Origin of the sequence: Enterococcus alishanensis, from assembly GCF_019218635.1 — a bacterium.
Taxonomy (GTDB): domain Bacteria; phylum Bacillota; class Bacilli; order Lactobacillales; family Enterococcaceae; genus Enterococcus_A; species Enterococcus_A alishanensis.
In genome coordinates, this window is record NZ_JAHUZB010000006.1 from 115,343 (window position 1) to 230,685 (window position 115,343).

Genomic DNA, 115,343 nt, shown 5'->3' on the forward strand with positions numbered 1-115,343 from the left:
TGGTTAAGACTGTGCCTTGACCATCCACGTGAAACGATCCACCTTCTAAAACAAAACCTTCCGTCCGATAAGAATCGACTTTTTCAATTTCAGTAATTTTTTGAGCTACTAAATCATCTTGATCCCATGGGAAATATAAACCATCGACTAAACCACCCCAAGCATTAAATACCCAATCGTTAGCACGAAGTTCTCCTTGGCCGTTGACTAGAAAAGTTGGTCCACAATCCCGAACCCAAGCGTCGTTACTAGACATTTCGTACACAGAAATATTTGCTGGCAATTGGCGGCGAGCATTTTGGAATTGTTGTTGCGAAACCACCACGTTCATCGGTGTGAATTCACTAATAGCTTTGGCTACATCTACAAAAGCTTCTTGTACTGGTTTGGCACCATCGCGCCAATTATCAGGACGCTCAGGCCAAATCATCCATACTTTTTCTTGCGGTTCAAATTCCGCTGGCATTCTAAACCCGTCTTGCTTCGGTGTTGATTTCACAATTCTCTTTGCCATCTTGATTATCTCCAATCTTTTCTTTTTTAATTTTTTTAATCCAAATAATGGCTTCACCAAATATAATGAAGACAATTGCTCCGATGGTAATTGGGAGCTGTTGACTTAAAGATGCTGCGTCAAACTGTAGTGGTAAGGCGGTAAATGCTAAAGAAATAATAATCATAATCATTGGTAACGCCACCAAAATTTTCAAGAAATTTTTTCCGCCACTGACTTTAAATGGTCGTGGTGCATCAGGATCAATTTGGCGTAATTTATAAAATGCTGGAAAAACTGGGATATAAGAAAGTAAAAACAAGACAACATTCAATGAGAAAAAGGCCCAGAATAAATCTTGATTAGGTAAAATCGGCGCAATTACAACAACTAAAGAAGCGACAATCCCATTCATCCAAGCAGCGCCTATAGGCATACCATTTTTCTCACTACGTTTTTTAAAGACACTCGGCATATCACCATTTTCAGCAGCATAACAAGCTGTATTATTTACTCCTAATGACCAAGAAATCATATTGCCAAACAAAGTAAGTAGGAATAAGAACGCCATGGCAATAATAAACCAGCCAGTTGTTGAACCAGTCAATAGCATGAAACTATCCATCAAACCACTGCTCGTTGAAATTTGGTCAGTAGGAATCGCCACACCAATCCCAAAAGCGGAGAAAATATAAATCGCGGCAATGACTAGTCCAGCAGCAATAATCGATTGAGGAATTTGTTTCTTAGGGTTTTCCATATCGTCGGCAAAAGTTGTAATAACCTCAAAGCCCAATAAATTGAAAATAATAACTGAAATAAAGGACAAACTTTTTAAATCAAAACTTGGCAACAATGAACCTAAAGTAAATTCATTGGCCATTCCGCGGGTAAATGCTACATAAAGACCTAGTCCGCCAATCAAAAGAGCCAGCAACATCTTAATTACAGCTGCCCCATTTAAAATCCAAATACTATCACTGACTGGATAAAAACTAATCCAAACAATCAGCCAAATAAAAATTAATTCGATAATAACCGCGCCGACAGTCGGAAATTGAACGACGGTAATTGTCGATATTAAACCGGGACAAATAACCGCTAACGAAGCCAACCATAAAGGATAATTTATCCAGTAATACCACGATACCCGTGAGCCCCACCGATGACCAAAAGCTTTCGTCACCCAATCATAAATGCCACCGTCACCAATATAAGTTGTTCCTAATTCAGATGCGATTAAGCCATAAGGTAATAAGAAAACTACTAATAGAAAAATCCACCAGAAAAATTGTGAATTCCCGATTGCTGCTACCGGAGCTGCCGCTTCTGCCACAAAGACCACACAAATAACTGACAAAATGGCACTTAATAAACTAAATTTTTTCTTTTCCATGCTGTTTCATCCTCTCTGTTTGAGAGATGAAAGAGAAAATCTCAAAGGAGACTTTCTCTATCCACCCACCAACGATTAAAGTGGTTTGCCTAAGAATTTTTCAAGTTCAGCTTTTGCTTCAGCTTGCTTTGCAAGATCCACAGGATGATTGGCTGCATATTTGTCCATCAAATAAACTAAGATGCCACGAATTGAGGTCAAACGATTTTCAGCTTCATCAAAACAAATTGAGTTTGGTCCATCCATCACTTCATCAGTAACTTCTTCACCACGAGTAGCTGGTAAACAGTGCATGAATTTCGCATTTTTTCCGGCTTTATCCATTAATTCTTGGTTGACTTGATATTTAGGATAGAAAACGTTCAGCCGTTCTTCTTCAGATAGTTCAGCTTCATATAAACCATACCAAACGTCAGTATATACAAAGTCTGCACCAACAATTGCTTCAACATCATCAGTCACAGTGAAGCTTCCGCCAGAGACATCGATATTTTTTTGTAATTTTTCTTTGTGATCTTCATTTAATTGGAAACCTTCTGGACCAAATTGGACAAAATCCATTCCCATTTTAGTAGCAATTAAACCTAGTGAGAAACAAACTTGCGTCGCATCTCCAATGAAGGCAACTTTGCAATCTTCAATTTTTTTACCAGCTGGTAAATGTTCAATCATTGTTGTTAAATCACCAATTTCTTGGGTTGGGTGATTGTAATCTGACATCCCGTTAATTACTGGAATAGTTGCATGAGTGGCTAAGTCGTTCACACTATGATGACGTTCCACCCGAGCCATTAAGATGTCTACTAAACGAGATAATACACGACTTGTATCTTCAATTGTTTCGTGCCCACCTAATTGAATTTGACCTGGTGCTAAATATTCTGCATGTCCACCTAATTGTTCCATGGCTGTTTCAAAAGAAACTCGTGTTCTAGTAGAAGATTGTTGGAAAATCATACCTAATGATTTATTTTTTAATAATTGTGGATAGAAGCCGTTTTTGATGCTCTGTTTAATATTCAAGGATAAATCAACAATGTATGAAATCTCTTCCTTAGTGTAATCCTCTGTAGTGATAAAATCTTTTGTACTCATGGTGGTTCCTCCTAGTTATTTTTTTGTTCGCCTTTTCAATTTTGCTTTCCTTATTGGATAGAAAATATTTCACTTGTTCTACTTAATAGAAAGTAATTTGTTGAATCGAAGAAAAGCTAAATTAAAACTTCAAACTTATTTTTCTGACACCGTGAATTTACCAATTTTTGAAAAGGTTTACACTAAACTTAGAGTTGTAATCGTTTACAAATTTTGAGAAAGCTGTCTGATCAACTGTTTTGCTCAACATAAAAACCCTTGATTTATCAAGGGTTTAGAAAAGTTTAGATGAAAGTTTAAGTGATTATTTCAATTTCCAGAAAAAAAAATGTTATACTGACTGTGCTGTCATACAGAACAAGTATATTTCTTTATGATGCAATGAAAGGGTTTTTCTTATGATTGCTATTTTTATTTACAATATCTTTTTGATTTTGCTTTATGCTTTTTCTCTGTCGATTGTCGGGCTCGATAATTACAAAGAAAAGAAACCAATTTTTGCCGCACTCGGCTTACTCCTAACTTTTTTTATTTTGGATAATGTCATTATTTACATGACGGAGTTTATTAATAGCTTTGCTCATTTTTATGACCAATTATTTTTAGTCGTTCCGATTATTAAAGCAGCCATTTATCTGGTGAATAATTATTGTTGTATCTGGATTGTGAATATCATTAGCGATCAAAAATTTAAAAAGTCTCAAATGACTATTTTGATTGGATTAGCATTGTGGATGCTACTTACACCAATGCTCCCTGCCTCAGCGCTATCTGTTTGGCTTTTTTACTTGCCTAATCAGTTATTCTTAATTTACATCGGTATTACCGCTTGGCGTCAATTTAAAAGACAAACTGACAATGACACGGCCCGTTACTATCTTCAGCGGATTGCTCTTTTATGTATCATCGCTGGTATCATCATCCTAGTTGAAGACACTTATGTAATTTTCAATGTTGATCAATACAGTTCACTAACCTTGAAAATTTTTAATCGGAATTTTTCTGAAGACCTTTTCTCGATTGCTGCCTGTTTTTTCATCTTACAATATAGTTTGAAGATTTTCTTGGCAAAACCAACTGTAATAGAAGTAGCCGTTCCTACAAGCAAAAACCCTAAATTGCTCGCTAATTTCAGCGAACATTACCAATTTACCCAACGAGAAACTGAAATTTTCGAACTGTTATTATCTGGGAAATCCAATCAAGAAATTGCCGATGTGCTCTTTTTATCGATCGGAACCGTGAAGACGCACGTTCATAATATTTTTATAAAGCTTGATATTAATCGTCGTAATCAAATTGACGGTGTCTATCAAAAATTTATCGAAAACAGCTAGACTGAAATAAGAGTCTGTACCGACCCAAAAAAGTTAGACCAAAAATCTAACTTTCAGTGGCTCCTTAATTTTCATACAAAGTGCGCCATTGTGTGATTGTTTCTGTGGAAACTTGTACTTCTTTATCTACTCCCTTCAACCTGATTTCAATTCTAAGATACCCTTCAAAAATTCTTAGACATTCTTATTTACTGAGTTTCATCCTTCTTTCCCCATAACAAATACCCCTACCTAGGCCTTAATTATTTCCTTGTCCTAGCTAGGGGCAGTATAGCATTCTCTATCGTGCTAAATTTTTCAATTATTCTCCACCAACACTACTTGGCGAAAGTCTGTTTTTTACAGTTGACCCATCTAATCAATAATCTCTTTATCTTTATGACCTGACCCTATGACAAATTACACTTTTTAGTAATCTATCGTTTAGTTAGTTCAAATCTGTTTTAACTATTGTCAAAGTCAATCAAATTTTTTTAAACAGTCATGCTTTTTAAGACACTAATAATCAACTCATTAGCCAGCAGTGCTAAAACCTGGCTGTCGCCAAAGATTTTTTTCTTAATCTCCTGAGAGTAACCCATACAATCTAAAATAACTAAAGAGCAGCCTGCTTGTTCAAAATAATTTCTAGCAGCAGCCACTTTTTCTTCAGTTATTTTCTCATACGGAGACAAACTGAAATAAACTACCCTCGGAATCTTTTGATATTTCTGAGCAATGTCATTTTGTTGTTCAGGTAATGGTAATAGCACACCTAAAGAGTAGTTGCCACCGTTTATTTTTTGAAGAAAGGCAGTAATGATTCCGTCAGGCTCAATCAATAAACTTTTTTTTGTTTTTAAATTAGTGAAAGATCCCGTGCATAGCAAATAGATAAGCTGGCATCCTTGAGCTTCTGCAAAGTCAATTTTATTTTGCAACAAAGGAGCAATTTTGTTTTTCGCCAATTTAACACCCATGCCATTTTTCAGTCTCGATGTCAAAACTTCATGGTGTACAGAAGTTGGTGCTAATTCTTCAATAGCAGCTGCAGATAAGCCGTCTAAAACTCCTATATGCAAAATTGCTTCTTGAGGAAAATGATTATAAATACTCGGAAGCACATCTTCTCGTGGTGCTTGTCCAATCGTGATTACTGCTAGTTGTAGCTTTGTCATTGTACGGGAGTCTTTCCTAAAGTTTGAAGAATCTTAAAGTCCCCATACAAATTTTGTAGATGTTCAAATTCTTGAGCATCATAAAACAAGCTATCTACCTGAGGAAATTCTTTAGCCACTTCTATAACAAAACGTACCGCCTCAGCAATATCTATTTCATGGCTAGCCCCAGTTCCACAACCGGGAACCGCGCTCTCGGTTGTAATGGCTACTCCGACTACTGGAGCATCCGTTGCTACAGCTGGTTGCAAAATTGAATTAATATGATAGACATCATTTCCATACGGTGTGATATCTTGAGTAGTAACTGGAAAAGTATGTGCTCCAACACCAGAAGTCATTTCTAAAATTCTAATCAAATCATTACTTACTTTTAGAATATACCCCTCTTTAATTGTTGGTGAGATGGCAATACCTTTATGATTAATTAAATTATTACCCTTTGTGGTATCAATTGATAGAATAGCTGCCATTTCTTCATCGACTTCATGTTGGTTCATAGTTAAGATATCTACAGGAGATCCCATAAAATCAACTGGTTCATGAGGCTCAGTTGGAGCATCAGGGCAAATGTGGGTAGCAATTACCACATCTTCTAGCAAAATGTCCCCCTTGCTTTGCATATCACATAATTTGAGTGCTGTTGCAATCGCTGCCACTGCTCCATCTGCATCTGAAACCATCCCGATTCGGTTAGGTCTTGCACCAATCCCTCCTAAACGTCCAACAATTCCTAGAGTTGGATACTCTCCTTTTTCTATTCTTCCGGCACTTCCAGGAATCGTGATGCGAATAAATTCAGTAAACCCTTCATCGCCTTTGACCCTTTCTACCTCGACTTTAACTTTTGGATATTCTGTAAATAAATCTGCGACACTTGATCCTGTCACATAAGCTGAATCAATGACATCAATCGCTGTCATAACCTGTTTCAATCCCATTAAAAATCCCCCATTTTTTATATCATTATAATGAATTAGTAATACCCGTTAAAAAAAATCTCCGTTGACAGAAAGTCAGCCATCCGCTAATCTAAGAAATATAGAGGAGACTGGTATGTTAAAAACGCTCAATCAATCACTACAAGTTTTAAATCTTTTTAGTAAAGAAAAGCAACAATGGTCTGTACGAGAAATTGCCGATAAGCTAGCGATGAATCAAACAGCCATTTATAGAATTTTAGAAACTTTTGTGCAAAATCATTACTTAGTTAAAGATGAGAAAAAAAAACAATATGAAGTTGGACCAGCATTGGCACTGTTTAGTTACCTAGCCTATGACAAATACAATGTTGTCACTCTAGTCCAACCTTTTTTATACAATTTAATGAAAGAAACTGGTGAATCCGTTTATTTTGTCAAAAGGAACCATTTAGAAGCCACCACCATTGACGCTTTCGAACCAGAAAACAAAGTCAGCTTTGCAGTTTCTTTAAATAAATCAATGCCCTTATACTCTGGTGCTTCCTACTGGGCAATTCTTGCTTACATGGATCCCGTTTTAATTGAGGAAGTGTTAGAAACACCTTCTTATGCTGTGCGGGAACCAGAGAAACTGACAAGAAAAGAATTGGAAAAGCAGCTTGCCTCTACTCGTGAACGTGGCTGGTGTGTTAGCCGCGAAATTGTGACTTTAGATGTAGTGGCAATTGCAGCACCAATCTTTGTCAATAATGAAATTATTGGCTCTTTAGCAATTGCCAAACCAATCTATCGGACACAAGATTCTGATATTGAGCCTTTAGGCCAGTTGGTTAAAATGACCGCCAACCAAATTTCGGCACTGTTGTCAGAAAATAATTTGAATTTAAATTCCTATCGGTTTTTTAAAGAAAAAACTGAAGGTCTTAATTAGTTATATCGTCATGTTGTTTAAACCAAGCCATCATTTCTTTTAGACGAATCAAGCGAAAAGCTGGTTTACCCGTACGGGAGAGCTCATGATTAGAGTTAGGGAAGCGAATAAATTTTGCTTCCTTTTTTTGATATTTTAAAGCCCGATACCATTGCTCTGCTTGTTCCATAGGGCAACGATAGTCTTCTTCCCCATGCATCACTAAGACTGGCGTTTCAACTTGACCTACATAAGCCAAAGGCGATTTTTCCCATAGCTTTGCTGGTTTAATAATATCCGCTGCATTTTCCTCTACGAAAAAATAATACCCAATGTCACTCGTACCAATCATACTTACAAAATTCGACATGGAGCGCTGGGTGATTGCAGCCTTGAAACGATTAGTCTGGGTCACTATCCAATTGACCATAAATCCTCCATAACTACCTCCCGTCACAAAAAGTCGGTTTTCATCAATCTCTGGCTCTTTTGCTAATACATGATCTAGTGCAGTCATAATATCGGAATAGTCCTCTTCTCCATATTTTCCCACAACACCTTTTAGATGGTCCTGCCCATACCCAAAGCTACCTCGGGGATTCAACAGTAAGACAAAATAACCAGCTGCCGCCATTTGTTGGATTTCATGATGAAACGTTTCTCCGTGCATAGTATAGGGTCCGCCATGGATATTAACAATTAAAGGTGCCCCCACCTGTTTTGTTTTTTCTAAAGGCCGAACCAAATAACCAGGGATTCTCCCACCGTCGTTAGCTTTCGCTTCAATTTTTTGATAAACAGCAAACTGTTTTTCTTCCTCAAAGGATTGATTAGGGTTCAGCCATTTCGTGATTTTTCTTGTCTCTAAATCCAAAACCAATAGTTGCGAAGTTGAATCTGGAGCACTACAACAGAGTAACGCTTTAGGTTTAGTAGGATGGAGGGTAAAATCATAGACATGAGGTCCCACTTCAGGATAACTCTCAAAATCTCCTTCTAAGCTAAAACAATATAAACTGACTTTACCTTCAATTGAAATCAATGTAAAAAAGGCTTTGAGGGGGTTAGACCATTGCAATAAAGAGTTGTTAGTCGTTGGCTTACAATCACTAACTGCAAAATCGCTAACCTGAACATCCAACTTCTTTGAAAGACTGGTCATTTGTTGCGTCCGTAAATCAATCACAGATAAGCCGAGTTGATTGCTAGTATGATAACTAATAGGAGTGCCGATAGTGCCCACATAGCGTCCCCCTTCAGAAATGGCAGCCTCACCGAACATACCTTTTTTTGCAGAGGCGGATAACCAGTCTTCTGATTTAGTTCCTAGATTCATCCGAAACAAGCCTGAATCTTGATTAAAAGAATCTTCTAAGAGAAAACGCTCATAAAATAAATATTGTCCGTCATTAGAAACCGTCATTATCTTATGCAAGCCATAACCTAAAGAACAAGCTGTAATCTCTTCCGTCTCAAAATTATCCAGCTTTCCCTGACAGATTACATTTTTTTGTTCATCATCAAGTAATCCTTGACCATTGCTTATGTAATCAATTTTTTCTGTGATAAATACCTCAGATGAGTTTTCATTTTTCCTAGTGGTTGAATAGAAGAAATGAAGATTATCTGGATGCCAAATAATTTGCTGCAGTCCTTGTTTTTCAGCTGAAACTTGTTTTATTTCTCCTGTTGCTAACGTATAAAGATATGCTTGATTCTTTCCAGTTTCATCTGATAAAAATAAAAAAGAACTTCCTTCACGATTCCACAAAGGACTAGTATTTTTCCCACCATGAATCAGACACTCCTTAGTCTTTTCAAGGCTATTGTATAAATAAATTGAAGAATAATACTCCTGAGTCTTTTCAACAATGCCATTTTCCACATATAGCACCGAATCTCCTTGTGGCTGATAGACAGGGGTGCTGATAGTTTTTAAACACAACAAATCAGAAATTTCAATTAAACTCATTTTTACCCCCGTTTACTTTATTAAAATAATCAACAGCAGCCAAAGTATAGACCTTACCACAATTAATAATTTGTTCGATTTTTACTTTTTCATTAAAGCCATGAATTGTTTCCAACTCGGCTGGTCCATATTGTAAAACTGGAATCTGATGTTCTCTAAAATGGCGAGCATCGCTGCAAGCCCACTGTAAAACTCCGTATGCTGTTTCATCTAAAACCTCTGTTATATTTTCAACGATTGCTTGGCAAATTGGATCCTCTGCCGGAGTAAAATTAGCGGAACTTTTGAAGCCAAAACTTTCAATTTGATAATCAATATCAAGCTGATCTAGCATTTGTCTTACCCTAGTCATAACTTCTTCATTGGTGATGCCAAAAGGCAAACGGCAATCTATCGCTACCACACATTTATCTGCAACGACATTAGCGCTAGTTCCTCCATGAATCGTTCCAATATTACAAGTAATTTTCTCAAAAACACCGCGAGTCTCTGAGCGTTCATTCAGCTCCAAATAACGATTAGAAACATTTAACAGCTCAATTAAATCATCTGGTGGTGTAATCTCCCAGTTAGTAACTTGACAGATTTTTTCAATGGCTTTGACTGCATCAAAAATAGCACTGCGTCCAAGAAAAGGTGATAAGCTACCATGTCCAGGAATACCATTCACAGTTAACTTGAACCAACAAGAGCCTTTTTGACCAATTGTCGGATTTAACTCACTGGAGGGTTCAGCAATCAAACAACCATCTCCTTTGACTAAGCCTTGATCTAAGAGCCACGGAACACCAAAATCTCCGCCACTCTCCTCATCAGGAACGATAGCCAAAACAAGCTTCCCAGCTAAAGGAACTTCATAGCGTTTTAGCAAAACCATTGAAAAAATTAAACCTGCTAATCCGGCCTTCATGTCACTAGCACCTCGACCTAGCATATAACCTTCTTTAATCTCTCCAGAAAAAGGTGAAAAATCCCATTTTTCAAGATCACCCACTGGCACTGTATCAGAATGCCCACAATAAATCAGTGTTTTCCCATTTTCTGGTCCTATTGAAGCCAAGATATTAAAGCGTTTTGGATCCGGCTCATAAGTCTTAACAGGAATCTGATTTTTCTCTAAATAACCCACAATAAATTTAGTAATTTCTGTGGTATCACCTAATGGATTCTCACTAGGGATTTGCAACAGCTTGGCAGTTAAATCTAATAATTCTGCCTGATTTTCTTCTACCAAATTACTTAATTTTCGTTTATCAAACATGTTATCCTTCTCCTTATTTGATTAATTTAGGCGGGACTTTTATTGATTTGCTGGGGAATCGCAGCTAGAAGTTTTTTAGTATAGGCGTGCTGCGGATATGTGTAAATTTCTTCAGCTACTCCTTCTTCAACTACAGCCCCCATGTACATCACAGCAATACGATCGCAAAAATAACGAACCACATTCAAATCATGTGAAATAAAAATATAAGTAAGCTGAAATTCATCTTGTAAATCCAATAATAAATTCAAAACCTGCGCCTGAATAGAAACATCTAAAGCTGAAACTGGCTCATCACAAATAACCAAGCGTGGCCGCAACATTAAAGCGCGAGCAATGTTAATACGCTGACATTGTCCACCAGAAAATTCATGGGGATAACGGTTAGCATAGTCCTTTTGTAAGCCGACCTTTTCTAACATTTCTAGCGCTTGTTCTTTTCGTTCAGCAGGAGTACCAATCCCATGAATGGCTAAAGGCTCAGTTAAAATTGCTAGAATTCGTTTTCGAGGATCTAGTGAAGCATAGGGATCTTGAAAAATCATTTGAATATCTTTACGAATCGTTCGGATTTTTTCCTTTGGTAGAGCCGTTAAGTCTTGCTGATCAAAAATTACTTTTCCAGCTGTAGGAGTGATTAGTCTAGAAATCAAACGAGCAAAAGTAGACTTGCCACAACCAGACTCTCCTACTATTCCTAAGGTTTCTCCCTCTTGAACAGATAGGGATACTCCATTGACAGCTTTTAAGGTATCTGCCTCTCCACCAAATAGAGATTTTTTCTTCAAGACATATTCTTTTTCCAAGTTTCTAGTTTCTAGTAAATTTGGGATGGTCATAGGTCAGCCTCCTTTTTCACAGGTGCTTCTTGGAAATGCTGATAACAAGTGCATCGAACAAAATGTTCTGGCGCTACTTCTCTAAGCTGTGGATTAGCTTCATGAGCACTTTCGGCAATCCAAGGGATCCGGTCCTTAAAGCGGCATACGGATGGATCAATATCTCCTAAAGAAGGCACGTTACCAACAATTGTCGGCAATCGGCCAGCTTTTTTGTTGCTCTTTGGAATAGCATCAATCAATAAACGGGTATACGGATGTAATGGTTGTTGAAATATCAACTCCGTGGGACCGCTCTCCACCACCTCACCAGCGTACATGATCATAATCTTATCTGCTATGTCTGCTACTACTTCCAAATCATGAGTAATAAAAACGATACTAGTATTAATTTTTGTTTGTAATTCCTTTAGTAACCTTATAATCTGTTGTTGAATTGTCACATCTAAAGCAGTAGTCGGTTCATCAGCAATCAGTACAGCTGGATTTGACGAGATTGCCATAGCAATCATCACCCGTTGACGCATCCCTCCAGAAAATTCATGGGGATACAGTTTGATTCTTTTTTCAGCATCTGTAATACCTACTAAATCTAATAGACGAATAGCTTCTTTTTTTGCTTCTTTTTTTGAAACATTATTATGCAGGCGAATTGCTTCTACCAGTTGATTTTCGACTGTGAAAACCGGATTTAAACTAGTCATAGGATCTTGAAATATCATAGAAATTTGATTACCACGAATTTTTCGGATTTCTTTTTCCTTCATTTTCAATAAGTCTTGATTTTGAAAAAGAATTTTCCCTCCAGCATATCTTGCATTGTTGGGTAATAATTTCAAAATTGAAGTCACAGTCACACTTTTCCCTGATCCTGATTCACCAACAATTCCTAAAACCTCTCCTTGGTTAATAGAAAAACTCACGTTATCCACTGCACGCATTGGTTTTTTTTCTTTTATAAAATCAATGCATAAATTTTCTACCGTCAATAAAAGCGCATTTTCAGTCATGACTTCTCCTCCTTAAACCTTTGTTCTAGGATCTAAGGCATCTCTGAGCCCATCACCAAATAAATTCAATCCCAAAACGGAAAGTAAAATCGACATTCCAGAAAAAATTGCAATATATGGTGCGATAATCAGATAACTACGACCTTCACTTAAGATATTTCCCCAAGAAGCTGTAGGGGGTTGAATCCCTAAACCTAAAAAGCTTAAGGCTGCTTCAGAGATAATTGCACCAGCAATACTCATAGTGGCATAAACAATGATCGGTGTCAGACAGTTAGGCAATAAATGGCTGAAAATAATCCGGCTTTGAGATGCCCCTAAAGATTCAGTTACTTCAATGAAGAGTTCTTCCTTCACACTCAATACCTGCCCACGAATCATTCGTGCGAAGCCAGGAATATTCCCAACTCCAACTGCAATAATGACATTCAACAAGCCAGTTCCTAAAACAGTCATTAGTGTAATAGCCAGTAAAATAAAAGGAAAGGCAGCTAAAGCATCCATGAAACGCATGATGACAGAATCTATTAGACCACCAAAATAACCCGCAACTAAGCCTAATAAAATACCAATAACCGCGCCCATAGCCACAGCTCCAATCCCCACAATTAAAGAGATTCGTGCTCCGTAAACAATCCGACTAAATAAATCCCGACCATAGTTATCGGTACCTAACAAATGCCCTTTTTCTCCAGGAGAGAGTAAAGCATCGCTCATCTCCATTTCATTAGGAGCGTGAGTAGCAATAAGTGGTGCAAAAATCGCAATAGCAATCATGATTATCACTAAAATTAATCCTGCAAAAGCTAATTTATTTTGAAAGATTTTCTTCAAAAAAAGCTTAGTAAAACTCGGAGATTGTTTTGTTACTTCCACATTATTTCGCCACCTTCGTTAGTCTGACTTTGGGATTAACCACGGTATAAAGTAAATCAATCAATAAATTAATTAATACAAAAAGCAATGCCAGAAACAGAACCGTTCCTTGAACCACAATGAAATCTCGACGATTAATCGCATCAACGATTAGACGTCCCATTCCTGGCCAACTATAAATCGTTTCAGTTAAGACCGCTCCTCCTAGCATCGAAGAAACTTGCATCCCTAAAACGGTTAAAATCGGTGTCATAGCATTTTTTAATGCATGTTTTACAACAATTAACCAGCCAGCGACGCCCTTTGCTTTAGCTGTTTTAATATAATTTTGTTCCAGTACCTCTAGCATGCTGGAACGAGTAATTCTAGAAAAAGTTGCCATAGGAATAGTTGCTAAAGTAATTCCAGGCAAGATTAGATGACTAAAATAATCAACTATGCCATTTTGCATAGAGCCCATCCCAGTTGAAGGTAACCAGCCAAGATAAACGCTAAAAAGCAATACCAGCATAATTCCTAACCAAAAGACAGGAATTGAGACACCAATTAATGAAATTAATGAGAAAGCATAGTCCCAAAAAGTGCCCCTTTTGACAGCAGAAACAATTCCAGCTGTCATACCGATAATCAATGAAAGAATTAGTGAGAAAAGTGTTAGTACAATCGTATTTGGGAAACGCTCCAGTATTAGTTCAGTCACTGGTCGATTGTAGGCGATAGAGTAGCCTAAATCGAATTGGAACAACTGTTTGACATAATCGACAAACTGTTGAAAAAGAGGGTCATTCAGGCCCAACTGTTCTCTTAGATTATTAATTTCCTCGACACTTGCTTGCGGTCCCAACATCGTACTTGCCGGATCACCAGGAATCATCCTGGTGATCAAGAAGACAATAATTGCCACAAGAAACAATGTCGGTATTAAGTCCACGATCCGTCGTGTGATATATCTTAACAAGTCTCTCACCTTCATTCATTTTTTATTGTACCAAGCCCACGTTTGTTGTCTCATCAACTAAAACGATGGTACCATCTGGTCGTACTTTAAAGCCTTCTACCTTATTACTTAAACCAAAGATAATATCTTGGTCATATAAATCTAAGTGAGGAACATCTGCTACAATTAATTCTAAAGCATCTTGATAGATTGCAGCCCGCTCTTCTTGATCAGAAGTTTCACTGGTTCCTTGAGCTAATAATTCATCCACCTGAGAATTATTGTAACCGCCGCCGTTACCTAAAGCGCCAATTTGTTTTGAATCAAGCATTTGGTATAAGAAAAAATCAGGATCTGGATACCAGCTCCAGCCCATAATATATAGAGGTGCTTTTCCACTAGAAACAGTATCACTGAAAGTACCCCATTCTACTGTACGAATAGAGATGTTAATACCAATTTTTGCCATCTGTGCTTGGAAAATTGTCGCTGCAGCTACTCGAGATTCACCTACGTATAAATCGATATCAAAACCATCTGCATAGTCAGTCTCTGCCAATAACGCTTTCGCAGCGGCTACATCTGGTCCGCTATTATCAATAACTGTTTGAGCAACTTCATCGCTATATCCCCAAGAGGCCTCTGGTAAAGGTAAATAAGCTTCCTTAGCTTCTCCGTATTTGTAAACTCCATTAACTAATTCGGTCCGATCTAAGGCTAAATTCATAGCTTGACGAACCTTCAAATCAGCAGTTGGGCCTTCTACCATATTAAAGGCTAAATAACCTATAGATAGGCCTGAAGATTGAGCCAAGGTCAGTTGATCATTTCCTTTAATCAATTCAACATTTTGACCACTGATATTCGTAGCAATATCAATATCCCCTGACTGTAAAGCATTACCCATCATATTTGAATCAGTAATAAAGGTAAAACGAACATTGTCTAGTAAAGGCTCAGATTGCCAGTATTTATCATTTTTAGCTAATTGCACATAATCATCAGTCATCCATTCTGAAAATGCATAAGGACCAGTACCAACTGGATGTTGAGCAAAAGCCTCTCCCCAGCCATCTACCTCTTCCTGAGGAACAATTGAATTTCCTGCATCCGTTAACATTGCTAAAAAAGCAGCATATGGAGTTTCTAATTCAATCGCAACTTCCGTGTCACTATTCGCCGTAATTGATGCAACATTACGTAAGCGATTCATGGCAGAATCATTTAAAGAACGTTCCAACGAATACTTAATGTCCTCAGCAGTCATTAACCGACCGTCTTGATAATCACCTGGCTGGAAGTAAACATCATCTCGTAATTGAAAAGTATAAGTTTTCATATCTTCAGATATTTCCCAAGAAGTTGCTAAGCTAGGAACAATTTCAGTTAAATCCGTATTATAAGAAACTAGCGTGTCAAAAATACTTCGCATAATGTTTGATTCGTAAACAGCAGTGTAAGAAATTGGATCTAGTGACGCAATACTAGAAGAAAGAGCAATTTTCAATTCTCCTCCGGCAGTAGCTTGATTACCATCCCCAGAATCATTAGTATTTCCTCCACCACAAGCAGCTAGCGCTAAACCTAAACAAGCCAATAAAATTCCTTTTGATAAAATTTTTTTCATGATACGCCTCCTTGATTTCGATATGAGAAACTTTTCTTCATATAATGAATTATTAAAATAATATCAGAATTTTCTATTTTCTTCAATATAGATTCTAATTTTTTTCTCATATTTTTCATTAAAGATTCATAAGTTATAGTGATTTTACTTGCAAAAGTAGGAAAGATTATTGTGAATTTAACGAATAAATACTTTACTATACCAGCCACAAAATAAATTAAATTAACTCAAAAAAGCCTCTTTTCATTATAAAGAAAGGCCTTGTTTTTTATTAAATATTTGTCTAACTATAAAAACAGCTAAAACTGCTATTATGAATATCAATTTCAGTTATTTATTTTACAAAGATTTTTGCCAACGTATATTAGTTCCTATCACACCTCAATTGCACTTTTTTTGATTTATATCGTTTTAGACACTTCGTATGCTTTAGATAAACATTGCTACCCACTTAGAAAATCGAGTGTGAATAGCCTACAAACACACAATGGCTTGTTTACATGGATTTGACGGCTTTTCTATTATTGTAAAAGGGATATAATTAAATAATTCCCCACCAAGAATTTTCTTGACGAGGAATTATTTTGTACTTTTGAAAATTGTTTCTTCACCATTATTGCATTCATAAATCCCTTCAGTACACAAAATTGTACCTTCACTTACATTTTTTAGAAGTAAAGAATTAAAATCCTCCTCAAAAAACAACCCATTTCATCTTATCTAAAATCCTAATTCATTCAACCATTCGGCGACTTGTTCTTCGCGATCTTTTAGTTCAGATTCAGCAGCCATTTTTCCTAAATATTTTTCAGAGATAATTCCGCCATCAGACATAAAGAGGATCCGTTCTGTTTTTGAAGCAACTTTTGCGTCATGGGTTACTAATAAAATCGTCGTGCCGGTTTGATTGATTTCATTAAACAAGTTCATAATTTCAGCAGCAGATTTTGAATTCAGGGCACCAGTAGGCTCATCGCCAAAAATAATTTTTGGATTATTAATGAGCGCACGGCAGATGGAAACTCTTTGTAATTGCCCACCGGATGCTTGCGTAATATCTTTTAAGGCTAGTTGGTGAACGCCCGTCTGTTGCATCAATTTATCCGCACGTTCATCTATTTGTTGCTGAGGTTCTTTTTTGCCTAAATAAGCGGAGAGTACGATGTTATCTCTCAAGTTGAAATTCTTTAGTAAGTTGGCTTGCTGGAAAACAAAACCCATTTTAGTTAATCGTAAATTGGTTAATTGTTCTTCAGATAAATTGGCGAGTTTTTCGCCAGAAAATTCTATCGTTCCTGAAGTTGGTTGTGTCATGCCACTGATGGTATAAAGGAGCGTAGATTTTCCCGAACCACTGGCCCCCATAATTGAGACGAATTCGCCTTTATTAATAGTTAGTTGAATATTTTTTAGTACTTGTTGCGGTTCCATATTTTCAATCGGAAAACTTTTTGATAGATCGGTTGCTTTTAAAATCATTTTATTTCCTCCTTATTCAGCGACTAAGATTAATTTTATTTTTTTTATAGATAGGCTAACTATATAGACACTTACACTCACCACCAGTGCTAAGGATAAAGGAATCACTAGATAATTGATTAGCGGATTGGTGATAAAGGTTAGATTCGAAACACCAGAAAGCAGTAGGCTAGCAACTTGGGTTCCGATTAAATTAGTTGCAACTACTCCAATCACGACACCGATTACTAAGGTAAAGATGGCACGGGTAATATATTGGTATTGTAATGTTTTTGAGGAAATACCAATGCTCTTCATGATGGCAATATTTTTTGCTTCTTTAGCTAGAATCATTTTGAAAAACATGGTGGTAATTAAGATTGCAATGAATAATGCTAGTCCAAAGGCTACAAGACTGATACTAGATACTTGATTAATAATTCCACCTAAAGTTTGTTTAATATATTCATCCGTATCGGTTACTTTGATATGCTTAAATCTTTTTTCTAAATTTGCTTTGACTTGATTAATTTTTGAGGAATCTGCTAAATTAAAATTATACGTAGCCCACAAAACATCCTCACTTGCCAACATACCTTTAGCTGTTTTCCCTCCGTTGGTCACATCTTGATAGATTCCACTAACTGTAACCGCCTCTTCTTGGCCTTGTAGCATGATCGTAAGTTGATCGCCAACGGCTGCTCCTAATTCTTGTGAATTCATATTGGACAAAGCAATTTCTTTTTCATTTTGTGGTGCTTTTCCAGTTGTATAACTCAGTGGAAATGAATCGTAATCATCCGTATTTTCGATTTTAATCGTTACAAATTCATTATCAGCATTTTTTACTTGGTACGCACTGGTTTCATAGCGAACGACATTATTTATACCCAGTTCTTTACTGGCAGTATTTTTTTGTAAGTAGTTGGAGACTTGCTGAGACTCCTCTTGATATTTATCAAGTTGATGAATATCAATCCGTAAATCACTTTTTCCAGCCCCCATATAAGAAATAAAACTAGGATCTTCAATTGTTTGCAAAAAGTTTAGCGGTACACTCATTAAAAATAAGCTGATAGAAAAAACTAACATTAACAATAGATACACTCTTATTTGGGTCAATACCTCGCGAATCCCAATAAAAATACTTTGGTTTCGAATCCAATGTTTCTTGCCACTTAAGCGCATGCGATGTGCAATTTTGCGATTTCCTGATACTTCTCCTACTTGCAAGGCTTGATAGGCGGATATTTTCTTAAAACGGCGGAAAACAATTTTACAAAACAGATAAACAAATAAGAAAACAATCATCGAACCCAAAAGTGGCAGTAAGTAACTAAGAATTGTCTTAGGCACCGTTCCCATATAAGCCGACATCGACTGGGTAAATATTTGTGTGACAAATAGTGAGGCCAGATAACCACCTACACAAGCCGTGGCAGCAATCACAACGTATTTGGTTAAATACATTTTTCTGGTATTTTTATTGCTGATCCCAATAGCCTTCATAATGCCAATTTCTCGATAGTCTTCTTCGATTGCTGTAAGAATGGTAAATCTTAAACATAGAGAAGCAATTAATAATAGCAACAGACTGATTAACGTAATGATCGCAATTACAATGCCATCAGTTAATGAATTTAATACTTGATACAAAGAACGTGTAAGCGCCGTTCCACTTTGGGGCAGATTAGATGCTGCATATTGTTTCTCAAATTCAGAAATTGTGCGATCGTCTTTTAATGCAAATTCAATCAAATACTCTTGATTGCTGATTTTATTTTCTAGCTCTTGCCAATCATGATCACTTACTAAAAAACGTTTTGAAGTTACTAAGGAAGGATTCATCTGCGCGTCACGGATAAATGATGTGATAGTATAATTTTTTTTGAAATCACCGATCTGAACGTGTACTTTAGAACCTAATTTTAAATTGTATTGCTGTTGATGATAGACGGGAACGCCGATCTCACCATCTGCAATTTGTGCAACCTGATTACTTGTGTCTAATAAAAAATCAAAGGTATCATTTTGTTTTACAAAACTGTTTTCAATAATGCTGTTAACTTCTGATTCATCATTTTTCTGAAGGAATAAATTCTCCCCCGAAATATTTAACAAGGTTACGGTTTGTTGATTTTTTACTAGATTATTTTTTTCACTAAAGGTATCGATTTCTTTTTTTTGCAGATCACCAGCATACATTTGAACATAGCTGGGTACTTTTGCTTCTTTAAATAAGTGATTCAAAGAACCATTTAGCTCCGTCACAATCATCAGCGTACTGGATACCAACATTGCAGACAACAAGATAAACATGAAGAGAGTAAAAGTAATCACTTTATTCTTTTTAAAATCTTTCTTTATTAGTCGGCGTATCATACACATTTCCCCTTTTTTTATTGATATACTGCAAAACTAAATCATTTCTTCCGTGCTGTTTCTGCAGCTAAAAATGAACTAGTAAAGCCCCCAAAATTTTATTCATTTCAATCATAAAATCCTACATTTATTAAATGTCCACTTCATTGCGGTAAAGCAGCTTGCTTATAACAGATAGTAATAGCGTCGCAATCAACGTAATGGTAATCGGAACATAAACAGTTGTTTGAAAAATTTCAAAGCCGATGCCATATAAAATTTGACCGATAGGCGCAGCACATTGAGCAGTAGCCATAATAATAGACATCACTTTTCCTAAATTTTTGGTTGGCGTGATCTTCTGAACTTTACTGATCGCAAAAATCGAAATAATTGATAAGCAAGCTGAAAGCGGAACGCCACTAAGTAAAAAGATCAGAAATGACGGTAAAGTTCCGTACTGCAGCATAAACGGCGTGCAGGCAAAAATGATTGGAATGAGTAATATTGAAATAAATAAAATCCAAAGATAAAAATTAGATACTTTTAATTTTTTTGATACAAGACCAACAATCAAGGCACCTAAAATTGTCGCAAATTCAATGACCCCCACACCGATTCCATATAAACTGGTATTCAAATTCATTGTTATTCTCAAAATATAAGGAACACCCACAATAAATAGTGGTGTAAGCGCAAAATTTAAGCCCACGCTTATGAACATCGTTTTGCGAATAAAACTGTGCTGTAGGGTATAGTGAAATCCTTCTTTCAAATCACTTATCAACACTCTAATAATATTTCCAGAATAATCTGACTTATTTTTTGGCACTAAAATACGTGTCTCTAACAATGCTGTCAAAAAGAATGCGGCTGTCGTGATAATAAGAATATTTTCCATGCCAATCATGGCATAAAGCAAACCACCTAAAACCGGTGCAACAATTCCTGATAATGATTGAACCCCTTGCAAAATTCCGTTGGCTGATTCTAATTTATCCCCTGAAGCAATACTAGGTATAATCGCCGTTATAACTGGTGTATCCATCGCGCCAACAAATCCAAAAAGAATCATTGCAATCGCAATAATTACAAGTGCTGATTGATTTAGTAGAAAAGCTGCAAGTAACAATAAACTAAACAAGCCATTCGCCAGATCAAGCGCAACCATAATTGATTTGCGATTGAATCTATCTGCTAGAGCCCCTCCAATGGGAGATAACAAGATTGGCAGGCTTGAGACTGCAAATAATGTCGCATAAATATCTGAGCGGCCAGTAATATCTAAAACATACAGCGATAAAGCAAAACGCAATAATGAAGTGCCAAAAACAGAAACAGCCTGTCCTGTTACAAGTTTAATAAAATTGAATGTTGTCTGATACTTCGAAGTTTCCATCGTCACCATAAATACCTCTCCTTTTGTAAATCTAAAAATGAATATTGATACATTTAACAATATGACTTTTATCCGCTATGTTTGAAGTCCGTTTTTTTTTAGATGAAATAGTAATATTGCCTTACATTCAATGCAGATAAATATTTTTGAAAAAATATGATTCCATCTTTTTTGATTTAGAAACCAGTTAAAATAAAAATAGTTTTTTATTAGACCAACAGTCTATGAATATATATTAATAGACCGTTGGTCTATTGTCAATTAAAATTTTGAAAAAGCTTATTTTTTCGATCTTTTGGTAAGGAATTGTCTTCATTTTTTAGCATATACCTTATTTTTAAGTTATCTGCTAAACTAAAACAGACCCTCATTTAAAAAATATCAGGAGCAAACTATGAATATCCATAAAATATCCAACAATAAAGAACTACTTGCCTTCCAAAACCTTTACTTAAAATCTTTCCCTGAAGAAGAACGTTTAGACTTCGAACTACTAAAGTCAAAGGCAGATGAAGGTAGAGGGAACTTTTTAGGGCTGTTTGATCAGCAAAACTTAGTGGGCATGATTTATTATTCTGAGTATCAAGGAACCATTTATATTTTCTATTTTGCAATTGATCAACAGCTCCAGTCTCACGGATATGGAAAAATCATGCTAGATTATATGTTTGAAACCTTTCAGCAGCACAAAATTATCTTACTTGTTGAAAAAATTAATTCGAAGGCTGAAAACAATGAACAGCGAATTAGAAGAAAAAAGTTCTATCTTAAAAATGGCTTTACCAGCAATCAGCAATTCTTACAAACTTTGGGACTTAATTTTGAGTTAATCCATCGCGAAGGAAATACCGCATATGTGGCTGACTATCAAAAAATTCGAGAATATTTTTACAGTGCTGCAAAAAATGATTAAAACATTAGCTAAGGTTTATTAAATTCCCTTCAAAAAAATGACTCTCACATAGCCAATACCAAACGATTCATTTAGTAATTTTTTTCACAAAATTATCACTCTTGAATTAGCCTTTTTGAATTGACTAAACTTCGTAAAACAATCTCAAAACATCTTATTGAATTGATCAATAAATCTGATATAATTCCTATTGTATAAATAAAAATACAAAATAAAATAGTTACAAAATTAAGAAGTAGGCCATTTTATGACCTACTTTAAATTTATATACATTTGTCAGAATTATTTGACATTAAAAAAGGGGGAAGTTTTATTGGAGAAGGAAAAACATTTAGAAAGTCTCGCTACAACAGAGACTAAGTTCAATCGGGAATTAGGCATTTTTGGTGGTGTTAGTATCATCGGAGGAATCATGATTGGTTCCGGTATTTTTTATTTGGGTTCGTATGTTTTACAACGGACAGGTATGAGTTTAGGTCTAGCTTTGCTTGCTTGGATTGTCGGTGGGTTAGTCACTTTATTGGCTGGTTTGTGTTATGCAGAATTAGGCGTAAGTATGCCTCGTGCGGGAGGTTCAACCGTTTACTTAACAGAAGCTTTTCATCCAGCTGTTGGATTTTTGAGAGGTTTTACTGATTGGTTGATTGGTGGTCCAGGTTCTATTGCGGCGATGGCAATTGCATTACCGACAGCCATGAGAAGTTTTTGGACTATCTCTGATATGCAAATTAAACTGATTGCAACTGCTCTAATCATTATACTGACTGTTTATAATTTATTTGGAATTAAACAAGGCGCTTTCTTACAAAATATTTCAATGGTCGCTAAATTAATTCCAATTTTAGTTATTTTATTTGCTGCCTTATTCTTAGGTAGAGAAAGTCCCGATTTATCACTGACTCCTGTCACAAATCCTGATGCTTCTTTTTCTAGCATTATCGGCATGATTGCTTTTGCAACAGTTGCCAGTCTATGGGCATACGAAGGTTGGACCAATCTGAATTCCATGACTGAAGAAATGAAAAATCCTAAGAAAAATTTGCCAAAATCATTAATTATCGGCATTGGTGGCATAACTGTTTTGTATACCTTATTTAATTTTGCTATTTATAAAGTGTTACCTTACGATGTGATTGTCAATAATATTGCTGATGGAAACCTATATTTAGGCACAGAAGCTGCCATTAGTGTTTTAGGAAACTGGGGCGGTATTATTGTATCTTTAGGGATGGTTCTAGCTATGTTTGGTGGCTTGAATGGCTTAACAATTGCCCAACCTCGAATGTATTATGCAATGGCTGTTGAAGGACATTTTTTCAAGTCCTTTGCGAAGTTACATCCAAAATATAAAGTACCTACTGCTGCTATGTTGGCACAAATGGTCCTATCGATAGTACTAGTTTTTTCACGTAATTTAGATCAATTAACCTCTTTGGTTGTATTTACAGCAATGCTATATAACTTATTAACAATTATTGCTGTATGGGTAATGAGAAAAAGATTCCCAGAGTTACAAAGACCTTATCGAGTCGCTGGTTATCCATGGACCGTCTTGATCACAGCTATTTTATTTATTGGATTATTAATCAACACTTTTACAGAAGATATCCAAAATGCTCTTTTAGGCATGATTGTTCAAGTGATTGGGATTTTAGTTTATTGGTATTTCGATCGACAACTTAAAAGAAAGAAGGCTTAAGCTATGCGTAAATTACTAATCGGCGGCAAATTTTATATTAATAGAGATCAATTTGCTGAAGCAGTATACATTGAAAATGATAAAATTATGGCTGTGGGCACCACCAATCATTTAAAAACATTGCCTTATGATGAAATAATTGATTTAACTGGAAAGACAATTTTACCTGGTTTGAATGATTCACATTGTCACATTTCCAGCGTCGGTGCAGCTTACTTACAAGTTGACTTATCTGATTGTCATTCAATTGATGAAATCATAGCCTTGACTAAATCTTTTATTGCTGATAATCCTGAGCTCACTAAGCACGGTGTAAGAACTATGGGTTGGAATCAAGATTTATTCACTTCAGGCGAGAAAAGATTGCTAAATCTTCAGGACGTTAATCAAATTTCAACTGAAATCCCTGTTATTTTAGAGCGTGTTTGTGGTCATATTTGTGCTGTTAATTCTAAAGCATTAGCTCTGAAAAACATTACAAAAGATACACCGGCACCTCGTGGTGGAACGATCGAATTAGATGAGAATGGCCAACCAAATGGTATTTTAACTGAAAATGCTGTTCAGTGGATTGAAGAAGTCATTCCAAATTATACCCCCGAAGAAAAAGTGAGCTTCATGGCTCAAGCATTAAATTATGCTGCCAGTGTTGGTCTCACCAGCGTCCAATCAAACGATGTCGCTGCTCCAAACACTTACGGAGACTTTCAATCAATCCGTGCTATTTATGAACAACAATTAACTAAAGTACGTTATCGCCATCAAATTTGTGCCTATTCTCCAGAAGAAATGGATTTCATCCTAAATAAAGAAGCATTAGAGCCAATTTATCAGGGAGGATTTTTAGCATTAGGTCCAATTAAAATGTTTAAGGATGGTAGTCTTGGAGCTAAAACCGCTATGATGCGTGACGGTTACATTGACGAACCGGATAATCATGGCGTTTGTGCTTTAGAATATGATTTACAAGTTGATTTGGTTAAGGCAGCTAGTCAGCGCGGATTGCAGGTGGTTACACATGTTATTGGTGATGGAGCCATTGCTGAAACTATCTCAGCTTATCAAACCGGATTTATCGATGGAAAAAATAAATTGCGTCATGCTTTGATTCATTGTCAAATTACTGATCGAGCATTGTTAAATGAAATCGCCCAGCAAGATATTGCTGTCTTTTTCCAACCCATTTTCTTAGATTATGACATGCAAATTCTTGAAGATCGTGTTGGGCAAGAACTAGCCAGTACTTCCTATGCTTTTAAAACCTTGGAAAATCTTGGTGTGCATATTGGTTATGGTACAGATGCTCCTGTTGAAGATTTAAATCCTTTTCCTAATATTTATGCCGCAGTCGCCCGCAAAAATAAAAATAATGAACCCGTTGACGGATTCTATCCAAAAGAATGTGTTGATCTTTATACTGCCATTGATGCATATACTATTGGCTCCAGCTATCTGGAATTTAAAGAGGATGAAAAAGGACGAATTGCAGAGAACTACTTAGCAGATTTTACGGTTTTAGATGAAGATATATTCAATATTCCGCTGGAAAAAATAAAAGATATTCAACCAAGAATGACTATTATTGGTGGAGACATTGTTTTTGAGCGTGAGTAATTTCTAAGCTTTACAAAGATAAAAACATCATTAAGAGGGAGCTGAAACTTTTTTAAAAGAGTTTCAGTTCCCTCTTGTTATACTTTTTTACTCACTTCCAAAACCTCATTTTACTGATAGTTGAAAACATACAACCATAAAAAAATCGTTTCTTCAAAAGAAGTTCGGTTTTTATCTTTTATTTTACTCTTGTAAAGGGCCCTTTTGGTGCAATTAATTCCAAATTTGTACCATCTGGGTCAGTAAAATAAGCAACTCCTGTTCCAAAACCAGCTTTCAACCCATCCTGTGCTTCAAAATAAATCGGCTCACCTTCTGGCTCAATACCAATTTCTTTTAAGCGAGCCATTGCAGCTGGTAAATCCTCTACTTCAAAACACATATGCATAGCGCTAATTTGATCATTTGAATAGTTGGCGCGACTAGATTGAGGTGTGACATATTCTAAAAGATCGATGTTCACATTTCCTAATTGCAAATTCGCATACTTAATTAACGTATCTTTTAGTCCTTGTGACTGAGCCATCCGCTCGCCGCCAATTTGATCTTGATTGGCAATTTTTTTCCCCGTTAAAGCTTCATAAAATATAATTGATTGTTCTAAATTACTGACGGTGATCCCGATGTGATTCACCAGTGAAAAACCTTGATTCATCATTTTATCCTCTCCTTTTTTATTAAAAATCAAATGTCATTGGATCAGGACCACTACGTAATCCTTCATCTAACTGATTTAGCTTTTCGATATCTTCAAGTTCTATATTAAAATCAAAGATTGCTGCATTATTTTTCATACGCTCTTGATGAATTGATTTCACTACAAGTAAAATTTCCTGTTGTACATCCCAACGCAAGATAATCTGTGCTGGTGATTGACCATATTTTTGAGCCAATTCAACGATTAGCGGATGATCAAGTAACTGACCTTGCATCAAGGGTGACCACGCTTGAATTTTAATCTTGTTTTCTGCAGCAAAATCACGCAGTTCTGTCTGTGCCAATTTAGGATGCAATTCAATTTGATTAATCACCGGCACAACTTTTGCGAAAGATAACAAATTCTTTAAATGGGAAATTTCAAAGTTACTCACACCAATGGCCTTAATTTTCCCTTCAGCATATAAATCTTCCAACGCTAACCAAGATTCTTTATATGCATCCTTCCCTGGCCAATGTATCAGAAATAAATCTAAATAATCTAACTGTAATTTTTCCAAAGACTCTACAAAAGATTGCTTCGTTTCTTCATAAGTTAAACGCGCATTCCAGACTTTCGAAGTTACAAATAAGTCTTCGCGTTTTAAACCAGTGGCCGCTAGTCCAGCTTTAATTCCTGCTCCTGTGCCTTTTTCATTGCCATAAATTTGTGCGGTATCAATCAGACGATAGCCATTTACTATTCCGTTTTTTACTACTTCCGCCGTTTCTTGATCAGAAATTTGAAAAACACCTAAACCCAATCCTGGAATTTTAATACCATTATTTAATTCAACTGTATCTGATAATTTTTGAATCATGTCATTTCCTCCTTGCTGAATACAGGAATTAATATATAATGAGAGTATATTTTTGTATAGTACGCACTTTAAAGTGATATACGCACTAAAAAGTTCCTATTGTGAAATGAAAGGATTTAAATAGATGATGACCAGCGAAAAAATTTACAATATAGGTGTAGAAGCCACTATGGAAGCCATTGGTGGAAAATGGAAACCTATTATTTTGTGTAACTTGCGCCACGGTGCTTTGCGAACGAGTGAATTAAAAAAGAAAATTCCCGGCATTAGCCAAAAAATGCTGACCCAACAATTAAGAGAATTAGAAGAAGTTGAGATCATAAACCGTAAAGTCTATAACCAAGTGCCTCCAAAAGTAGAATATTCATTAAGTGAATACGGCGAAACTTTGGGCACCGTATTAGACAATTTGTGTAATTGGGGAGAAATGCACATCAATACTTTACAAAATCAAGGTAAAGCTGTTCGCTTAATTTGTGACTAGTTAAACCTGTCTAAATTGGCAGGTTTTTTTAGTTTATATTATCTGCGAGAACAATCATTCGCCAATAATTTAAATCCATAGTAAGATAACAATTGTTATACATAATAAAAATTTCGAATAAAAAGGAGGAAATACATATGAAAAAAATTGGATTTTTGAGTTTTGGCCATTGGATGGATCGTGGTTCGTTGGTTAAAACGGCTAGCGAAGCTTATCTACAATCGATTGATTTAGCAGTTGAAGCTGAAAAAATTGGTGTGGATGGTGCTTGGTTCCGGGTGCATCATTTTGCACCGCAAATTGGGTCACCTTTTCCATTACTTTCTGCAATTGGCGCTAAAACCAGTACAATTGAAATTGGTACTGGCTTGATTGATATGCGTTATGAAAATCCTTATTACATGGCAGAAAATGCTGGTTTGACAGATGTTATTACTGAAGGTAGAGTGCAATTAGGTGTAGGGCGTGGGTCACCTGAGCAAGTTTTAGATGGCTGGAATTATTTTGGTTACGACTACAGTGAAGAGGAAATTAAAGATATTGCCCGTCAACGTACTTTAGACTTTCTGAAAATTATTGAGGGCAAACCCTTTGCTGAACCAAATCCGATGCCGATGTTTCCCCAAGATCCGGGAAAATTACGAATTGAACCTTATTCAGAAGGATTAGACAAACGCATTTGGTGGGGTGCTGGTTCACAAGAAACCGCCATTTGGGCAGCGCAACATGGAATGAATTTGCAATCTTCTACTCTAGTCAATCATGAATCTAATGAACCTTTCCACATTCAACAAGCCAAACAATTGCGAGCTTATAAAGAGGCTTGGAAAAAAGCGGGACATGATTTTGAACCACGTACTTTGGTGACTCGTTCAATCCAACCAATTACGACTGACTTAGATCTCAAATTATTTGGCCGTGACAATGAACAAGAAGATCAAGTTGGCTTCTTAGCTTATCATCAAAATCCATCCATTTTCGGACGCACATTTTCTGGTGAGCCGGAAAAAATTGTAAAAGATTTGGCTGAAGATGAAGCAATTAAAGAAGCTGATACTGTATTAGTAACTATTCCTAATACTTTAGGCGTCGAATATAATCTTCATTTATTAAATACTATTGTAAAAGACATCGCCCCTGATTTAGGTTGGCGCTAAACAATGATAAATCTCACTCAATTTTGGGTGAGATTTTTATTTTTACAATTATTTTTAGTTTAAATAAAAATAATTTTATGAAAGCGTTGACATTAACGGCTATATACCTTAAACTTTTTTTAAATACCAAAAAATATTTTAGCTAGAGAAAGGAATTATTTATGACCAAAGACAACGTAGTATTAGCAAGAAACACTCAAGAGGCACCAATCGACAAATTTGCTTCACAGTCAGTAGCTTTTTCTCATTACAACAATCTTTCCGCTCAATTACCGATTGATCCTCAATCTGGCAAATTAGTAGCTAGTGGTGTCACGGAACAAGCTGAACAAGCATTTAAAAATGTTGCTGCCATTGTTCAAAGTATCGATCATGTGATGAGCGATGTCGTTCGTTTAACTATTTTTGTTAAAGATTTAAGAGATTTAGATGCAGTTGATGCAGTCTATAAAAAATATTTCGCTAATTACTTACCTACTCGAACTGTTGCAGCAGTTGACGCATTACCGTTAGATGCCTTAGTTCAAGTAGAGGCGCTACTTTCAAATGGCGAAGGCACTATTCCAAACGCACCACAAGCAGGTGATTTAATTAAATTAACGAATCACACTGAAAATGCCCCAGCTGATGTATTGTCTAGTCAAATTGTTGCTTTTTCTCATTACACAAATCTCTCTGCACAATTACCAATTGATCCAGAAACAGGTCGGATAGTAGCTGGTGATATCAAAGTTCAGACAGCTCAAAGTTTGAAAAATATTAAATCAATTTTAACTAGCGTAGATGTTCCGGTAGACGATATTGTTAAAATTACAATTTTCGTAAAAGACTTAAGCCAAATGCCAGCAGTTGATGAAGTGTATAAAACTTTCTTCCCAGATTCAGCTATTGCTAGAACGGTTGCTTATGTACCAGCACGGACAGTTGCTGTAGTCAGTGATCTACCGATGGGTGCAGATGTTCAAATTGAAGCGGTGGTTTCTTACGGTGATGGCACACCGCCACAAGCAATTGAAGATCGACATGGTTTAATTTTAGAAGCCAACAATACAAATGACGCTTGCAAATGTCCATTGGCTACGCAATCAGTTGCTTTTTCTCATTACAATAATATTTCTGCTCAATTGCCAATTGCACCAAATACAGACGATGTTGTCTCTGGCGGTATCAAAGCACAAACTGAACAGTGTCTGAAAAATATTAAAGCTGTCATCGAAAGCGTCGACCACGTGATGGCTGATACTGTGAAAATCAATATTTTCGTAAAAAATCTTGCAGATATGGATGCTGTTAATGAAGTGTATCAAAACTTCTTCCCAGAAGGCACACCTGCTCGCCGAGTAGTCGGTGTTAGTGAATTACCAAAAGGTGCTTTGATTCAGATGGATGCAATTGTTGGAAATGCTGAAGGCACACCGGCATTGGTTTAGAATTTATCTACTTCTAAAAAAAATTAAGAGGCATCTTATTCAGAGATAGAATAAGATGCCTCTTTTTAGTTGGTATTTATCAAAATAGTTTCGCCTTTATGGCAAAGTAATGACCTCTTCTGTTTCAGCATCGAAAAAGTGTGCTTTATTCATATTAAAAGCCAACTCAATCATCTCACCTGGTTTATGGAAATCACGAGCGTCTACTTTAGACACAAATTCTGTCGCACCTGTTTTGGTATACAACATTGATTCGGCTCCAAGTAATTCAGAAACCACGACTTCTGTTTTTACCACTGATTCTGGCGAAGCATCAATCACGACTTGTTCACTTTGAATAGCTTCTGGTCGAATACCAAAAATTAAGGATTTACCTTCATAACCTTTTTCTTTTAAAATTTTATTTTTTCCTTCTGGGATACGCAAATGCAAACCCTGTTCGTCATTAATGAATCCCGCTTTTAAATTAACCGAAAAGAAATTCATTGCCGGTGAGCCAATGAAACCAGCTACAAAAACATTTTTAGGTGTATTGTAAACTTCTTGTGGTGTACCAACTTGTTGAATAATACCATCTCGCATAATCACAATTCGATCAGCCATTGTCATCGCTTCAGTTTGATCATGGGTGACATAGATGGTGGTCGTACCCAAACGTTGATGCAATTTGGCAATTTCAGCACGCATTGATACACGTAATTTCGCATCTAAATTTGATAAGGGTTCATCCATTAAAAAAACTTTCGCATCTCGGACAATAGCACGACCTAAAGCGACCCGCTGACGTTGCCCACCAGACATGGCAGCTGGTTTTTTCGCTAAATATTCAGTCAATCCCAGAATTTCAGCGGCATTTTCCACACGTTTTTTAATTTCTTCTTTATTATATTTTCGCAATTTCAAACCAAAAGCCATGTTATCAAAAACAGTCATATGAGGATACAGAGCATAGTTTTGAAAAACCATGGCAATATCACGGTCTTTTGGTGCAGCATCATTCACCACTAAATCACCAATCATTAATTTTCCTTCGGTAATATCTTCTAAACCAGCAATCATCCGTAAGGTGGTCGATTTACCACAACCTGATGGTCCGACAAAAACAATAAATTCCTGATCATTGATTTGCAAATTAAAATCTTTTACGGTGGACTCGGTTGCCCCATCATATTTTTTATAAATATGTTCCAAAGTTAACTGTGTCATTGTCTATTTCCTTTCTTAACCAGTCGTTTTCTAACGCTAAATTGAAAGTGTCTGTCCATTTTGATAAATCATAAACTCTCTTGTCGACAAATCAGCTATTAATTTAACTTGCTGCGTTTGTGTTCTATTTTGACGAATAATTTCAATTTTTTGATCTGTTGGAGTTTCGACGGTAATGGTTCCATTCAAATCAAAGGCGTCATGAGTATTGCGAAATGCCAATAATTTCAATAATTTTTGCACAACTGGTCGCTGTACTTCAGTAGAAATTTCATTTAAATCATAATAATGACGATTAATATTTCGACCTTCTTTGGTTGCTTCTAACAAAGCGATATCATTTTTACCTGCCAACAAACCGACATAATAAATTTGTGGAATTCCTGGGGCAAAAATCTGTAATGCTCGTGCTAATAAATAACTGTCATCTTGTTCGCCTAATGCACTGTAATAAGTACTATTGATTTGATAAATATCTAAATTATTGTAACTGGCCGAAGAATAGATTTTTTTAACGTTGGCGCCGACCTCGTAAAGCTTCTCAGAAGTATAATTTAATTCCTGATCCGTCAATAAATCTTTAGCATCTACTACACCAATTCCATCATGAGTATCGAGAGTTGTAAATTGTTTCATTGGACATTTTCTCAACCAAGCCGCTAATCTTTCTGATTTACCACTATAGATCCCATGTAACACTAACATTGGCAACGCAAAATCATAGATGAAATAATCGTGTTGGGCAATTTTAAACTGAATCGAATAATGTTCATGAATTTCTGGCAACAACTCAATCTGGTATTTGTGTGCTTCTTGCCGCACTTCTGCTAATAATTCCCAAATATCTGGTTCTACAAAGAAATCATTGGTATCCAATTTTTTTATAGCATATGCAAATGCGTCCAAGCGAATGATCGAACAGCCATGACTGGCCATGTCTTGAATCGTTTGACGAATAAATTGTTTCGTCACTTCTCTGGTTACATCTAAATCAATTTGTTCTTCACCAAAAGTATTCCAAACCTCTTCCACACTACCATCTGCAAAATGAACCGCCTGAAAAGGTGCTTTATCTTTACGTTTGTAAATCAAATCAATGTCAGCTTCTGTCGGTCGATTTTCAGGAAAGAATTGATTGATTCGAATAAACATCTCTTTATATTTAGAATCTTCATGCTTGTTTTTAAAGTCTTGGAAAAAAATTGATTCTCGAGAAATATGGTTGATCATAAAATCAAACATCAAGTAATACTTTTCCCCTAGTGCTTCAATTTCTTCCCAAGTTCCAAAACTTTCATCTACCACGGTATAATCCCTAGGTGCAAAACCACGATCACCAGTTGAAGGGAAAAATGGCAATAAATGAATCCCGCCAATCGCTTCAGCTAAATACTTGTCCATTACTTGCTCAAGTTCACTTAAATTTTTTCCCAGGCTATCTGCATAGGTAATCAACATTGCTTTATTTTCAATCGCCATTATTTTGACTCCTCTGACTTTTTACCTAACACTAGACTCCCGTAAGGCACCAGCTTTATTTGTTCTAGATTAGTTTGATAAGCTTGATTTCCAATTAATAATTCATAGCTTCCATCTAATTTGACGATTTGATGATTCGCTGAAAAGTTAACAATAACTAATACTTCTTCCTCAGCTGTACTACGTTTATAGGCAATAATTTCTTCTTGCGGAACTTCGTAAGGAACAACTTCACCAAAAATAATTGCCTCTTGGTACGGTCCTGCTTGACGACGCAGTGCGATTAATTTTTGATAAAAAGCTAAAACTGACTGGTCATCGTTTAATTCTGCCTCTACATTAATCGTTTGGTAATTTGAATTGACTTTTATCCATGTTTGCTCGGCTCCAGAAAATCCAGCATTTTTTTGATCGGACCATTGCATCGGTGTGCGGTTATTGTCCCGACTCCGTAGATACATGCCTTCAAAAGCTGCTTCAGGACTCATACCAGAAAGCATTGCTCGACGATATTGGTCGTGGGTGGCAATATCATCATAATCACTCATCTCGTCCATCCGAATATTGGTCATACCGATTTCTTGTCCTTGATAAATAAATGGTGTACCTTGCAGCATCATGAATAATGTAGCCAGCATTTTTTTACTGTGATCATTTTGATATTCATTAGGCAAATATTTATTGATTGAACGTGGCTGGTCATGATTTTCTAAATACTTTGCCCCCCAACCAAATTTTTGAGTCGTTAATTCATTTTGTAAAATATTTTCTTTTAATTCTTTAACAGTCCAATTGCTTTGTAAGAACCATTCTCCTGTTTCAGGAACATCGATATCGGTATAGCTAAAATCAAAGATCATTCGAAAATAACCATCTTCACCAATATAACGACTCAATTGATCTTCTGGTACATCAGCTTCGGCAACGGTCAGCGCATTATATTTTCTGAAAGTTCGTTGGTCAATTTCCGCTAACCATTCTTCGATCCCTGGTTGGTTCAAAATCCAATGACCGATAAAGGCTAACCCATCTTCACCGTCAGCCGGTAATTGTCCATACTCAATTCTTTTTTTCAGATTTAAAATAGCATCGATTCGAAAGCCACCTAAACCTTTTTCTAACCACCAGTTAATCATATTGATACATTCTTCTCGTACTTCGGGATTTTCCCAATTTAAATCTGGTTGTTTTTTTGAAAAAGCATGTAAGTAAAACATATTTTCTTCATTTGGAACTTTTTCCCAAGCAGAACCACCAAAATAAGATCGCCAATTATTAGGGGCTTGTCCATCAATCCCTTTTCGGAAAATATAATAATCCCGATATTTACTGTTTGGATCAGTTAAAGCTTCTTGGAACCACGCATGTTCATCCGAAGTATGATTAACCACTAAATCCATTAAAATTTTAATTCCTCTTGCATCAGCTTGTTCGATCAATTGATCCATGTCTTGATTGGTACCAAACATTGGATCAATTTGATAATAATCGGCAATATCATAGCCGCCATCATCCATCGGTGACTGGTAAACCGGACAAAGCCAGATAACATTCACGCCTAATTCTTGAAAATAATCTAATTTGCTAATAATTCCTTGAAGATCACCTACACCATCACCATTTTGATCCATAAAGCTACGGGGATAGATTTGATAGACAATCGATTTTTTCCACCATTCTTTTTCATTCATATCAATTCGCGTAAAATTTGTTTGTTTGAGAGTTTGTATTTCAGTCATAAATTTCTCCTTTTAGCCTTTTACGGCGCCATTGGTAATACCTTCGACATAATATTTTTGTAAGTAGATAAATAGTAACGTAATCGGTACAGCAATTAATAAACAACCGGCAGCAAATGTGGTATACATCGTATTAACCGTCGTTTGATTAATCATGGAATACAATCCAATGGATACGGTATATTTTGGTACATTGTCTCCCATAATTACTTTCGCGAAAATGAAATCCATCCACGGTTGCATGAAGGCCATCAATGCAGTATATACAATGATTGGTTTTGACATAGGTAAAGTAATTTTAGTGAAAATTTGAAATTTTGTTGCGCCATCAATCATTGCTGATTCATCCAAAGATTTTGGAATCGTATCGAAAAAACCTTTTGCAATATAGAAGGTTAACGCTGCTGTTGATGAATAAATTAGCACCAGTGCTAGTAAAGTTTGTGTCAGATCAAAAGCCTTCAAAATATAATAAACGGCAATCATGCTCATAAAAGCTGGAAACATATTCAAGACCAGAGCTGTCTTTAGAATGGTCTTTTTTAAACGAAAACGTAAACGCGATAATACATAAGCCATCGAAACAGTAATAAAGGTACTTAATAAACAAGAACAAATCGATACGATTAAAGTATTCTTCAACCACAGCATGAAAGGAAAATTGGCATTGTTGCTAAAAAGATATTTGAAATTTTCCAAGGTGTATTCTTTGGGGAAAATATATGAAACAAACTGCCCACTTTCGCTACGGAAGGCGGTTAAAATCAACCAGAAAATTGGAAACATCCAAACTACTGCCAGCAGAACCAACAATAAATTGGGCCATAATATATGTTTTTTCATTTAATTACTTCCTTCCTTATAAGCATTGGTTCTGGTATAGGCAAACAACGAAAATACAGCACTCAACACAAATGTAATAATCCCAATAACCGACGCCAAATTGTAATCTGCTGATTCCACAGTTAACTTGTATAACCAGGTCACTAACAGATCGGTGTCGCCAGCGCCATAATAATTACTATTTGACGGACCGCCACCGGTTAATAGGTAAATTACATTGAAATTGTTGATGTTACCGATAAATTGCTGAATCAAACTTGGTAGCATCACAGATAAAATTTGTGGAAAAGTAATAAAGCGGAAAATATGAAAGCTATTAGCTCCATCAATCCTAGCAGCTTCTAGTTGGTCTTCTGGTAAATTAATTAAGATCCCAGTAGAAATCAACATTGTTACGGGAATCCCAATCCACATGTTAACGACAATAATTGAGACTTTTGCTAATAATGAATCGGTTAAAAACGGTATCGGCTCGGTGATCCAACCCCAATTTTCCAACAAAGTATTGATTGGTCCGGCCGCGTGCAATAAATTTTGCATCACTAACAAAGAAACAAAAGGTGGTACTGCCATAGTAATAACAAAAATGGTTCGCCAAAACTTTTTAAATTTGACACCTTTTTGATTAATTAATAATGCCAACATGACGCCAAAAAAGAAACAAGTAATTGTTGCAAAGAAGGCCCAAATTAATGTCCAACCTAGCAATGGAAAGAAAGTTCCAGAAATATCTCCATTTAAGACATTTTTAAAATTGACTAACCCTACCCAACCAAACAAATTTCGTGGCGGTAAGTGATTGTGATCATAATTTGTAAATGCTAAGAGAATCATATAAATAATCGGCATAACCGTAAACACAATCGCACTAATAACCGGAATCGATAATAATGTTAAATGGAATTTCCCATCTAATAAATTTTTTACGTCTTGAATAAAAGAAGGTATCGCCAACTTTTTTTCTTTTAATTGCTGTGCCTGGAAAGCACTTTGAATATTTGAGCGGTAAAAGAAGAAAAATAAAACCACTAACATACAAGTCATAATACCGTAAATCAACATAATCATGGAATTATCTCCAGGAGTTCTAACAAATATTCCTAAATTCCGATTGAAATTCCATGCTTGCTTTTGCGTACCTAAAGTCAGCATTCCTTGTAAAAACCAACGACCTTGCGTCAGCATAAAAGCTATAAAACTAATTTCTCCTAATAAATACAACAACCCTTTAATGCGTTGTCCTTTTTCAAAGTTGCCAAAACCCATCAAGATAAAAGAAAGTCTGGTTCCGCGATCTCCTTGAGAAAAGATATTTTTTAATTTCATACTTTTTTGCATCCCATAACCTCCACTATTCCTTTTCTGGTGTGATTTCATCAACTAATTTATCTAATGATTTAGGAAAATCCGTCTGCGGAATTTTACCTTTATAAGCGTCCACCAATAATGAATTCATATGTTGCCAAAAGACATTCATTTCAGGGATTTTCGGCATTAAGACTGAATGTTCTTCTGTTGTCATTTCAATCACCGCCTCAGCTACGGGATCATTTGCGACAGCTTCATTTTTTCGTGCCATTTGATTGCTTGGAACTTTTCCTAGTTCTTCAAAAGCTTTTATTTGTACTTTTTCACTTGTTAAATAATTAGTTAATGCCATCGCATCTAACGGATATTGGGTGAATGCGTTAATACAAAAAATATTACATTGTTGAAAAGCATACAAAGGAACTTCACCATTTCCTAAGTCAGCACTTGGATACGCAGCGACGCCCATGTTTTTTCCTAAAACTTCTTCAATTGCTTCAGTATTCCAAACACCACTGAGAACAGCATTAATTTTTCCAGATCGTAGTGCATTGATTTCATCTGCGTTAACAGGGACAACATTTTTATTTTTTTGTAAGTTAGCAATCCATGTCAGGGTTTCTACGCCTTCAGGAGAATTAAAAGTCGTACCATAAGGATCTTCGCCATTTTCACCATATAAGCTAGAACCGTTGGACATGAACCATGGTGTCTCACGAAAATCTGCGCCGGCTTCCTCTAAGTTAATCCCAATTTTTCCTTTAGTCGTAATATCATTAAAATTTTGAACCTCTTCTTCTGAGAAAACTCGTTTGTCATAATACATAAACATTGATTCAGAAGTTGTCGGGAAGCCATAAATTTTGTCCTGATAAGTTGCTGCTTGCACTGATGTTGGCGTGTTTTCTTGTTTAATTTCATCAGTATACTTCGTTAATTGATAGACTGCACCAGATTCAACCATTTGTCCCAATCGATCATGAGGTGTCACAAAAATATCGGCTGCTGATTCAGGATCTTTTTGTAAATATTCCTGCGCTCTACCTGATTCAGACTCAATGACAGTAATATCGTATTTTTTTTCGGGATGTGCTTTTTTAAAATCATCCACCACACTACGATAATAATCACCTTGATTCAAATCTACCCAAACTTTTAACTTTACTTCTTTAGCATCAGTTTTAATTTCTGGTTCATACGTTTGATTTCGTTGTCCGCAGCTACTTAAACCAATTAATAATCCAAAAAATCCAATCATTGCGACCCACTTTTTCATGATTTCCTTCCTTTCAGTCAGCTGATCTTTATGAATTGACAACCGTTTTCATATCAAAGCAAAACAAATTGACAACCGTTTTCATATTTGGAGAATAACAGCAATTTTTCTATATGTCAACCGTTTTCATAAAAAAGAAAAAAAGATGATTCCTGTTTAAGTTGTTCCACGAATCATCAATTTTGTTGAAAAATTTGGTATTTCAGGTAATTCTTGATTGTGTAAATGGGCTAGCAAAACTTTTGCTGCATGTTCACCGATTTCTTTAATTGGTTGGTGAATAGTTGTTAAAGCAGGATTTAACACAGCAGCAATCGGCTGATCATCAAAACCAATTAAGGCTAAATCGGCTGGTATGTTCAAGTCATTTTTTAGTGCTTCGCTTAGTATTCCCGCTGCTACCTCATCTCCGTTAGTAAAAACCGCATCTGGTAAGGATTTTTTTTGATTCAATCTTTGCTTCAGCCAGTTTTCTCCGTCTTCAATATTTAACATTTTAGGGAAAAATAAGTTTTCGTCAAAAGTCAGTCCTGCCTCTTCTACTGCTTGCATAAAACCAATGAAACGATGGTCGTGCTGATTTTTTACTCCTCCACTACAAAAAGCAAGTTTTTTGTAGCCAGTATCAATCAAATATTTAGTTCCTTCATAGGCTGCTTGTTGCTCATTAATTTGAATAATTGGCAGATCTTCATCTCCCAAATAGCGATTACATAAAACAATCTTGCCATTTTTTATTAATTCCACTACTTCTGGCTTATCATTCTCCAAGTTAGCCATAATTAAGCCATCAAGTTGTTTCTTTTGTAACATTTCGATATATTTTAATTCTTTTTTTGAATTTTCCAAGGTTTGGAGAATCACGACTTGGTATCCTTCATCAGATAAATAGCGTTCAATCGCATCAACTAAGTAGGCAAAAAACGGGTTTGTGATAAAAGAAATAACCACACCAATCATTTTTGTTCCTTGGCCTCTCAGTTGTTGAGCAATATTATTCGGATAATAATTCAATTCTCGCATAGCAGTAAAAATTTTTTCTTTGGTTTTGTCAGAAACATAAGGATGTCCATTAATCGCTCGAGAGATTGTTGTAATGGAATACCCCGTTTTCTTTGCTACATCTTCTATTTTAGCCATAATAATCTCCTAAAAATTACTTTGTTCAGTTGTTCTACTTAACTTTGTAAAATACATCAAATTTTGAAAAGTTATCTATTCTACAGACTTTATAGTCAAATCAAATAATTCTGTTATGGATGACAAGCGATATTTTCCAGCGCTCTCATCTTCTCTTCTATCAAAATAGCATTGTTTTCCGCATTTTCCAATGAAATTAATAGCGTATCACAAACTGAATGGATATAGTCGTTATCACTTAACCGATTTAAAGTCAGTTGAATTTCTTGTTGGGTTAACATGTGTTTCTGCTCTAACGCTTGCATAAATCGTAGAATGGCACTTAAAGAGTAATTTGCGTTACGTAGTGTTCGGATGATTTTCAGCAACGCGATGGTTTGTTCATCGTAACTACGATAATGATTTTTCTGACGGGGCACAGTGATTAAACCATTCAATTCCCAATTTCTCAGTGTATCAATAGTAATGTCTAAATAATCGGCCGCTTGTTTACGCGTAAAGGTTTGCTTTTTATTATTTTTCAATTTTTGCAAATCAACTGAGGTGAGTCGAATGGCTTCTTCTGCTTTAGATTGCTCTGTTTCAATGAGCTGAAAATATTCTGTCAATAATTTTCTAGCTTGCTGAAAATCATAGCTAGCCAAGCTGTGAATCACTTCGGTAATTTTCTTTCGCAAATTGCCGTGAATAATTTCTACTGAAAAACCAATTCGCGCAATTTGAATAAGTTGAATGTGATACTCCGTATAAATCCGATAACCATTTTTTTGTCGCAACGGTGCTGGAATGAGTTGCCACTCTTCATATTTCCGTATTGTATTAGGATGAAGTTTGACTGCTCTTGCGACTTCACTTGTTGAATATTTTTTCAAATCAATTAACCCTCCACTAAACCACCAGAGTTCTCTTGTCATGATAGCATGAAAAAGGAGGGATGCGTATGACTTTATTAACTGAGAAAAAATATTTAAATAAAGTAATTCAAACGGTGCAAGAGAAAATAATGCAGCTAGAATTGTCTTTAGATCAAAGTGAACAAGAATATCGGGCGGTAAAAAAATACACGGTTGATTACATCCACGAACTGGATAAATATGAGGTTTATAATCATCATCAAAACCTAAAATTCATTGATTCGCGTAATATTTTAGAAAGCCAACAAATCGGCAAATTAACTTACCAAGAAAATAGTCCCTACTTTGCCAAAGTGGTTTTTCAATTTGACGATGATCCAGTCCCTGAGGATTTTTATATTGGTCGTTATGGTTTATCCGATGAACTGGGAAATCAATATGTTTATGATTGGCGGGCGCCTATTGCAACTTTGTATTATGACTTTGGTTTGGGCAAAAGCGGTTATCAAGTTGGGAAGCATTATTTTAGCGGTGAAAATTTAAAAAAAATACAATTTGATATTCAGTCTGGTGAGTTAGTGAATCTATTTAATGTTGCAGAAGGAATTAGTGATGTGTTTTTGACTGAAACATTAAGCAAAACCAGTAGTCAGCAAATGAAAAATATCATTCAAACGATTCAAAAAGAACAAAATACTATTATTCGTCAACCAAAAGATGTCGATATTATCATGCAAGGTGTGGCTGGCTCAGGAAAAACTTCGATTGCTCTGCATCGCTTGGCTTATTTACTCTACCAAGAGCGAGAAACCTTACAAGCTGAAAATATCCTGATTTTATCTCCAAATAAAGTTTTTTCTAACTATATCGCTAATGTCTTACCTGAACTTGGAGAAAATGATTTGCGGCAATTAACTTTTGAAGAATTGGCGCAAAATATCCTACAATTACCAGTCCAACTAAGTTATCAGCAAGAATTGGCGACTGTTCTAGCGGAACCTGATTCAGCTTTTTCACAAGCATATTATTACAAACAATCGACTGACTTTGAAAAAGATTTAACTGCTTTTTTAAATGCCGAAAAAACCAAACTTTGGCAGACAGATTTAAAAGTTGGAACTAACGCTATTTCAGCCGAAGAACTAGAGACTCTTTTTGCTGAATCCCTACCTTTAATGTCACTAATTTCAAAAATAAGTCGTTCCTTTACACAAGGTCAAAAAAAGCTACAAACCAATCTGGAAAAAAGCTTAACAAAACGTTTAGCTTATCAAAATGAAGTAGCCACCTATTTGAAATTCACTCAAAAAACTGCGGAACAATTAAATGCTAGTGATTTATATCCAATTCTCTACATCAAAGATTTTTTTGAAGGCTTAACCGTCGATACCTCGGTAAAATATTTAGTCGTTGATGAGATGCAAGACTATACCCTTTTACAATTTACAGTTCTGCAAAAGCTTTTTTCTGCCAAAAAAATCTATTGCGGCGATATTTATCAGACTCTTATTCCAAAAGATGCTGGTTTTTTAACTGATTTGTCCGAATTATTAACTAAGCCAAAAACTTTTTTCTTGAAGAAAAGCTATCGTTCTTCTTTTGAAATTATCCAATTTGCGCAACAATTCGTTCCAGAAGATACTTTGGAAGCTATTCAACGGCACGGAGAATCAGTAATCATTGAAAACAGAACCGATTCTTTCAAACAGCAAATAAAATCCCAAATAAATAGATTTCTTAAAGGTAAGCTACAAACTTGCGGAATCATTTGCCAGAGTACAGCCGACATAGAGCATTTACAATCTGTTTTAGCCGATTACAAAGTTCAGACAATTTCTGCTGAATCTACCGCCGTTACACAACCAATCGCCATAACTTCGCTACAATTTGCTAAAGGTTTAGAATTTGATTCGGTGATTTTACTTGTTTCTGATAAGCAGCAACAACCTGCTTTTATGTATATCGGGGCCACGAGAGCTTTGCATGAATTAATCATTTATAAATAACTCTTGCATCATTTAATTTACAATATAAAAAGACAAACAAGCAGCAAAAACAAGCTACTTGTTTGTCTTTTCTTATTTATTTTCAGCTTTAAATTTTTCGACAATTTGCATCAATTCTTTGGCATGTTCCGTTAAAACATCGAATTGTTTAGATTGGATAAATTTCTTGTTTGTTAAGTAGCCACTGATTCCAGAGCCAGAAAAGCCAGCTGCTAAATAGTCCTTCAAATTATCCGGTGTAACTCCTGCTGTAGCAATTAATTTAACATGATTAATCGGCCCTCTAATGTCTTTGACATAACCTAAACCTAATGCCCCCACAGGGAATACTTTGACAAAATCTGCGCCAGCTTCATGAGCAGCCAAGATTTCAGTCGGCGTCATTGCCCCTGGCATAGAAACCATCCCTAACTCTTTCGTTCTTTTGATAATAGCTGGATTTGTATTAGGAGAAATGATGTATTTGGCTCCCGCTTGATAGGCTGTTTCGACTTGCTCTAAAGTAACCACCGTACCTGCACCAATCACCATAGAATCATTAAATTTTTGAGACAATTTAGCAATTGCTGTGCTGGTTTTACTTAGACAATCAGGATCTCCTTGATCAAAGGTGACTTCTACTAGCTTTACGCCTCCTTTTTCCAATGCTGAAACAAGTTGGAACAACTCTTCACCGTAAGTTCCTCTGCAAATGGCTATAATTTTATTTTCTTCAATTACATTTATGATATTTTCTGTCATTTTACTTTCTCTCCAGTGAGCTTCATAGATTTTTTAACGACTTCTTTAGTTTCGGTTTCGAGACTCGGTTTCAAAAATCCTAAAATCCCAGCTGTTACTAATGAACCAATTACGATAGCTGCAACAAACCAGATTTTATTTTCAACAACTGGTAAAACAATAAAACCACCATGAGGAACAAAACATCTCACATTACCAATCGCACCGATCACACAACCCACTGCTGTTCCAATCATCGTTGAAGGTAAGATTCGTTTGATATCACTTACTACAAAGGGAATGGCTCCTTCAGTTATTCCGATACAACCCATAATTCCCGCTGCCACAGCAGCGTCACGATCGCCTTCAGTAAATTTCTTTTTAAAGAATAACGTTGCTAGAAAAATGCCAATTGGTGGAATAGCTACAGCAATTCTAAACATGCCATTTGGTTCGTAGACGCCTTCATTCATTAAAGCTAGGGTAAACATCGAGACTGATTTGGTAATTGGACCGCCCATATCTACTTCTCCAAACAATCCGATAAAAACTGCTAATAAGATGGCACTACTACCATTTAAACTACTCATAATATTTGTTAAGCTGTTCATTAAAAATGCTAACGGATTAGCAATTACGTAGATATACAGCATACCCAGAACCAGTACGGTGATTGTAGGAATAATTAAAATTGGTAAAATGGTTTTAATAGTTTTGCTGACTTTCCATGTCTTAATCCATTTAACAAAATAACCGGCTGCAACACCTAAAAGCATCGCTCCTAAGAAACCAGATTTCACTTCAACTTCATTGATCATTACTGGATTATTGGCTAGAAATCCTAAAATCATCCCTGGCGCCAGACCAGGTTTACCAGCGATAGAATAAGCGATGTATCCTCCTAAAATAGGAATCATCATAGCAAAAGCTGCTTTTCCAAGAATATTAATATTTTGCATCAATTCGCTAGTTACTACAACACCAGTCTCACTTTTTTCTCCTGTTGCTAAAGATATTGCCAGCATGATACCACCAGCTACAACAGCCGGCATCATAAACGACACGCCACTTAAAAATGATTTCTGAATTTCTTTTAATATTGGTTTTATATTCATCTGCCTAACTCCAGTCTATGCTTGATTATTGACTAACGCTTCAGCTGCATCTAATACTTTTTCTGGATGAGAAATGGCTTCATTGACATCGGCATTTAAAACTAAGCGGTCTTCAAAACGTTCTTCATTTTCAATAAACACGGAAACTGCCAAGATGATAACATCTGCTTCTTCTACTTCTTCTTCACTCACTTCATTTTCAATCCCAATACTTCCTTGAGTTTCGATTTTGATATCATACCCTCTTTTTTTACCTTCTTTTTCTAAAGCCTCTTGTGCCATATATGTGTGGGCAACTCCTGTTGGACATGCTGATACGCCTACAATTTTCATTTTATTTTCCTCCTATTTGATAATGTTATTTTCTATATTATTTAGTAATGCCAAAATAGATTGCTTGTCTCCATTGATTAATTCTGCTCGAAATTGTTCATCCATTAATCTTCGACTAATTTCAGCCAAAATTTTTAAATGTAATTTGCTTTTTTGTTCTTCTGGAACACCTAGTAAGAAAACCAAGCGAACCGAATTACCATCTTCATCCCACTGGATTTGGTCCTTTGTTCGCATAAAACAAACAAATGGAGTCCGAACTTCAACTGATTTTCCATGGGGAATACTGACGTCGAAGCCAACTGCTGTCGAAAATTCAGCTTCCCGATGATTTACAGCTTCTAGGTAATTATCCTTATTTTCTAAGTAATTCAAGCGCTTGGCTTTTTCAGATAAGAACTCGATAATGGATGCCTTATTGTCTAATGGCGAATCCAGCACGACTAAACTTTCATCAATCAAAAATTTTTCCTCCTAATTCAATAAATACTGCTTTTTTACTTTTATTAAAGAAAAGCAGCTCAATCGTTTTTTTAGATTCGACGATACTGTATAGTTCTGACAACATACTTTTGACTGATTTCAAATCTTCCTCAGCAATACAGATCATCAAGATGGTATTAATCATTCGGGTATGCCAACGAATTGATTTTTCTAAGGTCATCACAACTAGTCGACTTTCTTTTACTACTTCTGGTGGTGGATGGGGAATTGCGGCTCCCGTAGGCAAATCAGTCACACCTAACTTTTCCCTTTCCCAAATTGATTTTTCAAAATCAGCTGTCACCAGATCAAATTTCAATAAATCCTGTGATATGCGCGCAATGCATTCTTCCTTTGAAGAGAAGTTTTTATTTAAATAAATGAGACGAGCATCGATTATTTTTCCTAATGAGACAAATTTTTTCACAGGTTGCGGTTCGATTTGGTCATAAAACAAATCTAAATACATAGAAGAAACTTTCTTTAAATCTTCTTTACTCATCAAAGCCGAAACATAGACAATAGGCACACTACTTTGATTAATTTTGACCGGTGAGATAACTAAATCAACATTTGATAAGTCTCGTTGATAAAAAGTTCTTAAGGAAACAACTTCTAATATATCTTGCGGAAAAAGAATTCTTCTCATTCGATTAGCAATCAATTCTGAAGTCCCAATACCTGTTGGGCAAACAATCAAGATTTTTTTGTTTTTTGACGCTCGATCAATTGCTCCTTGAAAATGGATCATGATAAAAGCAATTTCATCTTCCGGTATCTGGATAGCTAATTCAGTTTCAACTTTGGTTAAAATTAGCCAAGTTGTGCTATAAAGGACCGAATATTCTGATTTTATTTCAGCTAAAAGTGGATTTTTAACTGGAATATTCATCTTCAAACGATAAATCATTGAAATCAGATGGTACATTAAATTACTGTATAACTGCTGATCGTTCGTTAAATCAATTTTTACTGAAATGCTCATATCGGCAATAATTTTTTTAACTAAGGCATCATACTGTTCCTTCAAAATAAAATCTTTTAACTTCGGTTCAAAGCCGTGAGCAATTAATTGTTTATTCAAATAGTCAAAGTCATTTTCAGTCATCTTAAAATCGGTTTCGCTTTGCAGTTGATCCACCAGCTCTTTAGTGAGCAGATATGTTTTCAGAGATTCAACATCTTCAAACAAAAAATAGACTTGTTTTTCCAAATGGAAACCATTTTTTATGCGAATCAATAAGATACTTGTCGATAGAATCAAGGATTGAAAATAGTTATCCGATAATTTCTCAATGTTAAAATTTTGGTTGTGTTGTAATAAAAATGTGATTTTTTCGACCATTTCCCTTGCTAAAAATTGATAACATAATTCAGGAAATTTCAGCCTAAAATCATTGGCTTGATCCGCTTGTTCAATAATTGAATAGGCAAAGTTTTTAATTGCTTTTTGAATATTAGATTCTTTACCGACAATCCTTGTTCCTAAATTATCAGAAACTAAAGTCACATCTGAACTCTTAATCATCCGCTCAATTTGTAAAAAATCATTGGCAATTGACGTCTTGCTAACTAAAAATTTTTCTGAAAGTAATTGGTAAGACAAAGTTTCGCTGTGAATCAATAAATCTTTAGCAATCAATATTTGTCGTTCAAAAGGTGAATGATTCCATTCATTGATTTGATATTCCGATTGATTGCTGACTGCCTCTTCCAAATAGTTTTTATTAGTCAAAAAAATTCCTTTACGGGGAACTTTTTCAATTACTGCCTTTTTTGAAAGGACAAAAATTTCTAGTTGCTTTAAATCTTTATGGGCGGTTCGTTCGGAAATACTAAGAATCGCCGCATAATCTTTAATTGGTACAAATGATTCATTTTTTAATAATAAGTTTAAAAACTTACTTTGGCGTTGTGTTAATCCATGCATGATTAGCCTCCCGGAGTAAGCGTTTTCTCTATATTTGTATCCTAGCATTTCTTTTTAAAATCGGATATGACAGAATGATGCAACATTATTATTGAACCTTGCTGAACACCTCTCAAACCAATTTAAGAAAAATTGATAACAAAAAAAGAGTGGATTGCTCCACTCTTGATAGATTGGCTAGTATTTTTAAATTTATTTCATGCCATCACTAAAACCTTTCAATTCAGCTTTCAGCTCTTCTGACAATTGATTGTAGTCAGTCCCGTCAATCGCACCTTGCAAAGTATATAAATGAACTAAACAAACTTCTGGAAAGGCCATCTTCAGTCGGACAAAGGCTTCTTTACTACCCATCTGTTGTAGATCTTCGGCTGTTTGAACACCTATTTGTTGCAACTTACGAGACATTTCTTTCCCAATATTATTTAATGCTGTCAACTCCATTTAATTCCCCCTTCCCCTTTGATATCTCTGATAAACATTTCGCGGCACTTGACGAATATAATCCATTCCTTCAGCAACTGGCTGACTTCCCAGCAACAAGGTAATGCCAAAACTAAAAATTAAAATAAACAACAAGCCAATAAAATTAATTTGCAGCCCTCCAAAATCAAAAGAACGAAAAATTCTAACGATAAAACCATGTAATAAATAAACATTAAAGGTATGACGTCCTAAATCTGTGAAAAATGTTTTTTTCGTTGGAACAAAACTTAGAAAACTAAAAATGCCAATCACTCCCAGCAGTAAAACTATTCCGCGAACAAGCGCGCCTAACTCTGGAAAAGAAAGAAAATCTTCATAAGGTTTTGAACCGAAGAGCCAATATTTATTGATACTTTCATTAACATAAATAAAGCAAAAAACGAAGACAAGCCCAATCGCAGCTTTTATCCTGGCTGAGTTATTTTGTACCTTCTTAAAGGCTTTTGGTGAAAGATAATAGCCTAATAAAAAGAAAGGAAAAAATACCAATGTCCGCTGCATAGTTAACTCGCGGTTAATAAATGGCAAGTAACCAGCAATCAATGCGATTAAAAAGCTCAAACTAAGTCCAATCGGCGGTTTTAAACGACCAAATAAAAATAATAAAGCATTCCAAAAGAACATCGAAACTAAAAACCACAATGACCAGTGAGGAACGGTGAAATTAACATTAAAGGAACCGGCATTGCCAAAGAGCCAGTAATATAACGAGTAAATTATTTGAAAAACCAAATAAGTGACAATAAAAGTTTTAAAGCTTTTCCATAAATAACCTGGGCGGCGATAATTTTTCGAAAAGAAACCAGAGATCAAAATAAAAGCCGGCATATGAAAAGTAAACATTGTATAGTACATGTCGTGAACAAATCCGTCGTCTCCAATAAACGGTTGAATCAAATGCCCAAAGACAACTAGTACCATTAACATAAACTTTGCATTATCAAAATAACTGTCCCGTTCTTTCATTCGCTTTCTCCAATCAATAGTCTTCTATTTTATTATAATACATGAGCAAAAAAGCCGCGACTAACATTTATAGATAGTTGCGACTTATTTATAATTATTTACGAAAAAATGTCAAAGCTTTGTAAAAGTTTTTTTAAGTTCTCCGCATCCCATGGCAAATATTCTGCAATAGTTAATCCGACAATCTCGCTTTCTTGTTGGATGGCTGCCATCGTCTCGCCAACTTCTTTTAAACTCATTTTTCCTGACTCAGAAGGAAATTCACTAACACCCGGCTCAGTAAAATACAATGATTTAAAGATTGCTGGATCCAACACATCTAAATCAAAGTGGATCACTGTTTTGGTGAAATTATTCTGTTTAATCCATTCGCGAATTTTTTCAGGCTGTAGACACTGCTCTTTTTGAACCTGATAAGGCAAATTCAATTCTGCCAAAATGACTTTTTCATCCGCTGTCGGTTCTTGTAAACCAACAAATAAAATATCTTTTATTCCATATGGATGTTGAACTTTTTCCGCGAACAACGGATCTCCATGACCTAATAAATTTCCTAAAACCATCGCATGTTCGTGATAATAAATTTCTGGTGTCGAAATATCTGGATGAGAATCTATCCAAATAATACCTAATTTTTCTCCATATTTTCCATGCAAATAATCAAAAGGTGCCTGCGAAACTAAGCAATCACCGCCTAGAGTAATAATTTTATCAGGTTTTTCAGTTATGATTTTTTCAGTAACAGCCGCTAAATTTTTCAATAAAGTAGGTTGTGCTACAACACCATTCTTTTTTTCTAATTCAGTATCGTCACTAGCGGTCGGGATTGCAATTGTGAATTCTTCCTGCTCTAAATTTTTCGGTGCCAACCAAGCAAGTAATTGTGAACCGAAAGCATAAGTAGGCTTGTTGCCACCTTGCCATTGAGCAATCTTCAATCTGATCGTTTTTTTCATTTTTAAGGCTCCTTTATTTTTTAGTCTGAAACATTTTCTGGGCTTGCAATACTAATTGAAAAACCCAAGCCATTTCTGAATCATCAATTTCAGTTTGCGTAATGTCACGAATTTTATTTAAACGATAAATTAATGTATTACGATGAATATGTAGCTCTTTAGCAGTTTGATTAATATCATTTCGCTGGTATAAATAAATTTCTAGTGTTTTAACTAATTCTGTTTCATGGGCATGATCATAAGAAAAAAGCTTCCTTAACGAAGTGGGAACGATACTTTCCCAAGAATATTTCTCCAAAGGCTGTAACAATAAAATTTCTGGCAATGATTTTGAAAAATAAGTACATTCTCGATTCCTGTTTAAAATTGCTGCTGTCTCAAAAGCCAATTCTGCTTGTTGAATATATTTTCTCCGTTGATTCAAACCTGTGAAAACATCACTGGCCCCGCAATAAAGATTGTACTGGTGGACAATGCTCAATAAATTTTCTTCAAATTCTACTAGTTGCAAATGGTGAAAAAGTATATATAAACGATGTTTTTTTACTAAAAATAAAACATTGCTACCGTCTTTGACAATCCTGCTTTTAATATGAGACAGAATCTGTTCTTCCTGATTTTTTTCTGCTAAAACTACAATACAATATTGCGGTGTTAAGCGTAACGTATCGACATATTCTGTTAGTTTGTTAATTTGCGGATAATTGGCTGTATCAAAAATTTTTTGCGCCAATAATTCTTTCACAGGATTGATAGCATGTTTTAGACGAAAGTTTTTAGAACGCATCAAAATCGTACAAAACCGACACAATAAATCATTCAATCGCAAAGAAAATCTTAGCAATTTTTCTTCCATAAACAACACACTAACAAAACCTTCTAAGTTGTCATCAATATAAATTGGTCCGCTAGTTTGCGGATAGTCTTTACAGACACCCCAATTAATATTTATTGCCTGTCGCGAGCCAGTAATCGCTTGCATCAAACCATCTTCAATATAATAAGCCATAATAGTATGGTCACTAGGTTCTCCATGCTCAATAATTTGTTGCCAAAAAGGATCTGTGACTTTTTGGTCTCCTGCCGAAGTAATCCAACGATAGCCTGGATCTGCAACAATTAACGGCAGGCGAAAAGTTTGATACGTATAATCAATCAATTCTTCAATTGTCGAACCTTTGGCAATATTTTCAATCATTTGATTGGTATACTGCGTTAAACTTTTTTCACTGTATCGCGCCATCTTGCTCTCTCCTGAAATTTTATTTAATTAATTTTATCATCTATTGGCATTTTTGACGATAAAGTACCAGAAAAATCATTTATTTTGCCGATGGTTTTAGTTCGTTTGCATGTTATTATTTTCACAATAATTAAATAAAAGGAGTCGACACTTATGGAAAGCTTCGAATTAAACAAATTTAAGATTGAGCATTTATTCACTTACTCAATTGATGTAAATGCAGACATGTTTATCCAAAAATTGCCAACAGGCGGTACTCGTGTCACTGGAACAATCGCTGGTGGAAAAGTTTGGGGACCGAAAATCCAAGGGAAAATTTTACCAGTCGGTGCAGATTGGTCAACCGTTTATCCCAATGGCATTGTTGATGTAGATTGTCGCACCATGATTGAAACAGGTGATGGTGCCCATATCAACATGTTTTACAAAGGACGGATTGATTTAGGGTCAGAAGAAGCAGCGGCAGATTATGCTAACGGAAAATTCCCTGCTGTGATGGGCACACAACCGATGCCGGTTTTAGATACTGATGATGAATGCTATGATTGGTGTAATCATTATGCTTGTTTTGGCATCGGTCGGGTAGATTTCACGAATGACCCGATTGTGATTCAATATGATGTTTACCGTTACTATGCAACACCATTTGCTGAAAATTAGTTTGAAAGGATGAAAAAAATGAACTATGATGCATTATTTACCCCATTTAAAATTGGAAATATGGAAGTTAAAAATCGCATTGTCATGTCACCGATGGGAACCAACTCCGCATTTATTAACGGACGAAAAGATGAACAAGAAATTGATTACTTTGTAGAAAGAGCAAAAGGTGGCGCCGGCATGATTATTTTAGGTTGCCAGCCTTTGAATGAAGAAATTGCCCAAGGTTCAATGGAAGGAACGCTGGATTCTTTTAGCGTGTTACCGGCTTTAACATCTTTAGTTGATTCAGTTCATCGCTATGGAACCAAAGTGGTCTGTCAAATTACTTGTGGAACTGGACGGAATGCCTTTCCTGATACTTTAGGTCGCCCGCCAATGTCCGCTTCAGCAATTCCCTCTGCTTTTGACCCGAATGTTCCTTGTCGCGCGATGACAAAACAGGATATTCAAGATGTGATGGACGGTTTTACTTTTGCGGCTGGTTTAGCAAAAGATGCTGGTTTTGATGCGATTGAAATTCATGCCCATGCTGGTTATTTAGTTGATCAATTCATGTCACCTGTTTGGAACAAACGAACCGATGAATATGGTGGTTCACCAGAAAACTTTGCCCGTTTCCCAAGAGAAATTGTGCAAGCGATTCGTAAAGCTGTGGGTAATCAACTACCGATTTTATTCCGTATTTCACTGGACCATCGTTTTGAAGGTGGCCGGACGTTGGAAGATTCGATTCCATTGATTCAACTTTTAGAAGAAGAAGGCGTTGATGCGTTTGACATTGATGCTGGTTGCTATGAAACACTAGATTATATTTTCCCACCATCTTATCTAGGGGAATCTTGTATGTCTTATGTTAACGAAGCAGCACGCCAAGCCGTTAATGTTCCACTATTAAATGCCGGTACTCATAATCCTGAATCAGCAGTTGAAATCATTGAATCAGGAAATATTGATTTTGCTATGATTGGTCGTGGCTTGATTGCTGATCCAGATTTACCTAATAAATTATTAGCTGGACATAGAGAAGATGTTCGACCGTGTATTCGTTGTAACGAAAATTGCATCGGAAGAATTTGGAACAACCATACGAAATTAAGTTGTTCTGTGAATATTCAAGCGATGGAAGAAAGACGTTTCAAACTAGAACAAGCCAATGAAGTCAAAAATATCGTGGTTATCGGTGGCGGGGCTTCTGGTATGGAAGCAGCTCGTGTGGCTGCCACTCGTGGTCATAAAGTGACTTTATATGAAGCAAGTCATCGCCTTGGGGGTATTATGCGGGATGTTGCTACTGCGAAATTTAAAAATAATATCCAATTATTAAGTGATTGGTATGAAACACAATTAACTAAATTAGGCGTCGATGTGCAATTAAATACTTTTGTTTCATCAGACGATGCTATTTTAGCTGAATGCGATCAAATTTTTGTTGGTTGTGGTGCCGAACCAATCGTGCCAAACATTCCTGGAATTGATTTACCCATCGTTGAAACTATGGTTGCGGCTCATCGTGACGAATCATTAATCAAAGGTGATAATATTATCGTTTGTGGTGGTGGTTCAACTGGTTGTGACGGCGCATTGGAAATGGCAAATGAAATGGGTAAAAATGTTACCATCATCGAAATGAAAGATGAAGTCGCTCAAGATGCGATGTTTATCAACCGCATTTCATTGCTGAACGCTTTAAATGCTAACAATGTTACCATGCTAACAAAAACTGTCGTTCAATCAATTGAAGAAGATGGTGTCATTGTTGAAAAAGCAGATGGCTCAACTGAAAAAATTTATGCCGACACCGTCTTAAATGCTTTCGGGATGAGACCTTTGTTAAATACCGTTAATGGTATCAAAGAAAAATACCACACGAAAACTCGCGTGGTTGGTGACAGTCAAAAAATCGGAAAAATCGGTGATGCGATTCGTGCAGGCTTCTACGCCGGTAGTGCTGTCTAATTAAAAAAAGCAATTAGTATCTTTTCGATACTAATTGCTTTTTTTCTTCGTCATTTTATATAAATAACATAATTAATCATCAGAATTCTTCCATAAATAACCTTTTCCCCATACAGTTTGCAAGTGTATATTCTCACCAAACTTATTTTTTAATTTATATTTAATTCGAGTTGTAATATTTGATAATTCGGACAAACGAGAAGCACTGACTTCATTCCACAAGACTGTACATAGTAATTTTCTTTCTACTACTACTCCTTCATTTTCGATTAAATAGTCTAGTGTTTTTCTTTCCGTTTTGCTTAAATTCAAGTCAGAAATAATATCAGTGCTCACTTCACTACTCATTTCTTTTGATTTAACAACTTCTTCTAACAATAGTCGGAGTCCTTCCAATGTAAAGTTAGTTTGAATATTTAAAATTTCTCTACCATGAATTTGTTGCTTAATCATTTGGTCGGATTTACGCATAAAATACTTACGTTGGAAAGCTGTTTTTTGAATCGCATAAGCCACTTCATCATCTGATAAAGTTTCACTAAAAATAACTATTGGAAAATATTTTAAAAAATCACTACCTGATTGTTCTAGAAACTTTTCATAATTGTTCAATGTTAATGAAACAGAACAAAAAACCTCATGCCCCAACAATTGTAATGCTTGCTCCATCGGTCTCTCAGTCTCAAAATTTTTACTTAAAATCAAAATATTAGCCATCATTTTCTCTCCTATTTTATAAATGTATTATCATAATATATATTAATCATATTTATTAACAAATTTCAATAAATATTATCGAAAAAAATATATTAGTTAGTTTCCTTTTTTTTGATATTTTTTCAAGATAAGATAATTTCGATTTGATAAAGAAGCATTAATAATAATTTATTCCTCTTTAAATTTAGTGAATAATTATGGTTTCTCAATAAACCCTCCAGACAGTTCTCTTTACATATTAATATCACAAATTATGTATTTATAATTTTTATAACTCTATCCTTTCAAATTCGTATAGTTATCTACTAAAAATTATTTTTTTACACTGTTTAATATATTCATAATTCATACATTTCTAGTTTTTTTTCTTTTTTCATAAAAAATATAGACAAAAAAACTCCTTAATGTTAACATATATTTGCGAAGATTAATTTAATATATCTTTAAAGGTTATATTGAGTTATCTTATTGGCTGTATTTTGCTTAAACTAAGTTAACGAATAACAGCTTGCACATTAAAGATTACGGAGGTATAGAATGAATATCAAAGAAAAAAAGGCGTTTAAGTTAGGTGTAGTGGCGGTTGCCAGTTTAACTTTCGGCGTTGCTACTGCCGTGCCTGTCTTGAGTACCCATACAATTATGGCAGAGGCAGCAGTAATTAATGGGAACATTAACGAGAAAACAGATTTCTCAACTGATTTCCCAACCATTGCTAGTTTTGGTTCACACACTGGTAACTTCACAGTGCAAAACTCATCATTAGCAGAGTTCCAATTAATTTTGAAAGGGAACAAAACAGCAAAAATTCAAGTTCCTTCTCAATTAGCAGGTTTAGTAAGTGCAACAGGTGATGCAGGAGTTACAGTACAAATGGGGCTGGATTTGTCTGAAAATATCCCGTTAATCGACCAATTCTTGAATACAACTGATGAAAAATTAAGAGCCCTTATGCAATTAATTGACGATCAAAGTATTCTTGGTTGGAGTGTAAATGCTGAAGAAGTTTACAATGCAATGGACGCAATTGGTCAATTACGTAACCTTGATGTTGCTGCAACATCATCAGCTATTGGTGTTTCTCAAGATGGCAGAGTATTATCTGCACAATTTGATGATGCAACAGTTCGCTTTATTGCAAACAAAATCAATGATCTTGTTACTGCATTACAAAATGCAATTAATGCATTCCAAGTGAACAATCCTAGTTTCCCAATTATGACAATTATTATTAACACTATCTTTGAACCAATTAAGAAACTTGCAAATGGTGTGTTAGGTTTATTACCTACTGGTGCTAACGCAGTTGCTGATTTCGTTAAATTGATTGGTGATGCAGCAGTCTTGAAATCATCAAGCGTAACTTTCCCAGTTGCAATGAATACTGATGAAAATTGGTTTAAAACAAACGCTCCTAATGGTTTAACTGTTGATTTCACTGGTGCTGTTGACGAACCAGAAATTATTTCATTTGATATCTTTGAAAAACAAGGCAATAACACTGTGCCAATTACTTTCGCTGATATTGTTGCTCCAAATGCACCAATCGTTGGCACTGTTACTGGTACTGAAAAAGCTGGCTATTCATTTGACGTAACTGCTGAATCTGGTTCAATCGTTACAGTTACTGATAAAGATAATAAAACTGTTGCAACTTCAAGCGCTGTTCCTGGAACTGTTGACGGTAAAACAACTGGTCGCGTTTCATTCAAAGACTTAAAAGTTGATGCAGGTAGTGTATTAACAGTAAAAGCAACAGATAAAGCTGGTAACATCAGCGATGCTGCTACAGCAACAATGCCTGGTACTAAAATTACTAAAGTACCATTATACCGTGCTTACAACCCTAACTCTGGTGAACATTTATACACCATAGATAAAGGCGAGTTTGATGGCGTAATCGCTGCTGGATGGAACGATGAAGGTATTGCTTGGGTATCTCCTTCTCAAGGTGATACAGTTTACCGTGCTTACAACCCTAATTCTGGCGAACATTTCTATACGAAAGACGCTACTGAATTTGCAGGAGTTGTTGCTGCAGGTTGGAACGATGAAGGAATCGGCTTCTACTCTAGTACAGAAAAAGATGCTAAATACTCTATCTACCGTGTATTCAATCCAAATGCTACCGGACCAGGTTCTCACCATTATACAAAATCTGAATCTGAAAAGAATGGTCTTGTCCGTGAAGGCTGGGCTGATGAAGCTGTTGGTTTCTACGGTATCGCAGAATAATAAACGCTTTAACAACCTTTGTATTCATTAGAATTCTAAAAAACACTTCAACGCTCTTTGTTGAAGTGTTTTTTTGTCCTTTAATTTTATTGTTTTAATCATTTTCTCTTCTACTATTTCACTCCTATCTTCCTGCAACATAATAATTAGACGAAAAAATACATCATGTAATAAAAATATTAATTAATTAAATATAAAAATATATGAACAAAGATTGATAAACGTTCAATCACGTCATTTAGCATTGATGGTAAAATATTTTTACGGTATCCATTAGAGAAATATTAATTAATTCTTATACTCCGGTATTATTCACTGATATGGTTTGCCAATTTTATTCTTTCCATATAGCATATAGAAGCCCCAAAAAAATCTCATTCTAATAAAAAAATGTTTATTTTGAATCCCAATAACCAATAACGATGGTTATTGAAACCAAAAATCAATACTAATCATTTATAATAAATGCTAAAATACAGTATAATCTAATAATAAAGTTACAAAACTCGACTATTATGGTTGATTGTACTTACGAAAGGAAATTTTTTATGAATATTTTATTACTTACAAAAAGCGTGTCGTTTGAACAATCTTTCTCCCAACAGCTTAATTTCATGGGCCATGAAGTTTTTAGTAGTAACCAATTGTTAAAGAGTCTAGAAGAAAGTTGGCCAGTCAAAAGTATTTTTGATTACTTTGATGCGATTATTTTTAGCGAAACAGTCTCAAATGAAGAGGTCCGTAGTATTCTATCGGAGCAGAAAGAAATATTTAAGGATGCACTAGTTTTTAGAAAGACAAGTCAAACCCTGAACGACGAAGAGCAACAGTTGTGGAAACACATTGGTATTTTTGGCTTTATTTCTAAGGATACCTCATTTGAAACGATTCGTGATTTATTATTTTTAAAAGAAAAAAACAATTTAATAATGGGTTCTTTTCAACAAGAATCGTCAGCAACATTACAAGATGATGACCCAAATAAATTTCTAGAATTTACTTATACGAGTTTGTCTTCGCAAGAGCGAACGGTCTTCAATATTTTATGGCAATCAAAAGATGAATACGTGACTCGGGAAGAACTTGCTCAAAGTATTTGGGGTGGTGAGTTAACAAAATCTAAGGAAAGTCGGTTATCAGGAATCATTAAAAACGTAAATAAAAAATTGGTTGAAGCTGGATTTTTTGAATATCAAATCACTACTTCTTGGGGTAAAGGGTACAAATTAGGCAATTCTTATCGCTAATTTTTTATGCAACCTTCCAAAAAAACTGCTGACTCGCTATTTTAAACGAGTCAGCAGTTTTTTGGCTAAAACATGAATTCATTTTCCCAATCAAAATCGCCTGAGCTTTCATAATTTTCTGGCCAGTGAGCACTCCATTCTGGGACACCAGGCTGCTCCACTTTATCGGCACTTGGCGTATAAGGCTTTAAATCTAAAACTGGCGTACCATCAAGCGCATCAATATAGGGCACGATAATCCGTCCAGTTGTTTCATCGATAGATAAAATATCGACAACCGTCATCGCAATCGGATTCGGACGAGCTGGTGAACGTGTAGCAAAAATCCCCATCGTATCTGGTGCATTCTTATATGGTTTAGGAACTTCTAACATGCTGCGCGCCTCGTCAGAATCCATCTGATTGGGCCACCAAAGTACCACTAAATAACTAAAGCCGTTTAATCCACTTAATCCTGCTGCATATTCTGCCGACAATTGAATGGCCATCTCTTCTTGATCGTTAGCCACCTGACCAATTGATTTTACTGAAAAATTCTTCATTCAAATTCCCCCTTCTTATTAATTTCAGTTTAGGGTCTAACACCATGTGAGGGTCAATAATAAATCCAACAATTTTAATTGCTGGATTTTTCTTGAATCGGTATTTGAATTTCAATTAAATAATTGTCGGGGTTTTCTTCATTCCAAGGACCGCGATGAACGATTTGACGGCTATGATTTCCCATTTGATATTGTTGATGCTCCGTCAGCCAACCGGCAAAAGCCAAATAAAGATCATTCATTTTTTCGAAAGAACCATACACCATTGAGGAAGCCATTAAAGGGACTGCTTTTATTTGGTGACAACTAAACGGTGCGGGGCATGCGATTAGTTGATCAGTAACGAGACAAGTTTCCATATCAACATCTTGATTTTTATATTCCGGGTCATGATAAATCGTTAACGATTCCTCACCGCTAGACAATGAAATTTTTTGTTCTTCGACAAACATAGCCAATTCTTTCCAGAGTAATCCTTCCTGAAAATAATCTTTGACTATTTTCCTTAAAGACAAGACTTGATAGCTAGGAACAGATTTAATTGTAATATTGGAATGAAGCTCGATTTTTTCTTTCACTAAGTCTTGTTTGGCGATGGCTAGTTTAGTTAGTCGTTTTTGCCCCAGTGATAGTTGTTTTTCAAGCATTAGTTGTTTTTGATCGAGAAGTTTAGCAATATTTTCCGGCTGCCATTTTTTTACGGCTGTACTAATTTCTTTTACATTAAACCCTAAATCCCGCAAAAATATAATTTGATTCAGCATAGGAATTTGCTCAGTAGCATATAAGCGATAGTTATTTATTGAATCAATTGCGGCCGGTTTTAATAATCCCACCTCATCATAATAACGTAACATTCGAATCGATACTTGCGTTAATTTGGAGAACTCACCAATTCTAAACAACTTTATCCCTCCTTCGCTTATTATTTCCTTTAAATTTTATCAAAGGACAGTTAAAACTACCAATCAGATTTTTTAATATAATCAGCTGATAGTGTTAAAATGAAGGAAAAACTAGGAGACTTTCAGATGAACAGGCCCTTATCAAAAAGAGAATTAACGACACTACTAATTATTCCACTAGAGTTATTAATTGGCTGGTTACTTAGTTTAACCGACTTGATCAAACTACCAGTAGCTGGTCCACTTTTAGTTTTTTGTATATTCTTTTTAGGCTTTTTAGCCGCGATTTTATTGAATCGGACGTTTTTGAAAAACAGCTGGCAGCAATACAAAGAAAAACTATTCAGGAATTTTATGTTGAGTGTCTTATTTGCAGTTATTTTTGGTGTGATTCAGCAAGTCGGTCGAGGACTAGTGCAGCCAGCAAGTATCCATGGCAACTTACTCACCATGACTATTTTGCCGACTTTGATTGGTGCATTAATCCCTATGATGGCACCTTTTACTGAAGAATTGGTCTTTCGCCACATCTTGTTTTTCAAATGGACTACTTCAAAAACTATGACGATTCTCATGCTGTTTGTGTCTTCCATTTTATTTGGACTAGCGCACTTTAATAACTTTCAAGGTCAGCTTATTTATACTTTACCTTTAATGGCTGGCGGTTTCTTGTTTGCCCTTTTCTACTATTGGAAGAAAAATATTTGGTTTAGTTTGATGGCGCATTTTATTTACAATGTAGCATTTTCATTTATACCAGCCGTTGTTATTTTATTTTTCCAACTTTTTACTAACTAAATAATGATTAAGATCAGCTGGAACAATCAACAACACTTGATTATTCCAGCTGATCTATTTTTATCTCAATTCGTATAAAAAAATAATTCCTCAGGAAATGCCTGTCTTTCTACTTCAGTCAAGTTTCTTTCCACAATGACAACATCTAAATTCTGATAATCGACATAAGAATATAATCCAGTATTCTTTAGTTTTGCTGAATCTGCTAAAACGATATTTTTTTTGCTTTGCTCCACCATTATTTTTTTGATTTCCAATTCTTGATAAGAACGAATGGTTGGACCTGTCGCTGAGAATCCATCACAGCCAAGAAAAGCAACATCTAAATTCATTTCTTTAATAGCTTGGATTGCCCAATCCCCTACATACGAATTGCTTTTCTTTCGATACAATCCGCCAGTTAGTAAAATTTGATTGTCAGAATTAGCTAGTACTTGACTGATTTGAAGTGAGTTAGTAACGATTGTCAAATCATCTCGCATCACTAATAATTTAGCCAGCTGTAATACGGTGGTGCTGGTATCTAGTAATATTGCCGCATTCTCTGGAATAAAATTTAAAGCCATTTCGGCCACTTTAATTTTTTCTGGCAGTTGGGTATTTTCTTTAACAGAAAATTCATTTTCAAAAAAAGTATTGACCTTTGTTACTAAACCGTGCTTCTTCTCAATTAAATTTTTTTCATCTAAAAAACTAACATCTTTACGAATGGTCTCCGTCGTTACCCCCAATTCATCCGCTAGCTGATTGATACTAATTTCTCCTTTGGTAATTACTTCATGTAAAATTTTATTTTTACGCTCTTCACTGGTTAACTTCATTTGTTTTCTCCTTGAAATCATTTTGTTTATTATAGCATATCCAACTTATAAATTGGTATTTATCTATAAAACCAAATTTTCGCTTGAATTTTTTCTTATCAGCGTTTATAATTTGTTTAATCGCAGAAAACAAACTTAAGGAGTTGGTTTTAATTGGAAAAACAAATTTATAAAATCTCACCATTCTTCGAACCAAGAATTTGGGGTGGCGATCGCATCTTAAAAAAATTCAATTATCAAACGGATTTATATCCTATTGGTGAAGTTTATAATGTGGTGGCTCTTCCTGGTGAGGCCGATTGTAAAGTTGAAGGAACAGATCTCACTTTGTCAGATCTTTATCGAGATTATCCAGATTGGTTCAAATGCGATACTGAACAATTGCCGATTCGCGTGAATTTATTGGATCCACTGGCTGACTTATCTGTTCAGCTGCATCCTGATGATGCTTACGCATTGGTTCATGATCATTCTCGTGGCAAACCAGAAGCTTGGGTCATTTTAGATACGCCAGAAGATGGAAAAATAGAATTTGGTCACCACGCTCATACTAGAGAAGAATTTAAAACTTTAGCAGATGCTCATGATTGGGGTAAATTATTAAAATATCTGCCAGCTAAAAAAGATTATTTTATTGATATTCCAGCTGGGACATTACACGCTATTGGTCGAGACGTACTAACTTACAATATTTCCCGCAATGCTGATTTAACTTATCGTTTATTTGATTATGATCGGATTGATCCTAATACAAAAGAACATCGTGAATTACACATCGATAAAGTTGTAGACAATGTCTTAGTTCCTGATACATCAAAAGGTTTTGTTTGGTATGAACCTTATTTAAAATCTAATTGTGAAGTGATTGATTATTGGGATGAACCTGGTTTATATGGTTTAAGTCGTGTAAAAGTAAAAGATTTTGGTTTTTATGATCTAGCTCGTTTTGCTTTTATTACTGTTGTTGACGGTGAGGGAACAATTAACAATACACCAGTGATAAAAGGTGAAACCGTCTTGATTCCAGATGGTATTTCACAGTTAAAATTTACTGGTTCATTAGATATGTTTATTGCTAGTTATAAAAATTTAGCGGAAACGAGGGAATAAAAAATGGAAAGCTTTCAAATAGTTGTACAGGCAGTCAAAGAATTAAGCGAAACTTTAAGTAAGGTTGATAAAACTGAAGTTACTAAACTAGTGCAAGCTATTCGCCACAGTAAGCGTATCTTTTTAACTGGAGCAGGTCGTTCTCGCTTGATGTTACAAGCCTTTGCTATGCGTTTAATGCATATCGGATTTCAAGTTTATATTGTTGGCGAAGTTACTACACCCGCCTTTTTAGCAGGAGATTTATTAATCGCAGCAAGTGCTTCCGGCGAAACCAAATCTATTTTACAGACAGCTCGAAAAGCCAAAGAATATCAAGGGCAGGTTGCTGTCTTCTCGATTTTCCCTGAATCTAGTTTGGGGGAAACAGCTGATATATTAGTAAAAATTCCGGCATATACTGATAAATTACCATCTTCGGCAGAAAACAAAATGGGTATTTTACCTGGTGGCAGTATGTTTGAAGAAGCCGTTTTGCTTTTAGGAGATGCCCTCATTGTTGAACTCGCTAGCGAGCAGCAGATCGACACTTCAAAAGCTTTTGCCAATCATGCCAATTTAGAATAGGAGAAAAAGATGAAATTACAACTTGCGATTGATGAATTAAACTTAAACGAAGCCTTGGAACAACTAGAATCGTTAGCCCCGTATATTGATATTGTTGAGGTAGGTACGCCCTTCTTAATTGATGCAGGTCGTGAAGCCGTTCGTCAAATCAAACAAAAATTTCCTCAACTAGAAGTTTTATGTGATGCAAAAATTATGGATGCCGGCGCCTATGAAGCCGAACTCGCTTATGATGCCGGGGCTGAATATGTCACTGTGCTAGGTATTACTGATGATTTAACTATCCAAGGTTGTGTGGAGCAAGCTAAGAAACAAAAACGGAAAGTCATGGTAGATATGATTTGCGTCACTGGTTTTGCCAAACGAATTCCAACATTAGAAAAAATCGGCGTCGATATCATTGCTGTTCACACCGGTGCAGATCAACAACACGCTGGTCGAACACCATTAGAAGATTTAATCGAAATGAAAAAATATACTAAACATACAAAAATTGCTGTCGCTGGTGGAATTAATAGTCAAACCATTGCTGAATACGTTGCTTTAAAACCAGACATCGTCATTGTCGGCAGTGGCATTTTAAATGCAGAAGACCCTGTCAAAGAAGCAAAGTTAATTAAAACTGCTTTAAAATAAAAAAAGGCTGTCCATCTGAAAAATAGATGAGACAGCTTCTTTTTTTACTATAAATTAATCGCTTCGCCGCCAGTCACACCATAAATCTGAGCGGTGACATAACTAGCTTTGTTAGAAGCTAAAAATACATATACGGGAGCCAGCTCAACTGGTTGTCCTGCACGTTCTAATAAACTAGATTGACCAAACTCAGGCAATGCACTTTCTGGTTGTCCATGATCTAATTGTAATGGTGTCCAAATTGGACCGGGAGCAACGCCATTCACGCGAATTCCTTTAGGTGCCAATTGTTTGGCTAAACCAACCGTAAAATTAGCAATCGCACCTTTAGTTGAAGCATAATCCAATAGGTTTTCACTAGGATTAAAAGCTTGAACAGAAGTCGTTGTCACAATTGCACCACCCGCTGGAATATAGGCTTCCGCCGCTTTAACAATCGCAAACATCGCAATAATATTAACTTGATAAGTATCTTTGACCTGTTGCATTGGTAGGTCTTTTATTTCCATCCGAGAAATTTGTTGTCCAGCGTTTAGGACTAAAGTATCTAGTCCGCCTAGCTCATTAACAGCTTGACTGACGATTTCTTCTGGCGCTTGCTCATTTCTTAAGTCTGCAGGTAATAAAACTATTTTACGACCGGCAGCTTCAACATATTGTGCTACTTCTGCAGCATCTTTTTCTTCACCTGGTAAAAATTGTAAAGCAATATCGGCACCTTCTCTTGCAAAAAGCAATTGCTGCTGCCCTGCCGATACCAGAATCTCCACCAGTAATTGATACCCGTCGATTTTCTAATTCATGATTGCCTTGATAGCTTTCTTCACCACAATCTGGTTTTGGTTGCATCTTTTCACCTAAAGCGGGGGTATCTTGTTCTTGATTGGTAAATTTATCAGTATAATATCGTTTTCTTGGATCAATTAAATTTGGTTCAGTCATTTGGTAAACTCCTTTGGTTTTCTAAATATTGAAAAGCTGTTTCTTCAGCGTATTTTTTATAGTATTTTTGCGTAAAGCAATCGAAATCTTGGTCCCATGGTTTTACATGTCCAGAATAATGAATGATGGATGGATGCTTTCTTGTTTCTTCATATTCCCGCTCACCTTGCGCCAACGGATGGACCACGTCTTGATTCATAATATAACCTTGGGCGTTCCATCTAGGATGTAAGATTAACCATTGATCATGTAAGATAGCATTTAAAGCATCTTGATCGTGGAACCGTAATTTTTCAGGGTTTTCACTAATAAAATTCAAAACTTTACTAGTCACCTCGTTTTTCAACCATTGTTTGATATTAATAAACATAAAGCCAGAATTAAAATAACGATCTGATAAAGTTGGAATTTGCATTTTTGCCAAACGATTATGAAATCCAGCATCTTCTACTGCCGCTAAAATCGTATCATCTAGTTTTAGCTGCCATAATTTCGTAATATCATCTAAAACGATCATGTCACAATCTAGATATAGGATACGGTCGATGCCCGTCCCACGAAATAATTCGGGAATAGCAATCCGGTAATAGGCTGTTTTCGGTATTCGCTCACTCACAACTACGTTTTCGAAAAACTTAGGATCAATTTTCATGAAATCCACAGTTGCATGGTTGCAATAATTTTTTACAGATAGTCGTAGCAACTGACGATTGTTAAAATCAAGTTCATCATCAATCACGTAAAAATGAAAAAAATCCTTCGATGACTGAACTTGGTCTAAAATTGAAACAAATAATGCCGCTAAGTGAGGGGCAAAATCTGAATTAGTACTAGCTACAATAACTCGCTCATGCTTATCCATTTACCTTTCCTACTTTCTTCATCCGGTTGTCAGCCAACTGGGTTAAATATTGTTGCGTGTATGGATGACCAACCAGGGTATTCCATGGCTTATCGTGTCCAGTAAAGTGAACAATGGCCGGCTGCAGGTGACATTCTTGATACCAAGTTTGATAATGGCTATCAGGGGCAGGAAATTTGTTAAAAATTAAAGCTGTTTGGGCATTCCATCTAGGATGGAGCGGTTGCCATTTGCCGTGTAAAACAGCATTCAGTGCATCTTGATCATGATAGACAATCCGATCATTAAAAATTGTTAAAAAATCAATGGTCTTTTCGGTAATCGCCTGAGCATTCCATTGGATAACATCAATCAATAAAACACCCGAATTAAAATAGTACCCATCGACATCGCCGATTAAACGTTTTAAACCGTTTACTTCACCTACATCAATTACTGCACCGACGATATTACCATTTAAGGGCTGATCATATAATTCAGCGACATCTGCCAAACATAATACATCTGCATCTAAATATAAAATTTTATCGTATGGTCCTCCGGCTAAAAGTTTCGGTAACGAAATGCGTAAATATGCTGTCGTTGTAATGTGATCACTAACTAAAAAGTCTTGATAAATATTTCGATCAATCGTTAAAAATTGAATGGTTGCGTGGTTTGTCTTACGGCTAATCACCGTTTCCAAATGACGCTTACTTGTTTTAGAAAGTCCATCGTCGATAACATAAAAACAAAGCGGACGGTTTTCTGGATTATTTTCAACAACTGAAGTAAGCATGACACTAAGGTATGGCGCATAATTTTCATCAGCTGCAGTGACTATCGGAATAACACTATTTTGATTTTCCATTTCAACCTCTCCTTTCATTTCAATGAACTTTTCACATTTAACTAGCTCATATGCCTCACCCTAGTCTCGTTACGAAAACTTTACAAAAATTGTTTACTTTCATTTTTTTATATGATTGAAAAAAATGATTTCTATCGAGAAATAATCCTTATTTAATAAGGATAAAATCAACTTTTAGGAGCTATTTATCAAAAAAAGTAAATTTTTTTGTAAAAATGATTCTATTCAATTATTACTAAAAACCTTCATAGAGATGTTAAAATAATTGATGAGGTGATTGTTATGTCATACACACTTGATTTGGAAGAAAAAATTGCCGTATTACCATTTTTCTTGAAACATTACCCTGCTAAAAACCGATCCTTTCTATTAGAAGCGCAAAAAATAATTCAGCAGCAGATCCAAGCAAAAATTTGGCTACAGCAAAAAAAGCCTGTCTTAAAACAAGAAAAATTGGTACCTATATTCTCTTTACAGCCTGAAATAGCAGCCTTGAATAATTTAGTTAACGAAAACATCCCTGCACTTAAAAATTATTTGCTCCACGCAGAAGATTATTTTTTGACTCTCGGTGTTCTGCCTTGTTTAAAACAATTAGGATGGCCAGCTATTAGCCAAGCCGCTTATCTGACAACAAACCAAGAAAATCCCAGTTTGTTAGTTGGTTCAGAAACTTTTTTATCCATGTGGAATGCCTGGAATACGCAACAGCAAACGAAAAATGCTCGAAACAAACTAACGGTCTTACTAAAATGCTTAGACTTTCCCCCAGAGTTAACGCAGGAATCTTCGGTCATTCAGCATTTACTAAGTCATTTTAGTTCTGAATTGGCACCAGATAATCCTTTTTGGCATAGTTTAGCATTGGAAGTCCAGATTGCATTTCCTGCACCTCTGACATTGACTGATTCGTTAGGAAAACAAATCCATCAATTACGCTATCTCATTTCATTACAACAAACTGAATTTATTCGCCGACAAAAATTTGGTTTTAGTGATCACACCAAGTTGGCATATTTTTTAAGAAATCGAAACTTCTCACTTTCAGACTCTGATCGTTTGCATCAAAAAAAGGCTCACGCCGGTTTAGGAGCCTATCCTAGCGGGTATGATGGAGGGAATTTTAAGTTGTTAATCGCTTTTCATAGTGAATTTATTATCAACCGTGCTGGAAAATTTCAAAATATTTTAGATCTCGATAATTTAAATGGTGTAGTCAACGGGGCTAGTTTCAATTATGCTAATAAAAACGATAAGATTCATACTAGATTAGACGTAAAATTTGGTAAGAGTGATCCGCAATTTCGCAGAAAAATTTTAAAAAAGAATCAATACAAAGCACCTACAAAAACCAGTGGGAATTTTTCTTATACTAATAAAACAGGTGCTTACGCCATCAATGGCCGTTCCTCCAAAGAAAATAGCCAGCTATTAAAAGAACATTTCAAAAAATTTATGAGGTGGTATGATGATTATCAGAAAATATCAAACCAATGATTTAGACGAGCTTTTTGCTTTAATGACCCGTGAAGGACCGGAATGGACCTACAATACGCCAGAAAACCAACAAAAATACGCCCACGCTTTAGACCGGTCAATATCTTTTGTCTTAACAGATCAACAAAAAATTTACGGCTATATTCGTGGACGTAATGATGATGGATTTGATTTATATATTTTAGATTTGTTAGTTGATCCAGCTTATCGCGGTAATAGCTACGGTCAACAATTAATCGAACATTTCCAGCAAGAATTTCCAGAAGAATCTTTGTATGTGACTAGTGATGCCGATCCTTATTATTTAAAGTTAGGCTTTAAAATTGTCGGCTCTGTTTTAGAAAAGTAAATACTCTTCCACCTTACTGATTAGTTGCGGCCAACTGCTTTTTAAGATTTCCGTTGCTATTTCAGTCGGGATTTTTTTGTTTTCTTTAACCGCTAAGATTTGCTGCTCCAAGGCTGCACCTAAGGCTTGATAAAATTGCGGTAAATCTTCAGCTACTGGTTCATCCTGATTGTGCATCCGAGGTAACGGTACATAACTAATAATCCCGCTATCATTCACTGTTTTACCTAATTGTTCCTGCAAAGCCGGAATCTCTGTCACAACTACCCGCAAGTCGCAAGCCAGTGCTTCAATCGCTACTAAGCCCAAACCTTCAAAAAAAGAAGGTAAGACAAAAATATCGCCTTTACGAAATTCGTCAGCCAATAACTTTTGGTTGGCGACATTATATAAATGCAACTGTGGATTTCCGATATAAGGTGCTAAATGCTCCTGCGCATCTTCAGCCGCATGACCAATTAAATGCAAATGAACTTCGGAATGCTGTTGACTGATTTTTTCAAAGGCTTGTGCCAAAGCAAAGGTGCCTTTTGCTGCGGAAATTTTACCAGCATATATTAAATCAATGGTTTCTTTATGTGTCTTTTCTACTGGATAGAAAATTTCTGGATCAAATCCGCCACCTAGTACGGTAATTTTGTCTTTTGGTATTTGATAAACCGTTTGAATATCTTGAATTTGCAGATGACTCAGTGCAAAGACACGGTCCAATTGATCTAAATTAGTGACGTACCTTTCTAACAAATGGGGATGTTGGCGCGCTTGGCGAATGTCGGTTCCATGACAAAAAGCAAAAATTGGTAATTCAGGAAATTCTGCTCGTACCAACGATGTTAAAAACCATAAATGATGGCAAAAAATCACATCGGGTTGAAATTCAGCAACAGCTTGTTTGACAATTTTTCGAAAAGCCTTTTGCCAAGCAGCAATCATCTCTTCTGTCATCTCTCCATAAATCGTACTTTCATACGGCATGATATCGCTCATTCCAGGTAATGAAAAAGCCAGATCTTGATTAGGGAATTTGACTGTATATTGTTTCTCTTGTGGAATTAAATCATAGCTAAAATCACCAAAAGTGCCATATACACAAGCTTGATCATATTTTTTTAACCCTTTAATTAAATTGGAAAAGTAAACACCGCTCCCAGTTTTAGCCGGCAATTGGGCTTGAACATGTAATATTTTCATTTATTTACTCCTGTCTGTTGCTATTTTTTGACTTTGATAATTCACACGCACTCTTTGTCCGATAGAATAATAGCTGCCATTATTTAAAGTAGTGACTATTAATTTATTTCCTTGAACCAGGACCTCGTAATCAATGGTTGCTCCTTGAAAACGCTGCTGAATAATTTCTCCTTCACCTTCTTTGTCAGCTACTAATTGGATCTGTTCAGGGCGCACATATTGCTGCTGACTCAATAAGTTATTTTCTCCAATAAAGGTCAGGGCAAAGGGATTTTGTGGATGATTATATAATTCTTCTCCCTCCGCAATTTGTTGAATTTCTCCTTGATTCATCAATAATATTTGATCAGCAATAGCAAAAGCTTCTTGTTGATCATGAGTGACAAACACCATTGTCATGACCAATTCCTTTTGTAATCGACGAATCTCTGCCCGTAAAGATATCCGTAATTTTTCATCCAAATTAGATAGAGGTTCATCTAGTAATAATAGTTTTGGTTCAACAATTAAGCTACGACCTAATGCTACCCGTTGTTGTTGCCCGCCACTTAAATCTTGAATATTACTTTCAGCATAATCACTTAAGCGTAGCAATGCCAACATTTCTTCAGCTTTTTTTCGAGCCTCTCCTTTTTTTATTTTTTTGAATTTTAGTCCATACATTAAATTTTCAAGTACATTTAGATGAGGAAACAGACTATAAGACTGAAAAACCGTTGTAATGTCCCGCTCTTCTGGTGAAACTTCAGTAATATCTTCTTCCGCTAATAAAATCTTCCCACTATTTACTTTTTCAAAGCCATTTAAACAACTAAGTAAAGTACTTTTCCCACAACCACTGGGACCCAACACTACCAGCATCTCCCCTTGTGGCAAGGTAAAGGATATATCTTTTAGAATCTTAGTAGTACCATAAGATTTATTTAGCTGTTGTACGGAAAGAAACATGCCGTTTCCTCCTTCTATTTAAATTAAAAATAAGAGCTATCAAACCTGCTACCACTAAACAAATAATGATAATCAGGCATGCAATCACTGATGCCACACCATACAGTCCTCTTTGTACCACATCAAACATCACCAAAGTTAAGACTTTTTGCCCCGGTCGAATCAAGAAAATAATCGACCCGATCGTTGTCATAGTGGCAATAAAACCATTGATAAAAGTTAAGGCAAATCCTTGTTTAGTCATTGGAAAAAAGACATCTTTCCATTCATTTAATGTATGCCCGCCTAAATCATGAACTGTTTTATAATAAGTCGGATCAACTTGGCTAACACTAGCGCTAGCAGCTTTTGTAGCAAAAGCCAATTGTTTAAAAATCACATTAATAATGACAATCATACTGGAACCCGTCCATGAAAAAGGTTCTCCGGAAAAAGCATAAAGATAACCTAATCCAAAAAAAGTACCCGGCAATAAATAAGGCAAGGTCCCGATCATTTCGATCCCTTTCATCAGTTTACTATGGCGGACCTGACTATAATAAATAATCAAAAAACTCAGTAGACTGCCAATAAAACCCGCTAACAGGGAATACACAATCGTCCGAATAATCGTGTCACTAATATAGATTCGCGTATCTAAAATCGGTTGTAAAGACCAATAAAAGTTTCCCATTCGTTTAACCGTTACGGCATTCACCACAATCGTTACATACTGCAAAATGAGCAATAAATAAAATACACCTGAAATAAAACTACTCCCATAAAAAAACAGCCCTTTGCGCGGCAAAGCCAAACTGCCTTGTTCTTGACCATGGCTTTGACTTGCCACATTCTTTTCAAAATGATTATAAATAAAAAAGACAATTAATGCTGGCAGACACAACGTTAAGTTAATCAGCGCCGCTTTATGAATATCTCCTTGGCTAATGACAGCAAAGTACCCTTCACTTGCCAACACTCGAAAACCGCCACCGATAATTGTCGGTGTCTGAAAATCCGCCAAACTGCGAATAAAACTAATTAGTGCCACTACAATAATTCCCGGTCGCAACAAAGGAATAATCATATCCTTCACCACTGCATCTGATTTTGCTCCTAACGAACGGGCACTTTTAATCATCGAAGTATCGATATTTTTTAACATCCCAATCAAAACTAAGGCATTCAATGAAGCAAAACTAATTGTCTGCATCATAATAATCCCTTGAGGACCGTAAGGATTATAGCTTAATTGCAGCAAGTCATGGGTAATAAATCCCCGTCGGCCAAATAAAGTAATATAAGCCAAAGAAGTCACAAAAGGCGGGGAAACCATCGTTGCCAACAAACCGATGCGAAAAATCTTTTGCACTTTCTCACTCAGAAACAAAAAGCAAATCGTCAAGCTTAGCACAAAAAATAATGACGCCACTGTCGTTAAAGTTGCCACAAACAAAGAATTTTTTAGCAACATCATATTTCCACTTAAATATTCAGTAATTCCAAAAGAGCCACTCGTAAAAGCTTCAGCAAAAATTTTTATGTAAGGATATAAAATAAATAAAAGGACACCAGCGACAATCAATAGATAAATGATCCATTCACTGATGCGGTTAATCATTTTATTCAACTTCATCTGGCATCCCTCCTAGTATAGTATGTAAATAGTCTGTGACATCATTCAATCATGCCACAGACTATTTTTAATTATTTATTTGCAGCCATTTCAGCCCATTGGTTTAAGATAGCTTCTCGATCAGAACCAAAAGTAGTCAAATCTTCATCGATTAAATCCTTAGATTCCAATCCTAAATCATAGCCATCAACCCCTGGCATAATAATTTGGTCGGTATCTTTACCATCTAGTTCAGCCAATTCTTTCATATTTTCTGGTTGCAACATGAAATCAATAAAGGCTTCAGCCATGTCTTTTCCAGGGGCATCTTTGAAGACTGCTACACCTTCTGGGACCCAAGGAATACCATCTGATGGATAAACCACTGAAAGATCATTTTCTTCTGCCGCATCAAAGGCAGATTTATCAACTGGAATTAAACCAATCCCAAATTCACCAGCAGTAACTTTTTCTTGTGGATCTTTACCCCGCTGACCATAATAAGGAATATTTTCATTAACACTTTCCCAATATTGCCAGCCAGCATCATTACCATCTTTATCTAAGATACCTTTAACAATCGCATACATTGTTCCTGAAACAGCTGGATCACTCATAATGATTTCATCTTTATATTTTTCATCGGCTAAATCTGCCCAAGTCTCTGGTACCGCTAAGCCTTTTTCTTCCAACACATCATTATTGATCAATAATCCACCCACAGTTAAACCTTTAGACAACCAATAACCTTCTGGATCACGGTATTTTTCATCGATTGATTCAACAGCATCTGATTGATATTGTTCCAACAAACCATCTGTCTTCGCTTGCATGAAAGCATCTAAGCCGCCGCCAAACCACAAATCAGCCATTGGCTCACTACTTTGATCCGCTTGCATCCGTGACAACACTTCGCCACTAGACATCGATAAAAATTCTACTTTGGCACCAGTTTCGTCTGAAAACTTATCAAATAATTCTTTGTAAGCATCAGAAGTTGTTACAACATTTAGCGTTTGACCTTCAAATTGTTTTTCACTTTTGGCAGTTGACGAGCCGGTTGTATCTGTACCACTAGAATCATCACTAGCACCACAAGCTGACAAAGCAAACAAACTAAATAATACGGTAACTAACACACTTAATTTCTTCAAATTTTTTCCTCCTTTAAATTTAGCAAAAATGCACGTAAGCGCTCTTATTTGCATTTTTATGAATAAATAAATTATAACGTACTTCAGTTTCTTAAACAATCGTAAAAAATAACGGTTTCAAAAGATAATAAGCAAAATCTCTTAGTAATAAAATGAGAAATGTTATACTGATTGTCAGTTACTCAAAAGAAAGTTAGGAAAAATAATGAAAATAACACTACTATCCGCCTCAATTACCGGTAGTAAAAGCCGGTTAGCCTTAGAAGATGCTAAAAAATATTTACTCAAACACGCTCCCGTTGCTGAAATTACTTTGCTGGATTTAAAAGAAATGACGATTCTCTTTGCCGATGGTCGTAATTATGTTGACTATCCTGCAGATACGGGGATTTTAACAAAAAATTTAATGGATGCAGATATTATCGTAATTGCAACGCCAACATTTCAAGCTTCAATTCCTGGTACTTTGAAGAATGTTTTCGACTTATTACCACAACAAGCTTTCTTTCATAAAATTGTTAGTCTAATTATCAGTGCCGGCTCACCAAAACATTTTTTAATGGCTGAAAATCAATTAAAACCGATTTTACACTATATGAAGGCTAATACGTTACCAAATTATTTATTTATTGAAGAACAAGATTTTGCTAATGGAACCATCATCAATTCTGAGGTTCATCGTCGTTTAAATAACTTGATGGAAGAAACAATTGTCCTATTCGATGCTTACCAGACGATCTGGCAAAAACAAAAAAAATAATATAAAATTTGACCTGCGTTCGCCGCAAGTCTTTTTTTTCATTCTAAATGACAAATAACACAGAATTATTTAATTTTTTATTCATTTTTTGATATTCATTTCCACATTTTTCTGATAGAATGCTATTCAATAGCTCATTTTTTAGGGGGAGAAATGATGGATGCAAGTTTAGATATAAGAACCGGTGTTAAAGAGACGATGCCTACGGTTTTTGGATACATCGGGATTGCTCTTGCTTTTGGGATTGTTGGCAAAGCAGCTGGACTCAGTCCGCTAATTGTCTTATTGATGTCGATGTTTATTTATTCAGGGACTGCTCAATTTGTTGTGGTTAGTATGTTCATTAGTCATAGTCCATTGCTATCGATTGTATTATCCACACTGTTGATTAGTTCTCGAATGATTTTAATTAGCGTAACTGTCGCTCCATATTTTAAAAATGACAGCCTGTGGAAAAACATTTTATTAGGAACTTTTTTAACTGATGAGAGTTTTGCACTGGGGATGAATAAATTAAATTTCACCAATCATACTTTGAGTTTTCAGTGGTTGAACACAGCTAATGTCATTTCATTTTTAACTTGGTGTTTTTGGAGTTTTGTTGGTGCCATTATGGGAAATTTTGTTGGTAATCCAGAAGCTTTGGGCTTGGATTTTGCGATTGTGGGGATGTTTATTGGCTTATTGTACATGCAAGTCATTGCCGATCGCTCATTGAATCGTAAATTACAGCTAATTGTAATTGCCTTTACTTTATTTTTAACCTATGTTGGCTTTATTTTTATTCCTAGTAGCTTATTGATCTTAGTAGTGACCTTAATTGGTTGCGGATTTGGGGTGGTGATTAAACGTGCCTACTTTTAGCTTTACTCTACTCACTATTTTCAGCTGTGGCATTGTCACTTGGCTTTCACGGGTATTACCTTTTATTTTGTTAAAGAAGTTTACTTTGTCTAAAGGCGTTGCCGAATACCTTAGTTTTGTGCCGATTGTCATTATGTCATCTTTGTGGTTTAGCAGTCTATTTGTTCAAAACTTAGGCCACTTACCCACAGTCAATGTGGAAAACTTATTGGCCTCCCTCCCCACCTTAATTGGCGCCGTAATTTCTAAAAATCTACTGGTGATTGTGATCGTCGGTATCGTTTCACTTGCAATTATTCGTTTAGGAGGATTTTAAAAATGACGGAATTAATATTCAAATCTTATGACCCAAAAAATCTAAGCCAAATGACCGATATTTGGAATGAAGTACTGTTAGCAGGAGATGCTTTTCCTGGTGAAGAGCTCTATTATGAAATAGATTTCCACGAATTTTTGCTGGAACAAACCGCCACCACTTGTCTATTTATTGATGACAAATTAGCTGGCTATTATATCCTGCATCCCAATAATATCGGGCGGTGTAGCCATATTGCTAATGCCAGTTATTGTATAGTACCAGAGTTTCGAGGACAAAAATTAGCTGATCCTTTAGTCAAATACTCCTTAAAAGAAGCTCGTGAATTAGGCTTTGCCGGTATCCAATTTAATGCTGTTGTAGTTTCCAATCAAGCCGCCTTAAAAACTTACACCAAAAATGATTTTAAGTTGATTGGTACGATTCCCGCCGGATTTTTATTGAAAGACGGCACTTATTCAGACATCCAAATTCTTTATCATCAATTCAAATAGTTATCCACTGTGGAAAAAGGAAGTTGAGGAATTATTCAGCTTCCTTTTTCAAGTTATCCACAATCTTTCGAATCGATCGCCGACTCGGATAAAAGCTTCGTTCACCATGTGAATTTCTCCTAGTAGCTTCTAGATCAAACAACCCTAAATCGGAATAGTTTTTTAAATCCTCTGATGTTTTTCCCAATCGATCAGCCAATGTCCACATCTCATCCAAGTCTTGATTTTGTTTTTTATTATAAGCACGTGTTGTAAAAATAAGTATAAACCAATAAAAGATTTGTACGACCCAAGATATTTTTCCAATCCCTATTCGTAGCAAAATTGCACCTAAGACAAAAAGTCCGACAATCAGCCAAATGTACGTACTTTTTTTCATTTGCTTTACCTCCTGTTAAGAAAATCATAACACAAAAAAACTCTTCTGAATTTTCATTCAGAAGAGTTAATTTTTTATAGATTGTTTAAAGCATCTTCAGCAGCCATTTGTGCTTCAATGTCAGAAATTGAATAGACATTTTCGCTAGCAACAACGACTTCTTTTGGCTCCATGTTACGGTATGTTGCCATACCAGTACCGGCAGGAATAATCTTACCGATGATAACATTTTCTTTCAATCCAAGTAATGGGTCTTTCTTACCGCGAATTGCAGCATCGGTTAATACCCGAGTTGTTTCTTGGAATGATGCAGCTGACAAGAAGCTGTTTGTTTCTAATGATGCTTTAGTGATACCTAATAAGACTGGGCGACTTGTTGCTGGTACGCCACCAGTAATAATGGTTTTGTAGTTTTGATCTTTGAAATCAGCAATATCTAGTAAAGTACCTGGCAAGATGTCAGTATCACCTGGATCCATGATCCGGACTTTACGTAACATTTGACGAACCATTACTTCGATATGTTTGTCGCCGATTTCTACCCCTTGCATCCGGTATACACGTTGTACTTCACGTAGCAAGTAAGTCTCAACTGAAATCACATCCCGCACTTGTAATAAGTGTTTAGGATCAATTGAACCTTCAGTTAGGCGAGCGCCACGATGGATCATGTCGCCTTCTGCCACTTTCATACGAGCAGTATATGGAACTGTGTAAGTCCGAGTATCAGTTTCACCTTTGACAGTAACTTCTTTTGTCCGGGTTGAGGCTTCTTCAACGATTTCAGTTACTACACCAGTAACTTCAGTAATCACAGCAAGACCTTTTGGATTACGCGCTTCAAAAATTTCTTGAACCCGAGGAAGACCTTGAGTGATGTCGTCTCCGGCAACCCCGCCGGTATGGAAAGTACGCATGGTTAACTGAGTACCTGGTTCACCGATTGATTGGGCAGCGATTGTACCAACTGCTTCACCAACTTCAACATCATCACCAGTTGCCAAGTTACGACCGTAACAATGTTTACATACACCGTGTTTCGTATTACATGTAAAGACTGAACGAATCGTCACAGTTTCAACACCAGCATCAAGCACAAGCTTAGCATCTGCTTCGCTAATCAAAGCATCTGCGCCTAGCAATACTTCGCCAGTTTCTGGATGACGAACAGTTTTTTGAGTATAACGACCCACTAAACGTTCTTCTAACGCTTCGATAATTTCGTTACCTTCACGAATTGTAGAGATTTCTAGACCACGGTCAGTACCACAATCTTCTTCTCGTACGATTACATCTTGGGCAACGTCAACTAAACGACGTGTTAAGTAACCTGAATCGGCAGTCTTCAAGGCAGTATCGGTCATCCCTTTACGCGCCCCGTGAGTAGAGATAAACATTTCCAAGACTGAAAGTCCTTCTCGGAAGTTTGAGATGATTGGTAATTCCATGATTTGTCCATTCGGAGCGGCCATCAATCCACGCATCCCAGCAAGCTGAGTAAAGTTGGAGATGTTACCACGGGCTCCAGAATCTGACATCATGAAGATTGGGTTTTTCGCATCTAATGATTCCATCAGTTTTTGTTGGATTTCATCTTTTGCAGCATTCCAAACGCCAATTACACGTTCATAACGTTCATCATCAGTAATCAAACCACGACGGAATTGTTTCGTGATAGTACCCACTTGTCCGTGAGCATCATCAATGATTTGATGTTTTTCAGCCAAGGCAGAAATATCGGCAATCCCTACGGTCATCCCAGCCATTGTTGAATGTTTGTAGCCTAAATCTTTCATGCGGTCAAGCATCATTGAAGTGTCTGTTACTTTGAAACGTTTGAAGACTTCAGCAATGATATTACCCAGATTTTTCTTCTTGAATGGTAAGATGACCTCTTGTTCAGCAATTGCTGCTGGAATATCACTACCACGTTCAACAAAATATTTATCTGGTGTTGCTTGCGTCAAGTTTGCATCAGTTGGTTCATTTAGATAAGGGAATTCTTGCGGCATAATATCATTGAAGATAATTTTACCAACGGTTGTAATTAATAACCGTTCTTTTTGCCATTCTGTAAATGGTTTGTCCCCTAAAGTATTTGGATCAACAGCTACACGTGAGTGTAAATGGACATAACCATTGCGCCATGCTAAAACAGCTTCATTCATGTCGCGGAAGATCATGCCTTCGCCTTCACGGCCTTCTTCTTCCATTGTTAGGTAGTAGTTCCCTAAGACCATATCTTGAGATGGTGTAACGACTGGTTTACCATCTTTTGGATTCAGAATGTGGGTAGCAGCTAGCATTAACATCCGAGCTTCGGCTTGCGCTTCTTCACCTAAAGGTAAATGCACCGCCATTTGGTCTCCATCGAAATCGGCATTGTAGGCTTCACACACTAGTGGATGCAAGCGAATGGCGCGACCTTCAACCAAGATTGGTTCGAATGCTTGGATACCTAGTCTGTGTAGCGTAGGTGCCCGGTTAAGTAACACTGGATGTTCTTGAATTACTTCTTCTAATACATCCCAAACGACATCTTCTTGACGTTCGATTTTACGTTTTGCATTTTTGATATTTGAAGCAATTTCTCGCTGGACTAATTCTTTCATTACGAAAGGCTTGAACAATTCGATTGCCATTTCTTTTGGTAAACCACATTGGTACATTTGTAAAGTTGGTCCTACAACGATTACTGAACGTGCTGAGTAGTCAACCCGTTTACCCAGTAAGTTCTGACGGAAACGACCTTGTTTCCCTTTCAACATATGAGAAAGAGATTTCAATGGGCGGTTACCTGGACCAGTAACTGGACGACCACGACGACCGTTATCGATTAAAGCATCAACGGCTTCTTGTAGCATCCGTTTTTCATTTTGAACAATGATATTTGGTGCATTTAAATCTAATAGACGTTTCAAACGGTTATTCCGGTTAATTACCCGACGGTACAAATCATTTAAGTCAGAAGTCGCAAAACGACCCCCTTCTAATTGCACCATTGGACGTAAATCTGGCGGGATAACAGGAATGACATCCATAACCATCCAGCTTGGACGATTACCAGAAGAACGGAAAGCTTCTAACACATCTAGACGACGAATTGCTCGAGTCCGTTTTTGTCCTTGAGCTGTTTTAAGCTCTTCTTTTAATTCAGCAGATTCGCCTTCTAAATCAACTTGATCTAACAATTGTTTGATTGCTTCGGCACCCATTGCTGCGTGGAATTCTTGACCGTATTGGTCACGTTTTTCGCGGTATTCGCGTTCAGTTAGTAATTGTTTCTTTTCTAAACTAGTATTACCAGCGTCAATAACTACATATGAGGCAAAATAGATAATTTCTTCTAAAGCACGAGGACTCATATCTAAAATAAGACCCATTCTTGAAGGAATTCCTTTAAAGTACCAAATGTGTGTTACAGGTGCAGCTAACTCGATATGACCCATCCGTTCACGACGAACTTTTGAACGCGTAACTTCTACACCACAACGGTCACAAACAATACCTTTATAACGAATTCTCTTATATTTACCACAGGCGCATTCCCAGTCTTTGGTTGGCCCAAAAATTCTTTCATCGAATAAACCTTCACGTTCAGGTTTTAAAGTACGATAGTTAATGGTTTCAGGTTTTTTAACCTCACCATATGACCAGCTTCTGATTTTTTCAGGAGAAGCCAAACCTATTTGCATACTCTCGAATTTATTTACATCGATCAAAAGGGTTTCCCTCCATTTCATTTTAAGGCAGGACTAAATCTTTTGGTTTAGTTCTAACGGTTAAGTGGCAGCCGGCTTCACAAGGAAACCGACTGACCGGCTATTTTATAAGTCTTCTGCAGTTTCAATTTCTTGGACTAAGTCAGATTTTTCTTCAGCCACCTGTGCTTTTGCTTGTTGTTCTAAATCTTTTGCTGTTTGTTGTTGCTCAGCAAATTTAGTCAAAGCATCGACAGTGATTAAATCATCATCATCATCATCCATGTCACGAAGTTCGATTTCTTTGTCTTCGATATCTAAAACTTGCATATCTAAACCAAGGGCTTGTAACTCTTTCACTAATACGCGGAAAGATTCAGGTACACCTGGTTTTGGAATTGGTTCACCTTTGACGATGGCTTCGTATGTTTTCACCCGACCAACTACATCATCTGATTTGTAAGTCAAGATTTCTTGCAAGGTATATGCAGCACCGTAAGCTTCTAGAGCCCATACTTCCATTTCACCAAAACGTTGTCCACCAAACTGTGCTTTACCACCCAATGGTTGTTGGGTAACAAGTGAGTAAGGTCCAATTGAACGAGCATGCAATTTATCATCAACCATATGGGCCAATTTAATCATGTACATAACACCGACAGAAATCCGATTATCAAAGGCTTCACCAGTCCGACCATCATATAAAACAGTCTTGGCATCGCCAGCTAGACTTGCTTCACGAACCGTTTCCCAAACATCTTTATCCTGCGCACCATCAAATACTGGTGTCGCAACATGGATACCTAATGAACGAGCAGCCATTCCTAAATGCAATTCTAATACTTGTCCGATATTCATCCGAGAAGGAACCCCTAATGGATTTAACATGACATCGACTGGTGTACCATCTGGTAGGTAAGGCATGTCTTCTTCCGGCATAATCCGAGAAACGACCCCTTTGTTACCATGACGTCCGGCCATTTTGTCACCTTCATGGATTTTACGTTTTTGTACGATATAAACCCGAACTAACATATTTACACCTGGAGATAATTCATCGCCAGCTTCACGAGTAAAGATTTTCACATCGTGAACGATCCCGCCGCCGCCATGAGGCACACGTAATGAAGTATCACGAACTTCACGGGCTTTTTCACCGAAGATTGCATGCAATAGACGTTCTTCAGCAGATAATTCCGTAACCCCTTTAGGCGTCACTTTACCAACTAATAAATCACCATCATAAACTTCAGCACCAATGCGAATAACGCCCATTTCGTCTAAGTTTTTCAATGCGTCTTCCCCAACGTTCGGGATTTCGCGAGTGATTTCTTCAGGTCCTAATTTTGTATCTCTGGCTTCTGATTCATATTCTTCAATATGGACAGAAGTATAAACATCATCTTTTACTAAACGACGGCTCATAATAATCGCATCTTCATAGTTGTAACCTTCCCAAGTCATGAAGGCTACGACAACGTTTTGACCTAAAGCCAATTCGCCATTTTCCATTGAAGGGCCATCAGCTAAGATATCACCAGCTTCAACTTCTTCACCAAGGCCAACTAAAGCACGTTGGTTATAGTTAGTACCTGAGTTTGAACGACGGAATTTAGTAATGTCATATTTATCTAATGCATCGTTTGCGCGACGCACACGAACTTCACTCGCATCAACGAATTCAACGACACCATCGTGTTTACAAATTAAAGCAGCGCCTGAGTCATGAGCTGCTTTATATTCCATACCAGTCCCAACCCAAGGAGAACGAGGGTTAATCAATGGCACAGCTTGCCGCTGCATGTTGGCACCCATTAAGGCACGGTTTGAGTCATCGTTTTCTAAGAAAGGAATACACGCTGTCGCTACCGCAACTACTTGTTTTGGTGACACATCCATGTAATCGATCTTATCTACGGTTACTTCTAAGTTTTCTGAAGTGGCACGGGCCATTACGATATCATCCACAAAAGTACCATCATCATTTAATTTACTGTTTGCTTGAGCCACTACGTAGTGATCTTCAATGTCAGCAGTTAAATAATCAATTTTATCGGTTACGCGACCAGTTGAACGATCTACGCGACGATATGGTGTTTCAATAAAACCAAATTTATTTACTTTAGCGTATGAAGCTAGTGAGTTGATCAACCCAATGTTTGGACCTTCGGGTGTTTCAATTGGACACATCCGGCCATAGTGGGAATAGTGAACATCTCGTACTTCATAACCCGCACGGTCCCGAGTCAAACCACCAGGCCCTAAGGCTGATAGACGACGTTTATGGGTCAACTCACCTAATGGGTTCGTTTGATCCATGAACTGTGACAACTGAGAAGAACCAAAGAATTCTTTGATACTTGCGACAACTGGGCGAATATTAATTAATTGTTGCGGTGTCAAAGTTTCAGTATCTTGAATTGACATTCTTTCACGTACTACACGTTCCATCCGCGCCAAACCAATCCGAAATTGGTTTTGTAATAATTCCCCAACCGAACGAATACGACGGTTACCTAAATGGTCGATATCATCCACATTGCCGATACCTTCCATTAAGTTTAAGAAATAACTCATTGAAGCGATAATATCCGCTGGACGTACTGTCCGAACAGAAGAATCAGGATAGCCATTTCCGATAACTGTAATGACTCTTTCAGGATCTTTTGGAGAATAAACTTTAATTGGTTGAACCACCATATCGTCAGTTACAACAGCATCATCTGATGGGAAATAAGTTACTTTATTTAAACCATTTTCCAAATGTGGTCCTAATTCATCCATCACTTGGTGGGTTAAAACAGTATCTTTTGCAACGATTACTTCACCTGTTTCAGCATCTACTAAAGTTTCCGCTAAAGTTAAGTTTAATAAACGTGTTTTTAAATCTAATTTTTTATTTACTTTGTAACGACCAACATTCGCTAAGTCGTAACGCTTTGGATCGAAGAAACGGGCTGTTAACAAGCTTCTTGAGCTATCAGCTGTTTTAGGTTCACCTGGACGTAAACGTTCGTATACATCTTTCAAACCTTCTTCAGTTCTTGAATCACTAGGGTTTTTGTGTAAATCTTTTTCAATCGTATTGTGTAATGATTCGCTTTCGCCGAAGATTTCCATGATTGTATCATCAGAACCAAAACCTAAAGCACGAACCAAAGTTGTTAATGGAATTTTACGGGTACGGTCAATTCTTACATAAGAAATGTCTTTTGCATCAGTTTCCATTTCCAACCATGCACCACGGTTAGGAATGACAGTTGAACCAAAACCTTCTTTACCATTTTTATCCACTTTTCCATGGAAATAAACACCTGGTGAACGAACTAATTGTGATACGATTACCCGTTCTGCTCCGTTAATAATAAATGTGCCTTGTTCAGTCATTAATGGGAAATCACCAAAGAATACTTCTTGGGATTTGATTTCTCCAGTTTCACGATTGATTAATCGTAAAACAACATGTAATGGCGCTGAATAGTTTGCGTCATGTTGACGTGCTTCTGCAACAGTATATTTAGGCTCTTTCAAATCATAATCTACAAATTCAAGTGACAAGTTTCCGTTAAAGTCATCAATTGGCAAGATGTCTTCAAACATTTCTCGCAAACCCTCATCTAGGAACCATTGGTATGAATCTGATTGGATTTCAATCAAATTTGGTAATTCCAACACTTCACTGATTCGTGCGAAGCTTCTGCGTTCTCGGTGTTTCCCGTATTTTACTACGTGTCCAGCCAAGTTCTTCACCCCTCTTAAAAAGTCTGAAAACTAGCTCGAAAATTAAGTTACATTTTAATTACAAAAATTAAAATTATGTAACAACAGACATTTTTTGCGGCTTTTAGGCGAAAAAAAAACCAAAAATAGAACGTTCTTCGGTTGAAGCTTCTACTTTTGTTTTCCCTATAGAGCCGGAACGGACAATATTTCGCTCCTGCCTTAATCATTTCAAATAGTTTTTGCAACTTCAAATGATACAGCATACGAACAAAAAAGTCAAGGGCTGATGAAGGCCCTTGACTGACTTACATCGTCGCGGTTTCTTTTTATTTGATTTGTTGTAATTCTATTTCTAGTTCACTCACTTTTTCACTTAGTTCAAAGATTTTCCGATCTAACTCTTCGACTTTCTGTCTTTCGGAATAGAGATTAGGTAACCCGCTGTTTTCATACATTTTTACTAGTTGTGGGATCTGATTTTCTTCCAGTGCGACTTGTGTAATCGAAATAACTTTACCATCTTGTACTCTTTCGCTAACAATAGTATGCATCCCGTCCATTTTTTGGGGACCGACAACATAACCAGTTTCACTCTTTTCAATCATCTGATTGTCTCTAAGCCAAGAGTAAAAAGTTTTTTGGTTAAAAGCGTACTTAGTTTTGATACCGTATAATTTCATAAAATCACTCCTTTTATTTAAAATACGTGAAAGCCATTTATTTCATGGTTATTAGTTGTAAATAATGGACATTTCAAAAAGAGTAGTATATTTTCTTCCTATTAAGAAGGTGAAGAAATGAATCAACTAGTCAGTGTGATTGTTCCAGTTTACAATATTGACGCGTATTTAACGAAGAGCGTTGCAACTATTCTGTCACAAACTTATTCGAATATCGAAATTTTATTGATCGATGATCATTCAAAAGATAATAGTTTTCCAGTCATGGAAAATTTGGCTGCTCAAGATGATCGCGTAAAGATTTTTCGCTTGGATCATCATCGTGGTGTTTCTAGTGCTCGCAATTTTGGTATTAAAAAAGCAAAGGGTACGTTTATCAGCTTTGTTGATGGCGACGATTTATTGGCACCTCAGTTTATTGAAGCTTTAATTGAACAGATGAATGATGAGATTGCTTTGGCTACGGTGGGTTATCAATGGGGCTATCGTAATGCTGCTTCATCAGAAAAGGTCCAGTTACTTAGTCGAAAAGAAATCTTCGCTGCGGTGAACTCTTTTGGCAGTCCAATTGGTGGTTATATTTGGAATAAATTATTTCGCAGTGCTGTTTTATTAGATGAGAAAATTCTTTTTGATGAAAAAATAGCTTTGGCAGAAGATCTATGGTTTACTGCTGAATATATTGCTAAAGCGCCCCAAGCTACCTTTAGTTTTCTACCACAAATGCTTTATCAAAAGGTCAATCGACCTACAAGTACGATTCATCAGGCTAGTCGGGATATGCGTCAAATGGAACAGATTATTCGCCGCAAAATTGATACTCTGGGTAAACAAATCAAAAACTGATTTGGGTCTTGACTCTTTTAGTAAATTGTTTTACTTTAAATAGTGAATAAATCGTACAGATAACACAGCGATAAGTTGTGTCGAGAGAGAGGCGGTTTCTATTAATTTAGAAGCCGACTCTCTTTTTTTATGAAATTTTGAGGTGATTGAATGAAAGAGAAAAAAATCCATTTAACGATGGCGGTTTTGGCAACCGGAATAATGTCTTTTGCCGGGGTTTTGATTGAAACTGCTATGAATGTTACTTTCCCCACATTGATTAAACAATTTGGTATTTCTACTGGGACGGTGCAATGGGTAACCACTATTTATTTATTGGTGATTGCCATTATGGTGCCGTTGGCGAATTTTTTATTGAAAAACATGACCTTGCGTCGCTTATTTTTTATCGCTAATGTGATTTTTATTTTAGGTATCGTGACCGATTTCTTGGCCTTTAATTTTCCAATTTTATTGTTGGGACGGATTTTACAAGGAGTTAGTACGGGAATTGCTTTACCGTTAATGTTTCATATTATTTTGAAATACTCTCCGCTAAAAATGCGCGGAACCATGATGGGTTTAGGGACACTAACAACCTCGATCGCCCCAGCGATTGGCCCAACCTATGGTGGTATTTTAACTTCGGCGTTATCTTGGCATTATATTTTTATTTTCCTAGTGCCGGTGCTGTTACTTTCTTTAGTTTTAGGCTTAATTGCCATTCCTGATTTACCAATTGAAAAAAGTGGAAAATTGGATTTGGTTAGCTTGTTAGGTTTGGCTTTATTGTTTAGCGGAAGCTTAATTTTCTTAAATCAAATTGGTAGCTGGTTGAGCATTATTCCTTTAGCTGTCGGTATCTTAGGCTTAGTAATCTTTTATCGCCAAGCAACTCACACAAAAGAACCTTTAGTTAGTTTGAAAATTTTAAAAAATTCAGCTTTTCGGACCTTTTTATTAGCCTTTTTAGTTTGTCAGTTTTTACTATTAGGTGTTTCTTTTGTTTTACCGAACTTTGTTCAAATCGTTTTAGGTAAAGATGCTTTTGTGGCTGGTTTAATGATGTTTCCTGGGGCAACCGTTGGGGCTTTATTAGCACCTATTTCAGGACGGATGCTCGATCAGTTTGGTCCAAAAAAACCAATCTTAATTGGTTTGGCGCTGGCTGCTATTGGCTGGACGGGGTTAACAATTATTTTACGGGCACCGATTTTGTTAGGATTAGTTGCAGGACATGTATTTTATATGATTGGTATAGGTTTTGCTTACAGTAATTTAATGACCAGCGGCATGAGTCAAATTGATGATGCTGATTTTGGCGATGGCAATACAATTTTTAATACTTTACAACAATTTGCTGGTGCTGTAGCGACAGCAATTGTGGCTACCATTATCAATTTTGTCCAAAATCATCAAGCTGATTTAATCAGTGGAACTATTTTAGGTTCTCAATTGGCATTAGCCTTTTTATTAGTCTTATTATTGTTAGTTTTTGTTGCTGTTTGGCGAGAATTTCAGCGTCAAAAAAAATAACTATTTTCGAGCCGCATTTTTTCCAAAAATTTCATGAAAGTGCTAGTATACAGTCATCATAAAGGAGACGATATTTTTGGCTACACTTACACAAGAAATGAAAGATATGATTGGCGCTCAATTAAGTTTTATTGCAACAACTGATGCAACAGGTTATCCTCAAATTGGTCCTAAAGGTACCTTACGTGTTTTAGATGACCATCATTTGATTTATAACGAACACACTGGCAAACAAGCTTGGCAAAATGTTCAAGTCAATCCGCGAGTAGTTGTTGCGACAGTTGATCATCCTAAATTTAAAGGCTTCCGTTTTGAAGGTCCGGTAGAAATTCATACAGATGATGAAATTTTTGCTGCCGCAAAAAAATTCGCAGCTGATTCAGGGCATTTACCTGAACCCAAAGCAGCGATTGTTGTCGACATTACCAAAATTTATTTGTTAGATGCTGGTCCACACGCCGGAGATTTGATTGAAGGCTAAATAGCGGTACACTAGACGTAGACGATCTTAATCGTTTGCGTCTTTTTATTTCATTTAGAAAAGAGGAATTTCATGAAAAATTTTACGACAATTCACCATGTGGCAATTATTGCTTCTGATTACAAAAAAACCAAACAATTTTACGGCGAAATATTATCGTTGCCACTGATTAGAGAACATTATCGAAAAGACCGCAACGACTACAAATTGGATTATCAACTAGACAACGGTGCAGAATTAGAAATATTTGTAGTCGAAAATCCGCCAAAACGTCCTAGTTTTCCTGAAGCTAGTGGTTTACGGCATTTGGCATTTAAAACTGAAAATATCGAAGCTGCCGTTGCATATTTAGAGGAAAAAGATGTTCGTTGTGAGCCTTTGAGAGTGGATGATTTTACTGAAGAGAAGATGACTTTCTTTTTTGATCCTGATGGCTTACCGCTGGAATTACACGAATAAAAAAAGGATGCCCGCCAGTCGGGGAACTGGTGGGCTAGGAGTTAAAAATGAAAAAAAGTGTTAGGGTTTGTTTGTTGGTATGCTTATATATTAATCACAAATTGTGAATATCTTATGAATAAAACTAGGAAATCTTGGGGTTTATTTATAAAGATAAGTTCCTGCTTGTTGCGGAACCACTTCCATATGCCAGCTGAAAATTTGTTGTCCACTATTTTGTGGTGTACCGCCGCCATTGACTGCCGCTGATATAATTTCACCTCTTTCAACGAATGGGTGCAGATAATGATTAAAAGCTTCTTCTAGGGGTGAATTTTTTGTCACACCGACACTCGATTGACTACCTTGACGGTGACTAGAAATATTAAATAGTGGTAGCTCTTTAGTCTCTTGATTTAAAAAATCTTGCATCGCCAGAACTGCTTGATCTAATTTTTGATTTAAGGCTGGTGAAAAATCTTCACTAATAAATTGGATCGTCAAGGGTAAATTGGTTTGCTGAATCACAGCTACTTTATATTTATATGTCATATACATCACCTTTCTTTGTTGTATTCTATTAAACACGAACTTCAAGAATAATTTTTAATCAAAGATAGGGGATTATATGAATGATTGTTTAAGAAAAGGTAAGCAAGTCAATTAAGACAAAAGGATGCCCGCCAGTCGGGGAACTGGCGGGCTAGGAGTTAAAAATGAAAAAATATAGGGTTGTTTGTTGGTATGCATTTATAATAGTCGGAAAATGTGACGAAGTGATGAATAAAATAGGTAAAAAATAGAAAGTTTATTCGACGAAAAATCGGAATTGACAATTTTTTATTTAAGAGTAGAATGATAAAAACATTAAAATTTATAACTGATGACGAGGAAAGTAAATTTTTGACTTGCTTAAGAGAAGCTCTGGTTGGTGCAAAGAGTCAGCAAAAAAAAGATTGAAAATGGCCTCTGAAGTTTTTTTGGCGATAAGTAGTCAAAAACGTCTGGTCTGCGCTAACAGACCGCTGATTGATTGATCAGGCAGAGGGGATTTTTCCCGAACAAAGGTGGTAACACGATATTTTCGTCCTTTTACTAGAAATAGTAAGAGGACTTTTTTTATTTTAAAAACAGAAAAGAGGAATTTATATGACAAAACAAACTATTCCATTCACCGTTGACCATGTAGGTAGTTTTTTACGTCCCCAAGCAATTCACGCGGCCCGTCGACAAGTAAAAGCTGGCGCCTTATCAAAAGAAGAGCTACGAGAAATTGAAGATGCTGCCATTTTAGAATTAGTCGCGCAACAAAAAGCCGCTGGCATAAAAGGGATTACTGATGGTGAATTTCGTCGTGGTTTTTGGCACATTGATTTTCTAGAAAATTTAAATGGTGTGACTGGTTACGTGCCAGAAACTGGCTACAATCAAACTTTTAAAGGCAAAGCAGCCCCTTCTTACAATATTCGGGTCACTGGACCGATTTCCTTTAACCAAGAGCATCCATTTTTAGCAGATTTTGTTTTCTTAAAAAAAGCAGTAGAAACAGATGGTGAACATTTGGCAAAAGCGACCATCCCTAGTCCGACAATGATTTTACGCCAAGAATTATTAGCCAATGATGGTTCCGGTAAAATCCATGAAATCTATCCGAATTTAACCGATTTTTACACTGATTTAGCCACAACTTACCAATCAGCTATCCAAGCTTTTTATGCTTTAGGTTGTCGTTATTTACAATTTGATGATACTAACTGGGCCTTTTTAGCTGATGCTAATAAGCGGAATGAGTTAACGGAAAAAGGCATCAATCCCGATGAAATTGCTGATATTTGTCGTGATATTATTAATCAAGCATTGGCGAATAAACCGGAAGATTTAACAATCACCACTCATATTTGTCGCGGCAATCACGCTTCCTCTTGGCTGTTTTCTGGTGGTTACGAACCAATTGCGGAAGCTTTATTTGCTACAAATTATGATGGCTTCTTTTTAGAATACGATAGCGATCGCTCTGGTGATTTTTCACCTTTACGCCATTGGCACAATCCCGACAGTAAAGTGGTTTTAGGCTTGGTGACTTCAAAATTCCCTGAACTAGAAGACCGACAAGCGATTGAAGCCCGAATTAATGAAGCAACTGAATTTATTCCATTGGAAAATTTAAGTATCAGCCCCCAATGCGGCTTTGCTTCGACTGAAGAAGGCAACCATTTAACAAATGAAGAACAATGGGCTAAAATTCAACTATTACAAGAAATTGCCAAAGATATTTGGTAAGCAAAAACAGCTTGAGGACAACACCTCAAGCTGTTTTTTATCTTTGAATAAAGTAACTGATCAAAGCAAAAATGAAAATGTGGGCAGGATAGAAAATGTAAAAGAAATTCCGCATACTTTTACCTTTTGTTCCGTCATATAAAATAATCGGAATTGCAGAAAGTAGCATCATCCATTGATAATTATCCGTAAAAGGATTGCCCCCGCCAGCAAAATATGAAATCGCCGCAATCACAACTAAACTCAAGACTTGCCAGATTTTCTTACCGTGGAATAAATAAAACAATACTGCTAATAAAACAAATAAAAAGCCGCCTTCAGCTAATAATAAGCTTGGTAAAAGAAATCCTGAAAGTAGTGCAATCCAGTTGACGATCGCTGAACTTCCACCAGTAAAAGCTCCTAATAACGGTAACACACTAGTTAAAATTGGTAATAAAAATAAACCAATGCCACTTAAAATATCTTTACTGGCTTTATTTTTAACACCTGATTTCAAAAATTCAATACTTTGCATATAAATTGTACCGACTAACAAGGTGCCAAAAATATTATTAATCACAATCGCATTACCTATTGCAAAATATGTATTTAAAATCCAATCACCAACACTCATAATCCAGAAGCCGATTAACAAACGAAACATATATTTTTTTCGATTACTAGTATGGATAAATCCTTCTGAGCTTTCAAATAAGAAAAGCGGTGCTGCGATTCGACCAATCCAATGAAACCACAATGGAATGCCTAAAAATGAGAAAAACTGTCCCAAATGATCGAAGACCATCGTAATAACACCGATGACTTTAATTTGAAACCCATTTACTTTTGTCTTCATATAAATCCCCTTTTATCTTTTTTTCTATCTTAAATGAAATTCTTTTTTACGACCATCGAGACAGCTAACAACCGTCTTACATTTTTGTTCGCAAAAAAGACTATCCAAAAATTCGGATAGTCCTATCTGTTATTTTCTTTTTAAACGAATCATTTTATCAATTTCAGTGATAACTAAAATAATCACACCAGAAGCAATCGCAATCCCCCAAGCAGTCCATGACATACTTGCTGTATGGAAAGCCTGCTGCATAAATGGCACGTAGGTTAACAACAGCTGCAAGATCAGCATAATCCCAATAATCAAAAATGCTTTCGGATTACTAAAAAAGGACTTCGATATCACTGGTTGACTGGTACGAATATTAAATAGATAGAAAATTTTACTCAAGACAACAATATTTACCATCATCGTGCTAGCCACGACTTGACTGACTCCTTGATCCAATAGCCAATCATGAGCGACTATACTGATTAAAGCCATAATCACTGAGACATAAGCCATCTGCCAAATATCATGACGATTCAACAAACTACTACCGGTTTTTCGTGGTTTACGTTTCATTAAGCCAGCTTCTGCCGGTTCGAAAATAAAGGCAAACTGAATAGTGATTGCCGATACCATGTTAATCCATAATAATTGAGTGGGTTGTAAAGGCATCTCTTTTTGCATCAAAATTGTAAAAGCAATAATCAACCCTTCAGCAAAGGAAGTAGGCAATAAAAATAAAATACTTTTCTTAATATTGTCATAAATCCGTCGTCCTTCACGAATCGCCACCGACATTGTCCCAAAATTATCATCAGTCAAAATCATATCGGCGGAATCTTTGGCTACGTCAGTCCCTTTCATCCCCATTGCTACACCGATGTCCGCCCGTTTTAAAGCTGGCGCATCGTTGACTCCGTCACCAGTCATGGCAGTTACCTTGCCGCTATCTTGGAGGGCTTCAACGATATCCATTTTATTTTTTGGCGTGGTGCGGGCAAAAACTTGATTATTTAAAACCGCTTGTTTAAAATCTTCACCGGTTAATTCATCTAATTCGCCGCCAGTAATGACTTTAATTTTAGGCGCCAATCCTAATTTTTCACCGATTGCCTTAGCAGTTAAAGGATGGTCACCGGTAATCATTTTGACTGCAACACCAGCATCGTTCATTTCTTTCAAAGCTGGAATAACTTCTTCTCGTGGCGGATCGATAATTCCAGCGACACCGATTAGACAAATCCCTGCTTCTAATAATTCATGGGTAATTTCCGTCACACTGGCTGGCATTTTTTGGTAGCCAACCGCCACTACCCGTTTGCCTTCTGCCGATAAATCAGTGACATGTTTTTGCCAATAATTCTTATCAAAATCACTTTCTGATTCTTCCGCCATCACAAATAATTTATCTGGCGAGCCTTTGATAAATAAGATTTTTTCACCTGCAGGATTTTCGACTAATTTTGCCATGTAACGATAATCGGAATCAAATGGCAGCATGTCAATCTCTTGATATTCAGGTGCGTCACAGCCTAATGCTTTATAATATAAAGTTAAAAATGAGCCATCAGTTGGTTCACCATTGATTTGCCAGCGTCCGTCTTCTTCTACCAAAACTGTATCATTGGCTTCATAACCAGCCTCAAGAAAAAGTTTTAGTTGTTGGCTGATTGTCGCTTTTTGACCTTCTTGCAAAATTTCACCGGTTGGCTGATAACCATCACCAGATACTTGATAATGACAATCGCGGAAAATAATATCTTTAACAGTCATTTCATTTTTTGTCAGCGTACCAGTCTTATCAGTAGCTACTACGTCAACTGAACCTAATGTTTCAACTGCCGGTAAAGTTTTAACAATTGTGTGTTTATTTTTTGCCATGTCACTAACACCCATTGCTAAAACCACTGAGGTTGTTGCTGGTAATCCTTCTGGAATTGAACCAACAATCATTGTCACTACCGCTAATGATAAAACGGAAAGTGAATAAGTTTTCAAAAACAAACTCACAATAAACAATACAATCGCAACACCCATAATCACATAGGTAATCCCTTTTCCTAAATCATCAATTTCTTGCATCAATGGCGTTTTACGATCATCAGCATTATTGACTTCAGTGGAAATTTTCCCGATCTCCGTTTGAGCGCCGACAGCAACTACAACACCCTCACCACTACCAGAAGTGACTGAAGTCGAAGCAAACGCCAAATTATTTTGCTCAGCTAAGGGAGTTTCACTATTTTCCAACGCTTCGATTTCTTTTTCAACGGAATCGGGTTCACCTGTCAACGCTGATTCCTGAATGCGTAGATTATCAGCCTCAACAATTCTCAAATCTGCCGGCACATTGTCCCCAGCTTCTAAGAAGACAACATCGCCTACAACAATGTCTTCTGCTGGCACATCGGTTCGAATGCCTTCACGATAAACCGTTGCCTCTGCTGACATCATTTCCTTAATTCGTTCTAATGCGTCAGAGGCGTTGGCTTCTTGGAAATAACCAATCAAAGCATTGACGATGACTACAATAGCAATAATCATCGCATCAGAACGGTGCCCCATGATTAACGTTAACAACGCTGAAATCATCAAAATATAAATAATCATATTGTTAAACTGTCGTAAAAACAAACGCCATTTTGGTGTTTTTTTACTTTCAATTTTGTTGGGACCATATTTGGCCAATTGTTCTTTGACTTGTTGTTCTGACAAACCTTCTGTTAACTCATTAATCTGATATTTTTCTAAAGTTTCTTCTACAGTTAATTGAAAATCTTTTTTATTCATGTGTCTCTCCATCCTATTTTTTAAATTCAAACAAACAAAATAAGCCCCTTAAACCACACTTGATAAAAGTGCCGATTAACGCGCCAAAGCCTGTTTATTCACGTAAAAAATAAGTTAAAGCTACTAAGATTTTCTGCTCACCGTCGGGGGAGTCACTACTCATGATTTTACCACCTCCAAATTTTTTTGATGACTAAATCATAACAGCAGTTCTGGCCAAATGTCAAATTCAGAGAAAACATTTTAACAAAATGCTCTCTCTAAAAAGTAATCTCAAACACCGAAATTTCTGGTATCACACCAAAACGGGCATGCACTGAGGTCGTACCAATTCCAGTGTTAACATACAGTTTGGTGCCGTCAGCTAAAGTATACAAACCACGAGTATACTTTTTGGCTAACACATTGGTAACTTGATAAAAAGGTAACCAAACTTGTCCACCATGACTGTGTCCAGCTAAAACTAACTGGGTATCCGTTCCAATAAAATCATCCGCCACGTCTGGTTCGTGAGTCAATAAAATCGAATAATCGACTTGCGAACGATAACTTAATGTAGCATCGACTGATGGATTTCCTAACAACGAATCATCCAATCCGCCAATAAAAACTTGCTTCCCATTCACATCAATCGTTTCGCCATCATTTTGCAAGACAGTAAAATCGGCACTATTCATCACATAACGATAAATATTGGCAGCCCCTCCGCCATAATCATGATTGCCCCAGACAGCATACTTACCAATTGTTGCTTGCATATTTTTCAGCTGTTGAATAATTTCTGTTTCATTGGCATATTGACTGTAATTATCAAATAAATCACCGGTAAAAACAATGATATCTGGCTTTTTTTGATTTACTTTATCGACAATTTTGGTTAAACGATTGACTTGATAACTTTCTGAAACTTGAATATCTGATAACTGCAGAACTTTTAATTCAGTCTTCGCTTCCCCGTAAGACAAAGGAATATGATGAACCACTGATAACCGAGGTTCAATTTTAAAAGCGTAAATCGGAATGAATACGACGATTAAAAAAAGTAACAGTAGGATTTTTTTGATTATTTTTCTTGTCTTCATTTATTTCTCCCGACTGGCACGATCGTCCCAATGTTTTCAGCTAATTTTTGATAAAGGATCACAATTGATAATCCGATAGTCACAGTTAAAGCGATCGCTAGTATTTTAATAATTAATTGTCTTTTTTGTTTGTTGGTCATGTTGTCATCTCCTCTTTAAAAAGAATAAAGAAGAAATGTGCAAAACTTGTGCAAAAAAAGAAGCAATGTCAAAAACATTACTTCAAAGGTAGTTTTATTACTGCAATAAATTGATTGTCTGCTTGCCTTAATTCCAACTGTCCACCTAAAGCGACCAAAGCTTCTTGGACAATCGACAAACCTAAACCTGTTCCAGCTAGATGCTGATTACGAGAAGTTTCTCCTACCACAAAAGGATCTGCTAAATGCGCCAACAGCTCAGCTTCAAGATTATTGGCATTATTCTTGAAGGTTACATAGTAAGCCCCGTTTTTTTCTTTGCCACTAATTTCCAATCTTTTATCTAAACTATATTTCATACCATTCGTAATCAAATTCAATAAAATAATTCGCAACAATTCTAGATTCGTTGTTAACTGACAATCTGCAATCTTTACCGTAAATTGAAATTTCGGATCAATTTTCTGGGCTTGTTGGATTTCTTGCAGGATTACTGGCTGAATCGCTACTTCAGTCATCGTTAAGGCTTCTTTCTCCTGTTGACTAAAGTTAAGTATTTGGCCAACCAGTTGATTCATTTGGTGAATCTGCTGATCTAAATCAGCTAAAAAAGTTGGACTAGTGATACCCATTTTTTCACTATCCACCAGTAGCTGCATTACCGACATGGGAGTTTTAATTTCATGAGCTAAATTACCGGCAAAATTTTTTAATTGCTGATTGCGTTTTAGTAGGCTGGTTTCATGTTGTTGCAGTGATTGATTCATTTGATTAATTGACTGACTTAACAATTTTAACTCATTGGTTTCTTCCACTGGGGTTTCCGCAAAATCTAGTTGCGAGATTTGACTCGTCCGCTGAACTAATCGATTAACTGGTTGAATGATTTGTTTGCGAACAATCAAGTACAATAAACCACTTAAAATCAATAAAAATAATACGACAGCTAATAAAACCAACGGTAACATAATACTCAATGCCTGACGGAAATTAGGAATACTCGTCCCCACCAAATACAAGGTTTGCCCTTTGTGGAAATAACGAGTATAAAAATCGGTTCCTTGGCGGCTTTGATTATACAATCGTTGCACCGCTTCTTGTTGGGTCAACTTCGCTAAAGAAGCTTGATCCACCCAAAATTTATTTAAAGAAATACCTTGTCGCTGTAATTTAAAGCTGATCGCATCATTCAAATCGGTCTCTGAAAAAGATTGATATTCCGGTATTTTGACAATTACGACAGCGGAATCCAGCTGAGCCTCTTGATTGTTTTGAATCTTTTTTTCGGCTGTTTTTACTGGCTGTTCCATCTTCCAATAATAATAAGTAGGGAAAAGATAGCGATAGAACAAACCAAAAACTGCCAACATCAAAACAAAGACTACTAAAATACGCTTCATCAATGCCGCCGTCAAACTATTTTTCGGGAATCTCAAAACGATACCCCCTGCCGTAAACTGTTTGAATCAGTTCTTTACCGAACTTGTACCGCAAAATCCGCACAAAACTATCAACCGTTCTTACGTCATTTTCATTATCCATGCCCCAGACCGCTAATAAAATTTGTTCTCGTGATAAGACTAGCGCTTGATTTTGATAAAAATAGTAAAGCAATTCATATTCTTTCTTACTCAACTTTATTTCTTGATCTTTAAATAAAACTTGCTGCTTATCAGGAACCACAACCAATTTCTGGTTAGGAGTTTGACCTAAAATACCTAGTAATTTTGCAACCCGCGCTAATAAAACTTCTGCATGAAAAGGTTTGGCTAAATAGTCGTCTACACCCGATACTAGGGCTTCAACTTCATCATTGGGTAAATTTTTAGCCGTCAGCATCAAAATTTTGATGGTTGTTTCTTGTTTCATCTGTTTTGCTGCCGTTAAACCGCTGATTTTTGGCATCATCCAATCCATGATGACCAAATCAAATTTTGTTTGATAAAAATAATCCAATGCCTCTTCACCATCCCGTGCTTCCACCACTTGATAACCTTGATGTAGTAAAATACGACTAATGAGCTGACGCATCTGATCTTGATCTTCACATAATAATATTTTCATTTTTTCCCTCGTATCATTAATTATCCGCTTATTTTATCGGATTTTTATTCCAGTAGATAGTCCCTTTACAAAAAAATAAAAACCTTCTCGCTCTTGAGAAGGTTTTGACTTAAATCACTTGGTCCATTTGCTGCAAAGTCTCTTTGACTTCACCTAGAAGCTGTAATTTCCGAAATTTACTAACAGCTTGTCGTTGCTTTAACATGGCATAATCTTTTTCGCGAATCACTGACAATTGTTCGCGATAAATCATTGCTGCGGCCAATAAAGCTGGTCGACAATCAGCATCGATTAACGGCATCATCACTAAAGAATCATCATATAGAGTTTCGGCATAATTAGCCAATTCTTCCCAGACAGTTACTAAAGCTTGCGTTGGTTTGCTATTGTTAAACATCTTTTCCGTTACGCCAAAAGCCGCTAACTGATCTTGCGGTAAATAAATTCGGCCCATCTGATAATCCTCACCAATATCTCGTAAAATATTGGTAATCTGCATAGCTTCACCTAATTTTTTCGCTGGTTCTTGAATCTCAGCTGCATGACTAGAAAGAATTGGCAACAGCATCAAACCTACGCTACCGGCAACATAATAACAATATTCTGTTAGCTCAGCTAAATCTTTCGGTTGCTTAAAATCAATGTCTCTTCTTTGACCAGCAATCATGTCATAAAAGGGTTGAATATCCATCGGAAAAGTCGCAAAAACAACTGCTAAAGCCCTCCAAATGGGATCATCAGCTACTATCCCATTTTCAAAATCAACTAATTGATCAGCTAATACTTGCAATTGGACTTCATCTTGCGCCAAATCAATCAAATCATCGGCCCGTCGACAAAATGCGTAAACCGCATAAACACTTTGAGCTTTTTCTTTGGGTAATTGGGAAAAAGCTGTGTAAAAAGTTTTCGAATGTTTTTTGATAACTGTCTCGCAATAGGTAAAATCTTGTTTGTGGGCGCTAAAATCGGTTGAATTATTCTTCATCCTTTAACAACTCCTCTACTGCTAATTTGGCACTTTGCATCACAATCGGCACGCCAGCACCAGGATGGGTACTACTGCCACAGAAATATAAGTTCTCCGCGTAAGCGAATTTATTATGGGGACGATAATAATTACTTTGCTTCAGAGTTGGTTTCAAGCCAAAAGTGGCGCCATTATACGCATTGAAATTTTCCTTAAAATCATCAGGCGTGTAATACGATTCTGAAATAATATGTTGATCAATATCAGTAAAATCGGTTTTATTTTTGATTTTCGCAATAACTTTGTCACGATATTTCGCCACGGCTTCATCTGACCAATCATCATATTTCGACAATTCTGGTACCGGAACCAAGACATACAAACCTTCTTGATTTTCAGGTGCTAAACTCTTATCCATTTTAGAAGGTCGGTATAAATAAAATGAAGGATCTTCTGGCAAATGACCTAGCTCAAATAAATCATCGACATTTTGTTTAAAGTCATCAGCAAAATAAATACTATGGAGATTTTTACCGGCATATTCTTTATCCAAACCTAAATACAACAAGAAACAAGAACAAGAATATTCCATTTGCTGAATTTTTTTATCAGTATATTTACCGCGTTTTTTCTCGTCAGGAATCAATTTCTCCATCGCATAAGGAAAATCAGCTCCACAAACTACCGCATCCGCTGAAATTTTTTCACCATTTACTTTTACCCCAGTAGTTTTTTTATCTTCGATTACAATTTCTTCTATCGGAGTATTGTAATGAATCGTGCCGCCTAATTCCGTCAATAATTTTGCCAATGAGGTCGCTAAAGTGAACATGCCACCTTTAATAAAATAAACGCCATAAAATAATTCAATCATGGGAATAATGGTATAAAGTGACGGACCTTGATACGGCGAAACGCCAATATATAACGTTTGAAAAGCCAATGACTTTCGCAGCCGTTCATCTTTTACAAACTTAGAAATTGAACTATATGCATCGTTAAAAGTCCGTAATTTCAAACCCGACCATAAAGATTTTGGATTATAAAAATCCCAGACACTACGAAACGATTTATTAATAAATGCATCTTTTGCGATAATATAACGTTTATAAATATCAGCTAAAAAAGCAAAATAACCTTGCGCATCTTCTTCTGAAATGCTTTCTAACGTCTTCGTCAATTCCACCAAATCATTGGATAAAGTCAACGGTTCTTCTTGGGAAAAATACAGTTTCAACATCGGCTCCACTTTTTCCATCGGAATATAATCATCTGGATTAACGCCAGCAAAAGTAAAGACCTCTTGATAAATGTCCGGCATCATAACAATCGTCGGACCTACGTCAAAAGTAAAACCATCTTTTTTAATTTGATTCATTTTTCCGCCAGGTTGACTATCTTTTTCAAACAATTCCACTTGATAGCCTAATTTTTGCAAACGAACCGCTGCACTAAGCCCCGCTACTCCTGCACCAACCACGATTATTTTTTTCATTTTTTCGAACTCCTTAAAAATTTATCATTTGATTAAAATTATAGCAGTTTTCATCAATATTGTTTGTTTTACTGCTCTAAAAGAACTTTTTGAAAAAAGAAAAAATACCTAATCACAAACCGAAAGATTGTGGTTAGGCACTTTATCACTTTTTTTTATGGCATAGAATTTCTGATTGTATTTTTTATTTAAATAATTTTGAAGCCAATAGATTTTTCAACTCAAAGCCAGTATTCATCTTCGAATAAATTGAACACACTACAAATAAATCCTTGTCAGCAAATTTGACAATTTTATAACGCCCCGAAGAAGCAGGAATATGATGATGTCCATGAATTGCACCAATTATCCGATAATCGGCAAATAATTGCTCAATCGCCGGATCTGAACAAGTATAATCTTGATTGTAGGCTTCACTAGTAGCTGAAAGCATACTCAACTCATTAAACAATGGTGCATGAGAAACAATCACTGTCGGAATTTGATGATCTTCTGCCAATAATTTCTGCAATGTTTCCAGAATAAATTTCTGCTGCTCCTTCTTGCGATCAACCAACGAAACTGGAATCGTTAAACCAATATAGCGCGTTCCCTCATGAATCACACTGCTATTATGTAACACCGTCATTTGCGGAAATCTATTTTCAAGCTCAGTTTTTACTACCTGATAAAACGCATGATCTCCCGTCGGCAATAAATACCACGCTTCATCAGGATCAATTAAAAGCTGTTTGAACCACATATAATTCTTAAATGGTTGCCACTTTTCAGCCGTTGGATCTTCATTTAAAACATCGACAATATCATGATGACCAATCAAATAAATCCCGCGGATCGTTTTATCTGTCACTTGTGAATCAGAACTATCACCAACTAAAATATTGAAATGCTGATTGCTAAAAGGCAATTTGCCATCTGTTGCGTGAATATCAGAAACAACATTTATCAGATTGGTATTTTCAGTCTCATGAACATTTTCAAAATGAGTGGTTAATTCATCTGGATGAACACTGTGGGCAATATAATTTTCCCGCACTTTAGCCAATTCAGCACCATATTCTGAACGTAACAATGGTTTGGTGTTGACCTTTGGTACTTGATATTCACCAACAATTGACCGTTGCAGTTCCTGCGGCAATAAAGCCAATGCAGAAGAAATGTCCGAATCAAAAGTCAATAATTGCTGCTGCTTCCCTTCACTTTGTGCTTCGGTAGCCAACAACTGGACACTTTTCCCATCAGTCATCAATGGCAACGACTGGGTCAACTGAACCACAAAATTCAAATACTCCGCCAAATAACCAGCAATCCCCGTCTTCACATTCTCACTAAATAAAAACTTCCCCGCCAAGTTCGCCGACAGCGGGCCCGTCTCATCATGCTGCAACAAACGCCCCAGAATCTGAATCTCCAACAAAGGATTATCCAAAATAGCCTGATACGCCTCAATCACTTCAGGCGAATCAGCCTCAACTCTTTTTCCCGTCACTTGAAAAATACTCAACGATAAATATTTCTCCAAATTTTTCTTGTGAGACACAACATATTTCCGCACTTCCTCCGGATGAAGCAAATACTGAATCGCTCCTCGCTGAATATAATTTCTCGCTGTATCATAAGGAATCGCCGAATACACCAAATCCCCCCTTGAAGAAATAGCCAAACTGTTTTCCCGCACATTACAAGTCAGTTGAAAATAATCATTTTTAAATAATGTCTTGTTGACGGGATGACGAGCGTTCTCTGGATAGAGGGCGAAACGGGTGGTGAGTTCGGGTGGAAGAAGTTGGATTATTTCAGATGGGAGGAAAGGAGATATATTCCTTTTTATTAAAGCATCGTTTGTTTTTTTTGAGTTCATTAGGTGATCTCCTTTACTAGTCATTCAATAATAACGATCATCTGGAAAAAAATTTTCCAATTAGTTTAAAAATAGCATTGAACAATTTCTTCAACATTTGATTTAAAACAGTGTCTCTCAGAATGTTTCATTTGTGCTTTGAACCAGTTGCTTATTTCTGGGATATTTTTAGCATCATATTCATCAAATAACTCTTCCCAAATTTCTAATAGTAAAATGCCAATTTCAAAAAGCTCGCCTTCCTCATCTTCGATATCAATAAATCCGATTTCATTTAAGTATGAGAATACTGAATTCAAATTAATTACGTTTATGTAGGTGTTTTCTTCCAATCAAAATAGGTTCTTCGATTAATACTATTTTACTACATCAATAAATCAAAAAACACCTAGCTTATAAGCTAAGTGTCAGTAGTTGATACTCATAATACAGTGATCATATAAAAACTGTTTAATTTTTGATCGATCAGCAGTTTCGTAAAATGCAATCTAAACCCTTCCTAATTCCTAGTCACCAGATTCTAATCTATCTAGTTTTTTACTGCCAAACCATAAAATAATTCCAAATAAAATCACTACAGCTCCTACTATTCCGTAGTTTCTTTGGAATAAAATTGGATTATTCGTCTCTATTAATGAATATATTTTAGGATATATCATCGTAGAGAAGAAAACTGCTACTGGCCAAAAACCTAATAAAAATCCCATCAGTTTTGCTGGGGCTAATTTAGTTATAAAGGCGTTCCCTAAAGGAGAAAAAACCATTTCACTGATTGAGAATAACAATCCAATTATCACAAACCAACCAAAAGAAGCATTCCCATTTCCAATTAAATCGGCTACAACCATGACTACGTAAATTAAGCCTGCAAAAATTAAACCTAATGCAGTTTTTTTGAACATACTTATATCACCTTTTGGACGATTTGCCATCCTAGTCCAAAAACGTCCTATTATGGGACCCATGATTATACATCCTAATGCATTTATGGAGTCAACATAAGATGTTGGAACTTGGAAACCAAAAATAATCCAATTTGCTCGCTCCAGAAATCCTGGCCCATCTCCATAACCAAAATAATAATATACAGGCATAAAAGCCATATACCAAACTGCCCAAAAAACGATCGATAGTAATGTCACTAAAACAATTGCTAATATTCTTTTCTTATCCCCAGAAGACAAAGAGACTTGGTCACTATTATTTTTTCCTGCAGAATCATATTTTCTTTGATCTATTTTAAATGGGTATTTACCTGCATCACCTAAGGATTTCATATTTAAAATAAACCATAGCGCATCAATAAAAAGAATGATGGCACAGACTAAAAATACTAGATTATATCCGATTACTGGAATTAATAATACTAAAAATGTTGTTCCAATAAACATACCTATGTTTACAAATGAATATTGAATTGAAAAAGCTTCGTTCAGCTCTTTTTCATCATTAAACAATAAAGCATTAACTCCAGATAAATTTCCTTTAAATAGTCCTGTGCCTACAGAAACAAACGCAATCATTAACCAAACCATCGACAAAGAGTCAGCTTGCCATGTAAATAAATATCCGACACCCATTAAAATCATTCCTATAGCTACACACAATCGAGGGCTTATCCAATAATCGGCTAACCAACCACCTAGCATCGGAGTTATATAAGTCATCGCTACGAAAGCGCCGGAAACAGCAGCGCCTTCTGCCGTAGTCAATCCTAACCCTCCAGCACTGACTTTTACAGCAATCCATATCGCTAACATATATTTAACTGTATAAAATGATATTCTTTCAAAAGAGAAACCCAAAGAACATACATAGAATCCAAACGGTTTTTTTATAATTTCCACCTTCTAACTCTTAGAATTTAAATTTTAGATTAATTATGATCCTGCATTTAAAATGCCAAAAGTTTCAGGTATAGTACTACCACCATCAATTACAATACCCTCTCCTGTTATATATGATGATTTATCTGATGCAAGAAATGCTGCTAGATTCCCGATGTCATCAATCGTCGCAAGTCTCTTTAATGGCACTGGTTCGGCCATATCTTTCAAAGCACTTTCTGGATCATCTGGTCTGCTAATCTTTGCAGATCTTTCAGCCATTGGTGTTCTTACGTATCCAGGCATGATTGCATTAACAGTTATTTGATATTTAGCAGCTTCCACAGCTAACGCTCTTGTAAAACCTAAAATTCCTGATTTTGTTAGAGAATACGCACACATTCCTTCATCGCAAACGATTGGACCTGTTACTGATGAAGTATTTATAATACGTCCATATTTTTGTTCTTTCATATATTTATAAACGGCTTGTGTCATGTTCCAAACACCATAGATATTCACACCGAATATAAAATCTGTAACATCTTCTGTTTGATCTTCAAACTTGGCTCTTTTGTTTACTCCGGCATTATTGTGCAATATATCTATTTTCTTATATTTCTTAATTATTCTTTCGATAGTCTCCTCAACGTTACTCTTATTTCTAACATCAACAATCATACCTTCAGCTTTGTATCCATCCTTCATGATTTTTTCAGCACTGGAGAAAACGTTCTCATTAATGTCTAAAAGAATCACTGTTGCGCCATCTTCAGCCATCATTCGTGCACTTCCATAACCTATTCCCGATGCCCCTCCTGTAATAACTGCAATCTTATTTTCTAAATTCTTCATACAAACTCTCCTTTTCTTATTTGTAAGTTATTTCACAATACAACTTATTATACATCTTTATTATCATATATCAATAATAATCATTTATTTTTAAAAAATATATATTCGGTAAATTTATCCAGTCAATATATATATATAAACATTATTTATATGCAAGAATAATCAAAATTAATTTAAGCAAAAAAAGACGCTTCGCAAACTGAATTGCGAAACGCCTGAAATTGTCGATATATAAAATATATTAACGTTTTGAAAACTGACTTGCTTTACGGGCTTTTTTAAGACCTGGTTTTTTACGTTCAACCATACGTGAGTCACGTGTAAGTAAGCCAGCGCGTTTTAAAGGTGTACGGAAATCAGGATCTACTTCTAATAAAGCACGAGAGATACCGTGACGGATTGCTCCGGCTTGGCCTCCGTAGCCTCCACCGTTTACGTTTACGAAAACATCGTATGAACCAGTTGTTTCAGTAATGCCAAATGGTTGGTTGATTACTAAACGTAGGTCAGCATGTGGGATGTATTCTTCAACGTCTTTTTTGTTTACAGTAATTTTGCCAGTTCCTGGTACTAAACGTACGCGAGCAACTGCATTTTTACGACGGCCTGTGCCGCTATATTGTACTTGTGCCAATGAAATTCCCTCCTTAAATTAAGTTTGTAATGTCTAATACTTCTGGTTGTTGCGCTGCATGTGGGTGTTCTGCGCCACCGTATACATGAAGCTTCATGCCTTGAGCACGGCCTAAAGTGTTTTTAGGTAACATGCCTTTTACAGAAGTTTCGATCAAACGACGAGAATTTTTAGCACGCAATTCTCCAGCTGTAACAGATTTTAATCCGCCTGGATACATTGAGTGACGGTAATAAACTTTATCATTTGCTTTATTACCTGTTAATTTTACTTTGTCTGCATTGATGACAATTATAAAGTCACCTGTGTCAATGTGTGGTGTGAATGTTGGTTTATTTTTTCCACGTAGCATTGATGCAACTACTGTTGATAGACGTCCCATAGGAACATCTGTTGCGTCTACTACGTACCATTTACGTTCTACTTCGCCTGGCTTAGCCATATATGTTGTACGCACGATTTCTTCCTCCAATTTCAGTTTCGAATGTTTGACAAACACTTGAGTTTCCGGGGCTCTCATGGGGCAAACAATACCATTTACCATAATACTTGCGAAAGTGCGCCATGTCAATCTTTTTCTCAGCTAAATAAAAATAAATATTCTCATTCATTTCCCATCTCTTCTATTGTATAAAAAATTTCTTGTTCGACGAAAATGAATAAACAAACACAAAAACAAAACTTTTTTGCATAAATATTTAAAAAGTGCTTGCGTTTTGTATTTTATGGTGCTAATATGACTACATCGCAAAGATGAAAATTGCATGAAATTTATTAACAAGGGAGAAATGCAGGATGAAAGAAAAAGTAATTTTAGCTTACTCAGGTGGATTAGACACCTCCGTATCAATTAAATGGTTAGTCGACGAAGGTTATGATGTGGTGGCTTGTTGCCTAGACATCGGTGAAGGTCGGGATACTGAATTTATTAAACAAAAGGCTTTACAAGTTGGCGCGTCTGCCTCTTATGCGATTGACGCTAGAGAAGAATTCTCACAAGATTTTGTTTTGATTGCTTTACAAGGCAATACTTATTACGAAAACTCTTACCCATTGGTTTCAGCTTTATCACGGCCGCTAATTTCTAAAAAATTAGTAGAATTAGCTCATGAGACTGGCGCAACAACAATTGCTCATGGTTGTACGGGTAAAGGAAATGACCAAGTACGGTTTGAAGTATCAATCCAAGCGTTAGATCCTAATTTAAAAATTATCGCACCTGTTCGGGAATGGAAATGGTCTCGGGAAGAAGAAATTAATTATGCCGCTGAAAAAGGTGTGCCAATTCCTGCTGACTTAGACAATCCTTATTCAATCGACCAAAACTTATGGGGGCGGGCTTGTGAATGTGGTGTGCTAGAAGATCCTTGGGCAACGCCGCCAAAAGGTGCTTACGATATCACTGCTGAATTAGAAGACACACCAGATGTTCCTTCTATAGTAGAGATTACTTTTGAAAAAGGTGTGCCAACTGAATTAAATGGTCAAAAAATGTTGTTGTCTGATTTAATCATGGAATTAAATGCAGAAGCTGGTAAACACGGCATTGGTCGGATTGATCATATCGAAAACCGGTTAGTCGGCATCAAATCACGGGAAGTTTACGAATGTCCTGGAGCGGAAGTTTTATTGAAGGCTCATAAAGAATTAGAAGATTTAACTTTTGTACGGGAAATGGCTCACTTCAAACCAGTGATTGAGCAACAATTATCACAAATGATTTATGATGGTTTGTGGTTCAACCCGATTATGGATTCATTGATTGCTTTCTTGAAAAAATCACAAGAAGTTGTAAATGGTACTTTGAGAGTGAAATTGTTTAAAGGCAACGTGATTGTTGAAGGACGGAAATCTCCAAACAGCTTATACAATGAAAACTTGGCAACTTATACTTCTGCTGACACATTCGATCAAGAAGCAGCGATTGGTTTCATTAAATTATGGGGTCTGCCAACAAAAGTGAATGCTGAAGTGCAAGCTGAAAGCAAACAACCAACTGTTTAAAATTTGAAAAATGCGGGTGTACTTGATGTGAGGTAGCTTTTACTTGCCGGTAAATAATGCTATCCGGTACACATCGCCATTGCTCTAGGCGAGTTTCTTTTCCCTGTAAGGAAATAAGGAAACCAGCAATGTTTTTTTCATCCTGAGGTATCTTTATGATGCCTCCTCCCTAAAAAATGAAGAGAATTTATGATAAAATCAAGAAAAAGGCCGCTGAGACGGTCTTTTTTGCTAAAAAAATGACGAGGTGAATTATGGCAAAACTTTGGGGCGGTCGTTTCGACGGCAAAAACGAAGCTTGGATTGATGCATTTGGCGCATCGATTCCTTTTGATCAAAAATTAGCCAAACAAGATATTATCGGCAGTCTAGCCCACGTAAAAATGCTAGGCGCAACTGGTATCATTACCACTGAAGAAGCATCTGAAATTACCAAAGGGTTAAATATCTTAGCTGAAAAAGTAGCGAATAACGAAGTCACTTTTACCATCGAAAACGAAGACATTCATTTAAACTTAGAAAAAATGTTAACTGACGAAATTGGCCTTGTCGCGGGGAATCTTCATACTGCCCGTTCACGTAATGACCAAGTAGCAACTGATATGCATTTATATTTGAAGGAACACGTACAAGACATCATCGAAAAAATGACTGATTTCCGAAGAGTTTTAGTGGAAAAAGCCGAGGAACATGTGGAAACCATCATGCCTGGTTATACCCACCTGCAACATGCCCAGCCGATTTCTTTTGGTCATCATTTGATGGCTTATTACGGAATGCTTAGTCGCGACCAAGCTCGTCTAGAAGAAAGCTTGAAGCGGATTGATCTGTCTCCTTTAGGTTCAGCAGCTTTAGCCGGAACAACTTTTCCGATTGATCGCTTTATGACAACAGAGGAATTGGGTTTCGCGGCACCATATAACAATAGTTTAGATGGTGTAAGCGACCGAGATTTTATCTTGGAATTTTTAAGTAACAGCTCGATTTTAATGATGCATCTTTCGCGGTTTTGTGAGGAAATCATTTTATGGTGTAGTAATGAGTTTAAATTTGTAGAATTAACCGATACTTTTTCTACTGGAAGCTCGATTATGCCTCAGAAAAAAAATCCTGATATGGCTGAATTAATTCGAGGAAAAAGCGGCCGGGTCTTTGGTGATTTGATTGGTTTATTGACTGTCATGAAAGGTTTGCCGCTAGCTTATAACAAAGATTTGCAAGAAGATAAAGAAGGCATGTTTGATACCGTCCATACTGTGGCAACCAGTTTAGAAATCATGACTGGAATGATTGCAACTATGTCTGTCAATACTATTCACATGGCCGAATCAACAGAAAAAGATTTCTCAAATGCGACTGAATTAGCTGATTATTTAGCTACTCGTGGGATTCCATTCCGTCAAGCCCATGAAATTGTCGGCAAATTAGTCTTAGATTGCACGCAAAAAGGCATTTATCTACAAGATGTGCCGTTGGAAGAATACCAAGCGATTACGCCGTTAATCGAAGTTGATATTTATGATACTTTAGCGTCTAAAACAGCGGTCATCCGTCGTCATTCTTTTGGCGGAACAGGTTTTGATCAGGTCAAAGCTCAAATTGACTTAGCAAAAAAAGAATTATAATTTTATTTCCCAGCGGTTTTTTACCGTTGGGATTTTTTTGCGTATATTTTTTGAGAAGGGACTGAGACGAACTATGGACAACTGGTCAAAAAAAATCACTAAAACACAAAATCATCTAGATCGCATAGGTATCACTACGATCGAAATTCATCTGCAAACGGATATTCTTAATCAAGCCATCCGAGTAAAAAGTATTTATGATCTTTCTCGCTTATTACACAAACAAGAATTCATTTATAAAATACAATATTTTGTTAAACCACGTGAAGTCTATGTCACACAAAATCATCAGCAAGCAATTCCAAAAATTTATTTAGAAATTTTAACTAAAAATATCTCTGAATATAATCAGGCCGTGGAAGCATTTGACTTTAATTTACCGATAAAAGTAGATTATCTTTGTAATGTTGAAAATAAATGGTTTTTATATCGAATCATTCATCCAACAGAATTTAAGCTAGGCGGCATTGTCTTGCAAGAATGGATGGGTCAGCTTGATCAGCAAGCACCACAGATATCGATTGAATTGGCTTGCCAAATTGAAGCAAAACTCAAATCGGTCTTCTTTTCAATGAAAGAAGAAGCTGACTATATCACCACCACTAGAAAAAATAAACGCACAAAATTTGTCAAAGAATTTTTAGATGATGCATATATTGATGAAGATCTTAAGGAATTGCGGAATTTTCTTTATCGAAGTCATGGTGAAATTAAAACGATTGATGCGCTATGCCATATGATAAAAGCAGACCATGCTAAAAATAACCGCCGAAAAACAAAAGTAAATTTTCAGTAATCTCAGTATTTCGCGTACCTTTATCTAAAGGGGGCAAATCGTCATGCTGCGTTTTATTTTTGGGACAATCATTGGGTCTTTTCTATGTTTAGTTAGTCAACGGTTACCACAAAAAATTTCCGTTGCTCGCCCTGCTTCTTATTGTTTTGACTGTCAGACTCCTTTGAAACCACTCGAAATGATTCCGATTGTCTCAATTTTACGTCAAAAATTCCGCTGTCGTCATTGTGGCAGTAAAATTCCTTTGGAAACCTTCTTGTTCGAACTTTTTTGTGGCGGGGCTTGTTGGTTTTTTCTAACAGAGTATACGTTTGAAAATTGCTGGTATTTATTTTTTATTCTATCTGTACTCGTTTTAGCAGTCATTGATTATCGTTATTTGATTGTGGAAATGCGCTGGTTTATTTTGACTAGCGGGGTTATTTTATTAGCTGCTATTCCTTTAAATATTCAAATTTACTGGGCCCATCCATTGGTCATTGTAGTTTGTTTTCTCTTTTTACAAATTGTCTTGCCAAAAAGTATCGGGTTAGGGGATTTGTGGGTGGTAGGATTTTGGAGCTTATTTTTAAGTGGCTTTGAATTATTGCTCTTACTTTTTATTGCTTCTTTGACTGGAATTATTTATGCTGTCTATCATAAAAAAAGACAGAAAGTGTTACCTTTTCTGCCTTTTTTATTTATTGGATTATTATTTATTTTTGTCAGACGCTATTTTTTCCAGTTTTGACGAATAAAGCCGGCACGGCCAGATCCTTCAGAATAGGCATTATAGTGGGCTGAGTTGGTACGGTAATAATCTTGATGATAGTCTTCTGCTGGATAGAAGGTTTGAGCAGGTTCAATTTTAGTAACGATCGGCTCTTTAAAACGCCCACTATTTTGCAGTTTTTCTTTTGAAGCTTCGGCGATTTCTCGTTGGTCTTCATTTTGATAAAAGATAACTGGACGATAAGAATCTCCTCGGTCAGCAAATTGACCAAAGGCATCCGTTGGGTCGGTTTGTTGCCAATAGGTTTCGACTAATTGATCATAACCAATCACATCGGGATCATAAGTAATCTCAACTGCTTCCGTATGACCAGTTAGACCACTGGAAACTTCTTGATAAGTCGGGTTTACAGTATGTCCACCGGTGTACCCTGAGACAACTTTCTTAATACCAGGTTGACTATCAAATGGTTTTACCATACACCAGAAACAGCCACCGGCAAATATTGCTTTTTCTTCTGCCATATTATTCTCCCCCTTTTTCTACACTATAATCAGATTCCAACAGATACGGTAATAATTTGCTTGAAAAATAATTTTTTAATTTTTTCTTACTATATAAGATGGTTCATCGTAAACTAAATTGTCAGAATTTTGATATTTTATTATTGACTTCTAATATTTCTTATCGTATACTCATATACATCAAACAGTTGGAGGTTATTTTTTATGAATCAGCAATTAAATAAGTGCCATTCACAACTGAATAACCGCTATTACTTTAGCTATTTTAGATAGTGTTTGTATTCATCAAGATGGATGCAAACAGTCAAGGTTTGTGTTTATCTATGATGGCTAGAGCTTTTTGCAATACCCAGCCACGTAGACGTACTAAGTGGCTAAGGGGAATTATAAACTCTTGGTAGATTCATCACCCACTTAGTCTTTCTAGGTGGGTGATTTTTATTTAAAAAAGGAGAGAATAATTATGAAAAAAATATTAGCAGGCATGGGATTAATTAGTTTATTGGTATTAGGAGCATGTGGTTCAAACAATACGGACGGAGACAGCGAAACAAAACGGGTCGGTGTTTTACAATTAGTTGAACATGCTTCATTAGACAATGCTTATGAAGGATTCAAAAAAGGGCTTGAGGCTGGTGGTTATACCGAAGGCGAAAACTTGGAAATTGATTATCAAAATGCCCAAAACAACCAAGACAATCTAAAAAGTATGAGCGAAAAATTAGTCAAAGAAGATCCAGACTTACTTTTGGCGATTGCTACACCAGCAGCACAAAGTTTAGCAACTGCGACAACCGAAATTCCAATTACCGTAACAGCAGTCACCGATTTAAAAGAAGCAAAATTAGTTAAAAGCGACAAGAAACCTGGCGGCAATATCACTGGAACAACTGACATGGTGCCTATCGACAAACAAATTGCTTTACTACTTTCAATCGTACCTGACGCTGAAACCATTGGCATTATGTATAACGCAGGTGAAGCCAATTCAAAAATCCAAGCAGATTTAGCTGAAGAAGCGTTAAAAAAAGCTGGCGTTAAGGTCGAAGTCAAAACAGCCAACACCACTAATGATGTCCAGCAAGTAACAGAATCATTAGCAACATCAACTGATGGCATTTACGTTCCAACTGATAATACCTTTGCCTCTGCTGCCTCAGTCATCGGCGAAGTCGTAAAAGAACATAAAATTCCGCTAGTTGCTGGTTCTACTGAACAAATCGATACTGGTGGTTTAGCAACAGTCGGCATTAACTATGAATCATTAGGTGAACAAACTGGTAAGATGGCTGCTAAAATCTTAGATGGCGATGCAACACCTGCTGATATGCCTGTTGAAGAATCAGATAATTTAGAATTAGTCGTGAATAAAGATATGGCCGAAGCATTAGGCATCGACCCTGAAACAATCAAAGAACCTTAAAAAGAAGAACCAGAAAGAAGGATGAATCATGAGTAATATTTTAGGATTATTATTATCAGCCACATCGCAAGGATTATTATGGTCGCTGTTGGCGATTGGGGTCTGGTTTACTTTTAGAATTTTAGACATTGCCGATTTAACAGCTGAAGGTAGTTTCCCATTAGGCGGGGGGATTGCAGCAGTCGGAATCGTTAATGGTCTAAATCCAGTTGCTGCTACTTTATTGGCATTTGTCGGCGGGATGGCTGCTGGCTTAGTAACCGGTATTTTAAACACAAAATTTAAAATACCTCCTTTATTGGCAGGGATCATCACCATGACCGGTTTATACTCAATCACATCTCGTGTGATGGGGGCACCAAACATTGCTTTATTAGGAGAAGATACTTTGTTTAGCGGGGTTCAAACTTTAGGGCTTTCCCGTAACAACTCAGTCATTTTAATTGGTTTGCTGATTGCATTAATTGCTATCATCTTATTGATTTTATTCTTCCGGACAGAGATTGGTTTAGCAGTTCGTGCGACTGGCGACAATCCTGATATGAGTGAAGCTAATGGTATCAAGATTGAAAACATGAAATTATTAGGTTACATGATTTCAAATGGTTGTATTGCTTTATCTGGTGCTTTATTAGCCCAAAACAATGGCTTTGCTGATTTAAACTCTGGTGTTGGAACCATCGTTATCGGCTTGGCTTCAATCATCATCGCTGAAGTATTATTACGTAACAAACCAATTGCGATTCGTTTAGGAACTATCGTAGTCGGCGCTATTTTATACCGTTTCATTTTAGCTTTGGTTTTCGAAATGAATGTCGAACCGTCAGATTCTAAATTAGCGTCTGCGATAGTCTTAGTCATTTGTCTATCATTACCGCAAATTCGAGAAAAATTAAACTTAAACATCGGAAAAAGCTCGAAACGAGAAAACAAAAAAGGAGAGAAAAGCAATGCAGCCAGTCTTAAAAATTAGTAACTTACATCAAACTTTTGAAAAAGGTACTGTCAACGAGAACCATGTATTGCGCGGCATTGACTTAGCTCTCTCACCTGGTGATTTCGTTACAATTATCGGTGGAAATGGTGCTGGTAAATCGACTTTATTAAATAGCGTGGCAGGAACTTTGCCTGTGGAAGATGGTCAACTATTCCTAAATGATACTGAGATTACCAAACAATCAGTCACTAAACGCTCAAAATATATCAGCCGGGTTTTCCAAGATCCTAAAATGGGTACAGCTGTCCGTTTAACAGTTGAAGAAAATCTTGCTTTAGCTATGAAACGTGGTCACAAACGCGGATTCAGCCGTGGTGTAAAAAGTAAAAACCGCAACTTCTTCAAAGAACAGTTAGCGACTTTAAACTTGAATTTAGAAAATCGCTTAGATGCTGAAATCGGCTTATTATCAGGTGGTCAACGCCAAGCCATCACATTATTAATGGCTACCTTACAACGACCAGATTTAATTTTACTAGATGAGCATACCGCTGCATTAGATCCAAAGACTTCCATTACGGTAATGGAATTAACGCAAAAATTAATCACCGAGCACCATTTGACAGCTTTCATGGTGACTCACAATATGGAAGATGCGATTCGTTATGGCAATCGTCTGATTATGCTACATCAAGGACAAATTGCCTTAGATTTAAAACAGGAAGAAAAACAAGATTTGACGGTGCCAAAATTAATGACGCTTTTCCAAAAAAATTCCGGTGTGGAATTAAAAGACGACGCTTTATTATTAGCCTAGAACTGGTTCATCCTTCTTTAGGACGGGAAGATTTTTCTTCTCGTCCTTTTTTTGATACACTGAGAAAAAATAGACTAGGAATAAAACAGTTCCTAATTAAAAAGGAGACGAGCCTGTGTCAACCAAAGAAATCGTATTACAACGCTTAAAGACTGCTGATCATGTCTTATCTGGCGAAACATTAGCCAAAGAAATTGGTGTTTCCCGTACAGCCATCTGGAAAGCAATCAAAGAACTGGAAAAAAAGGGCTATTTAATCCAACATACTGCTAATGGCTATCGCTATCAGCCTTCTGATATTTTAGAGCAAAAAGAAATCCAGCAAGGCTTAGACAACCGAGTGGCTGTAAAAGTATTGGCGACTTCTACTTCTACTATGAAAGACGCTCAGCTCTCTGTCTTAGAAGGCACGCCGACTCCTTTACTTGTCATAGCCGACATGCAAGAAGCACCTCGTGGACGCTTCAATCGTCCCTTTTTCGCAAAAGAAAAAGCTGGTATCTATATGAGCATGTTATTAGAACCAAAAGAACAATTAGCTGAGTTACCACAATATACAGTGCTAATGGCAGCTGCAGTTGCTGAAGCCATCGATGCATTAACACAACAAGACAGCCAAATCAAATGGGTCAACGATATTTATCTAAACGGTAGAAAAATCGTCGGTATCTTATCTGAAGCGATGACCGATGTGGAGACAAATTCACTCAAATACATCATTATCGGCATGGGCATTAATTTTTCGATTCCCCAAAATAGTTTTCCAACAGAACTTCAAGACAAAGCGAGCTCAATTTTTCCTGATGGCCAGCCAACAATTACCCGCAATCAATTAATCATTGAAATTTGGCAACGTTTCTTCAAACTATTAGCGGCCGACCCCGCTGAATACTTAGAAACTTATCGTAAAAAATCTTTTGTCTTAGGAAAAAAAGTCAGCTTCATTCGTCAAAAAGAAACTCATTACGGCACAGCTATTGCCATTACTAATACCGGCGAACTAGTGGTGGATGTCGATGGTGAACAAATGACCTTGTCTTCTGGAGAAATTAGTTTAAGCAGCATCCAATAAAAAAAGCAAATCCTCGTTGGATTTGCTTTTTATTTTCTAAATTTTTGGAAGCGACGAACTTCTCGCAAACTAAAGATCAAACAACCGAACCAACTCACCACACTCACCGCAAAACTCAAATAAATATACCACGGTACCAAATATTTCACTGTCAATTGATTTTTTCCAACCTTTTCAGTTACTGTCGGACTACCAATTTCTGATAAATCCGTATATTTTAATGGTTGGCCGTTTTGACTTAATTGCGTGCGGCGATAGACAATTACCGGCAAACGAGCCATGCCAGCTGTTTTACTCTCCCAAGTGACCGTCAATTCACCATTTTTAGCGGTTTTTTCAAAATTCTTATCGTTTAAAATTATTTGTTCTCCATATAATTGGTAACTATTTTTCTGATCGCTGTCATAGGTTGGCAAATAGTCTGGACTAGATTTTTGCATATCTTCTAAAGCCAGCTGTAAATCTTTACTGTAAAAATCCTTTTTGGTTTCCTCAACGTTTTTCATCCGATAAGTATGAGGTTTATTTAAAGAAATATTATCCCATCGAGCCAAGCGCAAATTAATTGTTGAAATCGATCCGAGGACACTCAGCAAACAAATGACTGCCATCACTCCATGCCACCAGCGTTTGAACATCAATTGCTCCAACATACTAGCTGCAAAAAATAAGAACAACATCGTAAAAGGCTCAAAGAAACGGAACGGAAATTGAATCAAAGACACAAAAGGTACATGATGCTGGACTAAAAAAGTCCACGGAATCAAACTAGTCGACAACAATAAAAAGAACAAGCTCGTGCCTAGCAACTGTTTGGTAAAGCCTTGAATTTTTTTATGGGTCACAATAAAGATCAGTAGCATCACAATTACTAAAGGTACTAGTATTTGCGGATAATCCAACCAATAACTTCCTTTTAAATTAATTGCCTTGTCACTCATATGATAATTAACAAACGGAAACTGCAAATGATTACCTAAATTCATCATTAATAGACTAGCCCAGACATTGACTGTTAATAATACATACAGCCCGATTGCTTTTACAAGTTGCCATAGTGTTTTTTTAATATCTGACTTTATTAAATAGCTAATGAAAAAAGGTATATAAATCCAACCTAACATAATAGCCGACAACATATGAATCTGGGTCAATACTGCTACACTCAAAGCTACTTTTACTACTGGAAAACGATGCCGCATACTCATATCGACAATCGGCAACAAACATAAAGGCATCAAGCTAGTTCCCCAACTGGTAAAGCCTTGATTAATCGTCCAATATAAAACCGTATAAGTAGTCATAAAAATAATTGCTGTCAATGTCGCCAAAGGTCGTTTAACTTTTCCATAACGTAATAAGCCATACATAGAGAAACCTGAAACTAAATATAAAATAAAATTCGACAGGATTTGATAGCGAAACCAAGTCCCTGCCGCTAAAACTAATAATCCTTGAAAATAAGCAAATACCGGTCCATAGACCGCATTAACCACTCGGGCAGACTGCTGAAAACCATACAATGAAATAAACGGTGAAAAATTATGATGTTTTATCTGCATCGCAGTCTCATAAAAACGATTGTAATGAAAAAGCGCGTCCGCCCCTAATACCATATTTTGACTAATAAAATGCGGCATAATAAATAAAATTGCTACCAACACAATGATCCCTGGATAAATTGCACGTTTCATTTACTCAACTCCTCCGCCTTATTGTACCGAAGTTAGCATTTTTTGAACAATAAAATGATAGATTTGAGAAAAAATTAAAAAAAACAAGACTGTCTTCTGACAGTCTCGTTCTCGTCATTATACTTTAGCTGGAACTTTTTCTTCAGTAGCATTTTTTACCGTCAAAGTAATCTTTCCTTTGCTGGCACCAATAGTCACTGAATCACCTAATTGAATTAAGCCCGACAATAAAGCTTCAGCCAGACGGTCTTCGACTTCTTTTTGGAGTGCCCGACGAATTGGTCGTGCGCCATATTCCGGATCAAAACCAACTTTTCCAATCACATCGATTGCTGCCGGTGTAATTTTAACTTTGATTTCGTGCTCGGTCATCCGCTCAACAATTGACTGGCTCATGATTTTCACGATTTCATGAATTTGATCTTGATTAAGGGATTGGAATACTAGCGTTTCATCAATTCGGTTTAAGAATTCTGGACGGTAAGTTCGTTTTAATTCTTCAAAAATACGTTTTTCCATGCTGACATGGTCTTGCATGATATCTTTAGCTCCAAAGCCGACACTCTTTTCTTCGCGGACTTCTCTGGCGCCGATATTTGATGTCATAATTAAAATTGTATTTCTAAAGTCTACTCGCCGACCCTTTGCATCGGTTAAGTAGCCATCATCTAAAACTTGTAATAAGATATTGAAAACATCTGGATGGGCTTTTTCAACTTCATCTAGCAAAATGACAGCATAAGGTTTTTGACGAATTTTTTCAGTTAGCTGACCACCTTCGTCATAACCAACATATCCTGGCGGCGAACCAATCAAACGACTGGTACTGAATTTTTCCATGTATTCAGACATATCTACTCGAATCAATGATTCTTCAGAACCAAACATCGCTTCTGCTAATGCTTTCGCCAATTCTGTTTTACCCACACCAGTTGGACCTAAGAACATAAATGAGCCAATTGGTCGGTTTGGATCTTTCAGACCACTCCGAGCCCGCCGAATTGCTCGCGAAATAGCTTTAACGGCGTCTTCTTGTCCTACCACACGTTTATGCAATACATTTTCTAAATCCAATAACCGTTGACTTTCTTTTTTCTCTAATTGTTGCAATGGCACACCGGTCCACTGAGAAACCACTGCAGCGACATCTTCTTCCGTTACTTCATTCGCATAGCCTTTTTCCTGTT

General features: G+C 36.4%; 102 protein-coding genes, 1 pseudogene and 1 other annotated feature (2 of these 104 running past the window's edge). Of the genes and pseudogenes, 36 read left to right on the plus strand and 67 right to left on the minus strand.

The features are described from left to right. The 3 genes from aguA to ptcA form a co-directional block, all read right to left on the minus strand. Positions 1-514, minus strand: the 5' end (the start) of a protein-coding gene (aguA, locus tag KUA55_RS14255) for an agmatine deiminase (protein ID WP_218327058.1). It extends 584 nt beyond the left edge of the window; the window shows 514 of its 1,098 coding nt (coding positions 1-514); its start codon is at positions 512-514; the stop codon falls past the left edge of the window. Then, positions 468-1,889 (minus strand): APC family permease, encoded by a 1,422-nt coding sequence (locus tag KUA55_RS14260; protein WP_218327059.1) that lies wholly within the window; start codon positions 1,887-1,889, stop codon positions 468-470. The genes aguA and KUA55_RS14260 overlap by 47 nt, the downstream gene beginning before the upstream one ends. A 75-nt stretch (positions 1,890-1,964) precedes the next feature. Then, positions 1,965-2,984: a putrescine carbamoyltransferase gene (gene ptcA, locus KUA55_RS14265; RefSeq protein ID WP_218327060.1), complete on the minus strand. Its 1,020-nt coding sequence runs from the start codon at positions 2,982-2,984 to the stop codon at positions 1,965-1,967. A gap of 398 nt (positions 2,985-3,382) precedes the next feature. Between ptcA and KUA55_RS14270 the strand changes: the two genes are divergently transcribed. Next, positions 3,383-4,321, plus strand: coding sequence for a response regulator transcription factor (locus KUA55_RS14270; RefSeq protein WP_218327061.1), 939 nt, complete (start codon positions 3,383-3,385; stop codon positions 4,319-4,321). Between the two features lie 473 nt (positions 4,322-4,794). Here the strand turns inward: KUA55_RS14270 and KUA55_RS14275 are convergent, their stop codons facing one another. Beyond that, entirely contained in the window at positions 4,795-5,478 is a 684-nt protein-coding gene (locus KUA55_RS14275) for an AroM family protein (protein WP_218327062.1), read from the minus strand. Continuing rightward, positions 5,475-6,419: a DUF1177 domain-containing protein gene (locus tag KUA55_RS14280; RefSeq protein ID WP_218327063.1), complete on the minus strand. Its 945-nt coding sequence runs from the start codon at positions 6,417-6,419 to the stop codon at positions 5,475-5,477. The genes KUA55_RS14275 and KUA55_RS14280 overlap by 4 nt, the downstream gene beginning before the upstream one ends. A gap of 115 nt (positions 6,420-6,534) precedes the next feature. On the opposite strand from KUA55_RS14280, the gene KUA55_RS14285 reads away from it, so the two are divergent. Further along, a complete protein-coding gene (locus tag KUA55_RS14285) occupies positions 6,535-7,332 on the plus strand; it encodes an IclR family transcriptional regulator (RefSeq protein ID WP_218327064.1) in 798 nt (265 codons plus the stop codon). Here KUA55_RS14285 and KUA55_RS14290 read toward each other — a convergent pair. From KUA55_RS14290 to KUA55_RS14335, 10 genes are all read right to left on the minus strand, one after another. Beyond that, positions 7,325-9,283, minus strand: a complete 1,959-nt coding sequence (locus tag KUA55_RS14290) for a S9 family peptidase (RefSeq protein ID WP_218327065.1) — start codon at positions 9,281-9,283, stop codon at positions 7,325-7,327. The two genes, KUA55_RS14285 and KUA55_RS14290, sit on opposite strands and share 8 nt — an antisense overlap. Beyond that, a complete protein-coding gene (locus KUA55_RS14295; RefSeq protein WP_218327066.1) occupies positions 9,270-10,544 on the minus strand; it encodes a M20 family metallopeptidase in 1,275 nt (424 codons plus the stop codon). The genes KUA55_RS14290 and KUA55_RS14295 overlap by 14 nt, the downstream gene beginning before the upstream one ends. 26 nt (positions 10,545-10,570) lie before the next feature. Beyond that, positions 10,571-11,383 (minus strand): ABC transporter ATP-binding protein, encoded by an 813-nt coding sequence (locus KUA55_RS14300; RefSeq protein WP_218327067.1) that lies wholly within the window; start codon positions 11,381-11,383, stop codon positions 10,571-10,573. Further along, on the minus strand, positions 11,380-12,393 hold the full coding sequence (locus tag KUA55_RS14305) for an ABC transporter ATP-binding protein (RefSeq protein ID WP_218327068.1): 1,014 nt from the start codon (positions 12,391-12,393) through the stop codon (positions 11,380-11,382). The genes KUA55_RS14300 and KUA55_RS14305 overlap by 4 nt, the downstream gene beginning before the upstream one ends. A 12-nt stretch (positions 12,394-12,405) precedes the next feature. Continuing rightward, a complete protein-coding gene (locus KUA55_RS14310; RefSeq protein ID WP_218327069.1) occupies positions 12,406-13,269 on the minus strand; it encodes an ABC transporter permease in 864 nt (287 codons plus the stop codon). 1 nt (position 13,270) lies between these two features. Continuing rightward, positions 13,271-14,227 carry an ABC transporter permease gene (locus KUA55_RS14315; RefSeq protein WP_218327070.1) on the minus strand — a complete coding sequence of 319 codons (957 nt, stop codon included), beginning with the start codon at positions 14,225-14,227 and terminating at the stop codon, positions 13,271-13,273. A gap of 22 nt (positions 14,228-14,249) precedes the next feature. Further along, on the minus strand, positions 14,250-15,833 hold the full coding sequence (locus tag KUA55_RS14320; RefSeq protein ID WP_218327071.1) for an ABC transporter substrate-binding protein: 1,584 nt from the start codon (positions 15,831-15,833) through the stop codon (positions 14,250-14,252). 720 nt (positions 15,834-16,553) lie between these two features. After that, entirely contained in the window at positions 16,554-17,312 is a 759-nt protein-coding gene (locus tag KUA55_RS14325) for an ABC transporter ATP-binding protein (protein ID WP_218327072.1), read from the minus strand. A 12-nt stretch (positions 17,313-17,324) separates the two neighbouring features. After that, complete coding sequence (locus KUA55_RS14330; protein WP_218327073.1) at positions 17,325-19,673, minus strand: ABC transporter permease; 2,349 nt, start codon at positions 19,671-19,673, stop codon at positions 17,325-17,327. Between the two features lie 130 nt (positions 19,674-19,803). Next, on the minus strand, positions 19,804-21,060 hold the full coding sequence (locus KUA55_RS14335; RefSeq protein ID WP_218327074.1) for an MFS transporter: 1,257 nt from the start codon (positions 21,058-21,060) through the stop codon (positions 19,804-19,806). A 385-nt stretch (positions 21,061-21,445) separates the two neighbouring features. Here KUA55_RS14335 and KUA55_RS14340 point away from each other — a divergent pair, with 385 nt between their 5' ends. From KUA55_RS14340 to KUA55_RS14350, 3 genes are all read left to right on the plus strand, one after another. Next, positions 21,446-21,964, plus strand: a complete 519-nt coding sequence (locus tag KUA55_RS14340) for a GNAT family N-acetyltransferase (protein WP_218327075.1) — start codon at positions 21,446-21,448, stop codon at positions 21,962-21,964. A gap of 313 nt (positions 21,965-22,277) precedes the next feature. Further along, positions 22,278-23,663 (plus strand): APC family permease, encoded by a 1,386-nt coding sequence (locus KUA55_RS14345; RefSeq protein WP_218327076.1) that lies wholly within the window; start codon positions 22,278-22,280, stop codon positions 23,661-23,663. Positions 23,664-23,666: 3 nt separating this feature from the next. Beyond that, positions 23,667-25,277 (plus strand): amidohydrolase, encoded by a 1,611-nt coding sequence (locus KUA55_RS14350; RefSeq protein WP_218327077.1) that lies wholly within the window; start codon positions 23,667-23,669, stop codon positions 25,275-25,277. A gap of 178 nt (positions 25,278-25,455) precedes the next feature. On the opposite strand, the gene KUA55_RS14355 is transcribed toward KUA55_RS14350, so the two are convergent. Continuing rightward, entirely contained in the window at positions 25,456-25,932 is a 477-nt protein-coding gene (locus tag KUA55_RS14355; RefSeq protein WP_218327160.1) for a VOC family protein, read from the minus strand. A 22-nt stretch (positions 25,933-25,954) separates the two neighbouring features. Next, positions 25,955-26,794, minus strand: coding sequence for an aldo/keto reductase (locus KUA55_RS14360; protein WP_218327078.1), 840 nt, complete (start codon positions 26,792-26,794; stop codon positions 25,955-25,957). Between the two features lie 127 nt (positions 26,795-26,921). On the opposite strand from KUA55_RS14360, the gene KUA55_RS14365 reads away from it, so the two are divergent. From KUA55_RS14365 to KUA55_RS14375, 3 genes are all read left to right on the plus strand, one after another. Further along, on the plus strand, positions 26,922-27,278 hold the full coding sequence (locus KUA55_RS14365) for a winged helix-turn-helix transcriptional regulator (RefSeq protein ID WP_218327161.1): 357 nt from the start codon (positions 26,922-26,924) through the stop codon (positions 27,276-27,278). Between the two features lie 137 nt (positions 27,279-27,415). Further along, positions 27,416-28,435: an LLM class flavin-dependent oxidoreductase gene (locus KUA55_RS14370; RefSeq protein WP_218327079.1), complete on the plus strand. Its 1,020-nt coding sequence runs from the start codon at positions 27,416-27,418 to the stop codon at positions 28,433-28,435. A 161-nt stretch (positions 28,436-28,596) separates the two neighbouring features. Beyond that, positions 28,597-29,865: a RidA family protein gene (locus tag KUA55_RS14375; protein ID WP_218327080.1), complete on the plus strand. Its 1,269-nt coding sequence runs from the start codon at positions 28,597-28,599 to the stop codon at positions 29,863-29,865. A 96-nt stretch (positions 29,866-29,961) separates the two neighbouring features. Here the strand turns inward: KUA55_RS14375 and KUA55_RS14380 are convergent, their stop codons facing one another. The 8 genes from KUA55_RS14380 to KUA55_RS14415 all read right to left on the minus strand — a co-directional run bounded on the left by KUA55_RS14380 (position 29,962) and on the right by KUA55_RS14415 (position 39,728). Further along, positions 29,962-31,071, minus strand: a complete 1,110-nt coding sequence (locus KUA55_RS14380) for an ABC transporter ATP-binding protein (RefSeq protein WP_218327081.1) — start codon at positions 31,069-31,071, stop codon at positions 29,962-29,964. A gap of 36 nt (positions 31,072-31,107) precedes the next feature. Next, positions 31,108-32,550 carry a sucrose phosphorylase gene (gene gtfA / locus KUA55_RS14385; protein ID WP_218327082.1) on the minus strand — a complete coding sequence of 481 codons (1,443 nt, stop codon included), beginning with the start codon at positions 32,548-32,550 and terminating at the stop codon, positions 31,108-31,110. Next, positions 32,550-34,289 (minus strand): glycoside hydrolase family 13 protein, encoded by a 1,740-nt coding sequence (locus KUA55_RS14390; protein ID WP_246601542.1) that lies wholly within the window; start codon positions 34,287-34,289, stop codon positions 32,550-32,552. Before KUA55_RS14390 ends, gtfA begins: the two co-directional genes overlap by 1 nt. 12 nt (positions 34,290-34,301) lie before the next feature. Then, positions 34,302-35,132 carry a sugar ABC transporter permease gene (locus KUA55_RS14395; protein ID WP_218327083.1) on the minus strand — a complete coding sequence of 277 codons (831 nt, stop codon included), beginning with the start codon at positions 35,130-35,132 and terminating at the stop codon, positions 34,302-34,304. Next, positions 35,133-36,470 carry a carbohydrate ABC transporter permease gene (locus KUA55_RS14400; RefSeq protein ID WP_218327084.1) on the minus strand — a complete coding sequence of 446 codons (1,338 nt, stop codon included), beginning with the start codon at positions 36,468-36,470 and terminating at the stop codon, positions 35,133-35,135. Positions 36,471-36,483: 13 nt separating this feature from the next. Further along, positions 36,484-37,716, minus strand: coding sequence for an extracellular solute-binding protein (locus KUA55_RS14405; RefSeq protein ID WP_218327085.1), 1,233 nt, complete (start codon positions 37,714-37,716; stop codon positions 36,484-36,486). A 156-nt stretch (positions 37,717-37,872) separates the two neighbouring features. Continuing rightward, complete coding sequence (locus KUA55_RS14410; protein WP_218327086.1) at positions 37,873-38,856, minus strand: LacI family DNA-binding transcriptional regulator; 984 nt, start codon at positions 38,854-38,856, stop codon at positions 37,873-37,875. A gap of 113 nt (positions 38,857-38,969) precedes the next feature. Further along, the gene (locus KUA55_RS14415) at positions 38,970-39,728 is read right to left on the minus strand and encodes a MerR family transcriptional regulator (protein ID WP_246601543.1); all 759 of its coding nucleotides are present in this window, start codon (positions 39,726-39,728) and stop codon (positions 38,970-38,972) included. A gap of 68 nt (positions 39,729-39,796) precedes the next feature. Here KUA55_RS14415 and KUA55_RS14420 point away from each other — a divergent pair, with 68 nt between their 5' ends. Next, positions 39,797-41,716 (plus strand): HelD family protein, encoded by a 1,920-nt coding sequence (locus tag KUA55_RS14420; protein WP_218327088.1) that lies wholly within the window; start codon positions 39,797-39,799, stop codon positions 41,714-41,716. A 72-nt stretch (positions 41,717-41,788) separates the two neighbouring features. Here KUA55_RS14420 and KUA55_RS14425 read toward each other — a convergent pair whose 3' ends face one another. The 9 genes from KUA55_RS14425 to KUA55_RS14465 all read right to left on the minus strand — a co-directional run bounded on the left by KUA55_RS14425 (position 41,789) and on the right by KUA55_RS14465 (position 49,948). Next, entirely contained in the window at positions 41,789-42,457 is a 669-nt protein-coding gene (locus KUA55_RS14425) for a bifunctional 4-hydroxy-2-oxoglutarate aldolase/2-dehydro-3-deoxy-phosphogluconate aldolase (RefSeq protein WP_218327089.1), read from the minus strand. Next, positions 42,454-43,551, minus strand: a complete 1,098-nt coding sequence (locus tag KUA55_RS14430) for a PTS fructose transporter subunit IIC (protein WP_218327090.1) — start codon at positions 43,549-43,551, stop codon at positions 42,454-42,456. The genes KUA55_RS14425 and KUA55_RS14430 overlap by 4 nt, the downstream gene beginning before the upstream one ends. 15 nt (positions 43,552-43,566) lie before the next feature. Further along, positions 43,567-43,884: a PTS fructose transporter subunit IIB gene (locus KUA55_RS14435; protein WP_218327091.1), complete on the minus strand. Its 318-nt coding sequence runs from the start codon at positions 43,882-43,884 to the stop codon at positions 43,567-43,569. 12 nt (positions 43,885-43,896) lie between these two features. After that, positions 43,897-44,346, minus strand: a complete 450-nt coding sequence (locus KUA55_RS14440; protein ID WP_218327092.1) for a PTS sugar transporter subunit IIA — start codon at positions 44,344-44,346, stop codon at positions 43,897-43,899. Next, positions 44,339-46,297 (minus strand): BglG family transcription antiterminator, encoded by a 1,959-nt coding sequence (locus KUA55_RS14445; RefSeq protein WP_218327093.1) that lies wholly within the window; start codon positions 46,295-46,297, stop codon positions 44,339-44,341. Before KUA55_RS14445 ends, KUA55_RS14440 begins: the two co-directional genes overlap by 8 nt. 192 nt (positions 46,298-46,489) lie before the next feature. Further along, the gene (locus KUA55_RS14450; RefSeq protein WP_218327094.1) at positions 46,490-46,741 is read right to left on the minus strand and encodes a TfoX/Sxy family DNA transformation protein; all 252 of its coding nucleotides are present in this window, start codon (positions 46,739-46,741) and stop codon (positions 46,490-46,492) included. Beyond that, complete coding sequence (locus KUA55_RS14455; RefSeq protein WP_218327095.1) at positions 46,742-47,749, minus strand: acyltransferase family protein; 1,008 nt, start codon at positions 47,747-47,749, stop codon at positions 46,742-46,744. A gap of 98 nt (positions 47,750-47,847) precedes the next feature. Beyond that, positions 47,848-48,705, minus strand: a complete 858-nt coding sequence (locus tag KUA55_RS14460) for an arginase family protein (protein WP_218327096.1) — start codon at positions 48,703-48,705, stop codon at positions 47,848-47,850. A 13-nt stretch (positions 48,706-48,718) separates the two neighbouring features. Further along, positions 48,719-49,948, minus strand: a complete 1,230-nt coding sequence (locus KUA55_RS14465; RefSeq protein WP_218327097.1) for a PucR family transcriptional regulator — start codon at positions 49,946-49,948, stop codon at positions 48,719-48,721. A gap of 153 nt (positions 49,949-50,101) precedes the next feature. Here KUA55_RS14465 and KUA55_RS14470 point away from each other — a divergent pair, with 153 nt between their 5' ends. Continuing rightward, a complete protein-coding gene (locus KUA55_RS14470; protein ID WP_218327098.1) occupies positions 50,102-50,608 on the plus strand; it encodes a DUF3237 domain-containing protein in 507 nt (168 codons plus the stop codon). Positions 50,609-50,626: 18 nt separating this feature from the next. Further along, positions 50,627-52,567: an NAD(P)/FAD-dependent oxidoreductase gene (locus KUA55_RS14475; RefSeq protein ID WP_218327099.1), complete on the plus strand. Its 1,941-nt coding sequence runs from the start codon at positions 50,627-50,629 to the stop codon at positions 52,565-52,567. Positions 52,568-52,639: 72 nt separating this feature from the next. Here KUA55_RS14475 and KUA55_RS14480 read toward each other — a convergent pair whose 3' ends face one another. Beyond that, positions 52,640-53,284, minus strand: coding sequence for a winged helix-turn-helix domain-containing protein (locus KUA55_RS14480; protein WP_218327100.1), 645 nt, complete (start codon positions 53,282-53,284; stop codon positions 52,640-52,642). A 537-nt stretch (positions 53,285-53,821) separates the two neighbouring features. On the opposite strand from KUA55_RS14480, the gene KUA55_RS14485 reads away from it, so the two are divergent. Both KUA55_RS14485 and KUA55_RS14490 read left to right on the plus strand, forming a co-directional pair. Beyond that, the gene (locus tag KUA55_RS14485; protein ID WP_218327101.1) at positions 53,822-55,519 is read left to right on the plus strand and encodes an adhesive domain-containing protein; all 1,698 of its coding nucleotides are present in this window, start codon (positions 53,822-53,824) and stop codon (positions 55,517-55,519) included. Between the two features lie 548 nt (positions 55,520-56,067). Continuing rightward, positions 56,068-56,766 carry a helix-turn-helix domain-containing protein gene (locus tag KUA55_RS14490; RefSeq protein WP_218327102.1) on the plus strand — a complete coding sequence of 233 codons (699 nt, stop codon included), beginning with the start codon at positions 56,068-56,070 and terminating at the stop codon, positions 56,764-56,766. A 65-nt stretch (positions 56,767-56,831) separates the two neighbouring features. Here KUA55_RS14490 and tsaA read toward each other — a convergent pair whose 3' ends face one another. Together tsaA and KUA55_RS14500 are read right to left on the minus strand one after the other, a co-directional pair. After that, positions 56,832-57,308, minus strand: a complete 477-nt coding sequence (gene tsaA / locus KUA55_RS14495) for a tRNA (N6-threonylcarbamoyladenosine(37)-N6)-methyltransferase TrmO (RefSeq protein WP_218327103.1) — start codon at positions 57,306-57,308, stop codon at positions 56,832-56,834. Positions 57,309-57,382: 74 nt separating this feature from the next. Beyond that, positions 57,383-58,213: a MerR family transcriptional regulator gene (locus KUA55_RS14500; RefSeq protein ID WP_218327104.1), complete on the minus strand. Its 831-nt coding sequence runs from the start codon at positions 58,211-58,213 to the stop codon at positions 57,383-57,385. Positions 58,214-58,339: 126 nt separating this feature from the next. Here KUA55_RS14500 and KUA55_RS14505 point away from each other — a divergent pair, with 126 nt between their 5' ends. Then, a complete protein-coding gene (locus tag KUA55_RS14505; protein WP_218327105.1) occupies positions 58,340-59,011 on the plus strand; it encodes a CPBP family intramembrane glutamic endopeptidase in 672 nt (223 codons plus the stop codon). Between the two features lie 65 nt (positions 59,012-59,076). On the opposite strand, the gene KUA55_RS14510 is transcribed toward KUA55_RS14505, so the two are convergent. Continuing rightward, positions 59,077-59,832, minus strand: coding sequence for a DeoR/GlpR family DNA-binding transcription regulator (locus KUA55_RS14510; RefSeq protein ID WP_218327106.1), 756 nt, complete (start codon positions 59,830-59,832; stop codon positions 59,077-59,079). Between the two features lie 153 nt (positions 59,833-59,985). Between KUA55_RS14510 and KUA55_RS14515 the strand changes: the two genes are divergently transcribed. From KUA55_RS14515 to hxlA, 3 genes are read left to right on the plus strand one after another with little or no spacing between them, the layout of a single operon-like run. Continuing rightward, on the plus strand, positions 59,986-60,942 hold the full coding sequence (locus tag KUA55_RS14515; RefSeq protein WP_218327107.1) for a class I mannose-6-phosphate isomerase: 957 nt from the start codon (positions 59,986-59,988) through the stop codon (positions 60,940-60,942). A 3-nt stretch (positions 60,943-60,945) separates the two neighbouring features. Continuing rightward, positions 60,946-61,509, plus strand: a complete 564-nt coding sequence (gene hxlB / locus KUA55_RS14520) for a 6-phospho-3-hexuloisomerase (protein WP_218327108.1) — start codon at positions 60,946-60,948, stop codon at positions 61,507-61,509. Between the two features lie 9 nt (positions 61,510-61,518). Next, positions 61,519-62,145 carry a 3-hexulose-6-phosphate synthase gene (gene hxlA / locus KUA55_RS14525; RefSeq protein WP_218327109.1) on the plus strand — a complete coding sequence of 209 codons (627 nt, stop codon included), beginning with the start codon at positions 61,519-61,521 and terminating at the stop codon, positions 62,143-62,145. 47 nt (positions 62,146-62,192) lie between these two features. On the opposite strand, the pseudogene KUA55_RS14530 reads toward hxlA, so the two are convergent. From KUA55_RS14530 to KUA55_RS14540, 3 genes and pseudogenes are all read right to left on the minus strand, one after another. Further along, a pseudogene (locus KUA55_RS14530) lies at positions 62,193-63,087 on the minus strand (SDR family oxidoreductase). Next, the gene (locus KUA55_RS14535) at positions 63,080-63,949 is read right to left on the minus strand and encodes a glycosyltransferase family 8 protein (protein ID WP_218327110.1); all 870 of its coding nucleotides are present in this window, start codon (positions 63,947-63,949) and stop codon (positions 63,080-63,082) included. The pseudogene KUA55_RS14530 and the gene KUA55_RS14535 overlap by 8 nt, the downstream one beginning before the upstream one ends. Continuing rightward, complete coding sequence (locus KUA55_RS14540) at positions 63,942-64,799, minus strand: glycosyltransferase family 8 protein (protein WP_218327111.1); 858 nt, start codon at positions 64,797-64,799, stop codon at positions 63,942-63,944. Before KUA55_RS14540 ends, KUA55_RS14535 begins: the two co-directional genes overlap by 8 nt. Before the next feature lie 282 nt (positions 64,800-65,081). Here KUA55_RS14540 and KUA55_RS14545 point away from each other — a divergent pair, with 282 nt between their 5' ends. Next, positions 65,082-66,296 carry a DUF3114 domain-containing protein gene (locus KUA55_RS14545; protein WP_218327112.1) on the plus strand — a complete coding sequence of 405 codons (1,215 nt, stop codon included), beginning with the start codon at positions 65,082-65,084 and terminating at the stop codon, positions 66,294-66,296. Next, positions 66,268-66,645: a GNAT family N-acetyltransferase gene (locus KUA55_RS14550; RefSeq protein WP_218327113.1), complete on the plus strand. Its 378-nt coding sequence runs from the start codon at positions 66,268-66,270 to the stop codon at positions 66,643-66,645. Before KUA55_RS14545 ends, KUA55_RS14550 begins: the two co-directional genes overlap by 29 nt. Here KUA55_RS14550 and KUA55_RS14555 read toward each other — a convergent pair. The 4 genes from KUA55_RS14555 to KUA55_RS14570 form a co-directional block, all read right to left on the minus strand. Next, complete coding sequence (locus KUA55_RS14555; protein ID WP_218327114.1) at positions 66,634-67,836, minus strand: glycosyltransferase family 4 protein; 1,203 nt, start codon at positions 67,834-67,836, stop codon at positions 66,634-66,636. The two genes, KUA55_RS14550 and KUA55_RS14555, sit on opposite strands and share 12 nt — an antisense overlap. Then, positions 67,837-68,784 (minus strand): ABC transporter ATP-binding protein, encoded by a 948-nt coding sequence (locus KUA55_RS14560; protein WP_218327115.1) that lies wholly within the window; start codon positions 68,782-68,784, stop codon positions 67,837-67,839. Then, positions 68,756-70,399 carry an ABC transporter permease gene (locus KUA55_RS14565; RefSeq protein WP_218327116.1) on the minus strand — a complete coding sequence of 548 codons (1,644 nt, stop codon included), beginning with the start codon at positions 70,397-70,399 and terminating at the stop codon, positions 68,756-68,758. The genes KUA55_RS14560 and KUA55_RS14565 overlap by 29 nt, the downstream gene beginning before the upstream one ends. Positions 70,400-70,470: 71 nt before the next feature. After that, complete coding sequence (locus KUA55_RS14570; protein ID WP_246601544.1) at positions 70,471-71,532, minus strand: ABC transporter substrate-binding protein; 1,062 nt, start codon at positions 71,530-71,532, stop codon at positions 70,471-70,473. Between the two features lie 205 nt (positions 71,533-71,737). Between KUA55_RS14570 and KUA55_RS14575 the strand changes: the two genes are divergently transcribed. The 4 genes from KUA55_RS14575 to KUA55_RS14590 all read left to right on the plus strand — a co-directional run bounded on the left by KUA55_RS14575 (position 71,738) and on the right by KUA55_RS14590 (position 73,966). Continuing rightward, positions 71,738-72,292, plus strand: a complete 555-nt coding sequence (locus KUA55_RS14575) for an NADPH-dependent FMN reductase (protein WP_218327118.1) — start codon at positions 71,738-71,740, stop codon at positions 72,290-72,292. A 156-nt stretch (positions 72,293-72,448) separates the two neighbouring features. Then, the gene (locus tag KUA55_RS14580; protein ID WP_218327119.1) at positions 72,449-73,156 is read left to right on the plus strand and encodes an AzlC family ABC transporter permease; all 708 of its coding nucleotides are present in this window, start codon (positions 72,449-72,451) and stop codon (positions 73,154-73,156) included. Further along, complete coding sequence (locus KUA55_RS14585) at positions 73,143-73,472, plus strand: AzlD domain-containing protein (protein WP_218327120.1); 330 nt, start codon at positions 73,143-73,145, stop codon at positions 73,470-73,472. Before KUA55_RS14580 ends, KUA55_RS14585 begins: the two co-directional genes overlap by 14 nt. A 2-nt stretch (positions 73,473-73,474) precedes the next feature. Beyond that, a complete protein-coding gene (locus KUA55_RS14590) occupies positions 73,475-73,966 on the plus strand; it encodes a GNAT family N-acetyltransferase (protein WP_218327121.1) in 492 nt (163 codons plus the stop codon). A 31-nt stretch (positions 73,967-73,997) separates the two neighbouring features. Here KUA55_RS14590 and KUA55_RS14595 read toward each other — a convergent pair whose 3' ends face one another. The 4 genes from KUA55_RS14595 to KUA55_RS14610 form a co-directional block, all read right to left on the minus strand. Beyond that, positions 73,998-74,345 (minus strand): hypothetical protein, encoded by a 348-nt coding sequence (locus KUA55_RS14595; protein WP_218327122.1) that lies wholly within the window; start codon positions 74,343-74,345, stop codon positions 73,998-74,000. A gap of 74 nt (positions 74,346-74,419) precedes the next feature. After that, positions 74,420-78,067 (minus strand): DNA-directed RNA polymerase subunit beta', encoded by a 3,648-nt coding sequence (rpoC, locus tag KUA55_RS14600; protein ID WP_281419043.1) that lies wholly within the window; start codon positions 78,065-78,067, stop codon positions 74,420-74,422. A gap of 105 nt (positions 78,068-78,172) precedes the next feature. Next, complete coding sequence (rpoB, locus tag KUA55_RS14605) at positions 78,173-81,787, minus strand: DNA-directed RNA polymerase subunit beta (protein WP_218327124.1); 3,615 nt, start codon at positions 81,785-81,787, stop codon at positions 78,173-78,175. 308 nt (positions 81,788-82,095) lie between these two features. Then, positions 82,096-82,449 (minus strand): hypothetical protein, encoded by a 354-nt coding sequence (locus KUA55_RS14610; RefSeq protein WP_218327125.1) that lies wholly within the window; start codon positions 82,447-82,449, stop codon positions 82,096-82,098. Between the two features lie 117 nt (positions 82,450-82,566). On the opposite strand from KUA55_RS14610, the gene KUA55_RS14615 reads away from it, so the two are divergent. From KUA55_RS14615 to gloA2, 4 genes are all read left to right on the plus strand, one after another. After that, positions 82,567-83,295, plus strand: a complete 729-nt coding sequence (locus tag KUA55_RS14615) for a glycosyltransferase family 2 protein (RefSeq protein ID WP_218327126.1) — start codon at positions 82,567-82,569, stop codon at positions 83,293-83,295. Positions 83,296-83,445: 150 nt separating this feature from the next. After that, on the plus strand, positions 83,446-84,810 hold the full coding sequence (locus KUA55_RS14620) for an MFS transporter (protein WP_218327127.1): 1,365 nt from the start codon (positions 83,446-83,448) through the stop codon (positions 84,808-84,810). A 76-nt stretch (positions 84,811-84,886) separates the two neighbouring features. Further along, a complete protein-coding gene (locus tag KUA55_RS14625) occupies positions 84,887-85,291 on the plus strand; it encodes a pyridoxamine 5'-phosphate oxidase family protein (protein WP_218327128.1) in 405 nt (134 codons plus the stop codon). A gap of 72 nt (positions 85,292-85,363) precedes the next feature. After that, on the plus strand, positions 85,364-85,750 hold the full coding sequence (gene gloA2, locus KUA55_RS14630) for an SMU1112c/YaeR family gloxylase I-like metalloprotein (protein ID WP_218327129.1): 387 nt from the start codon (positions 85,364-85,366) through the stop codon (positions 85,748-85,750). A 141-nt stretch (positions 85,751-85,891) separates the two neighbouring features. Here gloA2 and KUA55_RS14635 read toward each other — a convergent pair whose 3' ends face one another. After that, positions 85,892-86,281: a hypothetical protein gene (locus tag KUA55_RS14635; protein ID WP_218327130.1), complete on the minus strand. Its 390-nt coding sequence runs from the start codon at positions 86,279-86,281 to the stop codon at positions 85,892-85,894. 322 nt (positions 86,282-86,603) lie between these two features. Further along, positions 86,604-86,824 (plus strand) — a binding site (T-box leader). 54 nt (positions 86,825-86,878) lie between these two features. Between KUA55_RS14635 and KUA55_RS14640 the strand changes: the two genes are divergently transcribed. Beyond that, complete coding sequence (locus KUA55_RS14640) at positions 86,879-88,009, plus strand: 5-methyltetrahydropteroyltriglutamate--homocysteine S-methyltransferase (protein ID WP_218327131.1); 1,131 nt, start codon at positions 86,879-86,881, stop codon at positions 88,007-88,009. Positions 88,010-88,046: 37 nt separating this feature from the next. Here KUA55_RS14640 and KUA55_RS14645 read toward each other — a convergent pair whose 3' ends face one another. The 14 genes from KUA55_RS14645 to rplM form a co-directional block, all read right to left on the minus strand. Beyond that, a complete protein-coding gene (locus tag KUA55_RS14645; RefSeq protein WP_218327132.1) occupies positions 88,047-88,847 on the minus strand; it encodes a TraX family protein in 801 nt (266 codons plus the stop codon). Between the two features lie 129 nt (positions 88,848-88,976). Then, positions 88,977-91,625 carry an HAD-IC family P-type ATPase gene (locus KUA55_RS14650; RefSeq protein ID WP_218327133.1) on the minus strand — a complete coding sequence of 883 codons (2,649 nt, stop codon included), beginning with the start codon at positions 91,623-91,625 and terminating at the stop codon, positions 88,977-88,979. Between the two features lie 260 nt (positions 91,626-91,885). Then, on the minus strand, positions 91,886-92,707 hold the full coding sequence (locus tag KUA55_RS14655) for a metallophosphoesterase (RefSeq protein ID WP_218327134.1): 822 nt from the start codon (positions 92,705-92,707) through the stop codon (positions 91,886-91,888). Beyond that, the gene (locus tag KUA55_RS14660) at positions 92,704-92,847 is read right to left on the minus strand and encodes a hypothetical protein (protein WP_218327135.1); all 144 of its coding nucleotides are present in this window, start codon (positions 92,845-92,847) and stop codon (positions 92,704-92,706) included. Before KUA55_RS14660 ends, KUA55_RS14655 begins: the two co-directional genes overlap by 4 nt. Positions 92,848-92,924: 77 nt before the next feature. Continuing rightward, complete coding sequence (locus tag KUA55_RS14665) at positions 92,925-94,283, minus strand: ATP-binding protein (protein ID WP_246601545.1); 1,359 nt, start codon at positions 94,281-94,283, stop codon at positions 92,925-92,927. Then, positions 94,264-94,911, minus strand: a complete 648-nt coding sequence (locus KUA55_RS14670; protein ID WP_218327136.1) for a response regulator transcription factor — start codon at positions 94,909-94,911, stop codon at positions 94,264-94,266. Before KUA55_RS14670 ends, KUA55_RS14665 begins: the two co-directional genes overlap by 20 nt. 109 nt (positions 94,912-95,020) lie before the next feature. After that, positions 95,021-95,899, minus strand: a complete 879-nt coding sequence (locus KUA55_RS14675) for a phytoene/squalene synthase family protein (protein WP_218327137.1) — start codon at positions 95,897-95,899, stop codon at positions 95,021-95,023. After that, positions 95,889-97,376: a phytoene desaturase family protein gene (locus KUA55_RS14680; protein ID WP_218327138.1), complete on the minus strand. Its 1,488-nt coding sequence runs from the start codon at positions 97,374-97,376 to the stop codon at positions 95,889-95,891. Before KUA55_RS14680 ends, KUA55_RS14675 begins: the two co-directional genes overlap by 11 nt. Positions 97,377-97,560: 184 nt before the next feature. Continuing rightward, positions 97,561-99,237, minus strand: a complete 1,677-nt coding sequence (locus tag KUA55_RS14685) for a metallophosphoesterase family protein (protein WP_218327139.1) — start codon at positions 99,235-99,237, stop codon at positions 97,561-97,563. Between the two features lie 65 nt (positions 99,238-99,302). Beyond that, positions 99,303-99,569, minus strand: coding sequence for a hypothetical protein (locus KUA55_RS14690; RefSeq protein ID WP_218327140.1), 267 nt, complete (start codon positions 99,567-99,569; stop codon positions 99,303-99,305). 174 nt (positions 99,570-99,743) lie between these two features. Then, on the minus strand, positions 99,744-101,084 hold the full coding sequence (locus KUA55_RS14695; protein WP_343214731.1) for a peptide MFS transporter: 1,341 nt from the start codon (positions 101,082-101,084) through the stop codon (positions 99,744-99,746). 33 nt (positions 101,085-101,117) lie between these two features. Beyond that, a complete protein-coding gene (locus KUA55_RS14700; RefSeq protein ID WP_218327141.1) occupies positions 101,118-101,918 on the minus strand; it encodes a glucose 1-dehydrogenase in 801 nt (266 codons plus the stop codon). 241 nt (positions 101,919-102,159) lie between these two features. Next, the gene (gene rpsI, locus KUA55_RS14705; protein ID WP_218327142.1) at positions 102,160-102,552 is read right to left on the minus strand and encodes a 30S ribosomal protein S9; all 393 of its coding nucleotides are present in this window, start codon (positions 102,550-102,552) and stop codon (positions 102,160-102,162) included. Between the two features lie 13 nt (positions 102,553-102,565). Beyond that, positions 102,566-103,012, minus strand: coding sequence for a 50S ribosomal protein L13 (gene rplM, locus KUA55_RS14710; protein WP_343214734.1), 447 nt, complete (start codon positions 103,010-103,012; stop codon positions 102,566-102,568). A 335-nt stretch (positions 103,013-103,347) separates the two neighbouring features. Here rplM and KUA55_RS14715 point away from each other — a divergent pair, with 335 nt between their 5' ends. From KUA55_RS14715 to KUA55_RS14730, 4 genes are all read left to right on the plus strand, one after another. After that, entirely contained in the window at positions 103,348-104,556 is a 1,209-nt protein-coding gene (locus KUA55_RS14715; protein WP_218327144.1) for an argininosuccinate synthase, read from the plus strand. 254 nt (positions 104,557-104,810) lie between these two features. Further along, positions 104,811-106,181 carry an argininosuccinate lyase gene (argH, locus tag KUA55_RS14720; protein WP_218327145.1) on the plus strand — a complete coding sequence of 457 codons (1,371 nt, stop codon included), beginning with the start codon at positions 104,811-104,813 and terminating at the stop codon, positions 106,179-106,181. 73 nt (positions 106,182-106,254) lie between these two features. After that, positions 106,255-106,977 carry a hypothetical protein gene (locus tag KUA55_RS14725; protein ID WP_218327146.1) on the plus strand — a complete coding sequence of 241 codons (723 nt, stop codon included), beginning with the start codon at positions 106,255-106,257 and terminating at the stop codon, positions 106,975-106,977. A 43-nt stretch (positions 106,978-107,020) separates the two neighbouring features. Further along, positions 107,021-107,707, plus strand: a complete 687-nt coding sequence (locus KUA55_RS14730) for a prepilin peptidase (RefSeq protein ID WP_218327147.1) — start codon at positions 107,021-107,023, stop codon at positions 107,705-107,707. On the opposite strand, the gene msrA is transcribed toward KUA55_RS14730, so the two are convergent. Beyond that, positions 107,689-108,213, minus strand: coding sequence for a peptide-methionine (S)-S-oxide reductase MsrA (gene msrA / locus KUA55_RS14735; protein ID WP_218327148.1), 525 nt, complete (start codon positions 108,211-108,213; stop codon positions 107,689-107,691). The genes KUA55_RS14730 and msrA overlap by 19 nt on opposite strands. 460 nt (positions 108,214-108,673) lie before the next feature. Here msrA and KUA55_RS14740 point away from each other — a divergent pair, with 460 nt between their 5' ends. The 4 genes from KUA55_RS14740 to KUA55_RS14755 all read left to right on the plus strand — a co-directional run bounded on the left by KUA55_RS14740 (position 108,674) and on the right by KUA55_RS14755 (position 112,462). Continuing rightward, positions 108,674-109,636: an ABC transporter substrate-binding protein gene (locus KUA55_RS14740; RefSeq protein ID WP_218327165.1), complete on the plus strand. Its 963-nt coding sequence runs from the start codon at positions 108,674-108,676 to the stop codon at positions 109,634-109,636. A 28-nt stretch (positions 109,637-109,664) separates the two neighbouring features. Next, positions 109,665-110,609: an ABC transporter permease gene (locus KUA55_RS14745; protein ID WP_218327149.1), complete on the plus strand. Its 945-nt coding sequence runs from the start codon at positions 109,665-109,667 to the stop codon at positions 110,607-110,609. Further along, positions 110,587-111,390, plus strand: coding sequence for an ABC transporter ATP-binding protein (locus KUA55_RS14750; protein ID WP_218327150.1), 804 nt, complete (start codon positions 110,587-110,589; stop codon positions 111,388-111,390). The genes KUA55_RS14745 and KUA55_RS14750 overlap by 23 nt, the downstream gene beginning before the upstream one ends. A 115-nt stretch (positions 111,391-111,505) precedes the next feature. After that, positions 111,506-112,462 (plus strand): biotin--[acetyl-CoA-carboxylase] ligase, encoded by a 957-nt coding sequence (locus KUA55_RS14755; protein ID WP_218327151.1) that lies wholly within the window; start codon positions 111,506-111,508, stop codon positions 112,460-112,462. 29 nt (positions 112,463-112,491) lie between these two features. Here KUA55_RS14755 and KUA55_RS14760 read toward each other — a convergent pair whose 3' ends face one another. Continuing rightward, entirely contained in the window at positions 112,492-114,156 is a 1,665-nt protein-coding gene (locus KUA55_RS14760) for a hypothetical protein (RefSeq protein ID WP_218327152.1), read from the minus strand. Positions 114,157-114,273: 117 nt separating this feature from the next. Next, positions 114,274-115,343, minus strand: partial view of an ATP-dependent Clp protease ATP-binding subunit gene (locus KUA55_RS14765; protein WP_218327153.1) — the final stretch only. Its footprint extends 1,426 nt past the window's final position; 1,070 of the gene's 2,496 nt are visible here — the last part of the coding sequence; the start codon falls outside the window, past its right edge — the gene reads right to left on this strand; the stop codon is at positions 114,274-114,276.

Coding starts and splice junctions, on each gene's coding strand:
- KUA55_RS14260 (WP_218327059.1), bottom strand. CDS start 1,889: ATGGAAAAGAAAAAATTTAGTTTATTAAGTGCCATTTTGTCAGTTATT.
- ptcA (WP_218327060.1), bottom strand. CDS start 2,984: ATGAGTACAAAAGATTTTATCACTACAGAGGATTACACTAAGGAAGAG.
- KUA55_RS14270 (WP_218327061.1), top strand. CDS start 3,383: ATGATTGCTATTTTTATTTACAATATCTTTTTGATTTTGCTTTATGCT.
- KUA55_RS14275 (WP_218327062.1), bottom strand. CDS start 5,478: ATGACAAAGCTACAACTAGCAGTAATCACGATTGGACAAGCACCACGA.
- KUA55_RS14280 (WP_218327063.1), bottom strand. CDS start 6,419: ATGGGATTGAAACAGGTTATGACAGCGATTGATGTCATTGATTCAGCT.
- KUA55_RS14285 (WP_218327064.1), top strand. CDS start 6,535: ATGTTAAAAACGCTCAATCAATCACTACAAGTTTTAAATCTTTTTAGT.
- KUA55_RS14290 (WP_218327065.1), bottom strand. CDS start 9,283: ATGAGTTTAATTGAAATTTCTGATTTGTTGTGTTTAAAAACTATCAGC.
- KUA55_RS14295 (WP_218327066.1), bottom strand. CDS start 10,544: ATGTTTGATAAACGAAAATTAAGTAATTTGGTAGAAGAAAATCAGGCA.
- KUA55_RS14300 (WP_218327067.1), bottom strand. CDS start 11,383: ATGACCATCCCAAATTTACTAGAAACTAGAAACTTGGAAAAAGAATAT.
- KUA55_RS14305 (WP_218327068.1), bottom strand. CDS start 12,393: ATGACTGAAAATGCGCTTTTATTGACGGTAGAAAATTTATGCATTGAT.
- KUA55_RS14320 (WP_218327071.1), bottom strand. CDS start 15,833: ATGAAAAAAATTTTATCAAAAGGAATTTTATTGGCTTGTTTAGGTTTA.
- KUA55_RS14325 (WP_218327072.1), bottom strand. CDS start 17,312: ATGATTTTAAAAGCAACCGATCTATCAAAAAGTTTTCCGATTGAAAAT.
- KUA55_RS14330 (WP_218327073.1), bottom strand. CDS start 19,673: ATGATACGCCGACTAATAAAGAAAGATTTTAAAAAGAATAAAGTGATT.
- KUA55_RS14335 (WP_218327074.1), bottom strand. CDS start 21,060: ATGGTGACGATGGAAACTTCGAAGTATCAGACAACATTCAATTTTATT.
- KUA55_RS14340 (WP_218327075.1), top strand. CDS start 21,446: ATGAATATCCATAAAATATCCAACAATAAAGAACTACTTGCCTTCCAA.
- KUA55_RS14350 (WP_218327077.1), top strand. CDS start 23,667: ATGCGTAAATTACTAATCGGCGGCAAATTTTATATTAATAGAGATCAA.
- KUA55_RS14355 (WP_218327160.1), bottom strand. CDS start 25,932: ATGAATCAAGGTTTTTCACTGGTGAATCACATCGGGATCACCGTCAGT.
- KUA55_RS14360 (WP_218327078.1), bottom strand. CDS start 26,794: ATGATTCAAAAATTATCAGATACAGTTGAATTAAATAATGGTATTAAA.
- KUA55_RS14365 (WP_218327161.1), top strand. CDS start 26,922: ATGACCAGCGAAAAAATTTACAATATAGGTGTAGAAGCCACTATGGAA.
- KUA55_RS14370 (WP_218327079.1), top strand. CDS start 27,416: ATGAAAAAAATTGGATTTTTGAGTTTTGGCCATTGGATGGATCGTGGT.
- KUA55_RS14375 (WP_218327080.1), top strand. CDS start 28,597: ATGACCAAAGACAACGTAGTATTAGCAAGAAACACTCAAGAGGCACCA.
- KUA55_RS14380 (WP_218327081.1), bottom strand. CDS start 31,071: ATGACACAGTTAACTTTGGAACATATTTATAAAAAATATGATGGGGCA.
- gtfA (WP_218327082.1), bottom strand. CDS start 32,550: ATGGCGATTGAAAATAAAGCAATGTTGATTACCTATGCAGATAGCCTG.
- KUA55_RS14390 (WP_246601542.1), bottom strand. CDS start 34,289: ATGACTGAAATACAAACTCTCAAACAAACAAATTTTACGCGAATTGAT.
- KUA55_RS14395 (WP_218327083.1), bottom strand. CDS start 35,132: ATGAAAAAACATATATTATGGCCCAATTTATTGTTGGTTCTGCTGGCA.
- KUA55_RS14400 (WP_218327084.1), bottom strand. CDS start 36,470: ATGCAAAAAAGTATGAAATTAAAAAATATCTTTTCTCAAGGAGATCGC.
- KUA55_RS14405 (WP_218327085.1), bottom strand. CDS start 37,716: ATGAAAAAGTGGGTCGCAATGATTGGATTTTTTGGATTATTAATTGGT.
- KUA55_RS14410 (WP_218327086.1), bottom strand. CDS start 38,856: ATGGCTAAAATAGAAGATGTAGCAAAGAAAACGGGGTATTCCATTACA.
- KUA55_RS14420 (WP_218327088.1), top strand. CDS start 39,797: ATGACTTTATTAACTGAGAAAAAATATTTAAATAAAGTAATTCAAACG.
- KUA55_RS14425 (WP_218327089.1), bottom strand. CDS start 42,457: ATGACAGAAAATATCATAAATGTAATTGAAGAAAATAAAATTATAGCC.
- KUA55_RS14430 (WP_218327090.1), bottom strand. CDS start 43,551: ATGAATATAAAACCAATATTAAAAGAAATTCAGAAATCATTTTTAAGT.
- KUA55_RS14435 (WP_218327091.1), bottom strand. CDS start 43,884: ATGAAAATTGTAGGCGTATCAGCATGTCCAACAGGAGTTGCCCACACA.
- KUA55_RS14445 (WP_218327093.1), bottom strand. CDS start 46,297: ATGCATGGATTAACACAACGCCAAAGTAAGTTTTTAAACTTATTATTA.
- KUA55_RS14450 (WP_218327094.1), bottom strand. CDS start 46,741: ATGGAGTTGACAGCATTAAATAATATTGGGAAAGAAATGTCTCGTAAG.
- KUA55_RS14455 (WP_218327095.1), bottom strand. CDS start 47,749: ATGAAAGAACGGGACAGTTATTTTGATAATGCAAAGTTTATGTTAATG.
- KUA55_RS14460 (WP_218327096.1), bottom strand. CDS start 48,705: ATGAAAAAAACGATCAGATTGAAGATTGCTCAATGGCAAGGTGGCAAC.
- KUA55_RS14465 (WP_218327097.1), bottom strand. CDS start 49,948: ATGGCGCGATACAGTGAAAAAAGTTTAACGCAGTATACCAATCAAATG.
- KUA55_RS14470 (WP_218327098.1), top strand. CDS start 50,102: ATGGAAAGCTTCGAATTAAACAAATTTAAGATTGAGCATTTATTCACT.
- KUA55_RS14475 (WP_218327099.1), top strand. CDS start 50,627: ATGAACTATGATGCATTATTTACCCCATTTAAAATTGGAAATATGGAA.
- KUA55_RS14480 (WP_218327100.1), bottom strand. CDS start 53,284: ATGGCTAATATTTTGATTTTAAGTAAAAATTTTGAGACTGAGAGACCG.
- KUA55_RS14485 (WP_218327101.1), top strand. CDS start 53,822: ATGAATATCAAAGAAAAAAAGGCGTTTAAGTTAGGTGTAGTGGCGGTT.
- KUA55_RS14490 (WP_218327102.1), top strand. CDS start 56,068: ATGAATATTTTATTACTTACAAAAAGCGTGTCGTTTGAACAATCTTTC.
- tsaA (WP_218327103.1), bottom strand. CDS start 57,308: ATGAAGAATTTTTCAGTAAAATCAATTGGTCAGGTGGCTAACGATCAA.
- KUA55_RS14505 (WP_218327105.1), top strand. CDS start 58,340: ATGAACAGGCCCTTATCAAAAAGAGAATTAACGACACTACTAATTATT.
- KUA55_RS14510 (WP_218327106.1), bottom strand. CDS start 59,832: ATGAAGTTAACCAGTGAAGAGCGTAAAAATAAAATTTTACATGAAGTA.
- hxlB (WP_218327108.1), top strand. CDS start 60,946: ATGGAAAGCTTTCAAATAGTTGTACAGGCAGTCAAAGAATTAAGCGAA.
- hxlA (WP_218327109.1), top strand. CDS start 61,519: ATGAAATTACAACTTGCGATTGATGAATTAAACTTAAACGAAGCCTTG.
- KUA55_RS14535 (WP_218327110.1), bottom strand. CDS start 63,949: ATGGATAAGCATGAGCGAGTTATTGTAGCTAGTACTAATTCAGATTTT.
- KUA55_RS14540 (WP_218327111.1), bottom strand. CDS start 64,799: ATGGAAAATCAAAATAGTGTTATTCCGATAGTCACTGCAGCTGATGAA.
- KUA55_RS14545 (WP_218327112.1), top strand. CDS start 65,082: ATGTCATACACACTTGATTTGGAAGAAAAAATTGCCGTATTACCATTT.
- KUA55_RS14550 (WP_218327113.1), top strand. CDS start 66,268: ATGATTATCAGAAAATATCAAACCAATGATTTAGACGAGCTTTTTGCT.
- KUA55_RS14555 (WP_218327114.1), bottom strand. CDS start 67,836: ATGAAAATATTACATGTTCAAGCCCAATTGCCGGCTAAAACTGGGAGC.
- KUA55_RS14560 (WP_218327115.1), bottom strand. CDS start 68,784: ATGTTTCTTTCCGTACAACAGCTAAATAAATCTTATGGTACTACTAAG.
- KUA55_RS14565 (WP_218327116.1), bottom strand. CDS start 70,399: ATGAAGTTGAATAAAATGATTAACCGCATCAGTGAATGGATCATTTAT.
- KUA55_RS14575 (WP_218327118.1), top strand. CDS start 71,738: ATGAAAATAACACTACTATCCGCCTCAATTACCGGTAGTAAAAGCCGG.
- KUA55_RS14580 (WP_218327119.1), top strand. CDS start 72,449: ATGGATGCAAGTTTAGATATAAGAACCGGTGTTAAAGAGACGATGCCT.
- KUA55_RS14590 (WP_218327121.1), top strand. CDS start 73,475: ATGACGGAATTAATATTCAAATCTTATGACCCAAAAAATCTAAGCCAA.
- KUA55_RS14595 (WP_218327122.1), bottom strand. CDS start 74,345: ATGAAAAAAAGTACGTACATTTGGCTGATTGTCGGACTTTTTGTCTTA.
- KUA55_RS14610 (WP_218327125.1), bottom strand. CDS start 82,449: ATGAAATTATACGGTATCAAAACTAAGTACGCTTTTAACCAAAAAACT.
- KUA55_RS14615 (WP_218327126.1), top strand. CDS start 82,567: ATGAATCAACTAGTCAGTGTGATTGTTCCAGTTTACAATATTGACGCG.
- KUA55_RS14620 (WP_218327127.1), top strand. CDS start 83,446: ATGAAAGAGAAAAAAATCCATTTAACGATGGCGGTTTTGGCAACCGGA.
- gloA2 (WP_218327129.1), top strand. CDS start 85,364: ATGAAAAATTTTACGACAATTCACCATGTGGCAATTATTGCTTCTGAT.
- KUA55_RS14635 (WP_218327130.1), bottom strand. CDS start 86,281: ATGACATATAAATATAAAGTAGCTGTGATTCAGCAAACCAATTTACCC.
- KUA55_RS14640 (WP_218327131.1), top strand. CDS start 86,879: ATGACAAAACAAACTATTCCATTCACCGTTGACCATGTAGGTAGTTTT.
- KUA55_RS14645 (WP_218327132.1), bottom strand. CDS start 88,847: ATGAAGACAAAAGTAAATGGGTTTCAAATTAAAGTCATCGGTGTTATT.
- KUA55_RS14650 (WP_218327133.1), bottom strand. CDS start 91,625: ATGAATAAAAAAGATTTTCAATTAACTGTAGAAGAAACTTTAGAAAAA.
- KUA55_RS14655 (WP_218327134.1), bottom strand. CDS start 92,707: ATGAAGACAAGAAAAATAATCAAAAAAATCCTACTGTTACTTTTTTTA.
- KUA55_RS14660 (WP_218327135.1), bottom strand. CDS start 92,847: ATGACCAACAAACAAAAAAGACAATTAATTATTAAAATACTAGCGATC.
- KUA55_RS14670 (WP_218327136.1), bottom strand. CDS start 94,911: ATGAAAATATTATTATGTGAAGATCAAGATCAGATGCGTCAGCTCATT.
- KUA55_RS14675 (WP_218327137.1), bottom strand. CDS start 95,899: ATGAAGAATAATTCAACCGATTTTAGCGCCCACAAACAAGATTTTACC.
- KUA55_RS14680 (WP_218327138.1), bottom strand. CDS start 97,376: ATGAAAAAAATAATCGTGGTTGGTGCAGGAGTAGCGGGGCTTAGTGCA.
- KUA55_RS14685 (WP_218327139.1), bottom strand. CDS start 99,237: ATGAACTCAAAAAAAACAAACGATGCTTTAATAAAAAGGAATATATCT.
- KUA55_RS14700 (WP_218327141.1), bottom strand. CDS start 101,918: ATGAAGAATTTAGAAAATAAGATTGCAGTTATTACAGGAGGGGCATCG.
- KUA55_RS14715 (WP_218327144.1), top strand. CDS start 103,348: ATGAAAGAAAAAGTAATTTTAGCTTACTCAGGTGGATTAGACACCTCC.
- argH (WP_218327145.1), top strand. CDS start 104,811: ATGGCAAAACTTTGGGGCGGTCGTTTCGACGGCAAAAACGAAGCTTGG.
- KUA55_RS14725 (WP_218327146.1), top strand. CDS start 106,255: ATGGACAACTGGTCAAAAAAAATCACTAAAACACAAAATCATCTAGAT.
- KUA55_RS14730 (WP_218327147.1), top strand. CDS start 107,021: ATGCTGCGTTTTATTTTTGGGACAATCATTGGGTCTTTTCTATGTTTA.
- msrA (WP_218327148.1), bottom strand. CDS start 108,213: ATGGCAGAAGAAAAAGCAATATTTGCCGGTGGCTGTTTCTGGTGTATG.
- KUA55_RS14745 (WP_218327149.1), top strand. CDS start 109,665: ATGAGTAATATTTTAGGATTATTATTATCAGCCACATCGCAAGGATTA.
- KUA55_RS14750 (WP_218327150.1), top strand. CDS start 110,587: ATGCAGCCAGTCTTAAAAATTAGTAACTTACATCAAACTTTTGAAAAA.
- KUA55_RS14760 (WP_218327152.1), bottom strand. CDS start 114,156: ATGAAACGTGCAATTTATCCAGGGATCATTGTGTTGGTAGCAATTTTA.